General features: G+C 68.0%; 100 protein-coding genes and 1 pseudogene (1 of these 101 only partly in view). 59 read left to right on the forward strand and 42 right to left on the reverse strand.

What is annotated here, in order from left to right:
* Positions 1-374: 374 nt before the first annotated feature.
* Positions 375-1,388: a DNA-methyltransferase gene (locus tag EV668_RS22000; RefSeq protein ID WP_208111606.1), complete on the reverse strand. Its 1,014-nt coding sequence runs from the start codon at positions 1,386-1,388 to the stop codon at positions 375-377.
* A gap of 65 nt (positions 1,389-1,453) precedes the next feature.
* Here EV668_RS22000 and EV668_RS24950 point away from each other — a divergent pair, with 65 nt between their 5' ends.
* Complete coding sequence (locus EV668_RS24950; RefSeq protein WP_245513360.1) at positions 1,454-1,696, forward strand: helix-turn-helix domain-containing protein; 243 nt, start codon at positions 1,454-1,456, stop codon at positions 1,694-1,696.
* Positions 1,696-2,325 carry a PDDEXK family nuclease gene (locus EV668_RS22005; protein ID WP_166652590.1) on the forward strand — a complete coding sequence of 210 codons (630 nt, stop codon included), beginning with the start codon at positions 1,696-1,698 and terminating at the stop codon, positions 2,323-2,325. The genes EV668_RS24950 and EV668_RS22005 overlap by 1 nt, the downstream gene beginning before the upstream one ends.
* A gap of 330 nt (positions 2,326-2,655) precedes the next feature.
* Here EV668_RS22005 and EV668_RS22010 read toward each other — a convergent pair whose 3' ends face one another.
* Positions 2,656-3,951 (reverse strand): PQQ-dependent sugar dehydrogenase, encoded by a 1,296-nt coding sequence (locus tag EV668_RS22010; protein WP_133774245.1) that lies wholly within the window; start codon positions 3,949-3,951, stop codon positions 2,656-2,658.
* Between the two features lie 156 nt (positions 3,952-4,107).
* On the opposite strand from EV668_RS22010, the gene pqqA reads away from it, so the two are divergent.
* From pqqA to EV668_RS25465, 5 genes and pseudogenes are all read left to right on the forward strand, one after another.
* A complete protein-coding gene (gene pqqA, locus EV668_RS22015) occupies positions 4,108-4,197 on the forward strand; it encodes a pyrroloquinoline quinone precursor peptide PqqA (RefSeq protein WP_133774247.1) in 90 nt (29 codons plus the stop codon).
* A 17-nt stretch (positions 4,198-4,214) separates the two neighbouring features.
* Positions 4,215-5,135 carry a pyrroloquinoline quinone biosynthesis protein PqqB gene (gene pqqB / locus EV668_RS22020; protein ID WP_133774617.1) on the forward strand — a complete coding sequence of 307 codons (921 nt, stop codon included), beginning with the start codon at positions 4,215-4,217 and terminating at the stop codon, positions 5,133-5,135.
* Positions 5,132-6,135 (forward strand): annotated as a pseudogene (gene pqqC / locus EV668_RS22025) (pyrroloquinoline-quinone synthase PqqC). The gene pqqB and the pseudogene pqqC overlap by 4 nt, the downstream one beginning before the upstream one ends.
* Positions 6,132-6,557, forward strand: coding sequence for a radical SAM protein (locus EV668_RS25460; RefSeq protein WP_245513362.1), 426 nt, complete (start codon positions 6,132-6,134; stop codon positions 6,555-6,557). Before pqqC ends, EV668_RS25460 begins: the two are co-directional and overlap by 4 nt.
* 93 nt (positions 6,558-6,650) lie before the next feature.
* Positions 6,651-7,208, forward strand: a complete 558-nt coding sequence (locus EV668_RS25465; RefSeq protein WP_245513381.1) for an SPASM domain-containing protein — start codon at positions 6,651-6,653, stop codon at positions 7,206-7,208.
* A 223-nt stretch (positions 7,209-7,431) separates the two neighbouring features.
* Here EV668_RS25465 and EV668_RS22040 read toward each other — a convergent pair whose 3' ends face one another.
* The 8 genes from EV668_RS22040 to EV668_RS22080 all read right to left on the reverse strand — a co-directional run bounded on the left by EV668_RS22040 (position 7,432) and on the right by EV668_RS22080 (position 18,091).
* Positions 7,432-8,589 carry a helix-turn-helix domain-containing protein gene (locus tag EV668_RS22040; protein WP_133774253.1) on the reverse strand — a complete coding sequence of 386 codons (1,158 nt, stop codon included), beginning with the start codon at positions 8,587-8,589 and terminating at the stop codon, positions 7,432-7,434.
* Positions 8,590-8,685: 96 nt separating this feature from the next.
* Complete coding sequence (locus EV668_RS22045; RefSeq protein ID WP_133774255.1) at positions 8,686-9,792, reverse strand: FAD-dependent monooxygenase; 1,107 nt, start codon at positions 9,790-9,792, stop codon at positions 8,686-8,688.
* A 43-nt stretch (positions 9,793-9,835) separates the two neighbouring features.
* Positions 9,836-11,080, reverse strand: a complete 1,245-nt coding sequence (locus EV668_RS22050; protein ID WP_133774257.1) for a cytochrome P450 — start codon at positions 11,078-11,080, stop codon at positions 9,836-9,838.
* 292 nt (positions 11,081-11,372) lie between these two features.
* Positions 11,373-13,028, reverse strand: a complete 1,656-nt coding sequence (locus EV668_RS22055) for a GMC family oxidoreductase (protein WP_133774259.1) — start codon at positions 13,026-13,028, stop codon at positions 11,373-11,375.
* A gap of 301 nt (positions 13,029-13,329) precedes the next feature.
* Positions 13,330-13,848 carry a hypothetical protein gene (locus EV668_RS22060; protein ID WP_166652591.1) on the reverse strand — a complete coding sequence of 173 codons (519 nt, stop codon included), beginning with the start codon at positions 13,846-13,848 and terminating at the stop codon, positions 13,330-13,332.
* 168 nt (positions 13,849-14,016) lie between these two features.
* Positions 14,017-14,742, reverse strand: coding sequence for a response regulator (locus EV668_RS22065; RefSeq protein WP_133774263.1), 726 nt, complete (start codon positions 14,740-14,742; stop codon positions 14,017-14,019).
* A 331-nt stretch (positions 14,743-15,073) separates the two neighbouring features.
* Positions 15,074-15,859, reverse strand: coding sequence for an alpha/beta fold hydrolase (locus EV668_RS22070; protein WP_133774265.1), 786 nt, complete (start codon positions 15,857-15,859; stop codon positions 15,074-15,076).
* 1,206 nt (positions 15,860-17,065) lie between these two features.
* Entirely contained in the window at positions 17,066-18,091 is a 1,026-nt protein-coding gene (locus tag EV668_RS22080) for a helix-turn-helix transcriptional regulator (RefSeq protein WP_133774267.1), read from the reverse strand.
* A 561-nt stretch (positions 18,092-18,652) separates the two neighbouring features.
* Here EV668_RS22080 and EV668_RS22085 point away from each other — a divergent pair.
* The 3 genes from EV668_RS22085 (at position 18,653) to EV668_RS22095 (ending at position 22,028) form a co-directional block, all read left to right on the forward strand.
* On the forward strand, positions 18,653-20,986 hold the full coding sequence (locus EV668_RS22085; RefSeq protein WP_133774269.1) for an arylsulfatase: 2,334 nt from the start codon (positions 18,653-18,655) through the stop codon (positions 20,984-20,986).
* A 184-nt stretch (positions 20,987-21,170) separates the two neighbouring features.
* Positions 21,171-21,614, forward strand: coding sequence for a YidH family protein (locus EV668_RS22090; RefSeq protein ID WP_166652592.1), 444 nt, complete (start codon positions 21,171-21,173; stop codon positions 21,612-21,614).
* Between the two features lie 93 nt (positions 21,615-21,707).
* Entirely contained in the window at positions 21,708-22,028 is a 321-nt protein-coding gene (locus EV668_RS22095; protein ID WP_133774271.1) for a hypothetical protein, read from the forward strand.
* 176 nt (positions 22,029-22,204) lie between these two features.
* Here the strand turns inward: EV668_RS22095 and EV668_RS22100 are convergent, their stop codons facing one another.
* The 4 genes from EV668_RS22100 to EV668_RS22115 form a co-directional block, all read right to left on the reverse strand.
* Positions 22,205-23,185: an aldo/keto reductase gene (locus tag EV668_RS22100; protein ID WP_133774273.1), complete on the reverse strand. Its 981-nt coding sequence runs from the start codon at positions 23,183-23,185 to the stop codon at positions 22,205-22,207.
* Between the two features lie 34 nt (positions 23,186-23,219).
* The gene (locus EV668_RS22105) at positions 23,220-23,600 is read right to left on the reverse strand and encodes a DUF779 domain-containing protein (RefSeq protein WP_133774275.1); all 381 of its coding nucleotides are present in this window, start codon (positions 23,598-23,600) and stop codon (positions 23,220-23,222) included.
* A gap of 50 nt (positions 23,601-23,650) precedes the next feature.
* On the reverse strand, positions 23,651-25,171 hold the full coding sequence (gene adh, locus EV668_RS22110; RefSeq protein WP_133774277.1) for an aldehyde dehydrogenase: 1,521 nt from the start codon (positions 25,169-25,171) through the stop codon (positions 23,651-23,653).
* A 157-nt stretch (positions 25,172-25,328) separates the two neighbouring features.
* The gene (locus EV668_RS22115) at positions 25,329-25,739 is read right to left on the reverse strand and encodes an NUDIX hydrolase (protein ID WP_208111607.1); all 411 of its coding nucleotides are present in this window, start codon (positions 25,737-25,739) and stop codon (positions 25,329-25,331) included.
* A gap of 447 nt (positions 25,740-26,186) precedes the next feature.
* Here EV668_RS22115 and EV668_RS22120 point away from each other — a divergent pair, with 447 nt between their 5' ends.
* Positions 26,187-27,242 (forward strand): NAD(P)-dependent alcohol dehydrogenase, encoded by a 1,056-nt coding sequence (locus EV668_RS22120; RefSeq protein ID WP_133774279.1) that lies wholly within the window; start codon positions 26,187-26,189, stop codon positions 27,240-27,242.
* A gap of 55 nt (positions 27,243-27,297) precedes the next feature.
* Here EV668_RS22120 and EV668_RS22125 read toward each other — a convergent pair whose 3' ends face one another.
* Positions 27,298-27,975: a Crp/Fnr family transcriptional regulator gene (locus EV668_RS22125; protein ID WP_425359651.1), complete on the reverse strand. Its 678-nt coding sequence runs from the start codon at positions 27,973-27,975 to the stop codon at positions 27,298-27,300.
* A 140-nt stretch (positions 27,976-28,115) separates the two neighbouring features.
* Between EV668_RS22125 and EV668_RS22130 the strand changes: the two genes are divergently transcribed.
* From EV668_RS22130 to EV668_RS22150, 5 genes are all read left to right on the forward strand, one after another.
* Positions 28,116-29,540, forward strand: coding sequence for a DUF1254 domain-containing protein (locus tag EV668_RS22130; RefSeq protein ID WP_133774282.1), 1,425 nt, complete (start codon positions 28,116-28,118; stop codon positions 29,538-29,540).
* 20 nt (positions 29,541-29,560) lie between these two features.
* Complete coding sequence (locus EV668_RS22135; RefSeq protein ID WP_133774285.1) at positions 29,561-30,622, forward strand: DUF1254 domain-containing protein; 1,062 nt, start codon at positions 29,561-29,563, stop codon at positions 30,620-30,622.
* Positions 30,623-30,989: 367 nt separating this feature from the next.
* Positions 30,990-31,772, forward strand: a complete 783-nt coding sequence (locus tag EV668_RS22140; RefSeq protein ID WP_133774286.1) for a hypothetical protein — start codon at positions 30,990-30,992, stop codon at positions 31,770-31,772.
* A 396-nt stretch (positions 31,773-32,168) separates the two neighbouring features.
* Positions 32,169-33,185: an LLM class flavin-dependent oxidoreductase gene (locus tag EV668_RS22145; RefSeq protein ID WP_133774288.1), complete on the forward strand. Its 1,017-nt coding sequence runs from the start codon at positions 32,169-32,171 to the stop codon at positions 33,183-33,185.
* A gap of 208 nt (positions 33,186-33,393) precedes the next feature.
* Positions 33,394-34,035 (forward strand): PAS domain-containing protein, encoded by a 642-nt coding sequence (locus EV668_RS22150; protein ID WP_133774290.1) that lies wholly within the window; start codon positions 33,394-33,396, stop codon positions 34,033-34,035.
* On the opposite strand, the gene EV668_RS25680 is transcribed toward EV668_RS22150, so the two are convergent.
* The 6 genes from EV668_RS25680 to EV668_RS22180 all read right to left on the reverse strand — a co-directional run bounded on the left by EV668_RS25680 (position 34,026) and on the right by EV668_RS22180 (position 40,516).
* Positions 34,026-34,406, reverse strand: a complete 381-nt coding sequence (locus EV668_RS25680; protein WP_133774292.1) for a helix-turn-helix domain-containing protein — start codon at positions 34,404-34,406, stop codon at positions 34,026-34,028. The two genes, EV668_RS22150 and EV668_RS25680, sit on opposite strands and share 10 nt — an antisense overlap.
* 250 nt (positions 34,407-34,656) lie before the next feature.
* Positions 34,657-35,889 carry an NAD(P)/FAD-dependent oxidoreductase gene (locus EV668_RS22160; RefSeq protein WP_133774294.1) on the reverse strand — a complete coding sequence of 411 codons (1,233 nt, stop codon included), beginning with the start codon at positions 35,887-35,889 and terminating at the stop codon, positions 34,657-34,659.
* A gap of 17 nt (positions 35,890-35,906) precedes the next feature.
* Positions 35,907-36,884 (reverse strand): CobW family GTP-binding protein, encoded by a 978-nt coding sequence (locus EV668_RS22165; protein WP_133774296.1) that lies wholly within the window; start codon positions 36,882-36,884, stop codon positions 35,907-35,909.
* The gene (locus EV668_RS22170) at positions 36,881-38,368 is read right to left on the reverse strand and encodes an amidohydrolase family protein (RefSeq protein WP_133774298.1); all 1,488 of its coding nucleotides are present in this window, start codon (positions 38,366-38,368) and stop codon (positions 36,881-36,883) included. The genes EV668_RS22165 and EV668_RS22170 overlap by 4 nt, the downstream gene beginning before the upstream one ends.
* A gap of 187 nt (positions 38,369-38,555) precedes the next feature.
* Complete coding sequence (locus EV668_RS22175) at positions 38,556-39,740, reverse strand: ABC transporter substrate-binding protein (RefSeq protein WP_245513364.1); 1,185 nt, start codon at positions 39,738-39,740, stop codon at positions 38,556-38,558.
* Positions 39,741-39,832: 92 nt separating this feature from the next.
* Positions 39,833-40,516: a DJ-1/PfpI family protein gene (locus EV668_RS22180; RefSeq protein WP_133774302.1), complete on the reverse strand. Its 684-nt coding sequence runs from the start codon at positions 40,514-40,516 to the stop codon at positions 39,833-39,835.
* An 85-nt stretch (positions 40,517-40,601) separates the two neighbouring features.
* On the opposite strand from EV668_RS22180, the gene EV668_RS22185 reads away from it, so the two are divergent.
* A complete protein-coding gene (locus tag EV668_RS22185; RefSeq protein WP_133774304.1) occupies positions 40,602-41,579 on the forward strand; it encodes a GlxA family transcriptional regulator in 978 nt (325 codons plus the stop codon).
* A 67-nt stretch (positions 41,580-41,646) separates the two neighbouring features.
* Here the strand turns inward: EV668_RS22185 and EV668_RS22190 are convergent, their stop codons facing one another.
* Positions 41,647-42,438: a creatininase family protein gene (locus EV668_RS22190; RefSeq protein WP_245513365.1), complete on the reverse strand. Its 792-nt coding sequence runs from the start codon at positions 42,436-42,438 to the stop codon at positions 41,647-41,649.
* Positions 42,439-42,937: 499 nt separating this feature from the next.
* On the opposite strand from EV668_RS22190, the gene EV668_RS22195 reads away from it, so the two are divergent.
* From EV668_RS22195 to EV668_RS22215, 5 genes are all read left to right on the forward strand, one after another.
* On the forward strand, positions 42,938-45,370 hold the full coding sequence (locus EV668_RS22195) for a TonB-dependent receptor family protein (protein WP_133774306.1): 2,433 nt from the start codon (positions 42,938-42,940) through the stop codon (positions 45,368-45,370).
* Between the two features lie 79 nt (positions 45,371-45,449).
* Positions 45,450-46,418 carry an ABC transporter substrate-binding protein gene (locus tag EV668_RS22200; RefSeq protein WP_166652593.1) on the forward strand — a complete coding sequence of 323 codons (969 nt, stop codon included), beginning with the start codon at positions 45,450-45,452 and terminating at the stop codon, positions 46,416-46,418.
* On the forward strand, positions 46,415-47,233 hold the full coding sequence (locus tag EV668_RS22205; RefSeq protein ID WP_245513366.1) for an ABC transporter permease: 819 nt from the start codon (positions 46,415-46,417) through the stop codon (positions 47,231-47,233). Before EV668_RS22200 ends, EV668_RS22205 begins: the two co-directional genes overlap by 4 nt.
* On the forward strand, positions 47,230-47,973 hold the full coding sequence (locus EV668_RS22210) for an ABC transporter ATP-binding protein (RefSeq protein ID WP_133774310.1): 744 nt from the start codon (positions 47,230-47,232) through the stop codon (positions 47,971-47,973). Before EV668_RS22205 ends, EV668_RS22210 begins: the two co-directional genes overlap by 4 nt.
* Entirely contained in the window at positions 47,970-49,178 is a 1,209-nt protein-coding gene (locus EV668_RS22215) for an NnrS family protein (RefSeq protein ID WP_133774312.1), read from the forward strand. The genes EV668_RS22210 and EV668_RS22215 overlap by 4 nt, the downstream gene beginning before the upstream one ends.
* Before the next feature lie 25 nt (positions 49,179-49,203).
* On the opposite strand, the gene EV668_RS22220 is transcribed toward EV668_RS22215, so the two are convergent.
* Complete coding sequence (locus EV668_RS22220; RefSeq protein WP_166652594.1) at positions 49,204-50,040, reverse strand: TehB-like domain-containing protein; 837 nt, start codon at positions 50,038-50,040, stop codon at positions 49,204-49,206.
* Between the two features lie 219 nt (positions 50,041-50,259).
* On the opposite strand from EV668_RS22220, the gene EV668_RS22225 reads away from it, so the two are divergent.
* Both EV668_RS22225 and EV668_RS22230 read left to right on the forward strand, forming a co-directional pair.
* Positions 50,260-50,688 (forward strand): Rrf2 family transcriptional regulator, encoded by a 429-nt coding sequence (locus EV668_RS22225; RefSeq protein WP_133774316.1) that lies wholly within the window; start codon positions 50,260-50,262, stop codon positions 50,686-50,688.
* Positions 50,689-50,789: 101 nt separating this feature from the next.
* Positions 50,790-51,416: a hypothetical protein gene (locus tag EV668_RS22230; RefSeq protein ID WP_133774318.1), complete on the forward strand. Its 627-nt coding sequence runs from the start codon at positions 50,790-50,792 to the stop codon at positions 51,414-51,416.
* 25 nt (positions 51,417-51,441) lie between these two features.
* Here EV668_RS22230 and EV668_RS22235 read toward each other — a convergent pair whose 3' ends face one another.
* Positions 51,442-52,101 (reverse strand): TetR/AcrR family transcriptional regulator, encoded by a 660-nt coding sequence (locus EV668_RS22235; protein ID WP_133774627.1) that lies wholly within the window; start codon positions 52,099-52,101, stop codon positions 51,442-51,444.
* Between the two features lie 215 nt (positions 52,102-52,316).
* On the opposite strand from EV668_RS22235, the gene EV668_RS22240 reads away from it, so the two are divergent.
* The 8 genes from EV668_RS22240 to EV668_RS22275 are packed head-to-tail and all read left to right on the forward strand — an operon-like array spanning position 52,317 to position 60,694.
* Positions 52,317-53,180 carry an FAD binding domain-containing protein gene (locus tag EV668_RS22240; RefSeq protein WP_133774320.1) on the forward strand — a complete coding sequence of 288 codons (864 nt, stop codon included), beginning with the start codon at positions 52,317-52,319 and terminating at the stop codon, positions 53,178-53,180.
* Entirely contained in the window at positions 53,177-53,674 is a 498-nt protein-coding gene (locus EV668_RS22245) for a (2Fe-2S)-binding protein (RefSeq protein ID WP_133774322.1), read from the forward strand. The genes EV668_RS22240 and EV668_RS22245 overlap by 4 nt, the downstream gene beginning before the upstream one ends.
* Positions 53,671-56,046, forward strand: coding sequence for a xanthine dehydrogenase family protein molybdopterin-binding subunit (locus EV668_RS22250; RefSeq protein ID WP_133774323.1), 2,376 nt, complete (start codon positions 53,671-53,673; stop codon positions 56,044-56,046). The genes EV668_RS22245 and EV668_RS22250 overlap by 4 nt, the downstream gene beginning before the upstream one ends.
* 41 nt (positions 56,047-56,087) lie before the next feature.
* The gene (locus tag EV668_RS22255; protein WP_133774325.1) at positions 56,088-57,326 is read left to right on the forward strand and encodes an ABC transporter substrate-binding protein; all 1,239 of its coding nucleotides are present in this window, start codon (positions 56,088-56,090) and stop codon (positions 57,324-57,326) included.
* Between the two features lie 34 nt (positions 57,327-57,360).
* Positions 57,361-58,233 (forward strand): branched-chain amino acid ABC transporter permease, encoded by an 873-nt coding sequence (locus EV668_RS22260; protein WP_133774328.1) that lies wholly within the window; start codon positions 57,361-57,363, stop codon positions 58,231-58,233.
* A gap of 10 nt (positions 58,234-58,243) precedes the next feature.
* Positions 58,244-59,245: a branched-chain amino acid ABC transporter permease gene (locus tag EV668_RS22265; RefSeq protein WP_245513367.1), complete on the forward strand. Its 1,002-nt coding sequence runs from the start codon at positions 58,244-58,246 to the stop codon at positions 59,243-59,245.
* Entirely contained in the window at positions 59,242-59,997 is a 756-nt protein-coding gene (locus EV668_RS22270) for an ABC transporter ATP-binding protein (protein WP_133774332.1), read from the forward strand. Before EV668_RS22265 ends, EV668_RS22270 begins: the two co-directional genes overlap by 4 nt.
* Positions 59,990-60,694 (forward strand): ABC transporter ATP-binding protein, encoded by a 705-nt coding sequence (locus EV668_RS22275; protein WP_133774629.1) that lies wholly within the window; start codon positions 59,990-59,992, stop codon positions 60,692-60,694. Before EV668_RS22270 ends, EV668_RS22275 begins: the two co-directional genes overlap by 8 nt.
* Before the next feature lie 82 nt (positions 60,695-60,776).
* Here the strand turns inward: EV668_RS22275 and EV668_RS22280 are convergent, their stop codons facing one another.
* Entirely contained in the window at positions 60,777-61,631 is an 855-nt protein-coding gene (locus tag EV668_RS22280; protein ID WP_133774334.1) for a MurR/RpiR family transcriptional regulator, read from the reverse strand.
* A gap of 181 nt (positions 61,632-61,812) precedes the next feature.
* On the opposite strand from EV668_RS22280, the gene EV668_RS22285 reads away from it, so the two are divergent.
* Genes EV668_RS22285 through EV668_RS22305 form a run of 5 tightly spaced genes read left to right on the forward strand, consistent with a single transcriptional unit; the run spans position 61,813 to position 66,567 of the window.
* Positions 61,813-62,568, forward strand: a complete 756-nt coding sequence (locus tag EV668_RS22285) for an SDR family NAD(P)-dependent oxidoreductase (protein ID WP_133774336.1) — start codon at positions 61,813-61,815, stop codon at positions 62,566-62,568.
* A complete protein-coding gene (locus EV668_RS22290; RefSeq protein WP_133774338.1) occupies positions 62,556-63,455 on the forward strand; it encodes an ABC transporter permease in 900 nt (299 codons plus the stop codon). The genes EV668_RS22285 and EV668_RS22290 overlap by 13 nt, the downstream gene beginning before the upstream one ends.
* Positions 63,456-63,465: 10 nt before the next feature.
* Positions 63,466-64,290 (forward strand): ABC transporter permease, encoded by an 825-nt coding sequence (locus EV668_RS22295; protein WP_133774341.1) that lies wholly within the window; start codon positions 63,466-63,468, stop codon positions 64,288-64,290.
* A gap of 52 nt (positions 64,291-64,342) precedes the next feature.
* Positions 64,343-65,449, forward strand: a complete 1,107-nt coding sequence (locus tag EV668_RS22300; protein ID WP_133774343.1) for an ABC transporter substrate-binding protein — start codon at positions 64,343-64,345, stop codon at positions 65,447-65,449.
* Positions 65,450-65,457: 8 nt separating this feature from the next.
* A complete protein-coding gene (locus EV668_RS22305) occupies positions 65,458-66,567 on the forward strand; it encodes an ABC transporter ATP-binding protein (RefSeq protein ID WP_166652595.1) in 1,110 nt (369 codons plus the stop codon).
* Positions 66,568-66,605: 38 nt separating this feature from the next.
* Here EV668_RS22305 and gltS read toward each other — a convergent pair whose 3' ends face one another.
* The 4 genes from gltS to EV668_RS22325 form a co-directional block, all read right to left on the reverse strand.
* The gene (gltS, locus tag EV668_RS22310; protein ID WP_133774347.1) at positions 66,606-67,805 is read right to left on the reverse strand and encodes a sodium/glutamate symporter; all 1,200 of its coding nucleotides are present in this window, start codon (positions 67,803-67,805) and stop codon (positions 66,606-66,608) included.
* A 227-nt stretch (positions 67,806-68,032) separates the two neighbouring features.
* Complete coding sequence (locus tag EV668_RS22315; RefSeq protein ID WP_166652596.1) at positions 68,033-68,953, reverse strand: AEC family transporter; 921 nt, start codon at positions 68,951-68,953, stop codon at positions 68,033-68,035.
* A gap of 206 nt (positions 68,954-69,159) precedes the next feature.
* Positions 69,160-69,477 (reverse strand): AzlD family protein, encoded by a 318-nt coding sequence (locus EV668_RS22320; protein ID WP_245513368.1) that lies wholly within the window; start codon positions 69,475-69,477, stop codon positions 69,160-69,162.
* Complete coding sequence (locus tag EV668_RS22325; protein WP_166652597.1) at positions 69,464-70,174, reverse strand: AzlC family ABC transporter permease; 711 nt, start codon at positions 70,172-70,174, stop codon at positions 69,464-69,466. The genes EV668_RS22320 and EV668_RS22325 overlap by 14 nt, the downstream gene beginning before the upstream one ends.
* A 156-nt stretch (positions 70,175-70,330) precedes the next feature.
* Between EV668_RS22325 and EV668_RS24955 the strand changes: the two genes are divergently transcribed.
* Positions 70,331-70,759, forward strand: a complete 429-nt coding sequence (locus EV668_RS24955; protein ID WP_166652598.1) for a DUF2325 domain-containing protein — start codon at positions 70,331-70,333, stop codon at positions 70,757-70,759.
* Between the two features lie 57 nt (positions 70,760-70,816).
* Here EV668_RS24955 and prfB read toward each other — a convergent pair.
* The 3 genes from prfB to EV668_RS22345 all read right to left on the reverse strand — a co-directional run bounded on the left by prfB (position 70,817) and on the right by EV668_RS22345 (position 75,815).
* Positions 70,817-71,945 (reverse strand): peptide chain release factor 2 gene (gene prfB / locus EV668_RS22335; RefSeq protein ID WP_133774355.1). Its coding sequence is split into 2 segments (ribosomal slippage): positions 70,817-71,875 and positions 71,877-71,945, totalling 1,128 coding nucleotides; the frame shifts between segments, so codons are not numbered across the junction.
* 111 nt (positions 71,946-72,056) lie between these two features.
* Complete coding sequence (locus tag EV668_RS22340; RefSeq protein WP_133774358.1) at positions 72,057-74,492, reverse strand: penicillin-binding protein 1A; 2,436 nt, start codon at positions 74,490-74,492, stop codon at positions 72,057-72,059.
* Positions 74,493-74,612: 120 nt separating this feature from the next.
* A complete protein-coding gene (locus tag EV668_RS22345) occupies positions 74,613-75,815 on the reverse strand; it encodes an N-acetylmuramoyl-L-alanine amidase (protein WP_166652599.1) in 1,203 nt (400 codons plus the stop codon).
* Between the two features lie 634 nt (positions 75,816-76,449).
* Here EV668_RS22345 and EV668_RS22350 point away from each other — a divergent pair.
* Positions 76,450-79,401, forward strand: coding sequence for an Rne/Rng family ribonuclease (locus EV668_RS22350; RefSeq protein ID WP_133774362.1), 2,952 nt, complete (start codon positions 76,450-76,452; stop codon positions 79,399-79,401).
* Between the two features lie 125 nt (positions 79,402-79,526).
* On the opposite strand, the gene EV668_RS22355 is transcribed toward EV668_RS22350, so the two are convergent.
* Positions 79,527-80,720 carry a pyridoxal phosphate-dependent aminotransferase gene (locus EV668_RS22355; RefSeq protein WP_133774364.1) on the reverse strand — a complete coding sequence of 398 codons (1,194 nt, stop codon included), beginning with the start codon at positions 80,718-80,720 and terminating at the stop codon, positions 79,527-79,529.
* Between the two features lie 19 nt (positions 80,721-80,739).
* Entirely contained in the window at positions 80,740-82,764 is a 2,025-nt protein-coding gene (locus EV668_RS22360) for a M13 family metallopeptidase (RefSeq protein ID WP_133774366.1), read from the reverse strand.
* A gap of 235 nt (positions 82,765-82,999) precedes the next feature.
* On the opposite strand from EV668_RS22360, the gene EV668_RS22365 reads away from it, so the two are divergent.
* From EV668_RS22365 to EV668_RS22390, 6 genes are all read left to right on the forward strand, one after another.
* Positions 83,000-83,779: a DsbA family protein gene (locus EV668_RS22365; RefSeq protein ID WP_133774368.1), complete on the forward strand. Its 780-nt coding sequence runs from the start codon at positions 83,000-83,002 to the stop codon at positions 83,777-83,779.
* 11 nt (positions 83,780-83,790) lie between these two features.
* Entirely contained in the window at positions 83,791-84,288 is a 498-nt protein-coding gene (gene accB, locus EV668_RS22370; protein ID WP_133774633.1) for an acetyl-CoA carboxylase biotin carboxyl carrier protein, read from the forward strand.
* 13 nt (positions 84,289-84,301) lie between these two features.
* The gene (accC, locus tag EV668_RS22375; RefSeq protein ID WP_133774370.1) at positions 84,302-85,651 is read left to right on the forward strand and encodes an acetyl-CoA carboxylase biotin carboxylase subunit; all 1,350 of its coding nucleotides are present in this window, start codon (positions 84,302-84,304) and stop codon (positions 85,649-85,651) included.
* A 29-nt stretch (positions 85,652-85,680) separates the two neighbouring features.
* Positions 85,681-85,917, forward strand: coding sequence for a hypothetical protein (locus EV668_RS22380; RefSeq protein ID WP_133774635.1), 237 nt, complete (start codon positions 85,681-85,683; stop codon positions 85,915-85,917).
* A gap of 12 nt (positions 85,918-85,929) precedes the next feature.
* Positions 85,930-86,547, forward strand: coding sequence for a thiamine phosphate synthase (locus EV668_RS22385; protein WP_133774372.1), 618 nt, complete (start codon positions 85,930-85,932; stop codon positions 86,545-86,547).
* Between the two features lie 886 nt (positions 86,548-87,433).
* The gene (locus EV668_RS22390) at positions 87,434-87,721 is read left to right on the forward strand and encodes a septal ring lytic transglycosylase RlpA family protein (protein ID WP_133774637.1); all 288 of its coding nucleotides are present in this window, start codon (positions 87,434-87,436) and stop codon (positions 87,719-87,721) included.
* A gap of 26 nt (positions 87,722-87,747) precedes the next feature.
* Here the strand turns inward: EV668_RS22390 and EV668_RS22395 are convergent, their stop codons facing one another.
* Together EV668_RS22395 and pcaB are read right to left on the reverse strand one after the other, a co-directional pair.
* Positions 87,748-88,587 (reverse strand): hypothetical protein, encoded by an 840-nt coding sequence (locus EV668_RS22395; RefSeq protein WP_133774374.1) that lies wholly within the window; start codon positions 88,585-88,587, stop codon positions 87,748-87,750.
* Between the two features lie 147 nt (positions 88,588-88,734).
* Positions 88,735-90,111 (reverse strand): 3-carboxy-cis,cis-muconate cycloisomerase, encoded by a 1,377-nt coding sequence (gene pcaB, locus EV668_RS22400; protein ID WP_133774376.1) that lies wholly within the window; start codon positions 90,109-90,111, stop codon positions 88,735-88,737.
* Between the two features lie 103 nt (positions 90,112-90,214).
* On the opposite strand from pcaB, the gene EV668_RS22405 reads away from it, so the two are divergent.
* The 6 genes from EV668_RS22405 to EV668_RS22425 all read left to right on the forward strand — a co-directional run bounded on the left by EV668_RS22405 (position 90,215) and on the right by EV668_RS22425 (position 95,716).
* Entirely contained in the window at positions 90,215-90,955 is a 741-nt protein-coding gene (locus EV668_RS22405; protein ID WP_133774378.1) for a GntR family transcriptional regulator, read from the forward strand.
* Positions 90,956-91,028: 73 nt separating this feature from the next.
* Positions 91,029-92,006, forward strand: coding sequence for a tripartite tricarboxylate transporter substrate-binding protein (locus EV668_RS22410; RefSeq protein ID WP_133774380.1), 978 nt, complete (start codon positions 91,029-91,031; stop codon positions 92,004-92,006).
* Positions 92,007-92,011: 5 nt separating this feature from the next.
* The gene (locus EV668_RS22415) at positions 92,012-93,187 is read left to right on the forward strand and encodes an enolase C-terminal domain-like protein (RefSeq protein ID WP_133774382.1); all 1,176 of its coding nucleotides are present in this window, start codon (positions 92,012-92,014) and stop codon (positions 93,185-93,187) included.
* Between the two features lie 209 nt (positions 93,188-93,396).
* Positions 93,397-94,824 carry a class II fumarate hydratase gene (locus tag EV668_RS22420; protein WP_133774384.1) on the forward strand — a complete coding sequence of 476 codons (1,428 nt, stop codon included), beginning with the start codon at positions 93,397-93,399 and terminating at the stop codon, positions 94,822-94,824.
* Positions 94,825-94,932: 108 nt separating this feature from the next.
* Positions 94,933-95,106 (forward strand): hypothetical protein, encoded by a 174-nt coding sequence (locus EV668_RS24960; protein ID WP_166652600.1) that lies wholly within the window; start codon positions 94,933-94,935, stop codon positions 95,104-95,106.
* A gap of 16 nt (positions 95,107-95,122) precedes the next feature.
* Positions 95,123-95,716, forward strand: coding sequence for an SCO family protein (locus EV668_RS22425; protein ID WP_133774386.1), 594 nt, complete (start codon positions 95,123-95,125; stop codon positions 95,714-95,716).
* A gap of 6 nt (positions 95,717-95,722) precedes the next feature.
* Here EV668_RS22425 and EV668_RS22430 read toward each other — a convergent pair whose 3' ends face one another.
* Positions 95,723-97,552: a glycosyltransferase family 2 protein gene (locus EV668_RS22430; RefSeq protein ID WP_133774388.1), complete on the reverse strand. Its 1,830-nt coding sequence runs from the start codon at positions 97,550-97,552 to the stop codon at positions 95,723-95,725.
* A 207-nt stretch (positions 97,553-97,759) separates the two neighbouring features.
* Between EV668_RS22430 and EV668_RS22435 the strand changes: the two genes are divergently transcribed.
* Positions 97,760-99,451, forward strand: a complete 1,692-nt coding sequence (locus EV668_RS22435) for a lysine--tRNA ligase (RefSeq protein WP_133774390.1) — start codon at positions 97,760-97,762, stop codon at positions 99,449-99,451.
* Between the two features lie 98 nt (positions 99,452-99,549).
* Here the strand turns inward: EV668_RS22435 and mdoH are convergent, their stop codons facing one another.
* Positions 99,550-101,688, reverse strand: a complete 2,139-nt coding sequence (mdoH, locus tag EV668_RS22440; protein WP_133774392.1) for a glucans biosynthesis glucosyltransferase MdoH — start codon at positions 101,686-101,688, stop codon at positions 99,550-99,552.
* 17 nt (positions 101,689-101,705) lie between these two features.
* The gene (locus EV668_RS22445; RefSeq protein ID WP_245513369.1) at positions 101,706-103,280 is read right to left on the reverse strand and encodes an OpgD/OpgG family glucan biosynthesis protein; all 1,575 of its coding nucleotides are present in this window, start codon (positions 103,278-103,280) and stop codon (positions 101,706-101,708) included.
* Positions 103,281-103,373: 93 nt separating this feature from the next.
* Between EV668_RS22445 and glmU the strand changes: the two genes are divergently transcribed.
* Both glmU and glmS read left to right on the forward strand, forming a co-directional pair.
* Positions 103,374-104,735: a bifunctional UDP-N-acetylglucosamine diphosphorylase/glucosamine-1-phosphate N-acetyltransferase GlmU gene (glmU, locus tag EV668_RS22450; RefSeq protein WP_133774394.1), complete on the forward strand. Its 1,362-nt coding sequence runs from the start codon at positions 103,374-103,376 to the stop codon at positions 104,733-104,735.
* Between the two features lie 152 nt (positions 104,736-104,887).
* Positions 104,888-106,711: a glutamine--fructose-6-phosphate transaminase (isomerizing) gene (glmS, locus tag EV668_RS22455; RefSeq protein WP_133774397.1), complete on the forward strand. Its 1,824-nt coding sequence runs from the start codon at positions 104,888-104,890 to the stop codon at positions 106,709-106,711.
* A gap of 27 nt (positions 106,712-106,738) precedes the next feature.
* Here glmS and EV668_RS22460 read toward each other — a convergent pair whose 3' ends face one another.
* Complete coding sequence (locus EV668_RS22460) at positions 106,739-108,208, reverse strand: protein adenylyltransferase SelO (RefSeq protein WP_133774399.1); 1,470 nt, start codon at positions 108,206-108,208, stop codon at positions 106,739-106,741.
* A gap of 332 nt (positions 108,209-108,540) precedes the next feature.
* Here EV668_RS22460 and EV668_RS22465 point away from each other — a divergent pair, with 332 nt between their 5' ends.
* Complete coding sequence (locus EV668_RS22465; protein WP_133774401.1) at positions 108,541-109,062, forward strand: carboxymuconolactone decarboxylase family protein; 522 nt, start codon at positions 108,541-108,543, stop codon at positions 109,060-109,062.
* Between the two features lie 7 nt (positions 109,063-109,069).
* Here the strand turns inward: EV668_RS22465 and EV668_RS22470 are convergent, their stop codons facing one another.
* Entirely contained in the window at positions 109,070-110,020 is a 951-nt protein-coding gene (locus tag EV668_RS22470) for a rhamnan synthesis F family protein (RefSeq protein WP_133774404.1), read from the reverse strand.
* A gap of 175 nt (positions 110,021-110,195) precedes the next feature.
* Between EV668_RS22470 and upp the strand changes: the two genes are divergently transcribed.
* From upp to trpA, 4 genes are all read left to right on the forward strand, one after another.
* Complete coding sequence (gene upp, locus EV668_RS22475) at positions 110,196-110,825, forward strand: uracil phosphoribosyltransferase (RefSeq protein WP_133774406.1); 630 nt, start codon at positions 110,196-110,198, stop codon at positions 110,823-110,825.
* Positions 110,826-110,835: 10 nt separating this feature from the next.
* Positions 110,836-111,729, forward strand: a complete 894-nt coding sequence (locus EV668_RS22480; protein WP_166652601.1) for a 2-dehydro-3-deoxygalactonokinase — start codon at positions 110,836-110,838, stop codon at positions 111,727-111,729.
* An 88-nt stretch (positions 111,730-111,817) separates the two neighbouring features.
* Positions 111,818-112,339, forward strand: a complete 522-nt coding sequence (locus EV668_RS22485; protein ID WP_133774410.1) for a retropepsin-like aspartic protease family protein — start codon at positions 111,818-111,820, stop codon at positions 112,337-112,339.
* An 81-nt stretch (positions 112,340-112,420) separates the two neighbouring features.
* Positions 112,421-113,257, forward strand: coding sequence for a tryptophan synthase subunit alpha (gene trpA / locus EV668_RS22490; protein ID WP_133774412.1), 837 nt, complete (start codon positions 112,421-112,423; stop codon positions 113,255-113,257).
* A 9-nt stretch (positions 113,258-113,266) separates the two neighbouring features.
* Here trpA and EV668_RS22495 read toward each other — a convergent pair whose 3' ends face one another.
* On the reverse strand, positions 113,267-113,715 hold the end of the coding sequence (locus EV668_RS22495; RefSeq protein ID WP_245513370.1) for a DMT family transporter. It continues 457 nt past the right edge of the window; only the last 449 of its 906 coding nucleotides appear in the window; the start codon falls outside the window, past its right edge; its stop codon occupies positions 113,267-113,269.

The following is a 113,715-nucleotide window of genomic DNA, read 5'->3' on the forward strand; positions in this document are numbered from 1 at the left end:
TGCGCGGGTCCCTCCTATGGACTCCGGGGACGACCCACCCAGGCGGGGTCAATATTGGACGCCGATCGGGGGTCAATGTTCCGAGCCGTTTGACACCGCAATTCTGCGGCCTCTATCCCGCAAGAGCACGGGGTGGGGGACTCCCCCCGTCTGACCGCGGCCTTTCCTCAGCTCAACATTTTGGGACCCGCGGCATAGCGAGACTTGACGACTTCGCCCGGTCTGGTCGAACGTTTCCACGGGCCCGGTGCAGCAGTAACACCCTCTGGGCTAAATGCCGCCCGATAATCCGTGGGTCTGACAGGCATGTCGGCCATCGGTCGCCCTGAACGCGGCCAGACCGAGCATGCGTCGTGTCTGCGGCGCGGGAATGCCTACTCCGCAGCTTCGCCGAAGCCCAGCCTCTTTTGCTTTACGAGCTTCGAGAGATCGAGCTCGCGGCCCGCCTTCACTGCCCGATACCCAGCCTCAAGCTCGGCGGGCGTCGAGGTGAGGTCCATGAAGCGAAACACGCTTTCTGCGACATAATCTTGCCGCTCCTCGAACGACAACCACCGGCGACCCTCGGCCTCAGCGACTTGGCCCGTCGTGTTCGACCCCGCGAAGATGTCGAGAACGAGGTCGCCAGGCTCGGTAAGGAAGCGAATGAAGAACTCCGGGAGCTTGCTTGGGAACCGCGCCGGGTGGCTCTTCGCGCCTACGAGCTTGCAACCTGCGAGGTATCTCCCGTTAGACTCCGTGTTTGGGATCGTAATTAAATTGGGTGGGATCGCGCCGCCGTTGTCCTTGCCGAACGACGTTCCAATGTCGTGCCCCGAGGGGCGCACCTTCGGCGTGTAAAACTTCGTCGGGTCCTTGATCAGCGTCTTCATGCGATCGCTGTAGGGCGCTAGCACCTTTGACACATTCGCCTTCGGCCACTCGGTCTTCCCAAACCACCAGACGGTATTAACCGCGTCCTTAGCCCGGAGCTTACGCTTGTTTACCCATTCGATTGGGCTAGGCAGCTTCGACGGATTGAACCAATAGAAATCCTGCGCGAGGAAGTAACCTAACTCATCGCAGAACCGAATCGGGATGCGGAAATTGTAGAGGCTGCGGGACGGCACGCCCTTCTGGTAAGCCCCGCCCACGTCGACAACGAAGCTACCTGTTTCCTTCAATTTCGGCTTCACCAGCGTCGCGAACTCCGTCAACCAGTCAAGATACTCGAGTTGATCGAGGTTGCCGTAAGCCTTCTGGCGCTGAAGCGCGAAGGGCGGAGAGGTCATGACGAGGTCAATGCTCCCGTCCGGCAATTGCTTCAGTAGGTCGCGAGAATCCCCAGCATAGGCACGCCCAAGACGGGTCGTGTAGGCCGCGTTCCGGTCGAAGGTGGGTAACGTCACCAAGCTCTCCTGATCACACTCATCGTGTGTAGACCGTTCCGAGCCTGAACCACAACTCTTCCTTTGTGAGCGACTCGTCCAAGCCCATAGATGGTAGCCTATCCGCACGCCAAGCGGTCGCGTGCAATGTCCGGCGATTGCGCGTCGAACGCGGTCTGTCACAAGAGGAGCTCGCGTCCGGCTCCGGGCTCCACCGAAATTACGTTGGCGGCGTCGAACGTGGCGAGCGCAATGTCTCTGTGGACAACATCGGCCGCCTCGCCGCCGCACTTCGGGTCACTCCTGCGAGCCTGCTGGACGGCGCATAATGGCGACGAAGCGGCATGCCGAATGGGAGCGGCTTCAAAAGCTGCTACCCGCAGTTCTTGAGTATCAGAAGCTCGCGACGGAGCACGGTATCAACGACATATTTCAGGATAACGGCGGCAAAATCCTGCAGATGCTGTTCGCACTCAACCTGCAAGGCCTGCCAGGCCGCGAGGGTAACGATGCGGTCGACGCAGACGGGCTGGAGTACGAGCTGAAAAGCGTGAACATCGCTCTCACGCCGAACTTCAGCACTCATCATCACATCAACCCGACGATCCTCGCCAAATACAAGCAGGTTGGGTGGTATTTCGCGGTGTTCCAGGACATCGAGATGCGGCGCATCTACCATGTAGGCACAGACAAACTGGCAGCCATCTTCGATCAGTGGGAGAAGAAATGGCACGGTTCGGGCGGAAAAGACATTAACAATCCGAAGATTCCGCTGACCTTTGTCATGGAGAATGGGACCGAAGTCTACGAAGACGGCAAGCCATTTGATCCGTCCGAGGCCGCCAAGCTGCGGGCTGCACGGAAGCGAGAAGCCGCCCGGATCAAGGCCGAGGCTGATGAGCGCGCGGGAAAGCCCCCAGTCCCCAGAAAGACGCGCGGCCGCTTGCCGAAAAAGTAGCGATCAGTTCCAGGAGAGGCATCGGTTCCCACCCCAAGCCTTTGAGGGGCACCGACTCGCGGAGGTGCCGCGCACTCATAAGTGCAGTGCAACCGGTTTCCACCTGGGCGGAAGCGCTGTCATCAAAAAAGAAAATCAGTACACAAACAGGGCGCATAACCGTCACCGTAGACGCCTTAAGTAACTGTTTTTGCTGCATATATTTTTAATGTGATCGCCTCCCCTCAGCTCCACCAGGAAGTCTTTTGGAGCTCGCGGTTTTCCGCACTCCTAGGATATCGCTGTAGTTTCCGTAGGTTAGCCGACCCGCTTCCCGGATCATCCGTTGCTCTAGTTTGAGGCCGAAACCCGCCATATGGTGTCGCCCGCATCGTCTGTGACGAGCAAGGCACCGCCACCATCCTGGAATACGCCAACAGGCCTTCCAAACGCGGTTCCCTTCTGTAAGTCCGCCATGAATCCGGTGAGGAAGTCCTGCGGGTCGCCGGATGGCTTGCCGTCCTTGAAGGGAATGAACAGGACCTTGTAGCCGGAGAACGGCTGGCGGTTCCACGAGCCGCGCTGCGCCACGAAGGCCCCGCCGCGATAGGCCGCTGGGAGAGCATCGCCCGTGTAGAAGAGGAGGCCCAGGGAGGCCGTGTGGGGACCGACCGCGTAATCGGGCTGGATCGCCGTCTCGACGAGCGTCTTGCCTTGCCCCTTCAATCGGGGGTCTTCGTTCTTGCCCCAATAGCTGAAGGGCCAGCCGTAGAAGCCGCCCTCCTTCACGCTGGTGATGTAATCGGGTGCCAGATCATCGCCGATGTTGTCGCGTTCGTTGACGGCGGTCCAAAGTGTACCGGTCGTCGGCTCGAGCGACATACCCACGGGATTGCGGAGACCGCTCGCGAAGATGCGATGGTTCGAGCCGTCCAGCCCGATCTCGTGGATGGCCGCACGGCCCTTCTCCAGATCGAGGCCGTGCTCTCCGACGTTGCTGGCCGATCCGACCGAGACGTAGAGTTTGGTCCTGTCCCGCGACAGGAGGAGGTTGCGGGTCCAGTGGTTATTGTAGCCGCCAGCGGGCAGTTCGAGCAGTCTGCGACCCTTGTCCTCGATCTTCGTCTGCCCGAGCTTGTAGGAGTAGGTCAGAAGACCATCCGTATTGGCGACGAACAGCGTGCCGTCGACGAAGGCCAGACCGAAGGGCTGCGAGAGGTCGTCGAGCAGCACATGCCGCTCGTCCGCGACGCCGTCGCCGTTCGTGTCGCGCAGCAGCGTCACCCGGTCGGGACTGAAGACGGCCGCCGAACCCGACCGCATCTGCCCAGGCGTCTTCGTGTTGATGCCCTTCGGCCGCACGGTCGTCGTCGCCTCGGCGACGAGCACGTCGCCGTTCGGCAGGACGTGGATCGATCGCGGCGAATCCAGCCCGTCCGCGAAGCGTTGGACCTTCAGGCCATCTGGCGCCCTGGGAGAGGCGTCCTTCGGCCAGCCGATGACCTTCGAGAAGTTCTGGACACGGTGGTCCGTGTCCGGCTTCGGCAGAACCGGGTTCGCGCCGTAGCCCGGCGTCGCGGACGTCGGTTGCGCGAGCGCGGGCAAGCTGACGAGAAGAGCGGCGAGCGCCGTAGCGGTGCGGATCATGCGGTTCTCCGGAGGGCGCAGGCCAAACGTCCGCGGCCTTTCCGGAGTTCGTCGTCGCGATCCGTCCGCGACTGCGTGGCGCAGTTGGCAACGAAACGGGAGAGATCGACGTTGGCCGAACCGACGCGCTAGAGCCGCGTCGATGAGGAGAAGCCGATGAGCTGGCAGACGCCGACCGTGACCGAAATCTCCTGCGCCATGGAAGTGACGTCCTATGCTGGAGTCGAGGACGACGACCTGCACTAGGTCGTCGTCCGAACGTGATGGGATGCACCGGCGCTCGGGCGATCGTCCTCGGCTCGGGCGCCGGCGGCGGCTTGCCCCAATGGAATTGCGGCTGCCGTCATTGCGCTCTGGCGCGCGAGGGCGACGCGCGGGTCGTTCCTCGCAGCCAAGCGAGTCTCGCGCTGACGGGGAACGGTCGACACTGGCTGATCGTCAACGCGGCGCCTGACCTGCGGTCACAGATCATCGCCTGCACCTCCCTTTCGCCAGAGCGCGGAACACGCGCCTCGCCCATCACCGACGTGATCCTGACCGGAGGCGAGATCGATCAGATCGCCGGGCTTCTGACATTGCGGGAGGGTCATGCCTTCCGCATCAGCGCGACGAGCGAGGTGCTCATCATCCTCTCCGCCAACCCGATCTTCGATGCCCTCGACCCCAAGAACGTCGAGCGCCGTGTCGTGCGCCCACCCTGCCGGATCGAGCTCGCGGGTCTCGCGATCGAATGCATCGCTCTTCCGGGCAAGGCTCCGCTCTACCTTGAGCGGGATGGGGCCGCCGATCCCGGCGAGATGCTGGCTCTCCTGGCGCGGCCCCTGGCGGGCGGCCTCGGCATCGCCTGCGTTCCGGGCTGTGCGGCGATCACACCCGCGCTCCAGTCATTGCTCGCCCGAGCGGATATCGTGCTGATGGACGGAACCGTCTTCCACGACGACGAGCTCGCGCGCGCCGGGATGGGGACGAAGACTGGGCGGCGGATGGGCCATCTACCCATCGCGGGGGAAGGCGGCACGCTCTCCACCCTCACCGACCTCGCTCCGCGGCGCCGGATCTATACCCACGTCAACAACACGAACCCGGTGCTCCTGGCAGATTCGCCCGAGCGCGGCGTCCTGGACGCGGCGGGGATCGAGCTGGCCCATGACGGCATGGAGATCGCCTTGGAACCGGTCACGTGAGCGCGGTCCTGACGCCCGACGCGCTCGTCGAGAGCCTGCACGCGATCGGCGCCGAGCGCTATCACGACCGCCACCCCTACCATCACCGAATGAGGGAAGGCGGCTGCTCGAAGGCGGAGATCCAGGCCTGGGCGCTCAATCGCTACTACTACCAGTCACGGATTCCGGTGAAGGACGCGATCATCCTGTCGCGCATGGAGGATCCGGCGCTTCGGCGAGCCTGGCGCCAACGCATCCTCGACCATGACGGCGATGCGGAGGGCGAAGGCGGGATCGAACGATGGCTGAAGCTCGCCGAGGGCGTCGGTCTCGACCGAGCCGATGTGGTCGCGACGCGCGGGATCCTGCCCGGCACTCGCTTCGCGGTGGACGCCTATCTGTCGCTCGTTCGGGAGCGCAGTCTTCTCGAGGCCATCGCCTCGTCGCTGACTGAGCTCTTCTCGCCGCGCATCATTCAGGACAGGGTCTCGGGGATGCTGGCGAATTATCCGTTCGTGACCTCCGAGACGCTTGCCTACTTCACGGCCCGCCCCGAACAGGCCCGCCGGGACGTCGACGTTGCGCTGGCCTATGTGCGCCGCCATGCCGTCACCCCGGACAGCCAGGCCGACGTCCAGACGGCACTCCGCCTGAAATGCGATATCCTCTGGGCGATGCTGGACGCGCTCGACCACGCCTATGGCGAGCGGGGCCAGGTGCCGCCGGGGGCTTGGCGTCCGTGAACAGGCTGCCGACCGACGAGGACCGCCCGAGGCTCGTGCGCGGCGTGAAGCTGCGCCCCGACGCCGCGCGCGGCGGCCACGTCCTGCTCGCGCCGGAGCGCGTCGTCGCCCTCAATCCGAGTGCCGTCGCTGTAGTCGAGCGATGCGACGGCTCGCGCAGCCTCGCCGCTATCGTCGACGAACTCGCCGCCGCCTACGCCGCGGCGCGCACCCTGATCGAATCCGATGTCCACGCACTCGTCCGGGATCTTGCCGCGAAGCGATTGATCGAGTGGTGACGCCCGAGATCGCCCCTCCCCTCGGGCTCCTCGCGGAGCTGACACACCGCTGCCCGCTCGCCTGTGCCTATTGCTCCAACCCGCTGGAGTTGCTCGGGCGCGAGGCGGAGCTCGACACGGAAACCTGGGCGCGGGTGTTCCGCGAAGCGGCGGCGATGGGCGTCCTGCAGCTCCATCTGTCGGGAGGCGAGCCGGCCTCCCGCGCCGATCTCGTCGACCTCGTGCGCGCCGCAGCACAGGCGGGGCTTTACACGAACCTCATCACCTCGGGCCTCGGTCTCGGCCCCTCGCGGCTCGCGGCGCTGGTCGAGGCCGGGCTCGACCATCTTCAGCTGTCCATCCAGGACGTTGACGAGGCCGAAGCGGATGTGTCCGCCGGCCTCAGGGGGTCGCATCGCAAGAAGCGGCGGATCGCCGCCTAAGTCGCGGGGAGCGGCCTCGCCTTCACGCTGAACCTCGTCCTCCACCGCTCCAACATCGCCCGCGTCGGCACGGCGATCGACGAGGCGGTGACCATGGGAGCCCAGCGCATCGAGGTCGCCCACACTCAATATTACGGCTGGGCGCTGCGCAATCGCGCCGCTCTGCTGCCGAGCCGTGAGCAGGCGCGCGCGGCTCACGAGGCGATCGGGCAGGCCCGCGAGCGGCATTCGGAGCACATCGCGATCGACTACGTCGCGCCGGACTATCTCGGGCGCTATCCGAAGCCCTGCATGAATGGCTGGGGCCAGCGCTCGATGAACGTTGCACCGGACGGGACCGCCTTGCCCTGCCACGCGGCCGCGACCATCCCCGGCCTTGTCTTTTGGAACGTCCGGCAGCGCCCGCTCGCGGAGATATGGCAGGCGTCACCGGCTTTCGAGGCGTATCGCGGGACCGACTGGATGCGAAAGCCCTGCGTCTCCTGCCCTCGACGCGAAACGGATTTCGGCGGCTGCCGCTGCCAAGCGCTCGCCATCACGGGCGACGCCCGCAATACGGACCCCGTCTGTCATCTGTCGGAGCATCGGCATCTGATCGACGCGATGCTATCGGAGCCCGCCCAGCCGATCCTGCAGCGTGGACATCCGTAGACTAGGCCTACCGCGTACCGGACGTCGGCTCCGGTCGGCGAAGACGTCGGGACAGAAGAGCGGCGTAATCGCACCTCCGACCGGCCCCGTCAGGGACATCGTCGCCAATCCGCGGGGCGTCCGAACCGCCGCAATCAGGGTCGACATCGGTGTGAAGACGCCCATGATGATGAACGCAGCGCTGAGGCCCGCGACGCTCGCCGGGGTCGGAGCTGGGCGGCCTTCAACTGCGGCCAGGCAGCAATCGCTCGAGCGCCTTGAGACGGATCAGGTTGGACGTGGCTTCGGCGATCGTCGTCAGCGCATCCCGCTCATCTGCAGCAAGTTTGCGCGGCCTGATGTCGATGACGCAAATCGAACCCAATGCAAACCCCAGGGGGTTGCGAACTGGCGCACCCGCATAGAATCGAAAGCCGAACGGCTCTGCCAAAGCCGGATTCCGCTCGAACATGTTCGCCTTGGACAGATCCTCGAAGATCGTCAGCTCATTGGAGATGAGCGTTTCATTACAGAATGCCCAATCTCTGGGAGTCGAAGCAGCCTCGAAGCCGACATGGGATTTGAACCATTGCTCGGACTCAGTAAGGAGTGTGAACATGGCAATCGGCGAGCGCGTCGAATACGCGGCAAGGCGAACGAGGCGGTCAAAGCTCTCCTCGGCGGCCGAGCCGACCAGCCCCGAGTCTCCGACGGCTTTCAACCGAGCGGGTTCATTCCAGGGGACTCTGTAGCGAACTTGGTCGTTCGGTGCAGGCAGACGGGAGATAAGCTTTGCGACGATGGCCGCGCTAGTCGCAGCGATATCGGGCAACGATCCCAGCTGGATGTATCGGAGGTCACGGCTCACGGCCTCGCTGCCGCTGTCCGCCACTAGGCCGATGATCGTGGTCGCCCGGAAGCGCTCGTCTCTCGCCAGCTTCCTTACGAGCTGCTTCCCCACCGACTGATCCGCATTTTCGACCACGATCAATGCCGGTGGCGCAGGGTCCAACAGCGAGCCGATATCATCGAGGGTCTCGACGACCACGATCGTCAAGCCCGAGCCGCGCAAGCCCGCCTCCTGCCATCGCCGCGCACGGTTCTCATCCGTCACGATGACGGCGACCGGTCGAACGCCTGCAGGCTCTTCGACCCGAGGAGTTATGAGATCGAGCACCGCCTGTCGCGGAATGCGCCTATGTCCACCGGGGGTTTTCCAAGATGGAACACGTCCGCTCTCAACCCAGAGCTGAGCCGTCCGGACAGACACTCCCAGCAGCTCCGCAGCCTTCGCGGTGGTTAGAATATCGCTCACGTTCCAATCCAATGTTACGGATTGAAATATGGCATTACCACAAAAATTTGCAAGAAACAGAAGCCTTTGCGCCACGGCATCGGCCATCGTTCGGGTGGGCGGCCACTCGCTGGTCGTCCAGCGTCGAACCACTTGATCTTACGAGTGGCCTACGGAAATCACACCGTGCCATGGCATCTTCGCTCACACTGGCTCCGTGAGCACCGAATACGAACGTCGATAAATCCTCGTTCCCGCCATACGGAACAACGCGTTCCTCAGTATCCGAGGGAGACGACGAGCGCGGTCGCGAGAGGCATTCTGGCGATGGACCCAGTCGACGCGCGGCTTCCGGCGGGCCTCAAATCGGTTCAGTGCGACCTCGACACGCGGTTCGGCCGCAAGCACGTCGGCGAGAACGAGCGCATCCTCGATCGCCAGACCGGCTCCCTGTGCCATGCTGGGAGGGGCGGCATGAGCGGCGTCTCCGATCAGCACCACGCGGTTCCTATGCCAGCTCTCCAGCCGAAGCCGAACCAGCTCCGAGAAATGGACATCAGAGGACGCCGCCAAGTGCAGCACTTGCCTGAATGGCCCCGCGACGTGGTCGAAAAGCGGCGGCAACATCGTTGACGCGGAATAGCGGTCGACCTCCCATTCCGGCACGGACATGTCGGCATAAATATACAGTTCCGATGGCGAGATGGGCTTACAGAGTACGCTGCGGTCACTGCCTAGCATAACAGTCCAATCGGCAAGGCCGCATATGTTGCGTGTAATGAACCTCCAGCAAACATTACCGACATATTCTGGTGATGGGCCGCCCGGAAACGCGAGTTCTCGGACCGTGGAGTTGACGCCATCTGCACCGATAACGAGATCGTATTCCCCGATATCTCCGTCGTCGAAACGAACGACAACGTCATCACCGCGATCGTCGATCGAGGTGATCGATTTCAGACATACCTCGGCTCGGGACTCGTTCCTGAGAATCTGCCACAGCGTCGACCGTCTCGTCGATCTGCATGGCGCGACGGCACCCCAGACGTCTCGCGTGTCGATCGCGCTCAGCAGCCGACCGTTCTCATCGCAGATGCGCTGGCGGGTGATAGGATAGGACTGCTCGAGCAGTGGTTCGAGCAGCCCAAGCTGGCCTATTGCCCGAACGCTGTTCCCTGGAAGGAACAGCCCGGCGCCTCCCTCGCCGGCCTTCTCGTTATGCTCCACGATGGTTGGCTCGAAGCCGCGCAGGGAGAGCGCGCGACATGCGGCCAGCCCGGCGATGCCGGCCCCGACGATCAGGATGCGCATTGCGATGAACTCGTTCTTGCTAGCGGTGCATCGGTTGGAAGCGTCACGGCACCCAGGCGATGCGGCACTCGGAGCTGGCGCGCACAAAGACGTAGCCTTGGAAAACCGGCGGTCTGACGAGGCAGGCGTGAGGCAGCCGCTCGGTCAGCGCACTCAATGCCTCCTCGAGGGCGGCGCGGCCGAATGCATCGGCGATGCATTTGTGTGCACCTGCACCGAAGACCAAGTTCGAGAGGCCGCCGTCCTGACGGAAGATGTCGAAGTCGTCCGGGCGCTCGAACTTCCGCTCATCTCGCAGTGCTGACATCAACGACAGCACCACGAGCTCTCCCGCCGGCAGTACGTGCTCGCCGATGAGGATGTCGTCCGTCGAGATCCTGACCAGGCCGGCGATGCCCGGCTCAAACCGGAGGGCCTCCGAGACCGCCGGGGCGACCAGCTTCGGGTCGGCGCAGACAGAATTCCAGAGGCGGGGATGAGCCATCAGGTTGGCCGTCTGCGCCACGATGGCAATCCGTATCGATTCCGTGCCGCCGATGATGAGCTGGACGATCTGGATCAGGGCTTCGATGCGCGAATGCCCCTGCTGGTTCTGGGCGGCATCAAGGTAGGCCGGCACAAAGTCGTTGTCGCGCTCGTCGTGGTTGCGACCTGCCAACTCCTCAATGGTATGTCGGACGCGTCCGGCTGCAGCCTCCGCTGCGGCAACGATCTCAGGTGTCACGTCGGGGCGGAAAAAGGCATTCATCGCCTCGACGTCCCGAATGAATGCGGGGACCTCCAGATTCGGAATTCCGAGGAGGCTGGCCAATCCCATAGCCGGAAGCTTGGCAGCGTAATCTCGGACGAGTCTCAGCTCTCCTTCGGCATAGGTTGAATCAAGCAGAACCTGCGCACTGCGTCGAACGTGCGCCCGATAGCGCTGAGCAACGTTCTCGACGAGCGCCCGGGACAGGGCTGAACGGCGACGGCGATGGACATCTCCATTCGCCGTCAGCATGCCGTGCTCGAAAATGTCGAAAAGAGCTCCGTTGGTGATGCCGAGTTGCGCAGGGAGGGCGATTTCGGTCGCTCTCAATCGCGGGTCGCGGGCGAGCGAGGCCACATCGTCGTATCTCAGCACGATATAGCCACCGAGCGGCATGATCGCGAACGGATGAGCGTCGCGAAAGCGCCTGAATGTGCCGTGCGGATCGGACTCGAGATCCTCCAGAGGAACAACGGGAACGGGGGAAACCTTGTCGAGCATTGTCGTCGGTTCCTTGATCACTGGAGCGAGGCTGCCCATCCGCTTCTGGTAGGCGGGCTCCCGCGTTGATGAGAGATGACGCGGCCAGGCCCTTGGGATTGGCGCGGTTGGACACCGGGGTTGCTGTTGGCCGGAGGCATCGATGGGCGGCGGCTGAACGCCGGTCGATGGAGGCGCCGTTAGGCTTCGGCGCTGGAGATCTCGCCCAGGACGTCAGCGAGCAGGCATGTTGAATCGCAGTCGCTCGCGTCAGGCATTCGCGGAGACGGATCGATCAGTCTGGAGATTGGGAGATGCCGGCGACGCGTGCGGAGCGTGCCGGCATCGCCGGTCAGAAAGCCGGCTCCAGGTTCGCGTCGGCCGCGGCGCTCGCTGGCGCGGCGGTGGACAAGCCGTGCTGCTTCGCAATCATGTCTGCGGCCCGTTCACCGATGACCACGCAAGGCGCCATCGTGTTGCCGACCGTGATGCGCGGCATGATCGAGGAATCGGCGATGCGCAGAGAAGCGATCCCGTAGACTCTCAGTTGGCCGTCGACGACCGACATCCAGTCCTGCCCCATCTTGGCGGTGCCCGATTGATGCCAGTAGGAGACCGCTGACTTGCGGATGAAGTCGATCAGTCCTGCTCGATCCCGAAGTCCCGGCGCCGCCTCATGCGTCACCAAAGGATCGAAGGCGCTGCTGTTGCCGATGTCTCGACAAAGCTCGACCGTCGCGATTGCTGCCGCCATGTCCTCTTCGGCGCTCAGCGAGTTCGGTTCGATGAGCACGGGATCGTCCGCGTTGCGGCCGGACAGCCGCACACGGCCCCGGCTCTTCGGCTGCGCAAGCCCGGCGAACATCGTCCAGCCATGCTCCGGAGTTTCGATCTCCGCTTCCGCCGGCGAAGGCACCGCGAATTCGAGCTGACACTGGAGGATGTCCGGCGCGGGGAGCCTAGCATCGCTCTTCCAATACAGAGTCGCTTCGCAGCCGCCCGCGCTGACCGCCTCGCTCTTGCGGTGCGCCCACGTGCATCCGAACGCGATATGATCCTGATGGTTTCGCCCGACGCCCGGCAGGTGCTGGATCACGTCGATGCCATGCGCCTGCAGTTCGGCCTGAGGGCCGATGCCGGATTGCATCAGCACCTTGGGCGTCTGGATGGCTCCCAAGGAAAGGATGGTCTCGCATCGTGCACGAAACTGTCGGCGCTCGCCGTTCAGCAGAATCTCGACACCAACGGCCCTTCTTCCTTCGATCAAGATGCGCGTGACCAGGGCATGGGTCACAACCGTCAGGTTGGATCCCGCTTCCATACGATGAACATAGGAGCGGAACACCGACTGACGCTTGCCGTCACGCACCCGCAGGTCCGCAATGGCAGCGCCCCCAGCGCTCTCCATCATTTCACCATTCGGAGAATCGAAGACGGGAATGCCCAGGAGGCCAGCCGCGTCGACGAGCGTCCGGGCGATTGGCTGCGGTTGCTGTGACTGGGCGACGTAGACCGGGCCGCCCACGCCGCGGCGTAGAGCATCGGGAGTGCCGCGCCAGTCTTCGATCCGGCGATAGTATCCGAGGACCGACTCGTAGCCCCACGCCTCGTCGCCGGCTTCCTGCGCGAAGTGGTTCCAATCCTCCCTATGGCCCCGCGCCCAGACCATGACATTGATGCTGGAGCCTCCGCCCAGCCCTTTGCCCATGTTGAGCGACAGCTGACGTCCACCCAGGCCGCCGGCCGGCTGCCCGACGAACGCCCAGTCGCGCTCACTACCGAGATTGAGGGGCCACTGGCCCGGGTTCGACACAGTCTCGGACACGTCGTCCCCGCCAGCCTCGAGCAGGAGGACGCTCGCGTTGGAGTCCTCCGCAAGGCGGGCGGCTACGACGGAGCCGCTGGATCCAGCACCGCACACGATGAAGTCGTAGCTCCGGCATTCGTCGATCGGGCTGGTTCTGCGGTCACGAGCGACATGGTTGGGGGGATCCGATCTGTCCTTCATCGCGTGGCTCCTCTGAGGCGTGTGGATGTGTCTACTGACTTGAAATCACATTATGCCGATTCTGTCAAATTCTGCAGTTTGGTATGATTATGCGGTTTTCGCCACCAGTCGCCTCGCTTCTCCCTTCGTTGGGCGTCGCGTTCGAGCGTGAGACGTCTGGCAGAAGTCCGGACGTTTTTTTGCGGTCTATCGTCGTCTCGAACTAAACTTACATTTCCGAAATATGTGTCATTATGGCAGACTGACATCGTCCGTACTTTACAGCCATGACACACTTCGGCTGATGTAGTGCCACTTTATCTCAACGATCGCGAACACCACGGACGAATGTCTCGATCATCGCCCGATCGCAGATGCCGATGTCTCTTAACGTGGCCGTATCCAGCCTGCGGAGGTCCTGGACTGCTCTGCCGATCGCGATTTCACTCAGGACGCGGTGATATCGACGAGCTACCGCAGCCTTGAACCTGGACAGCCAAGTATGGCGACGCGGGTGAGCCGACATCCCGCTCGAGGGAAGGGGCTGTGGCAGTCCCAGTTCGGCGATGGAGCCGAATGCGAGCGCCTGGCCTGCAATGCCAAAATCTGACGCCAGCTTGTCGAACCAGGAGACGCGACGGCTCGGCGCCGAAACAGGTGCGCCGCTCGATGACGCGGTTGCCGAAGCGCACGAGACGAAGATCGGCCCGGCACCTCTCCCGCGATCCCCGGGAGCGTCGCCCGATGATCGCCGCAGCGCGACGACATTCTCGGTGGAAGAGAGCGTCGGCTGCTTTTGACAGCTCAAATCAGCTATCTCTTCGAACTTATGATATTTCATAGTGAGCTCCACTAGTTTTATGGAGCTCATATCGGTCGATAAAGTTACATGAATGCTTTGAATACAGACATTATCATTTCGAATGACATATTAGACCTAGGGCGAGCGATGCCAGCGTGGCGGAGATGCGCAGGTGGAACTGGCGCGCCCGCCCGCCCAGACGTTCGATCACGGCCGCCCTCTGCGCGCGTCAACAACCGTCACGTCCGTATCCAAGACGTATCCCGCGCCCCGCTCGGTCCGTATGATCTTCGGTCGGGACGGATCAGACTCCAGCTTTCGACGCAGCCGCAGAACGAGGACATCGATACTGCGATCGAAAACCTCGTCGTCGTGGCTGCGGGATTCCGTAAGCAGGTGCTCGCGGGACAGTATCCGCTGCGGAGCCTTCAGGAAAGCGGTCAGGAGCCTGAATTCCCCGGTGGTGAGCTTAGTGCTTCCGCCGCTCGCGTCGGCGAGCTTCCTCGCGTCGATATCGAGCTCCCAATCGGAGAACCGGTAGATCTTGCGCTCCCTGCGCTTTTTCAGCGCCGGTTTCTCTCTCAGGGAGACTCGAACCCTCGCCAGGAGCTCCCGAACACCGAAGGGCTTGGTGACGTAGTCCACCGCACCGAGTTCCAGCCCGATGACCTTATCGGCCTCATCGAGGCGGTCGCCGCTGATGATGATGATTGGGGCATCCGAGGTGCTCGCGAGACGGCGGACGATCTCGAGGCCGTCCTCCGGACCGAGATTCAGATCCACGATGACGAGGTCGACGATGTCGGTGGCGACGATTTGGGCGAGCGACCGACTGTCTCCGATCGCGCTTACGCGGAAAGCGTGCTGCGAAAGGTAGTCGGACAACAGGTCTCGAATGGTCGGGTCATCGTCTATCAACAAGACGTGCTTCACGAGATTGCTCCAGCGCTACGGAAGGTGTGGGGCAAGCGGCGCGCGACCGTGCGATGCGCGGTACCCGAGCTCGTTTCCTGTCTCCCGTACCGCGCTCGCGACCCGGCATCGCCGACGGCCTGTCCAGCAATTGAACGCACGCATCCTGAGAGGCACCCCTTGACGATGAGCGCGCTCAAATATCGATTATATCAAATTATGCAAATTTTTTTTTTAGACTCTCCCGGGTCGTCGATGGCGCCCTGTGGTCGGGAACGGCTTTCGCTAGGCGGGTGATGCGGGCGAAGAGTTCGTCCCGCCCGCATCGTGACCAACCGCCGACGCCTCGGGGTCAGCGCGCGGCCGACCGCGAGGTGCGAGCGGCTTCGTCGATCACGTCGGACACGACCTTGGGCTGGGTCATGAATACGGCGTGGCTGGCCGACACCGTCGTCACCTTGGCACCGATGCGCTTGGCCATCGCATGCAGCATGCGCTGGTCGAAAGCCTTGTCGTCGGTCGCGATGACTGCCCAGCTCGGGCGGCTGCGCCACGCGGCCTGCGTCAGCTTGGTTTCGAAGACCGACATGTTGATCGGGATCTGGGAATCCCGCATGAAAGCCGCATCGGCATCGGACGTGTCCGCGGCAAATCCAGCCTTGAACTTGCTCGGCAGGACATAACCGAAGCCGTCGGCATTCACATCGAGCACGAATTCAGGCGGTGTCTGATAGCCCGCATATTGCTGCCCCGTCGTCTCACCGACATCAGGGGAAAGTGCGGACACATAGACGAGACCTGCCACCTTCGCGTTGGTACCCGCTTCCGTGATCACCGTACCACCCCAGGAATGGCCGACGAGAATTGCCGGGCCGTCCTGGCGGTCCAGAGCGCGCTTGGTCGCAGCGACATCGTCGGCGAGCGACGTCAGCGGGTTCTGGACGATCGTGACCTTGTAGCCGCGTCGCGTGAGGTTGTCATAGACCCCGCGCCATCCGGAGCCGTCGGCAAAGGCGCCGTGCACCAGCACGACATTGCGAACCGTCTGGCCCTCCGGGATGCGGTCGGCCGCATGAGCAAGAGTGGCGGTCGACAGGCCAGCGGCGATCGCCGTTGCCATAACGTATTTCATGCTCATTTTGCTTCCTTCCTGCTTTATAAAACAATGAATAGTCTTTGAACTGGTTTTTATTCCGGATTTTATTGGCTAAACTGTCGGATGTGTACGTCCATCAATGACGAATTCGGTTCCTGCGATTGCTGCGGCCCGGCCTGAAGCGAGGAAAGGCGATCAGGTGGGCGACCTCCCTGGGCGCGGGGCGTCCGATCGGGATGCCGCCGCTTCGTGCAGCCGGAGATCAGAACGCGCTTGCGATCGAGGTTCAGAAAATCGCACACCAGTTGATCTCCGGTTCGACGATGTTCGCCTTCGAGGGCAAACGGAGAGGCCAGCGTCACGGGTCTGTTTCCGAACTTGTCGGTCAGGATTGCGCCCTAGCTCCTCATGCAGAGCACTGTCGCGCTTGACCGCCACGCCAGAAAAAAGCAGCGCAGCCATCGCCTCGACGTCGATCCGGAGGCCGATATAGAAGGACTGTTGAGATTATTAGTTCTCGACATCTTTTCGAACAGTCCGAGTACTTTGTCTGTACGCAACTTCATACTAGCAAGTCCGAGAAGAAATGTCCTTTCTAATATTGCAAGAAAATGGATACTATCACTCACATCGGGCTATTTGATTTATCAAATAGCCCGAAAATGTCCGGCAATCCGGAAGGATCTTTCATTGCGTTCTCGCGCATGCCGCTGCGCACGAGGCGAATTGATCAGGTAGGCGGAGGAGACCGAGCGGGCGACCCCTCGTCTGGGCGACCACGCCCGCAGCCATGGCATCCCGAGCTCGGCAAGGACCGCGCTGACGTTCCTGGTGCTTGAACTCAATGGAGCCCTTGGAGCGGTCCGTGAGCGCCTGCAGGCCGCGGTTGCGTTCGGCCTTTATACGGCCGCCCCGCGATCTCGTCGGCGAACATGGCGAAGACGTCGGCGACCAGCGCGGCAACCTCAACCGCGTTCCAATCGGTCCCCGCGAGGGCCGGAGAGCGATCCGAGCCGACCCCTGCGACGTGTCCCGCCTCAGGTACCAAATCGCGGGCATGGCGTCGGCGACCGCCTTGAAGAGCGGCGGCGGAACGGCATTGCCGACGACCTTGTACGTCATGCGAATGCCCGCCGTCTCCTTCGCGATAGGAGAGCGTTCGAGCGGGGCTGTCCTCGACGAACCGCCATTCGTCAGTCCCGACACGTTCGAGCCGCGGGATCGCGCATCCCTCGCGGGGACGGTATGTCAGTTTGTGCCAAATCCTGTCGGTTCAAAGCGGCGTCGCCGGGTGTGCGACGGCGTCACGCCGAAGAGCGCGCGATAGTAGGACGTGAAGCGGCTCGGCTCGGGGAACCCGTACTCGAAGGCGAGCTGGGCGATCTTGACCGACCGGGCATCGCTCCGGCGAAGGATGGCCTCGATGAGCGATAGCCGCCGCCTCCTCAGGTAGGCGACGGGACCGAGTCCCAGCGTGTTGGCGAATGCGCGGTGCAGGCTGCGCCTCGATATCTGCAGCGCCGTGCAGATCTCCGACAGATGGACCGGACGGTCTGCCGCCGCATCGACGTATTCCTCGACGTCGCGCACGATGCGGGCCGCCGAGCGCTGGGCCGGCGAGCGTTCGCCGGAGGCGCCGCTCGCAACGGCCGCTCCGAACGCCTCGATGATGGACCGGCGGGCGAAATCGATCGACTGCGCCGATGCCGTGTCGCCATACCGTCGCAGGCTCACGCTCAATCCGATCAGGCGCCGCCGCAATTCGACACCGAGCAAGGGTTCCGTGTGCCTCACCCTGGCGCTCAGCCAGGTGTCGGGATCGCCCAGAGCGCCGTCATGGGCGAAGAGCGGCACGACCTCCTGCGGATCGACCGATATCGCGGCATAGGACAATGCGCTCTTGTAGACGGCGTCCGCCTCGATGCCGGGAGGAAACGTCACAACGTCGCCCGGTTGGGCCGCCTCGCCCCAGAAGAGTGCCTCTCGCGAGGAGGACAGGACGACCCCAAGGACGGCCCGCTCCACGTCGAGCACGCCCCGCGCACGGACCTCGATCCCGAACCTGCAAAGACTGAGAGCAACCTGGTCGATCGCGACGTGGGCCAGCCGCCCGTGCTGCTCCCCCGATCGCAGCTGCGTCATCTCGATATCCGCCCCGAGCGTCGCCTCCCGGAGGTTCGCGGTGCTGACCACGTTGACCGAACGCTTCAGCACCTCCGCGCGCGGCGGGCCGTCCGCCGAGCCCTCGCCGATCTCGATGCCCCGGTCTCGCATAGCGTCCCCTCCGGCATGCTCAAACAGGTCTGCTCGCGCGTCACCAAAGCCGGACAAGCCCGAAGCCGCCGTCGTCGGATCCGGCCGCCCGTACGGCGCGGTCCGATCCCGCTCGCGGCCCTCCGCGGCCCATCGATTTGGCACAAACTGTACTAATGGGCCGCCTCGCCGATGCCTAGACTGGGCCTCAGGAGCGCGAGGCGACTGTCCAGCGAGGCATTCTCGGATGCCGCGCTGCCCGTGCCGATCGGGTCGATCAGGTCATGGTTGAGACATCGACGATACCGGATGCCGCGGACGCTTGGGCGAGCTGTTTGCCGCCCGCGTCTCGGGTCCGGCCGGCCGGCCGTCGCATCCCGGGGCCGCCGATGCGCATCGATATGGTTCAGGCCGGCGTCGACGCGACGGAGGCCGGTCCTTCAGCCGCCGCGCGCCGGGGCGCCGTCCGTTCCGGAAGGCTCGAGGCCCGACGTCCCGGCGCCACCCGGGCGACGACCATCGCTTTCACCCGAGACGTCCCGCGTGGGCTGTCCTCACTTACGTCCAAAGAGGAGTGAAGCAATGACGCAGAAGCCGTTCAAAGGCGTGATCAAGCTCGACATCCGCGAGTCCACGCCTGATTGGGAGCCTTTCATCCCGGCCCGGGCGCCGAAGGATGCGCCGAACGTCCTCGTCATCCTCTACGATGATACCGGCCTCGCGACGTGGTCGCCATTCGGCGGCGCGGTCGAGATGCCGACGCTGCAGAGGCTTGCCGATCGCGGCCTCATGTATTCGCAGTGGCACACGACGGCGCTCTGCTCGCCGACCCGCTCCACGTTTCTCACCGGCCGCAACCACCATCTCAACGGCTGCTCGGCGATCACCGAGGCGTCCGTCGGCTTCCCGGGGGGAAGCGGCCGCATTCCTGAGCAATGCGCGACCATCGGGCAGGTTCTGCAGGACAACGGCTACAGCACCTTCTGGCTCGGCAAGAACCACAATGTGCCGGAGCAGGACGTGGCGCCCGGCGGAAGCCGGAAGGAATGGCCGCTCGCCAAGGGCTTCGACCGATATTACGGCTTCCTCGGGGGCGAGACCAATCAATGGTATCCCGATCTCGTCGAGGACAATCGCTTCGTCGACCAGGAATACGGCCCAGAGGACGGCTACCACCTGTCGAAGGATCTCGCCGACAAGGCCATCGGCATGGTCAAGGACCAGAAGGCGAGCAATCCGTCCAAGCCGTGGTTCATGTGGCTTTGCCCTGGCGCCAACCACGCGCCGCACCATGCTCCGCAGGAATACATCGACAAGTACCGCGGCAAGTTCGATTCCGGCTACGAAAGCTATCGCGAGTGGGTTCTCGCGCGGATGGTCGAGAAGAAGCTGCTGCCGGCCGACACGAAGCTTACGCCGATCAACCCCATGCCCGAGGACGTGGCCAATCCCGCGGACGCCGTTCGTCCCTGGGATACGCTCAGCGCCGATGAGAAGCAGCTGTTCGCGCGCATGGCCGAAGTCTACGCGGCCTTCTCCGAATACACGGACGTGCAGATCGGACGGCTCCTCGATTATCTCGAGGAAACCGGGCAGCTCGACAACACTCTCGTCTTCTATTGTGCCGATAACGGCGCCTCGGGCGAGGGAACGCCGAACGGATCGGTCAACGAGAACAAGTTCTTCAACAACTATCCGGACGATCTCGCCGAGAACATGAGCATGCTCGACAAGCTCGGCGGGCTCGACACCTACGGGCATTATCCCACGGGCTGGGCGGTCGCCTTCTCGACGCCGTTCCAGATGTTCAAGCGCTACGCGCAATTCGCCGGCGGCACATGCGCGCCGCTCGTCGTCTCGTGGCCGAAGGGCATCAAGGCGCGGGGAGAGGTCCGGCACCAGTACCACCATTCCGTGGACATCGTGCCGACCATCCTCGAAGTCTGCGGCCTCGAGATGCCGAAGGTCTATCGGGGCGTCGAGCAGTATCCGCTCTCGGGCGTCTCGATGCGCTACACCTTCGACGCGTCTCCCGACGGCAAGACGGAGAAGAAGCGTCAGTACTATGCGATGATCGGCACCCGCGGCATCTGGGAGGACGGCTGGAAGGCCGCGGCCCTGCACTCGCCCTTCCAGAATACCGGTCACTACGAAAAGGACGCCTGGGAGCTGTATCACGTCGACGCAGACCGCTCCGAGTCGACGAACCTTGCCGATCAGCATCCCGAGCGGCTCGAGGCGCTCAAGAAGGCCTGGTTCGAGGAAGCCGACGCCAACATGGTCCTGCCGCTCGACGACCGGACCTGCGGCGAGATCCTCAACACGCCGCGACCGGCCGAGGAGGAGGCGCGCGAGCGCTACGTCTATTACCCCGGAACGGCACCCGTGCCGGAGGGCGTGGCCGTCAATTGCCGCGGCCGATCCTACAAGATCCTCGCGAATGTCGAGATCACCGACCCGGACTGCGCGGGCGTGATCTTCGCCCATGGCTCGCGCTTCGGCGGTCATGCGCTCTTCATCAAGGACCGCAAGCTCTGGTACGTCTACAATTTCCTCGGCATCAAGCCGGAGCAGACGTTCGTCTCGACGACCGAACTCAAGCCGGGAAAATACACGCTCGGCATGGAGTTCATTCGTGAGAAATCCGGAGAACTCGGCGAGGCCGTCGGCCAGACGACCCTCTATGTCAACGAGAACGTGGAGGCGCAGGGACCGATGCGCACCCAGCTCGGCAAGTTCACCCTCTCGGGCGACGGCCTCTGCGTGGGCCGCGACAGCGGGGATGCGGTGAGCGGGCAGTACAAGACGCCCGGAGCCTTCACCGGGGGGACGATCCAGGCCGTGGCCGTCACCACCGAGAAGGCGCAGTACCTCGATCTGGAGAAGCTGGCGGCGGCGTTCCTCGCCGTCGATTGAGACAGCACCGGCTCTCGGTCGGCGGGACACGATCCCGCCGACCACCTTGGCAAGAGCGTCCACCCGCCCTCGGGCACGCGCACGGTTCGAGGACAGCCTGCGGGTCGGCTCGGTTGTCTAGAGCGCAGGCGCCAGGGCGCCTCCATCGATCGGATCGATGGCGCGCAAATGCAGGAAATGCGTCATGAGCGACGAAACGGCTCGGTCCCACGGTGATCGCTTCTCCGTCCGCATGTCGGCGGATAGTCATTTCTCGTGGTTGCGGACGCGCTTCAGCGTCGAGCGCACGCTGATGTCCTGGGTGAGGACGGCTGTATCCCTGATCGGGTTCGGCTTCACGATCGTGCAGTTCTTCGACCGGCTCGGTGCGATGGAGGGCGTTCGGGAGGCGGCGAGGCCGCAGGCCCCGCGCTACCTCGGTCTGGCTTTGATCGCAGCGGGGATCATGTCGCTGGTGATCGCCGTCTGGCAGTATCACCGCGTCCTCGCATACCTCCGAAGCGGACAACTGGGTTCCCTCGGCGGCATCGACGACCACTCCATCCAGACGCCGCTCTATGCGATCTCCCTTGCGCTGATCCTGATCGGCATCTTCGCCTTCGCCTCCGTCCTGACCCGTTCCTTCTGAGCGTCAACGACATGGCAGGCACTCGACAGAGCGGCGGAAGCCAGACCTCTTGCGCCCGGGCGCGGTGTCGAGCGTCCCGCAGAAGGCTGGTGGATGCCGCGCCGCAGCGCGCGGCGCGAGGCTGACCGCGGTGCGGCCGGGGCCCCCGGCATCACCGCCGAGGTGAGGCGACCGGATCTCATGGACCGGGCTCTCGGCGGTCCGTGGAGCGTGACGCTCATCGGCGACATCGGCGGCTTCGACGCCGGCTCGCGCCTGACCTGGCAGGGCTTCGGCAGCGTCAATTACGACGTCAACGAAAACTGGGTCGTCCGGGCCGGCTACCGCGCGCTGCATGTCGACTATCGGAAGGGCAATTTCCTCTACGACACGACGATGCACGGCCCTATCCTGGCAACCACCTATCGGTTCTAGACGAGCGCCTCGACGTGAGGCGGCGCGTGCGATTCCGGAGCGCTGGCTGGCCATCAGCCTCCGACACGACGCGGCCTGCCGGAGCCTCATCGAAAAAGGGGCACTGCGCTGATTGCGAAGTGCCCCCGATCAGGGCCTGCCTGCCTTGCGGGAGCTAAGCCGACCTCCGCCCCGGCTTAGGCGAAACCTGCCACGGCATGCGGGACATACGGTGCCTCGAGTGCCGCGATCTCGTCCTGGGTCAGGCCGAGGCCGAGGGCGGCGACGGCATCTGTCAGATGCGCGGGTTTCGAGGCTCCGACGATGGGAGCCGTGACCACCGATTTCTGGGCCACCCAGGCCAGCGCCACCTGGGCGCGCGAGACGCCCCGGGCAGCCGCGATCGAACCGACTGCGTCGACCACCTTGCGGTCGGCCTCGGCCGTGGCGTCGTAGAGCCGATGACCCACATCGTCCGTCCGCTGGCGCTCGGTCTCATCGTTCCAGGCGCGCGAAAGCCGGCCGCGCGCGAGCGGGCTCCAGGGGATCACCGCGAGGCCCTCCTCCGCGCAGAAGGGCAGCATCTCGCGCTCCTCTTCGCGGTAGAGGAGGTTGACGTGGTTCTGCATGCTGACGAACGACGTCCATCCGTTCTTTCGCGACAGGTAGACGGCCTTCGTGAAGCGCCAGGCCGGCATCGAGGACGCGCCGATATAGCGGACCTTGCCCGCCTTCACGACGTCGTGCAGCGCCTCCAGCGTCTCCTCGATGGGCGTGCGGGTGTCGAACCGGTGGATCTGGTACAGGTCGACATAATCGGTCCCGAGCCGCCTCAGGCTGGCATCGAGCTCGTGCATGATCGCCTTGCGCGACAGACCCATCCCGTTCGGGCCGGGCCGCATCCGGTTGAAGACCTTGGTCGCCAGCACGATGTCCTCGCGCCGCGCGAAGTCCCGGATGGCGCGGCCGACGATCTCCTCGGACGTGCCGTCCGAATAGGTGTTGGCCGTGTCGAGGAAGTTGATGCCGAGTTCGAGCGCCTGGCGGATGAGCGGGCGGCTCGCCTCCTCGTCCATCGTCCAGGAATGCTTGCCGCGGTCGGCGATGCCGTAGGTCATGCAGCCGAGGCAGAGGCGCGAAACCTTCATCCCGGTCCGGCCGAAATTCACATAGTCCATGCAAGCTCCAGGATGCTCTTGCGGAGGCCGACCGTCAGAGGGTGGCTTCCGGCGTGGGAAGGGGGGCGAGCCCCGCGACTTCGTCGTCTGTGAAGACGCGGCTGCGCGTCAGGAACCTCACGCCATCCGGCGCCTCGAGGGAGAAACCGGAGCCGCGCCCCGGCACGACGTCGATGATCAGTTGCGTATGGGACCAGTATTCGAACTGGGCCGCGCCGATATAGAAGGGCGAGCCGGCCACCTCGCCGAGGAGGATGTCGCGCTCGCCGACGCGGAATTCGCCTCGCGGGTAGCACATCGGCGCGGAGCCGTCGCAGCAGCCGCCGGACTGGTGGAACATCAGCGGGCCGTGCTGCGCGCGCAGCGTCTCGACGACCCGCTCGGCCTCTGGCGTGATCTCGACCCGTCTCACCATGACCCCTTCTCCGTTGCGCGGAGGGGCGCCGCGGCGCCCCTCCGGCACTATCAAAAGAACCCGAGGGCCTTGGTCGAATAGCTGACCAGGACGTTCTTGGTCTGCTGGTAGTGGTCGAGCATCATCTTGTGCGTCTCGCGCCCGATGCCGGATTGCTTGTAGCCGCCGAAGGCCGCGTGGGCCGGATAGGCGTGGTAGCAGTTGGTCCAGACTCGCCCGGCCTGGATGGCCCGGCCGAAGCGATAGGCGCGGTTGCCGTTGCGCGTCCAGATTCCGGCGCCGAGCCCGTAGAGGGTCTCGTTGGCGATCCGGAGCGCATCCTCGTCGTCCTTGAACGTCGCAACCGAGACGACCGGTCCGAAGATCTCCTCCTGGAAGACGCGCATCCGGTTGTGACCGGCGAAGATGGTCGGCTCGACGTAGTAGCCGTCCTTGAGTTCGCCCTCGAGGATCGCCCGCTTGCCGCCCGTCAGCACCTCCGCGCCCTCCTGCCTGCCGATGTCGAGATAGGACAGGATCTTCTCGAGCTGGTCGTTCGAGGCCTGCGCACCGATCATCGTCGAAGGATCGAGCGGATGGCCCTGCTTGATTTTCTTCGTGCGGGCGACGGCCCGCTCCATGAAGCGGTCGTAGATGGATTCGTGCACGAGGGCCCGGCTCGGACAGGTGCAGACCTCGCCCTGGTTGAGCGCAAACATCGCGAAGCCTTCCAGCGCCTTGTCGAAGAACTCGTCGTCGGCCTCGGCGACGTCGGCGAAGAAGATGTTGGGCGACTTGCCGCCGAGCTCCAGCGTCACCGGGATGATGTTCTCGGAGGCGTATTGCATGATCAGGCGACCGGTCGTCGTCTCGCCCGTGAAGGCGATCTTGGCGATCCGCTTGTTCTGGGCGAGCGGCTTGCCCGCCTCGACGCCGAAGCCGTTGACCACGTTGATGACGCCGGCCGGCAGGATATCGGCGATCAGTTCCATCACCACGAGGATGCCGAGCGGGGTCTGCTCGGCCGGCTTCAGCACCACGCAATTGCCGGCCGCGAGGGCAGGCGCGAGCTTCCACGTCGCCATCAGGATCGGGAAGTTCCAGGGGATGATCTGCCCGACGACGCCGAGCGGCTCGTGGTAGTGATAGGCGACCGTGTCGGCGTCGATCTCGGAGATGCCGCCCTCCTGCGCCCGCACGACGCCCGAGAAGTAGCGCCAGTGGTCGACGACCAGCGGCATGTCGGCATGCGTCGTCTCGCGGATGGCTTTGCCGTTGTCGAGCGTCTCGACGAGGGCGAGGAGATCGAGGTTCGCCTCGAGCTTGTCGGCGATCCTGGCCAGGATCCGCGAGCGCTCCTGAACGGATGTCCTGCCCCAGGCGTCCTTGGCCTTGTGGGCCGCGTCGAGCGCCAGTTCGATGTCCTTGGCCGAGGACCGCGGCACCTCGCACAGGGTCTGTCCGGTGATCGGCGAGGGATTGTCGAAGTAGCGCCCGTCGGCGGGTGCGACCCACTGACCGCCGATGAAGTTGTCGTAGCGCTTGCGGATCAGGACGTTGGCAGAGATTTTCTCGATGGCCTGCTGATACATCGCGGTCTCCTCCCGGCACGGTCGGCGATGCATCGCTGCCCGCCCGTCGTTCGACTCCGCGCCTTCGACGGACGTTATATCTCAGGAGATACATCGTCCATCGGAATGAAAGCGGCGGGAGAAGGCTGCCCCGACCTGCCGGATCGCACGCTCGGGATCAGGGTCGGCAGCCGGTGAAACCGAGCCGCCGCGCGATCGGGAGCACACGGTCCCGCGTCAGCGGAGCCAGCGGGAGACCGGCCGCCTCGGCCGGATCGACCCAGACGGCGCCGTCGATCTCGGCGGCGGTGCGGATCGGACCCGAGACGCCGACCGCGAAGAGCTCGGCCTCGACATCGTGGCCCGGTTCGTTGGCTGCGACCGCCCGATGCCGCCCGAGATAGATGTGCCCCTCGGCTTCGACATCGATCAGGAGCTCCTCGAACAATTCCCGCGAGAGCGCCTCGCCGGCCGATTCGCCCGGTTCGATCTTGCCACCGGGTTGCATGAAGGCTTCCGTGCCGCGCTTCCGCACCAGGAGCATCCGGCGCTCGGGGTTCGTGATCAGGGCGGCGGCGATCCGGACCACAGGTCTCCGTTCGGTCCCCGTCACCGCGCCGCACCCTGAACGGCAACCGGTGATCCCGCGCGTTCGGGGAAGGTCCTGAACATGGCTGCGGCGACGCTTCCCTGCGGCAGGTCCGAGAGGGAGGCACCGGCCATCCCGGTCGGCGCGACCAGGGGGCCGGCGCCGTCGGTTCTGACCGCCTCCGCCCGGACCTCCGACGATCCTGTCGCCGGGAAGGCCGACACCGTCGCAAAAGCGGTCCGGACCAGTCTCGCCACCGACAGGTGCGCACACGCACGAAAACTCATGGACGTTCCCGAACTCGGGTTGAGCCGCTATAGTGCGCCCAATACAACCGACGCCGCGCGTCGCCCGTCAAGCTCGCGCCGGCAGCGGCTCCCATCCAAGCTCGCGCCGGCATGGGACCGCCTGCGGCCGGCCACAGCCAGATCGAGCGATGAGGGTCCGATGTTCCAGTGCATTGGTTACGCCGCCACGGATGCCGAGGCTCGGCTCGCCCCTTTCACCTTCGAGCGCCGGGATCCCGGTCCGAACGACGTCGAGATCGAGATCCTGTTCTGCGGCGTCTGCCACTCCGACCTGCACCAGGTCCGCAACGAATGGCAGAACACGCTCTATCCCTGCGTGCCCGGCCACGAGATCGTCGGGCGGGTGACCCGGGTCGGGTCCGCCGTGACGACCTTCAAGGCGGGCGACCTCGCGGGCGTCGGCTGCATGGTCGATTCCTGCCGCGAATGCGACAGCTGCCGCGAGGGCCTCGAGCAATATTGCGTGCCGGGCTTCACCCTCACCTACAACAGCCCGGACAAGGCGGGGGCGGGTCACACCTTCGGCGGCTATTCGAGCCACGTCGTGGTCGACCGGCACTTCGTGCTGCGCATCCCGGACAATCTCGACCTCGCGGCCGCGGCGCCGCTTCTGTGCGCCGGGATCACCACCTATTCGCCGCTCCGGCACTGGAAGGTCGGGCCGGGCCAGAAGGTCGGCATCGCCGGGCTCGGCGGCCTCGGCCATATGGGCGTCAAGCTTGCCCACGCGATGGGCGCGCGGGTCGTCGTGCTGACCACGTCGGCCAGCAAGGAGGCCGATGCCCGCCGTCTCGGCGCCGACGAGATCCTGGTGATGCGCAACCCTGAGGCCGTCGCGAAGCATGCCGAGAGCTTCGACTTCATCCTCGACACGATCGCGGCCGAGCACGACATCAACGTGTATCTGGGACTGCTGCGCCGGGACGCCACGCTGGTGCAGGTCGGCGCGCCCGAGAAGCCGCTCGCGCTCAACGTCTTCAGCCTCCTCTTGCGGCGCCGGAACTTCGCCGGCTCGATCATCGGCGGCATCGCCGAGACGCAGGAAATGCTCGATTTCTGCGGCGCCCACGGGATCACGGCGGATATCGAGATGATCCGCATGGACGAGATCGAGGCGGCCTATCAGCGTATGGCGAAGAGCGACGTGAAGTACCGCTTCGTCATCGACATGGCGACGCTGCAGCGGCCGACCTGATCCGGCTTGGCGAGGGCGGGGGCCGAAAGGCTCCTGCCGGCCTCCTCCCCGAACGTCACTCTTCCTCGGAAAAGGCGCGCAGAGCCCGCGGATCGATGACGGAGACGGCGCGATAGCCTGTCCCCTTGGCCAGCCAGCCGGAGGCGGCAAAGCGCTGCAGCGCCGCATTCACCTGCTTGCGGGACGCGTTCGCCATGATTCCCAGCTCGGTCTGCGAGAGCGGAATGGCCTGGGTGGGGACGCCAGCGAGACGATGCACCACGGCGGCGATGCGCTTGTCGGCATCGCGCTTCTGCAGATCGTGGATGACGCGGATAAGGACGTCCACACCCAGCACGGTGATCGTTCCGAAGGCCTTGGCGGCGCGCACATCATTCCCCGCCAGCCGCTCCATCTCCGCCAGCGGCAAATGCATCATCTGGACGGGTGAAAGGGCCCTGAGTTCGCCGCGTCGCGGCTGCCCCGTCATGAAGCTCCCCTCGCCGGTCCAGGCGCCCTGAAGGCCAAGATGGATCAGCTGCGGGACGGCATCGGGAGGCGCGGAATTGACGGTCAAAGCTCCGGAGACGAGCCCGTAGATGCCGCCGGGAGGATCGCCGAAACGGAACATCGCCTCGTTCGGTCCGAAACTCGCCAGGATGGAGCGGCGCAGCACCTCGTCGGCGAAGGTGGGCGGCACGAGCGCCAGCCAGCCGGTCGATCGCAGCATCGCGTCTGCCTCGGCGCGGTTCATCGTCAAGCCCATATCGCCCCCATTGTGTTCCGAAACGGACAAAACGCGCCGAGCGAAGCGCTAATCTGCTCGACAGGCAATGCGCAAGGGCGCCGTCGTTCGGGAAACGGACGACCGCGTCCCGAAACGGACGAGCGAGCATGGGCAGGACGACCACCTCTCCGCCGAGCCGGCGTCAGGCGCTTCTGGTCCTGGGCGGCATCGCGGCGGGGCTTTCCGCGACGTCTGCGGCAACCGCCCGGGCCGGTCTGTCGGGAGACCAGGCGCGGGAACTGGCGCGACAGGCCTATGTCTATGCCTATCCGCTGGTGAAGAACTATCTCAGCATCTACCAGTTTGCGATCGACGCAAAGGGTAGCCAGTACAAGGGTCCGCCCAACCAGGTGAACAATCTGGCGCGGGTCTTCACCCCCCAGGACACCGGGGTCATCACCCCGAATTCCGACACACCCTACTCCTTCCTGATCCTCGACCTGCGCCGCGAACCCCTCGTGGTGACGCTGCCCAAGATCGACGATGGGCGCTATTACTCGCTACAGATCGTCGATCTCTATACGAACAACGTCGACTATCTCGGCACCCGCAAGGACGGCAACGGCGGCGGCGATTTCCTGATCGCCGGGCCGGGATGGACCGGACCGGTGCCGGCGGGCATCCGGCGGATCGTGCGGCTGAGCACGGAGCTCGGCTATTCTCAGTTCCGCACGCAACTGTTCGAGCGGACGGACATCGACCGCGTGAAGGCGATCCAGGCCGGCTATCGCGCCGTGCCGCTGAGCGCCTTCACAGGGACGCAGGCGCCGCCGGAGCCGGCGGCCATCGACTACCCGGCGATCAGCGAGGCGAGCTTCGACGAGAGGTTCTGGCGTTATGCCAACCTGCTGCTCGGGTTCTGCCCGGTGCTCGAGGGCGAGCGAGCGCTGCGGGATGATTTCGCCCGGCTCGGGATCGGCGGCGGGCTCCCCTGGCCGCCGAAGGACGCCGTGCCGGAGACGGTGACAAAGATCGGGGAGGGAGCCCGGCAGGGCCACGAGGAGATCGCCTCCGCGCTCAGCAAGGTGACGAGTTCGGCCGGACTGTTCGGCTCGCCCGAAGAGATGGCCGGGAAATATCTCCAGCGCGCGGTCGGAGCCATGGGCGGCATTTATGGCAACACGATCGAGGAGACGCTCTATCCCTCCTACATGGTCGACGAGGCCGGTGCGCCGCTGGATACCGCGAAGACGAACTATACGCTGACCTTCGCGCCGGGCGCGCTGCCGCCGGTCGACGCCTTCTGGTCGGTGACGATGTACCACGCCGATACGCAGTTCCTCGTCGAGAACCCGCTGCGGCGCTATCTGATCAACTCCGCGATGCTGGCCGGACTGAAACGCGATCCGGGCGGCGGCATCACGCTCCATCTCCAGCACGCCTCGCCCGGACCGGAGCGCGAGGCCAACTGGCTGCCGGCGCCCGACGGGCCGATGAACGTGGTGATGCGCCTTTATCTGCCGCGAGCCGAAGCGCTGTCGGGGGCATGGAAGGCGCCGCCGGTCGTGGCGAGCGGCCCGGCGAAACGCTGAATTCCTGGAAGGGGACCGCAATGAGGATCACGATAGCCGCCGCGGCATTCGCTTGCGTCGTCGGGCTCGTCACCGGTGCGTCGGCGCAGCAGGCCGACCGCACGGCACCGTTCCGCACGGGCGAGTTGCGCCCGGTGACGCCCGATAATTTCGCCCGCGCCGAAACCGATCTCTACTTCGCCAACGTCGCGGCCAATGGCGGTTTTGGCCGCTTCGACCATACGCGCGAGCCGGCCCCCCTCGACAAGCAGACGGTGATCCGCCTCAACCGCGACACGCTGTATTCGGCCGCCGTGTTCGATCTCGATGCCGGGCCGGTGACGATCAGGCTGCCGGAGGCGGGCAAGCGCTTCGTCTCCATGCAGGTCATCGATCAGGACCAATATACCTACGGCGTCCATTACGACCCGGGAACCTACACCCTGACCCGCGAGAAGGTCGGCACGCGCTATGTCGTCGTGGCGGTGCGCATCCTCGTCGATCCCGCCAACGTCGAGGATATGCGCGAGGCGCATCGGCTCCAGGACGCAATCGGCACCACGCAGGACCGTGCAGGTGAGTTCAAGGTCCCGAACTGGGACCCGGCCAGCCAGAACAAGGTGCGCGGCGCGCTGCTCGTGCTCGCCTCCACTCTCCCGGATACCAACCGGATGTACGGCCGCAAGGACGAGGTCGATCCGGTTCGGTTCCTGATCGGCGCCGCACAGGGCTGGGGCGCCAATCCGCCGAAGGAAGCGCTCTATCTCAACATCGTGCCGGAGAAGAACGACGGGAAGACCGTCCATCTCCTGACGGTGAAGGACGTACCGGTCGACGGCTTCTGGTCGGTCACGGTCTATAACGAGAAGGGCTATTTCGAGCCGAACCCGCTCGGCGCCTATTCGCTGAACGACGTCACCGGCCGCAAGGAGGCCGACGGTTCGCTGAAGATCCAGTTCGGCGGCTGCGACGGCAGGATCGCCAACTGTCTGCCCATCATGGCCGGCTGGAACTACATGGTCCGCCTTTACCGCCCGCGGGCCGAAATCCTGGACGGGACGTGGCGCTTCCCAGACGCGAAGGCCGTGTCGCCGGTCCAGTGATCGGACGCCGACCGAACTCGACATCGACGGGGCCATGAAGTCGCTGATGCAGGCCATGAGATGATGTGCGGCAGCGGCAACGCCGGCGGGCGTCCGTCCGCCTTTCCGCCACCGATTTGTCCCAAGTCGGACAAAACAGGCCTGACGAACGGTTAAGCTGGCCTCGTGGGGCATCGCCCGGAGGGGTGAAGGCCGGCAGCTTGGCCTCGACCGGCCGGTTCGTCGGCCAACAGGTCAAGCCGGATTACGGGGGCCGCGGGCACGAGACGGGCCTCAATCTCTGAATGCAATCAAAGCGACGAGGTGCTGATGCCCGGCTGATCAGTCGCCAGCCGATCGCGAAACGAGGCGAGGACGGGGTGCGAAGATGAGACGCTGTTTGGGAGTGCTGAGCGGATTCGTGCTTGTCGCGGCAGCGAGTGCTGCGAACGCAGACGACACGGACGATCTGTCGAAAAAGCTGCAGAATCCGGTAGCGGACCTGATCAGCGTTCCGATCCAAGGCAATTTCGACTGGCAGGGAGGCGACGGGCGGGGTCGCGCTGCGACGATCAACGTGCAGCCCGTGGTGCCGGTCAAGCTGAACGAGGACTGGAACCTGATCGTCCGCACCATTATGCCCTTGTCGTACCGGCATCATTACGGACCCGACCGCGTCTTTGGCCTCGGCGATATCACGCAGAGCTTCTTCTTTTCGCCGCGCCACCCGAGCGGGCTGACATGGGGTGCAGGACCCGTCTTCCTCTGGCCGACAGCGACGGACGAGATCCTGGGCGGAGGCAAATGGGGCGCCGGTCTGACAGGCGTGGCGCTCGTCCAGTCCGGCGCATGGACGGTCGGAGCGCTCGCGAACCATATCTGGTCCTATGCCGGCCCCAGCGGGCGGGAGGATGTGAGCGCGACGTTCCTCCAGCCCTTCGTTTCATACAACTTCGGCAAGGGCTTCAGCGTGACGCTGAATAGCGAGGCGAGTTACGACTGGGTCCGAGAGCAATGGACGGTTCCGATTAATTTGGGAGCGGCGCAGGTGTTCAAGATCGGCGATCAGGCGATGAGCGCGAGCGTCGGGATCCGATACTATGCCGTGCGCCCGGACAGCGCGCCGCGCTGGGGCCTCCGCGCGGCGGTCACCTTCCTGTTTCCGACCTGAACGGCCTACCACCCCCGAAGACGAGTTTCTGAAAGGGGAACGGCAGCGCTCGCCGCGAGGAAGGCCAAGGCGGCAAGCGAGACAACTTCGAGACGATCCCCTGGCCATCGTCTCGGTGTCGTCCTTCGATGCGTTCGCGCAGGAGACCCACGGTCCCGGCGCTCGGCAGCAGCGTGATCGTCACCGGCGGATGCAGGTCCTGGGACGCCTCGAGCCACGCCCGAGACGCTGCCGATTTTGGCGACGTCGAAGACGTACCCAACGCGATCCAGGTTCGAGAACCTCGAACTATGATTGCTCCGGCAGCGGCATTGTCGAGGACAAGCTGGCACCATAACTGCCGTCGGCGCGGGTCAAGCAATCGGGCGCGCAAAAGGGCAGGTCGAAGAGGTCGCCATGAAGAAGATCGGGTTCCTGTCGTTCGGGCACTGGTCGCCCTCGCCGCGCTCGGGCACGCGCTCCGCCGGCGATGTGCTGTTGCAATCGATCGACCTCGCCGTCGCGGCCGAGCAGCTCGGCGTGGATGGCGCCTATTTCCGCGTGCATCATTTTGCGCGCCAGCTCGCCTCGCCCTTCCCCCTGCTGGCGGCCATCGGCGCCAGGACGAGCCGCATCGAGATCGGCACGGGCGTCATCGACATGCGCTACGAGAACCCGTTCTACATGGCCGAGGATGCCGGGGCGGCCGATCTCATCGCCGGCGGCCGGCTTCAGCTCGGCATCAGCCGCGGCTCGCCCGAGCAGGTGATCGAGGGCTGGCGGTATTTCGGCTACAGCCCGCAGGACGGCGAGAGCGACGCCGACATGGGGCGCCGCCACGCGAACACCTTCCTCGAGCTCCTGAAGGGGGATGGCTTCGCGAGGCCGCATCCGCAACCGATGTTCCCGAACCCGCCCGGCCTCCTTCGCATCGAGCCGCATTCGGAGGGGCTGCGCGAGCGCATCTGGTGGGGCTCGGCCTCGAACGCCACGGCGATCTGGGCGGCGAAGCAGGGCATGAACCTGCAGAGCTCGACGCTGAAGGCCGACGAGAGCGGCGAGCCGTTCCACGTCCAGCAGGCGAAGCAGATCCGCGCCTACAAGGAGGCGTGGACGGAGGCCGGCCATGTGCGGACGCCGCGCGTCTCCGTCTCGCGATCGATCTTCGCGCTCGTGAACGACGAGGATCGGGCCTATTTCGGCCGCGGCGAAGACGATGATCAGGTCGGCGTCATCGACAACATGCGTGCCGTCTTCGGTCGCTCCTACGCGGCCGAGCCCGACACGCTTGCACGGCAGCTCGAGAAGGACGAGGCGATCCGGGAAGCCGACACGGTGCTTCTCACCGTGCCGAACCAGCTCGGCGTCGCCTACAACGTCCACGTCCTGGAGAGCATCCTGACGCATGTCGCGCCCGCCCTCGGCTGGCGCTGACCTACTCTCCGGCAGGGATGCTGGGGCGAGGGTGCGGACGGCGCCATCGCCTCGGATGGTCGAACCGTCAGCGCCTCGGCGTCGCGGCAGCGATTGGCTGTGGGGCGCCGCGCGGGACCGTCCCATACGCAAGTATTCGATGGATTTGCCATCGAACACTTGCCAGGAGCGGCCGACTGCGTAGCATTGTCGCAACGGGGGGAGAAAGATGCCGACCGACGGGCTGACGCACGGCGTAGCGGATGATGCCTGGATTCGCACGGTTCTGACGGCGTCGAGCGTCGGCACTTGGGATTGGGACATCGCGGCGGACCGCACCCGCGTCTGTCCGCTCACCGCTCACCTCTTCGGCTTCCTGCCGGATCAGGTCGAAAGAGGTCCCGCGCTCGCTGATTTCCTGCGAGCGATCCATGCCGAGGACCGAACCCCCTTCAACGCGACGGTCGCGGAGGTGCGACGGCGTGGCGGCCTGTTCGTGGCCGAATACCGGACCACCCCTCGGTCGGGGCCTCTCCGATGGGTGCTGGCCCGAGGCTGGTTCGAGGGGGGCGACACCGGCGCCGTGACGCGCGCCCGCGGGATCGTGATCGATGTCACCGATAGCCGGCTCGACGGATATGGCGGGGGCCGCGCGCTGTTCTCGGCGATCGACGAGTCCGCCTCACCGTTGGAGAGGTTCGCGGATACGGCCCTGACGGCTTGGCAGGGCTTGCAAGGACTGTCGGACGAAGACGACGCGAGCATCCGCCCGGCCCTTGCGGCTCTCCTTGAGACGGTCGGCCGTCGTCTCGCGATCTCCGGTTCGGAGACCACCATGCTCCGCGGCCGGAGGCCGTCGCTTCATTCCTGAGAATCGGGCCTGCCTCGGCCGGGTTGCGACAAGGCATCGATCAAGGCGCGGACGGCGGTCCGGTCGCGCTCGTCGAGGTTTTCGTACTGCACGGCGATCGTGAGCGCGCTCTCGCTGAGAGGCTCGTCGACTCCGTTGCCGGCGTCGGTGAAGAAGGTCGAGACCGGCACGTTCAGGGTGTCAGCGATCCGCTGAAGGCGGCTCGACGAGATCCGGTTGGCGCCCCTCTCGTATTTCTGGACCTGCTGGAACGTCACCCCGATCGCCTCGCCCAGCTTCGCCTGCGACAGACCTCTCGCTTCCCGTAACGCGCGGATTGCGCGGGCAATCGTCAGGTCGAGGCTGGCGGGGGATTTGGGAGAGCTCGGCATACGTCATCGCGTTGGACGAAAGAGAGCGGACCATAGGCGCATGCGGGCGTCGTCACGAGTGCAAATGTCAGTCTCCCCCGGTCCATATCATCGCACGCCCGGGGCCGGGATCCGTCATCGGCCGGATCGGCAGCACCTGCCCGCAACGGGGCGCGATCGATCGCCTCCGCGTGCCGATCCGGCCGGGCGAACCTGACGATTCCGATGATGGCGGGAGCCGACGGACGCGCGAAGACGCGCGTCCCCCTCGTCAGTACCGGGCAGGATCGAACGGCTCGGCCGGAACGAAAGGCGTCTCACCCGACATCCGTTCCGCCAGCAGGCGACCGCTGGCCGGCCCCAATGTGAAGCCTTGATGGCCGTGCCCGAAATGAAACCAGAGTCCGCGGTGCCGCGGGGCCTCGCCGATCACCGGGAGCATGTCGGGCATGCAGGGACGCGTGCCGAACCACGGCTGGTTCTCGTATGGCGCTTCGAGATCGAGGAGTTCGCCGGCGGCGCGCTCGGCTCGCGCGAGCTGGGTCAAGCTCGCGCCCGCATCGGGCACCGAGAACTCGGCTCCCGTCGTGATGCGCAACCCCTTGGCCATCGGCGCCATCACATAGCCATTGGCCGCATCCAGCAGCGGCAGGGACACGGTGCGGCGTCCGCGCCAATGGCGATGGTAGCCGCGCTTGCGGACCATCGGGAAGCGATAGCCCAACGGGCGAAGGAAGTCCGGTGACCACGGGCCAAGCGCGACCACCGCGGCCTCGGCCTCGATCGGCCCGGCTTCGCCGTGTACGATCCAGCCCGAACCTGCCTGCGTGAGCGTCTCCGCGCCGTCCCGCCGCACGGTTCCCCCTCGTCGGCGGAACAGGTCGGCATAGGCTGTCGTCAGCGCTCCCGGATCCGAGATCGACCAGGACGCCTCCCAATGGATCGCGCCTGCGCCGCATGACGTCAGCGCCGGCTCGGCTGCGCCGAGTTCCCCGGGGCTCATGATCTTGGACCGGACGCCATAAAGTGTTCGGAGCCGCTCGGCATTGGCGGCGGCCTTGTCCATGGCGCGCGTGTCGCGATGGAGAACGCGAAAGCCACCCGGGCGCGCCAGGGCTTCCGCGCCGGCAGCGGCGATCAACCTCTGATGCTCCGGAAGGGCGTGACGGATGATGCTCGCATAGGCTTGCGACACAGCGGCGTGTCGGCGCGGCGCGGAATACCACCAATAGCGCAGCAGCGGTCCGACGTGATGATGCAGCGCGCCCCATTCGAAGTGGACATCGTTGGTTCGCCCGATGGCGATATCAAGCAGCGAGCGCCAATCGCGCGGCATCGGATAAGGCTCGACCGCCTCCGCCTGGATGATGCCGCTGTTGCCGTAGCTCGTCTCCCGGCCGGGCTGCCCTCGGTCGATCAGGATCACGGACCATCCGCGCTCCTGCAGGTGGAGTGCGGCGCCGAGGCCTGCCATGCCTGCACCCAGGACGATCGCGCTGCGCATGAGGGCCTCCGGCCTGTTCAGTGACGGTCGACGCGCCGGCTTGGCGCCGACCGGATGGGTTCGATGTCGACGCTGGCATCAAGCAGCCGGGCGGCGTCCTCCCAATCGAGGCGTCCCCGCTCCGCGATGAGCACGAGGCGCGCTCCGCCCCTGTCCATCGGTCCGGTCTGTGCCGGGACGATGGTCGCCCGCGATCCGACCAGCTGGAACAGCATCGGCCGGCCGGGCTCGTGCGTGAAGGTGACGACGCCCTTGGCGCGCAGGAGGAAGGGAGCGAGCCTCGCGACGGCGGACTGGAAGGCGGCGAGGACCACCGGCCTCTCCGAACTCCAGCTCTGCGTCTCGAAGCGCTCGTCCGCCGCCTGAGGCATGGAGCCCTTCGACGGGGCGCGCACGCGAGGCTCGTTCTCCGAGAAGAAGCGGCGGGTGGGCGACAGGTGGTCGCCGGCATCGACGATGAGGTGCTGGGCCTTGAAGCGGGCGAGGACGGCGCGGAGGGCGGCGAGCCCGGCTTCATCCACGAGGTCGGTCTTCGCGAGAACGCAGATATCCGCCGACGCGACCTGCGAGCGCCAGAGCGGATCGTCGAACAGCGCCGGCCTGTCGGCAAGATGCCGCGCGTCGATCACGGTCACGGCGGTCTCGAGGGGCGTCGCCGCATAGACGACCGGATCGAGAAGCGAGCGGACGATCTCGGCCGGATCCGACGCACCGCTCGTCTCGATCACGATGGCGTCGGGTGGCGGCTGCCGGCGGATGAGGGTGGCGAGCGTGCGCATGAGATCGCCCTGGAGACTGCAGCAGATGCAGCCGTTCCGGAGGCTCACCACGCCGTCGCTGGACTGGCGAAGAAGGTCCGCGTCGATGTCGATCGCACCGAAATCATTGACCACGGCCGCGATCCGGCGGCCGTCCGGCCGGCGGAGCATCTCGTTCACCAGCGTCGTCTTGCCCGCGCCGAGAAACCCCGCGACCAGCACGACCGGGATCGTCACGAAGCCACCGGGCGGCGAACAGGGCGGCCGGGCCGGGCCTCTCGGACGAGGCCGCCATCCACGATGACCGTCTCCCCGCCGACGAAGAGATGGCGCACGCCCTCGGAGGGGCGGTTCGGATGTCGGAAATCGGCCCGGTCCGTGAGCGTGTCCCAATCGAAGCATACGATATCGGCGTCACAGCCGACGCGGAGACGACCCTTCCGGGCCATGGCCGGCGTGCTCGCCTCCATCAGCTGGGCCGGGATGAGGCAGCATTTGCGCAGCCCCTCCATCAGCGACAGCGTCTCCCGCTCCCGCACCCATTCGCGCAGGAAGCGCGTGAATGTCCCGCTCGATCGGGGATGCGAGATCGCGTCGTCCGGCAGGGGCCAGGCGTCTCCAGAATAGGTGGCCCCATCGGCGAGAAGCCAGGGCACCGCGTCCGACGCGATCGCGCCGCCCGGGAACAGGACGGAGACGTCGAGCAGGTTCCGGTGCCGGTCGTTCGCGGCGACGTCGAGAAAATGCCAGAGCACGAGCGAGCCGGGGTCCTCGGCCTGGGCGGCGAGGACCTCGCTCCGGTCGCCGAAGCGGCGACCCGAGGCGAGGCTCTCGATGGTCTCGTAGCCCCCGCCCGTGCGCTCGGGGAAGGCCGGGTCGGAGAAGAAGACCGCGCCGACCACCGTCGAGCCCGTCCCATAGGGATAGGCCTCGACGGACACCTTCAGCCCTTGCGCCTGGGCCGTCCGCACGAGTTCGGCCGCGCGTTCGACGTCCTGGAGGCTGGTCGAGTTGAAATGGCAGATGTGCATGTGCGCGCCGGTCGAGCCCGCGAGACCGATCAGCCGCGTATAGGCGTCGATGGAACTCATCGGATCGACGTTCGACATGTAGGCGATATGGGTGAAGGTCGGCACGCCGAAGGATGCGGCGAGGCTGCAGAGATCCGAGATCTCCTTCACGCCGGCGCCCGGCGCATAGGCATTCGGAAAGCCGATCCCGAGGCCGCCCTGGTCGAGGCCGGCCTTCACGCGCGCGACGATGTCGGCGCTCTCCGCCGCGCTCGCGACTTCGTCCGACCAGCGCTTGTCCTGCATCGCGCGGCCCATGCCGGCGATGCTCGACTCGGTCTGCTGGGAGGTCATCGCGGCGATGCGCGCGAAGACCCAGCCGGTCGAGGCCCCGTAATTCAGCACGCGGCCCGCATGGGCCTGCTCGTCGTACCAGCGTGCCACGGGCCAGACGCCGAGTTCGAGCTCCAGCGCCGTCGTCACGCCGTCGAAGGCCTGCATCCTGTCGGCGGGCAGGCATTGCCCATGCGCGTGCAGATCGACGAAGCCCGGCGCGACGACGAGGCCCGACGCATCGACCTCGACGAGCCCAGCCTCCGTAACCGTGCCCAGGCCGGCGATCCGCCCGTCCTTCACCGCGACGTCGGCCAAGCCATCGTGCCCGCTCTCCGGATCGATGACGCGGCCTCCGCGCAGAACGAGATCAAACATGAGCGACGAGCCCCTTGAGCGGATGTCCGATTGCACGGGCGGGACGGAGGACGTGTCGCTCCGAACCGGACGAGATGAGGGCTCTTCCTTGCAAGCCCCGCAAGATGTCGTCCAGATCAGCCGCTGTCAGGCAATCGCTAACGGCGCTTCTGTCCTCGATGGAGAGGCGGCCCGCCCTCGGCCTCGATCACTTGCTCTTCGCCGCATCCGTCACCAGGGGGCAGTCGCTGGCTTCGAGTGACGTGAAGGCATCGCTCGAGGGAATGACCGCATCGACCTTGTAGTAATCCCATGGCGCCTTGGATTCCTGCTTCGTCTTAACCGTCACCAGGAGGAAGTCGTGCGCGAGCTTGCCGTCGGGGCGCAACCGCGCGCCTTTCGCGAACATGTCGTCCACCGGCACTTCGCGCATGCGCGATACGACGGCATCGGTGGCATCGGTCTTCGTGGCGGCGACTGCCTTGAGGTAGTGCATGGTGGCCGAATACATCCCGGCTTGGGATTCCGTCGGCATCGCGTTGAAGCGTGCGAAGAAGCGCTTGGCGAACGCGCGCGTATCGTCGTTCAGGCCCCAGTACCACGCGGTGGTCGCCGTGAGCCCCTGCATCACGTCCATGCCGGCGGCATGAACGTCGGCAACAGAGAGCAAGGTGGCGATCGGCCGCTGCCCGCCGCCCTGCATGCCGAATTCCTGCCACTGCTTCATGACGTTGACGAGCTGGGTGCCTGCATTGGCAAATGCGACCATCTTCGCCTTCGAGCCCTGAGCCTGCAGCAGGTAGGAGCTGAAATCGGCCTCGCTCATCGGGTGGAACGCCTCACCCACGGTTTTGCCGCCCCTCGCCGTCACCAGTCTCTTGGCGACCTGCACCATGTTCTTGCCGAACTCGAAATCCGCACCGAGGAAGTACCAGGTGTCCTCCGGCCCCTTCGTCAGCGTCTTCACGGGGCCGGACACGAGTGCGTAGGCGTCGTGCACCCAGGAGAAACCCGTCTTGGCGCATTGCTTGCCCGTCAGCTCGGTGGTGCCGATGATGCCGTAGAGGGCGACCTTGTTCCTCTCTCGGATCAGCGTCTGGACCCCGAGCGCGACAGACGAATTCGACACATCGAGAACGGCGTCGATATTGTCCACATCGAGCCAGCGCTTCACCGTGGCGACGCCGACATCCGGCTTGTTCTGATGGTCGGCGACGAGGATCTCCACCCGGATGTCGCCGAGCTGCGGCTTCATATCCTCGACCGCCATCCGGATGGCGAGGACCGATCCGGGGCCGGTCAGCGACGAGAAGGGCCCGGACTGGTCGTTGATGACGCCCAGTTTGACGACCCCGTCCGAAATCTGGCTATGCGCCGGCAGGGCGGCGAGCATCCCGCCAGCCGTGACGCAGGCGACGATCCAGGTGCGGATGGCGGGTATCATGGGACCTCCTTCGTTGGTGCAGGATTGACGGGCCGCAGCACTTACGGACGGCGGGCGGCCGCCTCCGCGATGGCGGCTTCGATCCGCGGGAGCGAGGATTCGAGCGCGGCGCGCGCCCGAGCCTCCCGCTCGGGGCCCGCCTTCTCCGGCGAGCCGCTGTCCAGCGGCGGCTGAGGGTCGTATTCGAGGCCCAGCTGGATCATGCGGGCCGCTTCCTCGCCGGCCAGTTCGCTGGCCAGCGTCAGAGCGAAATCGATCCCCGAGGTCACGCCTCCGCCGGAAAGCCGGTTGCGATCGCGCACGACCCTGGCGGCGACCGGCTCGGCGCCGAACTGAGTGAGGTACGGGCGCCACATCCAGTGGCAGGCCGACCTGTAGCCGGTGATGAGCCCCGCCGCTCCGAGCAGAAGCGAACCATTGCAGACCGACGTCACGTAGCGCGCGCCGGTGCCCTGCCGGCGCAGGAAGGCCATCGTGTCGGGATCGCTCAGCTGCTCCACCACCCCGAAGCCGCCCGGAGCGCACAGGACGTCGAGTTGCGGGCAATCCTCGAACGTGACGGTCGGATTGATGGTGAAACCGACATCCGTCTCGATGGGTTCGAGAGCCTTCCAGACGAGATGCACTTTCGCGCCGGGGACGCGGCTCAGAACTTGTGCCGGCCCCATGAGATCAAGCTGCGTGACCTTCGGAAAGATCAGAAAGCCAATATCGATCGTGGTCATGTCGGAACTCGATGTCATCGCAAGCCCGAATTCTTGACCTCATGCGGGGTGGCGTAAATGACAAACGTCGGCCAATATCCGCCAAATGAGCCTGCCCCTCACCGTCGCGCTCCTGATCTTTCCGCGCTGCCAGGTACTCGACGTCACCGGCCCCGCCATGGTGTTCGAAGCCGGCAACGATGAGGTGGGACGAGCCCATTACGACATCCGGATCCTCTCGGCGCAGGGCGGCGTCGTCCGAACGAGCAGTGCCGTCGCGCTCGTCACGGAACCGGTCTCGGAGCTTCCACCGACATCGATCGACACACTGCTGGTCGCGGGCGGCGACGAGAGCGGCCTCAAGGGACTGGTGGGGGACGAAACGGTCCGCCGATGGAGCGTCGAGGCGAGCCATACGGCGCGACGCTACGGCTCCGTCTGCAGCGGCGCGTATGCGCTGGCGCATTTCGGTCTTCTGGACGGCAAGCGCGTGGCCACGCATTGGTCGACCTGCGCCAGCCTCGCGGAAGCATGGCCGGACGTCGAGGTCGACAGGAACGCCCTGTTCGTCAACGACGGCTCGCTATGGACCTCGGCCGGCGTCACGACCGGCATCGACATGAGCCTCGAGATGGTTGCCGCGGACCTCGGCAACGCCGTCGCTCACGCCATCGCGAAACGCCTCGTGCTCTATGCGCGGCGCCCCGGCTACCAGTCGCAGTTCAGTCCGGTGCTCGATGCCCAGTCCCAGGCGGATGCGCGCTTCGCACCGCTCGTTCAGTGGATGCGCGAGAACCTCGCGCAGCAGCTCGATGTCCCGTGTCTCGCCGACAGAGCCAGGATGTCGGAGCGGACGTTCCTGCGCCGGTTCACTCAGAGCACGGGCGAGACACCAGCGCATTTCGTGGAAACGCTGCGGCTCGACCGAACCCGCACGCTGCTCGCCACAGGCATGCTGCTCAAGGACATCGCGGCCCAGACAGGCTATTCAAGCGCCGCGCAGCTGTCCAAGGCTTTCGAAAGGCGCTTCGGAATGACGCCGACGCTCTTCAGAGAGCTTCATTGCACAAGTCATTCCGGGTAGAAGAGCCTCTCGGATCGCCGGATCGAGGCACGTTCTCCGCGACGCATCGACCGGGCGATGCCGGCCGCTACGCTCCGACGCCCGCCCGATCGCCCTGTCTGAAGAACGACGTCAGCAGGTTTGCGATCTCGTCGAGGCAGGCTTGGCCGATGGACGGCGTGGCGCCACGGGCGTCGCCCAAAATCCCGTTCGGACTGACACTGGCGAAGCCGTCACGCCAGATGACGTCGAGATCCCGCTTCGCGATCGGTCCGAGCCGTCCTGCGGCGGCAAGAGGCATCCTGACCGCAGAGGGATCGATCTCGAGCATGATCGACGTCTCCGCAAGATCGGCGTGGCCGCCGACCCGTTCAGGATCGCCCCCCGCCCGCGCCACCGCGCGGCGCCAGCCGTCGAGCCAAGCATCCGGATCGTGGAAGGCGACCACTTGGGCTCGCCCGGCCACGGCCTCGTTCAACATCGGCAGCGCGGCTTCGAGATGCGGGAAGTTACCGATATGCCCGGAGAAGAAGAGGATCCTGTTGAATCCGTGCCGCGCCAAGCTGACGCAATAATCCCGGCAGATGGCAGCGAATGTCTCGGGCGCAAGCGAAACGGTGCCGGAGAAATCCAGGTGATGCGGCGAGCATCCGACCCGGATCGTCGGCGCGATCAGCGTCTGGCCGAGGGCCATCGCGACACGCCCGGCCAGCGCCTCCGCATGGCGTGCATCCATCGACAGTGCCATGTGCGGCCCGTGCTGCTCGACGGCCCCGCAGGGGACGATGATCCGTCGAGCACCGCCCGCGATCAGATCGGAGACTTCCAGGGTCGTCAGCTTCTCGAGACAGCGTTCTTCTGGCTTCATGACGATGCTCACGACGTCTTTCGGATCGAGACCGCTGAACTGAGCGCAGGCAAGACATGACCTGCTCGTCCGGACTGCATCCGGACCGGACGGCGTGGCGGCATCATACGAGCTGATCGTCCACGCCTTCGGCGAGAAACGCAAGCATTCCGGCAGCGGAAGCCGACGAGGCGATGCCCGAAACGCCGCGATCCGCGTGGCCCGGCGCCCTCGGGAGACGCTCGCTCCCTGCGAAGGAGCGCCGCAAGGGCGCCCCAGGCCGCTTCTGACAGGCGGCAATCTCACGAGCGAGGTGCCGAGGCCTCGCCGGCCGGGCGATCGGCGACGACGTCGAGTCCGCGGAAAACATGAATTTCCGGCATTGCTTTTAAGCGCCGGATTGATAACATGAATTTGAAACTCTTCTTTTTAGACATTCTATTCTTCAGCCCTGCTGTCAGCGCCGTTCCGTCGATCCAGCCGCCGCCACGCGGCGGCCGCGCTCCATCAGGATCTCGACGAGGTGGCTTCGATGTCTGTTTCCGATCGCTCAGAACCCGCACCGGGTCGGGTTTCACCGCGCTGGGCGACCCGGCCAATCCTGCAGGTGCTTCTGCAAGGCTTCCTCGTGGGCGTGTCCGGCACGGCGGTGCTCGCGCAGTCGGCGACACCGGGCGCCGGGGTCGAACTCGCGCCCATCGTCGTCGATCGACCTCAGGCGGCCGCGACCGCCAGACCCGTCGTCAGGCGGACGACCGCGACCCGCGCGGTCTCGGCAAGGCGTCGGAACATCCGCGATCACAGCGCCTCACGAGACGCTCGGCCCATCGCGCCGGCTCAGCCTGTCCCGTCTGCATCGGCCCCCCTTCCGGGCGCGGACCCTGTCCTGCTCGCCCGCCAGCGGCTCGAGGCGATGCCGGGCGGCACCGCCGTCGTTTCGCAGTCTCAGATCCAGGATGAGGGCAACCCGACGATCTCCAAGGCCTTGCGGAGCGTACCGGGCGTCATCGTGCAGGACTTCTTCGGCGGGAACGATCAGCCCCGCATCCAGATCCGCGGGTCCGGCCTCCAGCAGAACCCCGTCGAGCGCGGCATCATGGTTCTTCAGAACGGCCTGCCGATCAACCGGGCCGACGGATCCTACGTGGTCGGCCTCGCCAATCCGAACCAGACGGAGGCGCTCGAGGTCTATCGCGGCTATATCGCCAACCGCCTCGGCGCGACCGTCCTCGGCGGCGCGCTCAACTTCGTCTCGCCGACGGGCTCCTCGGCGCCCGGCGCCCGGTTCACGCTCAGCGGCGGCAGCTACGGCCAGCTCAATGCGGGCCTTCAGGCCGGCTTCCGGCAGGACAATATCGACGGGCTGATCCAGGTCGACCGGTCCCAGCGCGACGGCTACCGCGCCTATAACAGTTCCGAGCGCACGAGCGTCGCCGCGAATGTCGGCGTCGCCTGGGCCGACAACATCAAGACGCGCTTCTTCATCGGCTATACCGATCTCGGCTTCGACGTCGCCGGCCCCCTCACCCGCGACCTCCTCTCGGCCAATCCGCGGCAGGTCTTCACGGGACCGACGGTGACGCCCTCCGGCGCGATCAATCCGGGCCCGAACGTCGTGCGCGACCGGCCGCGGCGGGAGACGAGCCAGTTCCTGATCGGACAGCGGACCTCGGCGACCTTCGGGGCGCACCTCGTCGATTTCGCGCTCGGCTACACCTACACGGACGACATGTTCCGGTTCCCGATCTCCTCGGGCGTGAGGACGACGCGGGGCGGCGATTTCACGACTCTCCTCCGCTACGGCTACAAGCCCGACGAGACGAGCCTCCTGCCGCTGTTCGAAAGCTCGGCCCAGTACACGATCGGGTCGGCGCGGCGCGGGAACTATCTCAATCTCGGCGGGGTCCAGGGGAGCCAGTTCGGGTCCAACGATCTCGATGCCAGCACGCTGTCGCTCTATTCCGGCCTGAACATCCCGATCTGGCCGGCGGTGACGCTGTCGCCGTCCATCTCCTACGCCTATGCGACGCGGGACAACCGGGACACGTTCGGCCTCGCCACCCGGCCGACGGCCGCCTTCAGCCCGGCGAGACCCTACACCCTCTTGCCGAACGGCGCCGTCCCGACGCAGGACACGAGCTACGGGCGCACCTACCAGGGCTGGAGCCCGAGCCTCGCGCTGTCCTACCGCCCGGTCCCAGACCAGACGATCTTCGCGGCCGTCAGCGGCGGCTTCGAGCCGCCGACGCATGACGACCTCCTCGCGACCGTCAACGGCACGCCCAACAGCTCGGCCGGTCGCCCGAACCCCGCCGCGCCCTTCGCGCCGGCCGACGCCTTCCGGACCCCGAACCTCAAGGCGCAGACGGCGACGACGGTCGAGGGGGGCTGGCGCGGGCGCCAGGACAACCTCTCCTGGGACGTCGTCTCCTATTATTCCTGGATCGACAACGAGTTGCTGAGCCTGCGCGATGCCGCCGGCTCGTCCCTCGGCGCGATCAATGCCGGCCGCACGACCCATTTCGGAATCGAAGGCGGCATCGGCGCGAAGCTGACCGACTGGCTCTCGGCGCGCGCGACCTACACCTACCAGGATTTCCGCTTCCAGAACGATCCGATCCGCGGCAACAACCGCCTCGCCGGCGCGCCGCGCCACGTCGTCGGCGCCATGCTGCAGCTTCAGCCGACGGCCGAGTGGAAGATCGTCGGCGCCCTGCGCTGGCAGCCCGAGAAGACGCCCGTCGACAACATGAACACGGTCTATGCGAAGCCGTTCGCCGTGGTCGACCTGAAGACGGAATACCGCATCAACGAGCACTTCACGGTGTTCGGCGAGGTCGGGAACATCTTCAACGAGCGCTATGCCGCGTCGACGCTGATCGTCGACGTCGCGCGCCGCGACCAGGCGGTCTACCTGCCCGGGGACGGCCGCACCTTCTATGCGGGCGTCAGGGCCACCTATTGAGGCGCCCTCTCCCGTCCCTGTGCCGCACAGCATGCCGGGCGCCCGCATCGGGCGGACGCCTCTTTCGCCGGAGTCCATGATGTTGAACCGTCGATCCGTCGTGGCGGGGCTGTCCCTGTCCGCGATCGCGGCGCCGAGCCTCGTGCGCGGCGCCGAACCGCTGACGCTGTGGGGACCACCCGCCGCTCCCTCGCTCGTTCTCGCCGTCGCGGTGCAGAACGGCCTCCTTCGGGACATCGCTCCCTCCGCGAGCTTCAAGTCCTGGCGGAGCCCGGACGAGATGCGGGCGGGGCTCGCCTCCGGGACCATGGAGGCTGTCGTTGTGCCGACCTACGCCGCGTTGAACCTGCATAATCGCGGCCTCGGCATCCGCCTCGCGAACGTCCTCACCGACGGCCTGCTCTACCTCGTCGCGCCGGCCGGGACGGTCCGCGGGCCGGCCGATCTCAAGGGCAAGAAGGTCTCCGTCTCGCTCCGCAACGAGATGCCGGACTTCATCTTCCGGCGCGTGCTCGCCGCCGCGAAGGTCGCGCCAGCGGATCTCACGATCGACTATTCCGGCTCGCCGGCCGAGGTCGGGCAGCTCCTGGTCTCGGGTCAGCTCGATGCAGCGCTGATGTCGGAGCCTGCCTGCACGGCCGTGATCACGCGGGCCGGAATGGCCGGCAAGCCCCTCGAGCGGGCGATCGACACGCGCAAGGCCTGGGCCGCGATCACGGGCCGCGGGGCCATTCCGCAGGCAGGGCTCGCGGCGACCGACAAGCTGACGGCGCGCATCGGCGCCGACGGGCTCGCGGCGATCCAGTCCGCCCTGGCGAAGGCCCTCGACACGATCCGGCAGGACCCCGGCGCAGCCGCGCGGGCGGTCGCCGGCACGATCGACATGCCCGCTCCGGTTCTCGAGCGGTCGATCCCCCACAGCAGCCTCGTCGTGCGACCGGCCTCCGAGGCGAAGGACGACCTCGTGGCCTTGTTCAAGGTCCTCGCCGAGAGCGACCCCCGCATCATCGGCGGCAAGCTTCCGGAGGCGCGGTTCTACGCCTTGTGAGGATCCTCGGAGGCCTTGGAGACGTCGCCGCCTGGCTCGGCCGCTACCTCTGGTCGGGCTGGGCGGGGCTGGCCGGGCTCTGCTGCGTCCTGGCGGCGTGGCAGGTCGGTCACGAGGTATATGGCAGCTTCATCCTGCCCTCACCCCTCGAGACGCTTGCGGCGCTGGTGGCGCTGATGCAGGAGCCGGCCTTCCTCGCGGCCGCGCGCGAGACGGCGTGGCGCGCCTTCGCGGGGTTCGGGCTTGCCGTCGGCCTCGGGACGCTTGCCGGGGCGGTCGCGGGCTATTCCTTCGCCGCGATGCGGCTCATGCGGCCGGTCGTGACCTTCATCCTGGGCGTGCCGCCGATCGCCTGGATCGTGCTCGCGCTGATCTGGTTCGGGCCGACCGGCGGCTCCGCGGTCGTGACCGTGGCGGTCGCCTCGCTGCCGGTCTCCTTCGCCGGAGCGCTGGAAGGCGTCGCGACGCGCGACCGGGCGCTCGACGCGATGGCGCGCTCCTTCGGGGCCGGCTGGTGGCTGAGATTTCGCACGGTGACGCTCCCGCATCTCGTCTCCTACCTGTTCCCGGCCTGGACGACGACGGCGGGCTCGGCCTGGAAGGTGACGGTCATGGCCGAGCTGCTGGCCAATGCGGGGGGGATCGGCGGAGAACTCGCGATCGCCCGCTCGCTGTTCGACATCCCGCGCGTGATGGCGATCGTCGTCGCGGTCGTCCTGTTCGCGCTCGCGACGGAATACGGCCTGATCCAGCCGGTGCGCGACAGGCTGGAGGCCTGGCGCAAGGCGGGCCAGCCCTGGGGCGTCAGGCCATGAGGCTCGCGCTCGACCATATCGGCCACGGCTTCCTCGGCCGACCCGTCATCGAGGATCTGAGCCTCAGTCTCGCGGCCGGCGAGATCGCGGCCCTTGTCGGCCCCTCCGGCAGCGGCAAGACGACGATCCTCCAGATCGCGGCCGACCTGATCGAGCCGCTGAGCGGACGCGTGCGGCGGCACTATCGCCGGCACGCCGTGGTGTTCCAGGAGCCGCGCCTCCTGCCCTGGATGACCGCGTGCGACAACATCGCCTACGGCCTGCGCGCCAGCGGCACGCCGCTCCGCGCGCGGCGGGAGGCCGCCGAACGGCGCGCCCGCGACGTCGGCCTCGCGCCGGAGGACCTTGCGAAGTATCCGGCGGAGATGTCGGGCGGGATGCGCCAGCGCGCGGCCGTCGCGCGCGCCCTCGCCGTCGATCCCGACGTGATCTTCTTCGACGAACCCTTCACGGCGGTCGATGTCGGGCTGAAGCGCAGCTTGCAGGACCTCGTCGTCGCGGCGGCGCAGCGCGAGCACTTCGCCGCGCTCTTCGTCACGCACGACCTCGCCGAGGCCGCCCGGATCGCTCATCGCGTGATCGTCCTCTCGGCCGAGACGCTCGGCATCGGCACCGAGATCCCGATCGCCACGCCGATGGCCGAGCGAACGGACCGTGCCGTCTTCGAAACCGTCGAAGCCTGGTCGCGCGATCCGCGCCTCGCCGAGCTCTTCGACGGCGACCGGGACGGCCAGCCATGAGCGCGCGCTGCCACGACACCGGAACGCCGGCATCGGGTCCGCAGATCCTGTCGGAGGGCCTGCGGCTGTTCTTCCCGGCCGCAGCCGGGCTCGCCGTGCTGTCGCCCCTCGTCTGGGCGTCCCTGTTCGGGCTGGGCCTGCCCTTCGGCGGGGACGTTCCGCCGAGCCAGTGGCACGCGCATGAGATGCTGTTCGGCGTCTATGCGGCGGCGCTCGCCGGCTTCCTCACCTCCGCCGTCGCGGAATGGACCGATACGCCCGCGCGACGGGGGCGGCACCTCGTGCTCCTTTTCGCTCTGTGGCTTCCGGGACGCCTCGTTGGGCTCCTCGGCCTCGCGCCGTTCACGGTCGTGGCCGGCCTCACCGACCTCGCCTTCCTCGGTCTTCTCTTCTGGTACGTGGTCTCGGCCCTGATCGCCCGGGGCAGTTCGCGCCACAGCTCCTTCGCGCTCTGGATCGGCCTCCTGTGGCTCGCCGAACTCGGGATCAGGCTGGCCTGGCTCACCGGCAGGATCGATCTGTCGGGGCGCCTGCTCCATGCCGTCGTCGCGGTCTTCGTGATCTTCTTCTCGCTCGCCCTGGCGCGGATCAACGTGGTCGTGATCAACCTCGCCCTCGATCCGAGCGGCAAGACGAGCCGCTACCGCCCTCACCCGGGACGCCAGAACCTCACGGCAGGCCTCGTCGCGCTCTATGCCGTGGCAGCTTTCGCGGCGCCGGATTCGGCTGCTCCCGCCTATCTCGCGCTGGCGGCGGGCGCCGCCTTCTTCGACCGCCTGGCAGAATGGTTCATCGGCCGGGCGGTGCTGCGGAGCCACGTCCTCGCACTGGGCGGCGCGACGGCGCTGGCGGGGATCGGCTTCACGATGATCGGCCTTGCGGGGCTCGGAGCGCCGATCGCACCGAATACCGGATACCACGTCCTGTCGGTCGCCTGTCTCGGTCTCGCGGTGCTGGCGGTCTTCGTGATCGCGGGTCTGCGCCACACGGGGCAGGCACTCGATCTGCCCTGGCAGGCGCACGCCGCCTTCGCGCTGATGGCGCTCGCCGCCGCGGCCCGCGTGCTTCCGGAGATCGGGCTCGGGGCCGGCCTCGCCGGCACGCATTACCTGATCGCGGCCCTGCTGTGGTCGGCCGCGTTCGGGATCTGGCTCTGGGGCTTCCTGCCGGCTCTGGCCGGACGCAGCGACGACGCCTCGTCTTGACCGGGGCCGCGAGGCTCGCCCCCCGTCACGGCGCGGCGTGTTCGACGCGGCGCTCCGCAGGGGATGCAGCCCCCTCGCCCGCGCGGAGCGGGACGATGCGGGTCGTATCCTCCCCGCGATGGAAGGCGAGGCTGAGCCGGAAGCTCTGCGCGACCCTCTCGGCCCGATCGACGAACAGGGCCGCCGTCCGAGGATGACAGATCGCCTCGACGGTCTCGCGGAACAGGGCGAGCCAGCGGATGAAATGGGCGTCGCCGAGGCCGGGCAGCGCCATGTGCTTCGGAACGGGCCGGCCCTGGAAGCGCCCGGTTCCGAGCAGCAGGGAGGACCAGAAATCGTACATCGTGCGCAGGTGGATCGGCCAGCGCTCGGCCGGGATCGCCGCCGAGAAGACGGGTTCGAGGAGACGGTCGGCCCGGATCCGATCGTAGAAGGCGTCGACGACGCGTCTCACGACCTCTTCGTCGAGACCCGGAGGGGCCACCTTGCCCGGCACCTTGGCGATCAGAGGCTCCTTCGCACTCGCGGCGGTCGCAGCCTGGATCCATTCGTCCTCGCCCGACGCCTCCGAACCCGGCGCGGGGCTCTCGCCGAAATAGGCGACGTCGAACCGGACCGGCCCCGCGAGCTCGACCCGGCAGGGCTGGCGCGGACACATGATCCCGTCCCGCCCCGCCTCGATCACCTGATCCCGGCCGCTCTCGAGGAAGCGCAGCGTCAGGCGTCCTTCCGTGACCCGGATGCGCCCCCAGATGCCGGACTTCAGCTCGTAGGGGTCCAGCATGGCGGGCGGGATCGTCTCCGCGTCGAGAAGAGGGCTCGTGCGGAGCAGCCGCAAGGCGGGCATGGAGCTGGCTGACATGGAGCTGGCGGACGTCATCGGCCGATACCATCGAGGGGGCGGCCGGCCCCTGCCAGCCGCTGCAGGCTGGACTTAGGCCCGAATTGATGAATTATACAATCATGTTTTTTGTCGCGATCGACCAAGCCCATTCGCGCCCTGTGCGTGGACACGGCCCGGCCATTCGACGATGGTCTCGGCCTTGACACGGATCGGCTGCGGCCAGCGACCCGGACGCCCATGCGCCTGACAAGCTTCTCGGACTTCTCGCTCCGGCTTCTTCTGTATGCCGCCCAGCATCCCGATCGCCTGATCACGATCGAGGAAGCCGCGACCGCCTACGACATCTCGAGGACCCACCTGACGAAGGTCGCGAACCATCTCACGCGGACCGGCTTCATGAAGGCCGTGCGGGGTCGGTCCGGAGGCCTGCTTCTGGCCCGCCCCCCGGAGACGATCCGCCTCGGGGAGGTGTTGAGGACGACCGAACCGGATTTCGCGATCGTCGAGTGTTTCGGGGATCTGGAAGCCTGCAATCTCAGCGCCTCGTGCCGTCTGCGGGGCGTGATCTCGGACGCACTCGCCTCGTTCCTCGACACGATGGACCGCCATACGGTGAGCGACCTCGTGGCGTCCCCGGCCGAACCGGCCGCGCGGACGGCCGCCTGACGCGCCATGACGCCCGGGTCCTCCGCGCCGCGGCACGATACGGCACGACACGACACGAGCCCTCGGAGCCTCATTCGGCCGGGCCATTGCGAGACCGCCCCATGACCTTTCCCGCCTTCTTCGATCAGGCTCCGACGATCACCCTGCGCGACCCGCTCGCGGCGTTCCTCGGCTCGTCCGAGGACGGATTGATGACCTACGGCTACGGCGACGCCGTCCGCCTCGCGGGACATTCCTGTCCGGTCGTGGCGGGGGCCTATCTGCTGGCGCTGAATGGACTCGCCTGGCTCTACGAGGACGAGATGCCGGAGCGCGGCGGCGTCGAGGTCCATTTCCGGGCCGAGCAGGACGAGGGCAATATCGGGGTGTCGGCCTCCGTCGTGACGCTGGTGACGGGGGCGGCGGCGGAAGCCGGGTTCGGGGGCATCGGCCCCACGGCGCGCTTCGCTCGCCGGGGCCTCCTGACGTTCGGAGCGCCGATCGAGGGGTTCGTGGCCTTTCGCCGCCGCGACACGGGCAAGGGCGTCGTGCTCGACATCAACACCGAAAGCGTGCCCCACGCGCCCGGGATCGCGTCGCTGATGCAGCGTGCGGTCTCCGGTACGGCCGATCCGTCCGAATCCGCGACCTTCAGCCGGCTCTGGCAGGATCGCGTCCGTCGCATGCTGCTCGAGCATGCCGACGACCCGAAATTCATTCACGTCTACGATTGGGTCTCCCGACCGTAGACGCGTCGAAACGGGAGACGGAAGGTCAGCCTCCCCGGCGCCGCCGGAGCGGCGGAGCGGCGGCGCTCGCCGGCTGCACGATGTCGGTGGCGATCTCGCGCGCTCCGATGAAGAAGCCCCGCACGGCATCCTCGACGATCCCTTCGAGCGCGCGTGGAGTCCCCGTGCCGTACACGTAGCGCCGGATGGCGAGGTAGAAGATGCGGCCGTGCAGGCCCCAGAACATCTCGGTCTCCCGTTCCGTCAGGGGCCGCTCGGCGGTGTCCGGCAGGCCGAGTTCCTCGCGCAGCTCCAGGCAGGCCGGTTCGATCAGTTCGCGGCGCACGATGTCGAGATAGCGCCCCGTGATGTCGAAGCCCCGGAGCCCCGAGAAGACGAAGATCCTGACCCAGTCGTGGTCGAAGACTCGGCCGACATAGTCCCGGTAGAATTGCTGGAGCCGTTCTTCCAAGGGACGCGAGCGATCGACGATCAGCCCGGCCCAGGACGGGTGCCAGCGGCTCAGATAGACCTGCTGGTAGACCCGTTCGATCAGCGCTTCCTTGCTCGGGAAGTGCCGGTAGATCGCGGAATGGGTGATGCCCATCCGCTTGGCGAGTTCACGGGTCTGACCCTCGAAACCCTGCTCGGCGAAGAAGCGGATCGCCTCGTCCAGAATGGCCTGTTCCCGCTCCGGGGCCCGCATGTTGCGCCGCCTCGGGCGGGGTGTCTCCGTCTGGTCGCTCGTCTCGGACATGTCTCGCTCGCTATATCCGTAGCAATATAACGTATTGATCTCACGGCGCAAATTTGTGACCAGCCGGTCTTTTTAAGTTGACGCGTTCCAGATGTCGTGCATTCTTTTGAGACCGGATGGTCACAAAAATCCGGACGGGAAACGCAGCACGGAGTCCGGCGTCCTTGAAGGCCCAGGCGTTCAGCTATGTTCGGCCGGCGACGATCGCGCAGGCCCTCGACGCCTTTGCCGGGGCGGACGGGGCCGCGACCTATATCGCAGGCGGCCAGAGCCTCGTTCCCGCCATGGCGCTGCGCCTCCAGGCGCCGGAGCTGCTGATCGACATCGCGCATCTCGCGGAGCTGCGCGGCATCGCGCTCGACGAAGACGGCGGGCTGCGGCTCGGGGCCCTCACCCGCCATGCAGAGGCGCATGACGATCCGCTGATCGCGGCCCACGCGCCGCTCCTCGCCCTGGCGGCCCCCTTCGTCGCCCATCCCGCCATCCGCAACCGCGGCACGCTCGGCGGCAGCGTCGCGCTGGCCGATCCCGCCTCCGAATTCCCGGCGATGATGCTCGCGCTCGGCGCGACGATCGAGGTCGCAGGCCCCGAGGGGACGCGCCGCATCGCCGCCGAGGACTTCTTCCAGGATCTGTACCAGACGACGATGGAGCCCGGAGAACTCCTCGTCGCCTTCCATATCCCGGCGGCAAGGCCCGGCGATCGCTGCGTCTTCGACGAACTGGCCCGGCGGCGCGGCGACTACGCCCTCGTCGGCTGCGGCGTGAAACTGGCGATGCCGGCGGGCACGGTGGACGAAGCCCGCATCGCCTTCCTCGCGGTCGGGCCGATCCCGACACGGGCCCGCAACGCCGAGGACGCGCTGGCGGGCACGCGCCTCGACGCGGAGGGGATCCGCGCCGCCCAGGCGGCGCTCGGGGCCGATCTCGATCCGCAGGACGACGACCAGGTGCCGGGCGCGATGCGCCTCCACCTCGCCCGCGTCCTCCTCGGCCGGCTGCTCGGCCGGCTCGCGAGCGCGCCATGACCGCGCCTGTCGCCATCACCCTCACCGTGAACGGGGAGCGGCTGACCCGGCTCGCCGAGCCGCGCGAGACGCTGGCCGACTTCCTGCGCCGCGATCTCGGGCTGACCGGCACGCATCTCGGCTGCGAAATGGGCGTCTGCGGCGCCTGCCTCGTCATGCTGGACGGCACGCCCGTCCATTCCTGCCTGAGCTTCGCCGTCCAGGCGGACGGAAGCGCGGTCGAGACGATCGAAGGCCTGACCGAGAGTGCCGCCGTCACGGACCTGCAGCAAGCCTTCCATGAGCGCAACGCGCTGCAATGCGGCTTCTGCACGCCCGGGATGCTGGTGACGGCGCAGGGCCTGCTCGCGCGCAAGGCGTCCCCGAGCCGCGAGGAGATCCGGGACGCGCTCTCCGGCAATTACTGCCGCTGCACGGGCTACGAGGCGATCGTGGATGCGATCGAGACCGTCGCACGCCGGCGCGCCGCCTCCCGCGAGGAGTTGCCGGCATGAACGCTCCCCTCGGCGCGCTCGACCGTCCCAATTCCTATATCGGCCGCTCGGTCTCGCGCCCGAATGCGAAGCGCCTTCTCGCCGGGCGCGGGCGTTACGTCACCGATCTCGCCCTGCCGCGGATGCTGCACGCGGCCTTCCTGCGCAGCCCCTACGTCCATGCGCGCATCGTCTCGATCGACACGGAGGCGGCGCGCGCCATGCCGGGCGTCCGGCTCGTCGCGACGGGCGCCGATCTCGCGGCGCTCTGCACCCCGTGGACCGGGACGCTCGACCACTTCAAGGGCATGAAATCGGCGCCGCAGCATCCGCTGCCGCTGGACGAGGTGACGTGGTCGGGCCAGGCCGTGGTCGCTGTCGTCGCCGAGAGCCGCGCCGAGGCCGAGGATGCGCTCGGCGCGATCGAGATCGCCTTCGAGGACCTGCCGGCGGTGGCCGATCTCGACGCGGCGCTCCGCCCGGATGCCGACCGGGCGGCGAACGGTGCCGAGGACAATCTCTGCTTCCGCGCCCGGCTCGACACCGGAGACGTCGAGGATCGCTTCGCGGCGGCCGCCCATGTGGTCGAGGAGGAGTTCCGCTTCGGCCGCCACACCGCCGTCACGCTCGAGCCGCGCGCCATCCTCGCCGATTGGGACGCGAGCGAGGGCAAGCTCACCGTCCACCACGCCACCCAGACGCCCTATCAGTTCCAGGACCTCTATTCGCGCCATTACGGCATCCCCGAAGCGAATGTCCGCGTGATCGCGCCGGATATCGGCGGCTCCTTCGGCATGAAGCTCCATGTCTATCACGAGGACATGGCGGTGATCGGCCTCAGCATGCTGTGCGCCCGGCCGGTGAAGTTCGTGGCGGACCGCCTCGAATCCTTCGTCTCGGACATCCATGCCCGCGACCATCGCGTCCGCGCCCGCATGGCCGTCGACGCATCCGGCGAGATCCTCGCCATGGATGTCGACGACGCGACCGCGATCGGGGCGTTCTCGACCTATCCGCGCACCAGCGCCGTCGAGGGCAACCAGGTCATCCGGCTGATGGGCGCGCCCTACCGCTTCCGCAGCTACCGGGCGGAGCTCTCCGTCGTCTTCCAGAACAAGGTCCAGACGAGCCAGTACCGAGCGGTCGGCCATCCGATCGCCTGCGCCGTCACCGAACGCCTCGTCGACATGGCGGCGGAGCGGCTCGGCCTCGACCCGGCCGAGATCCGCGCCCGCAACCTCATTCCGGACGATGCCTATCCCTGCGACTCGCCGACGGGTTACAAGTTCGAGGCGCTCTCTCATCAGGAGAGCCTCGCGCGCCTCAAGGCGCTGATGGATTACGACGGGCTGCGGGCCGAGCAGGCGACGCTCCGCGCTCGCGGCGTCCATCGCGGCATCGGCATCGCGAGCTTCGTCGAGATCTCCAATCCGAGCCCCGCCTTCTACGGCATCGGCGGCGCCCGCATCTCGGCGCAGGACGGGGCCGTCGTCAGCGTCACGCCCTCGGGCGAGGTGCGCTGCGCGATCTCCGTCACCGAGCAGGGCCAGGGCACCGAGACCATCGTCGGCCAGATCGTCGCCGACCAGCTCGGCGTGCCGCGCGAGCGCGTGCGTGTGACGACGGGCGATACCGAGACGACGCCGCATGGCGGCGCCACCTGGGCCTGCCGCGGCGCGGGGATCGGCGGGGAGACGGCCCTCCAGGCCGCGCGGCGGCTGCGCAGCAACATCCTCTCGCTCGCCGGCACGATCCTGCAGGCGAAGCCGGCCGATCTCGACCTGCGCGACGGAATCGTCGTCGAAGCCTCGAGCGGCAGCGAGCGGATCGCGCTCTCCGAGCTCGCCCGCATCGCCTATTTCCGCTCCGACACGCTGCCGCCGGACACGAGCGCCCAGCTCACCGTCGCGCATCACTACGCGCCGCAAGGATACCCCTTCGCCTTCACCAACGGCATCCAGGGCTGCCATGTCGAGCTCGATGCCGAGACCGGCTTCGTGACGATCCTCAAGCATTGGGTCGTCGAGGATTGCGGCCGCATCATCAATCCGCTGCTGGTCGACGAGCAGATCCGCGGCGGGGTGGTGCAGGGGCTCGGCGCCGCCTTCTTCGAGGAATGCCGCTACGACGAGGACGGCCAGCTCACCAACGGCTCGCTCGCCGATTACCTCGTGCCGATGGCGTGCGAGATGCCGGACATCGTGGTCGGCCATATCGAGACCCCCACGGCGGACACCGTGCTCGGCGCCAAGGGCTGCGGCGAGGCCGGAACGGCCGCCTCGTCCGCGGCCGCCCTCAACGCCGTCAACGACGCCATGCGCCCCTTCGGCGCGAGCATCGCGCAACTCCCGATGACGCCGACGCGCATTCTCGCGGCGCTCGGACAATTCTGACCGGACGTTCCGACCCAAAAAAGCGACGACAGGAGGGAAACATGACCCAGGGCTTCTCACCGACATCGACCCGCCGCGGCACGCTCGCCGGCATCGCCGCAGGCGCCGCGACCCTCGCCATGCCGAGGATCGCGCGGGCCCAGAGCGAGATCATCCGCATCGGCTTCCCGACGCCGCTCACCGGCCCCTTCGCGGCTGAGGCGAAGGACCAGGTCAAGAGCGCCGAACTCGCGGTCAAGCAGATCAACGACAAGGGCGGCGTTGCCGGCCGCAAGGTCGAGCTTCTCGTCCGCGACGACAAGCTCAATGCCGGCGAGGCCGCGACCCGCACGCTCGAGCTCATCGAGAAGGACAAGGTCCACGCCATCGTCGGCGCCTTGTCGAGCGCCGTCCAGCTCGCCGTGAACGAGGTGACGCGCGCCCGCGGCGTGATCTACGTCTCGATCAGCCAGTCGGACACGATCAACGAAGTCAAGGATTTCAGCCGCTTCACCTTCCACGAGGCGCTGAACCCGCACATGACGACGGCGGCCGTCGCCAAGCACACCTTCAAGAAGGGCTCGAAGATCGCCTATCTCGTGGCCGACTATGCCTATGGCCACGAGATGCTGCGGGGCTTCAAGCGGGCGCAGGAAGCCCTCGGCGCGACCTCCGTCGGCGAGATCCTCCACCCCTTCGGCGCCGCCGACTACTCGACCTTCATGCCGCGCCTGCGCTCCATGCGCCCGGACATCCTGTGCATCTGCAATTTCGGGCGCGACCAGGCGAACGCGATCAAGCAGGCGGTCGATTTCGGCATGAACCGGCAAGCGCGCATCGTCGTGCCGGTGCTGCTGCACAACCAGCGCCTCGCCATCGGGCCCGAGGCCTTCGACGGCGTGGTCGGCGGCGCGAACTATTACTGGGGGCTCGAGGACACGATCCCGAGCGCCAAGGCCTTCAACGACGCCTTCAAGGCGGCCCATGACGGCGCCTACCCCACCGATTACGGCGCCTACGGCTATACCGGCGTCTATTCGCTCCTCCTCGCCATGCAGAAGGCGGGCGGCACCGAGACCGACAAGGTCATCGCCGCCCTGGAGGAGCTCAAATACGACGTCGCCAAGGGGCCACAGCATTATCGCAAATGCGATCACCAGTCGGTGCAGTCCGTCCTTGTCCTGGAATCGAAGAAGAAGGGCGAGATGAAGAATCCGGCCGACCTCTTCAAGGTGCTCGCGACCGAACCCGCCTCCGAGGACATCCTGCGCACCTGCAAGGAACTCGGCTTCCCGGCCTGACCGTGAGGACCGGACACGTCATGAGGGTCCCCTGATGGATGCCGAACTCATCGCGATGCAGCTCTTCTCGGGCATCGCGCTCGGGGCGATCCTGATCATGGTCGCGCTCGGCCTGTCGATCATCTTCGGCATGCTGGGCGTCGTGAACTTCGCCCACGGGGCGCTGTTCATGGTCGGCGCCTATGCGGGGCTCTGGGTCGCCTCGCGCACCGGCAGCTTCTGGTGGGGGCTGCTCGTCGCCCCCATCGCCATCGGCCTGTTCGGCATCCTGATCGAGCGCGTTCTGATCCGCCCGCTCTACGGCCGCTCGGTGGACGATCCCCTGCTCCTGACCTTCGGGCTCGGCTACGTGCTGGTCGAGGCGGTGCGCATCGTCTTCGGCAGCGACGGCATCCCCTTCCAGACGCCTCCCGAACTCTCGGGCGTCGCCGATCTCGGGATCGGCTTCTTCCCCGTCTACCGGCTCTTCGTCGTCGGCGTCGTCGCGATCGTCCTCGTCCTCCTCTGGCTCGGCCTCGAGAAGACGAAGTTCGGCCTCATCGTCCGCGCCGGCGCCAAGGACCCGCAGATCATGCGCGTGCTCGGCGTCGACATCGCGAAGGTCTGGCTTCTCGTCTTCGGGCTCGGCGTCGGCCTGACCGCCCTCGGCGGCGTGCTCGCCGCGCCGATGCGCAACGTCAATCCGGAGATGGGCGCGCTGGTCCTCGCCGAGGCCTTCGTCGTGACCGTGATCGGCGGAATGGGCTCGCTGCTCGGGGCGGTGGTCGCGGGACTCCTCGTCGGCGTCGCGATCAGCATGACGGCGCTGGTCGCGCCCGAAATGGCGACCATCGTCATGTTCGCGCTGATGGCGGCGGTGCTGCTGGTCCGGCCGCAGGGCCTGTTCGGCAAGAAGAGCCGGGCTTGAGAGGATGCCGATGACCGCCTCGACGTCCTCCCTTCCCGCTGCGGCCCGGGCGCCGCGAAGCCCGTGGCGGGCGCGGCTGACCGCCTGGCGCGTGCCGCTCTCGATCCTCGCCCTCTGCCTCCTGCCCTGGCTGCTTCCCTCCCAGGCGCTCGCCGTCAACGTCCTGATCTACGGTCTGCTCGCGGTCGGCTACAACCTGCTCTTCGGCTATACCGGGCTCCTGTCCTTCGGCCATGCCGCCTTCTTCGGAGCCGGTGCCTACGTCACCGGCATCGCGATCGGGCAGTTCGGCCTGCCCTGGTTCGCGGCGATGCTGCTCGGGGTCGCCTTCGGAGGGGCGCTCGCCTTCCTGGTCGGCCTCCTCTCGATCAGGACGCGCGGCATCTACTTCTCGATGGTGACGCTCGCCCTCTCGCAGCTCGTCTACTACACGGCGCTCCAGGCCTCGTCCTGGACGGGCGGCGAGAACGGCCTGCGCGGCTTCACCGTCTCGACGATCAACGTCTTCGGCTGGGCGATCGACATCCTCGACCCGGTCAAGAAATACTACGTTCTGATGGTCTTCGCCGCGGCGGCGCTGTGGTTCGTCTCGCGCGTGCTGAACTCGCCCTTCGGAGCGGTCATCGAGGCCGTCCGCGAGAACGAGACCCGCGCGCGCGCCTGCGGCTACGACGTCGAGCGCACCAAGCTCCTGTCCTTCACCCTGTCGGGCGTGATCGGCGCTCTGGCCGGCACGCTCTTCGCGCTTCATCTCGCCATCGTCCCGCTCGACATCCTGAGCATCCACACCTCGGGCATGGTCGTGATGATGACCCTGCTCGGCGGGGCGGGCAGCTTCTTCGGCCCCTTCGTCGGCGCGCTCGCCTTCCTCCTGATGGAGGACGTGGTCTCGCTCTGGACCTCGCATTGGCAGATCGTCGTCGGCACGGTCTTCATCCTCTTCGTGCTGTTCCTGCCGAAGGGCATCTGGGGCACGGCCCTCGCGGCTCTCGCCGGGAGGGGCGGCCGATGACGACGCCTCTCCTCGCGGTCGAGAATGTCGGCCGGCGCTTCGGCGGCTTCGTCGCGCTCGAAGGCGTGACGGCCGCCTTCGAGCCGAACAGGGTGACGGCCATCATCGGCCCGAACGGCGCGGGCAAGAGCACCTTCTTCAACGTGCTCTCCGGCGTCATGCCGCCGTCGACCGGCTCGATCCGCTTCAAGGGGCGGGACATCACGGGCACGCCCCAGCACCGCTTCGCGCATCTCGGGATCGCGCGCTCCTACCAGATCACGAACATCTTCCCCGAGCTCTCGGTGCACGAGAACGTCCGCGTCGCCGCGCAGGCGCTGCGCACGCGCTACGACATCTGGTGCAACCGGGCGGCGATGACAGAGCTCGACGACAAGGCCGATGCCGCGCTTGCGGCGGTGGGCCTCGCCGGCCGCCGCGACGCGACGGCGAAATTCCTCGCGCATGGCCAGCAGCGCGCGCTCGAGATCGCGGTCGCGCTCGTCGCCGATCCGGAACTGCTTCTCCTCGACGAGCCCACCGCCGGCATGGGACCCGAGGAGACCAAGGACATGGTCGGGCTGCTGGAGCGGCTCGCGAAGGACCGGACCATCCTCCTCGTCGAGCACAAGATGAAGATGATCCTCGGCCTCTCCGACCGCATCCTCGTCCTGCATCACGGCCGGCTCATCGCGGATGGGAGCCCGCAGCACATCCAGACGGATCCCGAAGTCCGCCGCGTCTATCTCGGACAGAACGATGGCTATGCTTGAGATCGAGGGCCTGAACGCCTGGTACGGCGCGAGCCATGTCCTCCACGGCATCTCGCTCGCGATCGCGCCGGGCGAGATCGTCGCGCTGGTCGGCCGCAACGGGGCCGGCAAGACGACCACCATCCGCTCCGCGATGGGACTGATGCCGAAGGCGACCGGCAGCGTGCGTTTCGCCGGGACCGAGCTTCTGGCGCTGCCCGCCCATGCCCGGTTCCGGATGGGCCTCGCCTATGTGCCGGAGGATCGCCGGATCGTGCCCGGCCTCAGCGTGCGCGAGAACCTGCAGCTCGGCCTCGTCGCGACCGACGGCTCGATCGACGAGCGCCGGGCCATCGACGAGATCGCGGAAAGCTTTCCGCGCCTCAAGGAGCGTCTCGACCAGGAGGGCGTCACCCTGTCCGGCGGCGAGCAGCAGATGCTCGCCATCGCGCGGGCCATGATCGCGAAACCGAAGATGATCCTTCTCGACGAGCCGTCCGAAGGCATCATGCCGGTCCTCGTCGAGGAGATGGGCACGCTGTTCCGCCGCCTGCGCGACACGGGCGTGACGCTGCTTCTCGTCGAGCAGAACGTCGAATGGGCGCTGCGGCTCGCCGACCACGCCGTCATCATCGACCAGGGCGAGGTCGTCCATCGCAGCACCGCCGCCGCCCTGCTCGCGGACAAGGCCATGCAGGACCGCTACTGCGCCGTCTGACCCCGGCCGACGACGCTCCCACCCCCCGGCGGCGACGCCGAGCCCGCGCCTTCGAAGCCCTCGCGGACGCGGCGCGTCCTCGTCAGTTCAGGAACGTATCGAAGCGCCGCCACAGGTCTTGGCCGCGATTCAGGGAATCCTGCATGCTCTCCCGGCTCAGGCGCGCAACCTCGCCCACGAGCGCTCCGGCCACGCTCATCAGGGCCGTGAAGGAATCGAACACCGACAGGCTTGCCGTCTGTGCGAGCAGCCGGTGCGTGGCGAAGGGCATGAGCGGCGAGAGCGGCGTATCGGTCAGCACGACGACGGCGGCGCCCATGTCGCGGAAATGGCCGGCGACCTTCCGGCTGTTCGGGCTGTAGCGGCGGATGCTGACGCAGATCAGGACATCGTCGGGGCGGGACCACAAGAGCCGATCCGCGAGCATGGCCTGCCCGGTCTCGAGCAGCACCACATCCCGCCGGCACAGGTTGAGATGCGAGAACAGGAAATAGGCGATCGCGTAGCTGTCCTTCTCGCCGATCACATAGACCCGGCCCCGGCTCTCCGAGACGGCGGCGACGGCCGCCGCGAAGCCGTCCGGATCGATCTGGCCGAAGGTCGCCCTCAGGTTGGTGGCTTCGGCCGCCGCATGTCGCGCCAGAAGGTCGGCCGCGGACCGTTCGGAGCTGTCGGGAAGGCCGATGCGGTCGACGGGGGAATGCAGCTTCGAGACCACCTCCCGGCGGATCTCCTCCTGCGCCTCCGCGAAGCTGTCGTAGCCGAGCTTCGCGAAGAACCGGACCACGGTGGGAGGGCTGATCCCGGTGGCGCGGGCGATGGCCGAGGCCGATTGCAGGATCGCCTGGGGATAGTTCTGCGTGAGGTATTGCGCGATGTCGTGCTCCCGCGCCGTGAAATGAGCCTGCTCGGCCTCCAGGCGCTCCATGAGGGTCATCGCACCTCCACTCGCTACGGGCCCGCGACGCGGTTCAGCTCGGATGTCGCGTTTTTGCGCACGATGCCGCCGATGAAATGATCTTTACACAAAATGGCGTCTAGGAAATATTGGTTTCAGAGAGATCGTGCCGCAGAGGTCCTCGCCGGGGCCTCCTCGCGCCCGGCGCCGTGGAGACACCATGCCCCTTCCTGACGATCCCGTCGCCATCGTCACCGGCGCGGCGCGCGGCATCGGCCGGGCCTGCGCCGAGGAACTGGCCCGGAAGGGTTTCCGCGTCGCCCTCGCCGATCTCGACAGCAGCGATCTCGATGCGGCGGCCGAGGCCGTCGGCGAGATCGGGCCGGGCGCGATCGTGCTTCGCGGGGATGTCAGCGACTACGAGGAGGTGCAGGCGCTCGCCGCCAGCGTCGTCGCGCGCTGGGGCCGGATCGACGTCCTGGTCAACAATGCCGGCATCTCGCAGCCCAAGTCGCTGCTGGAGATTTCCGAGGCCGAGTTCGACCGCACCATCGCGGTCAACCTCAAGGGCCATTTCAACTGGTGCAAGGCCGTCGCGCCCGGGATGGTGGCGCAGCAGGGCGGCCGCATCGTCAACATGTCGTCGATCAGCGCCGGCACGGGCGGCGCCCCCTCGGCCGTCAGCAAGTTCGCCTATGTGGCGGCGAAGGCCGGGGTGCAGGGCCTGACCCGAGGCCTCGCCAAGGAGCTGGCGCCGCACGTCACCGTGAACGCCATCTGCCCCGGCTCGATCGAGACGAGCCTCACCCGCGCGCTGATCAACGCGCGTCGCGAGGCGATCCAGGACACGATCCCGCTCGGACGCATCGGCACGCCGCTCGACATCGCGGTGGTGGTGGCTTTCCTCGCGACCGTCGAGCCGAACTTCATCACGGGCGAGATCATCGACGTGGACGGCGGCCAGTGGGTCAACTGACGCCCGCGCTGGCGGGGGGCGCAGCCGCCTCGCCGCCCCGCCGGATCGATACCGGCAAGGTCCTGTCGCTCGGCGCGCTTCTGGCGCCGGCGGTGCTGCTGCTCGCGGTCGGCCTGCTCTGGCCGTTCCTGATGATGCTGCGGATGTCGTTCCTGGATCGGTTTCCCGATCCGACGGGACTGACGCTCGAATTCTACACCGCGGTCCTGACCGACACCTATTTCCTGCGCATCATCGGGCGCACCTTCGCGCTCGGCCTCGTCGTCACCGCGATCACGGCGGTCGTCGCCTATCCGGTCGCCTGGTATCTCGCGAGGTCCCGCTCGCGCTGGAAGCACCTCGTCTTCCTCGGCGTCATCTCGCCGCTGATGGTCTCGATCATCGTGCGCACGATCGGCTGGACGATCATCCTCGGCAACGAGGGCTTCATCAACGCGATGCTCACCTCGCTCGGCATCATCGATACCCCCCTGCGGCTCATGCAGAGCTTCTGGAGCGTGGTCGCCGGCATGGTGCACATCCTGATCCCCTTCATGGTGCTGTCGATCGCCTCGGTGCTCGGCAAGATCGATCCGAGCTACGCGGAGGCCGCGACCGTCATGGGCGCCAACCCCGTGCGCACCTTCCTGAAGGTGACATTGCCGCTCTCGGTGCAGGGCATCGCCGCGGGCTCCGTGATCGTGTTCTGCCTCACCGTCGGCGCCTATGTGACGCCGGTCATGCTGGGGCGCGGGCAGGTGAACGTGCTCGCCGTGACCATCCACGAGCAGATGGTGGTGCTGGTCGACTGGCCGACGGGAGCCGTCGTCGCGATGGTTCTCACGGCGGGCACGATGGTCGTGCTGACCTTGTACGGCCTGTTCCTGCGCCGCCACGCGCAGCGATAGGAGGCGGCCCATGTCACAGCCGAATGCCGCCGCTCCGCCTGCCGCCCGCCTCCCGACGAGCGAGCGTGTGCTGAACGCCTACGTGATCGCGGTCCTCGTCTTCCTGGCGCTGCCGGTCTTCATCGTCGTGCCGCTCGCCTTCAGCGACGACGTCTCGCTGAGCTTCCCGCCGCGAGGCTTCTCGCTGCGCTGGTTCGCCAACATCCTGGAGCGGCCCGAATTCGGCCGCGCCTTCGCGCTCAGCGCCGCGATCGCGATCTTCGCGACGATCGTCGCGCTGACGGCCGGGACGCTCGCCGCCCTCGGCCTCGTGCGGCACCGCTTCCCCGGCCGGGATGCGACCGTCACCTTCTTCATGACGCCGCTGATCTTCCCCGCCATCGTCCTGGGCGCGGCGCTGGCGCTGATGCTGAGCCCGCTCGGCCTCCTGCGCAGCTTCTGGGGCCTCGCCCTGGCCCATGTGGTGCTGACCTTCCCCTACGTGCTGCGCACGGCGCTCGCGACCCTGTCGGAGATCGACCGGGCGCTGGCGGAGGCGGCCTATACGCTGGGCGCGAACCGCTGGAAGACCTTCCGGCACGTCACCCTGCCGCTGATGCGACCCGGGCTTCTGGCGGGGGCGACCTTCGCCCTGATCGTGTCGTTCGACGAGTTCACCATCTCGATGTTCCTCGTCGGACCGGGCATGATGACCCTGCCGCTCGAGATGTACAATTACGCCGAGTTCAGCCTCGATCCGACCATCGCCGCGATCTCGACCATTCTCCTCATCATCACCTCGGTGGCGATCATCGTCATCGAGAAGCTCGTCGGTCTCGGCAAGCAATTCTCCTGAGACCGGTCCGGGATATGCAAGCGCCGAGAACAACTCCGGAAGGACACAGACCATGAGCAGCGAAGATACCAAGGACGTCCTGCGGGCCTTCGACGGCCACGCCTCCCGGCGCTCCATCCTGAAGGGCGCCGCCGCTTTCGGCGCCGGCGGCACCGCCTTCCTCCAGCTCGCCGAGGCGCTCGCCCAGGCGAGCGCGGAGGACGTGGCCCGGCTCACCATCCTGTCCCAGCCCGGCATCGTCCCCGAAATCCTGAAGGACGTCACGGTTCCGATGTTCAACAAGAGCCATCCGAAGACGTCGGTCGTCTTCGAGGCGGCCTCGAACGCCGTCGCCTATCCCAAGATGCTCGCCCAGCGCTCGAACCCGGTCGTCAGCGGCGGCATGGTGAACGATCTGTTCGCCCAGCGCGGCATCAACGACAAGATGTGGGCCAAGTTCGATCCGGAACTCGTGCCGAACGCGGCCAACCTGCCCGCGGACCTCAAGACGCCCGGCGGCTTCGGCATTCCGTTCCACCTGACGCCCTGGGGCATCATGTACAACCCGGACAAGGTGGAGAAGCCGACCTCCTGGACCGACCTCTGGAACCCCAAATACAAGGGCCGCGTGTCCATGTGGGACGTCTATTACGACGCCTACATCATGGCCGGCGTCGTCACCGGCAAGGGTCCGGACGTGCAGGCCGGCATCAAGGCCTGGGAGCCTCACAAGGCCAATATCGGCGCCTGGGTGAATTCCCCGACCCTCGAAGAGGACCTCGTCAGCCGCGGCGAGATGTGGCTCGCGCCGCATTGGGGCTCCTGGACCGCGATGGCCAAGTCGCAGGGCAAGAACGTCGCCTTCACCATCCCGAAGGAGGGCGGCGTGCAGTGGGCCGGCCACATGCAGCTCTGCGCCGGCTTCTCGCCCGCCGTCTCGAAGCTCACCCAGATCTACATGAACACCTGGCTCTCCGACGAATGCCAGCTCGCCTGGATCGAGCGCGGCCTCTACTCGCCGGCCAGCACCAAGGTGCAGATCCCCGAGGCGCTGAAGTCCAACCCGGCCATCATCTCCGCCGAGGAGGCGCTGAAGACCCTGGTGCGGCCGGACTTCGTCAAGCTCGCGGCCGAGATGCCGAAGCTGAAGAGCCTCATCGACCGCACGCTCAAGTCCTGACGGAAGCGATGATCAAGGCGAACCCCTCGGACGCGGTCGGCGTCGACCTGCGCGACGTCCAGAAGTGGTATGGCTCCGTGCTCGCGGTGCGGGGGGTGTCGCTCGCCATCGCGCCCGGCGAGATGGTCTGTCTGCTCGGCCCCTCCGGCTGCGGCAAGACGACGACCCTGCGCATGATCGCCGGTCTCGAGAAACCCGATGCGGGCGACATCCGCATCGGGGACACGCTCGTGAACGCGGTCTCGCCGTGGAAGCGGAACATCGGCATGGTGTTCCAGAACTACGCCCTGTTCCCGCACATGACCGTGCATGAGAACGTCGCGTTCGGCCTCACCATGCGCAACCGGCCGGCCGGCGAGATCCGCGCGGCGGTCGAGGACGCCATGGCCCAGGTGCGCCTCGCCGGCTACGGCGACCGGCGCCCCTCCCAGCTCTCCGGCGGCCAGCGCCAGCGCGTCGCGCTGGCGCGCGCCATCGTGACCAAGCCCAACGTGCTGCTGCTCGACGAGCCGCTCGCCGCGCTCGACAAGAAGCTGCGCGAGCAGATGCAGGTCGAGATCAGGCAGCTTCAGCGGGCGGTCGGCATCACCACCGTCTTCGTCACGCACGACCAGGAGGAGGCCCTGACGCTGGCCGACCGGATCGTGGTGATGGAGGAGGGGCAGATCGTCCAGATCGGCTCGCCGGCGGATGTCTACGAGCGACCGAAGAGCCGCTTCGTCTCCGACTTCATCGGATTCACGAACGCCGTGGGCGGCAAGGTCGTGAGCGTGACCGGCACGACCGCGCGCATCGAGACCGCATCCGGTCACAGCCTCGACATTCCGGGAGCCGAGGGCGTCGCCGCCGGCGACGAGGTCGATCTGGTCGTGCGGCCGGAGAAGGTCGCCATCGATCCGCCCGAGGGGTCCGGCTGCGTGGTCGTCGAGGGCGACCTCGTCCACACCGTCTATTCCGGGGCCGTCACCTATTTCCACGTCGATATCGGGCGTGGCGCGATCCTCATCGCCATGGCGCCGAATGCGCACGGGGCGGCGAGCGCCCTGCCGACGAGCGGGGCGCGCCTGCGCCTCGGCCTGACCCCCGACACCGTGCTCGTCTTCCCCCGCCGGGGCTGACGGGCGAGGCGGCCGCGCCATCGGCCGGAACGCCTCGCTCAGCCGACGAAGGCCGAGACGATGATCGCGTTGACGATGTCGATGAAGAAGCCGCACACCAGCGGGACGATGATGAAGGCCCTCGGGGCAGGCCCGTGCTGCTGCGCGACCGCCGTCATGTTGGCGATCGCGGTCGCCGTCGAGCCGAGGGTGATCCCCCCGAAGCCGGCGCAGATGACGGCGGCCTCGTAGTCCCGCCCCATCAGTCGGAAGACGAGCCCGACCGTATAGGCGATCGTCAGGACGATCTGGATCGTCAGGACGACGGCGACGAAGACGAGGGCGCCGTGGAGCTGCCAAAGCTGCAGGCCCATCAGCGCCATGGTGAGGAAGATCCCGAGCGACAGGTCCATCACCAGCGAGAGGCCGTCCTCGACGCGCGGCCAGATCCGCCTGACGGTCGCGCCGACCGTGTAGGGCATGAGGTTGCGGATCAGGATGCCGGCGATCAGGCAGCTCACGAAGGTCGGGACGGTCAGGCCGCTGAGGGCGATCAGCCGGCTGATCCCGAACCCGGCGATGAGCGAGACATTGATGGCCAGCATGGCCCAGAGGACGCAGAAATAGTCGAGCGGGGCCTGGCCGGCGGCCGCCGCGGCTCCGATATCGAGCACCCCGGCCTTGGGCGGCGGCGCGATCGCGTGGCGCCGCATGAGGTAGGTGGCGATGGGACCTCCGATCACGCAGGCCGCGATCAGCCCGCCGGTATTGCCGGCGATGCCGAGTTCCATCGCGTTCGCGACACCCAGACGGTCGGTGAAGACCGGGGCCCAGGCCAGCGTCGTCCCGATGCCGCCGGTCAGGGAGATCGAGCCCAGCATCAGGCCGGCGAGGGGATCGAGACCGAAGAACGGCGCGATCGCGAGCCCGACGGTGTTCTGGAGCAGGATGAACACGACGGCGAGCAGCAGCAGCACGACGAGGGGCCGCCCGCCCGCGATCAGGGAACGTATGTCGGCCTTGAGCCCGATCCCGGCGAAGAAGGCCAGCAGGAGAAAATCACGGACGTTGAGATCGAACTCGATCGTCGTACCGAATACGACATAGGCTGCCGTGACGAGGGCGACACATAAGAACCCGCCGATGACCGCCTCGGGGATCGAGTACTTCTGCAAGAACCTGACATTGAGCGTCACGATCTTGCCGATCAGGAGGAGCGTCACGGCGATCGTGAAGGAGATGAAGGCGTCGATCGTCATACAGGTGAGGGGTCTGGAATCTCGGCGTGGCCGGTCGACGATGCGGTCCGGCTTGGTTGGAGCCCGTCTAGAGCCGCTCCGCCTCGGCGGAATCGCATGGGGAGCCGCGGGGCATGACGTCGACCTGCGTCGCGTCGATGGTGCTCATCGCATGATGATTCCGATCAGGCTGCTCTTCCGGGCCTGTCGGATCGCAGAAGCAGGCGCGCATGGCCAGCCCCGGCGCCTCACCCGAGCATCGCAACCAGCGCCCCGAGCGTGAGGACCGAGAGCACCGTCGTCACCAGCACCGTCCCGGCCGAGATCGCGATCAGTTCGTCGTTGCGATGCGCGAGAAGGAAGGCGTTGGCGCCGGTGGGCGTCGCGGCGGCGAGCGTCGCGACGGCGAGGGGGAGGCTCGGCAGGCCCGCCCAGGAGCCGAAGGCGAAGACCAGCGCCGGCAGGGCGAGGAGCTTCAGGGAGACGGCGATCACCGTCTCGATGCCGAGCGCTCCGCGATCGGGCGGAGGGAGCGAGGCGCCGAGGACCAGCAGGGCGAGAGGGATGCCCGCCGCGCCGAGAAGCTTCAGCGTCCCGACGAACGGCGCCGGAAGGGTCACGCCCGTCGCCCGCCACAGGAAGGCGGCCAGGATGGCGAGGATGACGGGGTTGCGTCCGGCCCCCTTGAGGATGCCGGCGGCGACGGCGGCCGGAGAGCGGCGGCCTCCCGCATCGGCCTCGATCAGGACGCCCGCGAGCGGCAGGAGGGTCCCGGAGTGGAGCGCGATGATCGTGAGGATCGGCGGCAGGGCGTCGGTCCCGAAGGCGGCGACCGAGACCGGGACGCCGACCATCAGCGTGTTGCCGTAGCAGGCGTTGAGCCCGAGCATCGTCGAGCGGGCGAGCGACAGGCCGAGCAGACGTCCGATCCCCAGACCGATTGCGAAGATCGTGAAGCAGGCGCCGAAATAGACCGTCGCCACGCCCAGGAGGTCGATCGGCGGCGCGCTGATCATCGATGAAAACAGCAGCGCCGGAAGAACGAGACGGAAAGCGACCTCCCGCAGCCCGCGCACCGCCGCCTCGTCGATGAACGAGACGCGCCGCGCCAGCCACCCGATCAGGATGACTGCGAAGATCGGAAACACGACCGTGACGGTCGCCGCCATGACCCTCTCTCCCCATCCCGACCGGCCCCAGGGGCGCCCGATCGGACCTCCAGCGCAGCCCCCCGGACGGAGGGCGGCGGCGATGCCTGCGGTGGGGTGGTCGCTCATCCCCTCGCCGCCGGCGTTCCGGGCGAAAGACCGCGCCTCACCGACGCCCGGGCCCTCCCGCCCGATCCTCCCCTCCAGGGGCGGACCGCTCGCCGTCCTTACCCGATTCCCAGCGCCCGCATCGCGGCCGCAAGAGCGACGCCGCAGGCCAAGGCTGCGATCTCGCTATGGGTGAGGCGGGTCACGACGACCGCCGCGAGGACGCCGGCGATCCCGGCCGGCCCGGCCTTGATGGCGATCGGCACGATCGTGGCCGCGACGATCGAGCCCGGCAGGGCGGCGAGGCCGCGCTCGACCATGGGGGTGAGCTTGACGCGGCTCATGATCACCACGCCGGCGACCCGGCAGAGATAGGTCGCGAGAGCCATCGCGACGATGGCGAAGGCGGGGCCGAAGGGACCCTCAAACGCGCTCACGCATCACCGCCCCCGCGACGGCACCCGCGATGGAGCCCGCCACGATGAAGACATAGCCCGGCACCAGCGTCTGGGTCAGGAAGGCGACGACCGCCGCGATCGCCCAGGGAACGCCCGAGCGGCGCGGCCCGCGCCAGAGAACGACCGCGAGCGAGGCCAGGAAACACGGCAGGACGAGATCGAGCCCGAAGCGTTTCGGATCGGCGACGAGGGTCCCGATCCAGTAGCCGGGCACGGTCGCCGCCGTCCAGGCGAGCCAGGACACGATGCCGGCCCCGATGAACACCCCGACGTCGCGTCCACCCTGAGCCCTGTGCTTCTCGGCTGCGAGCCAGCTCGCCTCGAACAGCAGGAACAGCGAGGCGGCCTGGACCGGGACCGAGATCCCCCGCAGCCACGGCTGGAGGGAGGCCCCCATCAGGATGAAGCGCGCATTCACCGTCGCGGTCACGGCGGCGATGGTCAGGAGAGACCCGAACGTCCAGTGATCCCGCCAGAGCTCGAGCGAGAGCAGCTGCGCGGTCCCGGCGGTGACGAAGAAGCTCGCCGCGACGCTCTCCCAGACTGTCAGCCCCTTCTGCACCGACCCCGCGCCGAAGGCGATCGCGAAGGCGGCGACGCCCGGCAGGGTGGGCAGGACGATGCGGGCGCCTTGGAGGCAGCCGGAGAACGTCAGGGCGGGTGGGGCGGAGGACAAGGTGCGGCTCGCTCTCCCGGATGTGACCGCACCGGCGCGTCTGGTCAACCGCCACCCTCGCCGACCTCGTCGCCGGCACGAGAGTCCCGCCTTGCCTCGATTTCGCGCGCCGCCTATCGCTGTATCCCAGTGGATATATCAATCGAGGACTGGCGAGTGACCACCGCACCGAAGACCAGTCCGGCGGGGGACGCTTCGGCTCGTCCCTCGCGGCCGCAACCGGGATTGCAGCCCCTCGGCCTGCCCCGGTCACAGAAGCCGGTCGGCAGCCTCGGCGGCCTGACGCTGCTCTATGTCGGAGGACGGCCGCACCTGATCGCCCAGGCGCGCCTCGCGATCCGCAATCGCGGGGCCGTTCTGCTGACGCATGACGGCGGCAGCGAAGACGCGGTGACGGTCCTGCCGGGCCTCGTCGCCCGCGCGGACGCAGTCCTATGCCCCGTCGCCCATGTCAGCCACGATGCCGCGGCGGTCGTCGAGCGCTGCTGCATCGAGTTCGGACGGGACTTCCTTCGGCTGCCGGCGGCCGATCTCGGCTCGCTGGTCGTCGCCCTCCGCTCCCTCGGATCCAAAGCGGCGCTCTGATCGCGGAAGCCGGTCCCGCATGGCGGGACCGCGGAAGACGACGAAGCCGCGCCGGCCTCAGTCGATGTCCTCGACCTCTTCGCCGCCGCCATAGACGCGCTGCGCGAGGGCGGCCTCCATGAACGGATCGAGATCGCCGTCGAGGACGTCCGACGGGGTCGTCGACGTGACGCCCGTCCGCAGATCCTTCACGAGCTGATAGGGCTGCAGGACATAGGAGCGGATCTGGTGGCCCCAGCCGATATCGGTCTTGGCGGCCTGCTCCGCATTCGCCTTCTCCTCGCGCTTCTTCAGCTCCGCCTCGTAGAGGCGGGCCCGCAGCATGTTCCAGGCCGTGGCCCGGTTCTTGTGCTGGGAGCGCTCCTGCTGGCAGGCGACGACGATGCCGGAGGGGATATGCGTGATGCGCACGGCCGAATCGGTGGTGTTGACGTGCTGCCCGCCCGCACCCGACGAGCGGAAGGTGTCGATCCGGCAATCGGATTCCTTGATGTCGATCTGGATCCGGTCGTCGACGACCGGATAGACCCAGACCGAGGCGAAGCTCGTGTGCCGGCGCGCGTTCGAATCGAAGGGCGAGATGCGCACGAGCCGGTGCACGCCCGACTCGGTCTTCGCCCAGCCATAGGCGTTGTGCCCCTTCATCAGGAAGGTCGCGCCCTTGATGCCGGCTTCCTCGCCGTCCTGCTGCTCGAGCAGTTCGACCTTGAAGCCGCGCTTCTCGCCCCAGCGCGCATACATGCGCGCCAGCATCTGGGCCCAATCCTGGCTCTCCGTGCCGCCGGCGCCGGAATGCACCTCGAGATAGGTGTCGTTGGAATCGGCCTCGCCCGCGAGCAGCGTCTCGACCTGCCGCCGCGCGGCTTCCGCGGCGGCGCGCCGGATCGTCTCCTCGCCCTCGGTGATGGAGGCCTGGTCGCCCTCGGCCTCGCCGAGTTCGATCAGGGTGACGCCGTCATCGAGGTCGGATTCGATCTTGCGGATCGCCGCCACCGCATCGTCGAGCGCGTTGCGCTCGCGCATGACGGACTGGGCGGCCTCCGGGTCGTTCCAGAGCTCGGGATCCTCGGACTTCGCGTTCAGTTCGCCGAGACGGCGATCGACGGTATCCCAGTCAAAGATGCCTCCTCAGCAGGCCCACGGACTGCTTGGCGGCTTCGAGGAGCGATTGGATTTCGGCGCGCATGATCTTCAGAGGAATGAGCGAGGCGCTCAGATAGGGGTGTTCGCCGGAGCTGTAAACGGCGCGGGAGCCGCCGGGACCCGCCCGGCCGCTCGGTTCCGGGGCCGAGCGCCCCTACCAGAGGCCGAAGCCTCCGCCGCCGCGATCCGCGTCGGGAGCCGCGCGGGCGGACGGGCCGGGTCCGCCATCGGAGGGAGGCGGCGCGACATAGGCGTCGGGCGGCGACGTTCCGGGCTTGAAGGCCTCGAGGATCGTGCCGCCGCCCTCGCCGCCGGCGCGGGCGCCGCTCGCGGCCGAGACGCGGATCAGCTTGATCCCCGGCGGCACCCGGAACGGCGTCGGCGGCTTGTCCTTGAGCGCCATCTTCATGAACTCGCCGAAGATCGGCGCCGCATAGGTGCCGGCCTGGGCATTGGCTCCCATCGAACGCGGCTTGTCGTAGCCGAGATAGAGGCCGACCGCGAGATCGGGCGAGAAGCCGACGAACCAGAGGTCCTTGGCGTCGTTCGTCGTCCCGGTCTTGCCGGCGATGGGCTTGTTGTCGACCATCGGCCGCAGGCGGGCGGCGGTGCCGCGCAGCACCACGCCTTCGAGGATCGAGGTCATCTGGTAGGCGGTCAGCGGGTCGAGCACCTGCTCGCGCTTGTCGATGAGCTTCGGCTCGTCCTGGTTCGCCCAGTTCTCCGCCGAGCAGCCGATGCATTCGCGGTCGTCGTGCCGATAGATCGTGGCGCCCGTGCGGTCCTGGATCCGGTCGATCAGGGTCGGCTTGATGCGCCGGCCGCCATTGGCCAGCATCGAATAGGCCGTGACCATCCGCATCACGGTGGTCTCGCCCGAACCGAGCGACATCGGCAGGATCGGCAGCAGGTCGTCGTAGATCCCGAAGCGGCGGGAATACTCGGCGATGAGCGGCATCCCCACATCCCGCGCGAGCCGCACGGTCATGAGGTTCTTCGATTTCTCGATGCCGTAGCGCAGCGTGTGCGGCCCCGTCGCCTTGCCGTCGAAGTTCTGCGGCGACCACGATTCGCCGCCCGATTCGATCGTGATCGGAACGTCGTCGACGATGGTCGAGGGCGTGTAGCCGTTGTCGAGCGCCGTCGCGTAGACGAAGGGCTTGTAGGAGGAGCCCGGCTGGCGCTGGGCCTGGGTCGCGCGGTTGAACTCGCTCTGGTCGTAGGAGAAGCCCCCGACCATCGCGTGCACGCGCCCGGTGAACGGATCCATCGCGACGAGCGCGCCGGAGATCTCGGGGAGCTGGCGCAGCCGGTAGGCGCCCGGCTTGCTCGCCAGCGGCTCGACATAGATCACGTCGCCGACCTGGAAGGCGCTCGTCGGCGAACGCCCGGTCCAGCGCAGGCCCTCCGGCGGGATCACGCCCATCTCTCGCTCACGCGAGACGCCCTGGCCGGCCAGACGCTTCGGCTGGATGCCGATCCGGGTCTGCCCTCCGGACGTGTCGAGAACCACGGCAAGACGCCAGGGCTGGATGTCGTTGAGAGCCGAGACCTCGGCGAGGGCAAGCCCCCATTCGCGGCCCGCGAGGTTGATGTTGCCCTGCGCCCCGCGCCAGCCATGGGCCTCGTCGAACTTGATCAGGCCGTCGACCAGCGCCTTGCGCGCCATGGCCTGGATCTTCGGATCGAGCGTCGCCCGCACCGACAGGCCGCCCTCGTAGAGCGCCTTCTCGCCGTAGCGGTCGCCGAGTTCGCGGCGAACCTCCTCGGCGAAGAAGCCCGAGGCGATCTGGTTCGGCGAATTGATGCGGAAATTGATGCCGAGCGGCTCGCTCCGCGCCTTCTCGCCCTCCTCCTTGGTGAGGTAGCCGTTGGCCACCATCAGCGCGAGGATCTCGTTCCGGCGCCCGAGCGCCTCGGCGGTCTTGCGGAAGGGATGGTAGTTGTTCGGCCCCTTCGGCAGCGCGGCGAGATAGGCGGCCTCGGCCGCGGTCAGCTCGTGGACCGACTTGTTGAAATATTCGAGGGACGCGGCGGCGATGCCGTGCACGTTGCGGCCCGGGATCAGCGTCCCGAGGAAGATCTCGTTCAGATAGAGCTCGAGGATCCGATCCTTCGAATAGGCGGATTCGATGCGCAGCGCGAGCAGCGCCTCGCGGGCCTTTCGCTCGAGCGTCTGCTCGTTCGAGAGCAGGAAGTTCTTGGCGACCTGCTGGGTGATGGTCGACGCGCCCTGCTTCGAGCCGGACCGCACGTTGCGCAGCGCGGCGCGGACGATGCCCTCGGGATCGATGCCGTTATGCTTGTAGAAATTCTTGTCCTCGGCCGAGAGGAAGGCGCCGATCACGAGCTTCGGGACGGCCTGGATCGGGATATAGAGCCGCCGCTCGCGCGCATATTCGGCGAGCAGGCTGCCATCGGCCGCGTGGACGCGCGTCATCACCGGCGGCTCGTAATTGGCGAGCGCCGCGTGATCGGGCAGGCCCTGGCTGAACTTCCACAGGAAGTAGCCGGCCACGGCTCCCACGATCAGGAACGCGATCGCCCCGATCGAGAACAGGAAGCCGAAGAACCTGAGGATAAACCGCATCCGCACACTTTCCAGCCTGGATGGCCGGCCTTCCGGCCCGGTCGGGCGACGTTCGGCCAGCCCCCGCGCATGCCGCCCGCCCGAACCGGCGGTGATCGGCGGAGCCCATCGACACGGTTTCTATGGTAAAACTGCGGCACGCTCGGCGAGCCGCGGCCCGAAAAACCGCTCGATGCCCTCCGCCATAGCGGCGGCGGATCGGGCGCGCCAGTCGTCCGAAAGCAACAGGGTCGCATCCTTGGCGTTCGACAAATAGCCGAGCTCGACGAGCACCGATGTCATGTCGGGCGCCCGCAACACGCGGAACCCCGCTTCGCGGTGCGGCTGGGGCGTGAACTGCATCACGGTCCCGAGAGCCGATTGCAGGACCCCCGCGAAGCGATGCGACAGGCCGCGCGTCTCGCGGATGGTCAGATCGTGCAGGATATCGGACACACCCGCGCGCACCGCAGGCGGGATCTGCCCGCCGACGGCATCGGCCGCGTTTTCGCGCTCGGCGACCTTGGCCGATTCGAGATCGGTCGCCCGCTCCGCGCCCGTATAGATCGTCGCGCCGCGCCCCTTCGGGTTCGACATCGAATCGCCGTGGATCGAAATGAACAGATCCGCCCCGGCATCGCGGGCGATCCGAACCCGCTCGTCCAGCGGGACGAAGACGTCGCCGTCGCGAATCATCAGCACCCGCACGCGGCGGCCTGCGACGAGACGATCCCGCAAGGCGCGCGCGAAGGCGAGGACGACGTCCTTCTCGTAATCCCCCGTGGTCGCGATCGCTCCCGGATCGACCCCGCCATGGCCGGCATCGATGGCCACCAGCGGCCCGGGCCCGGGCGGCGCGGCGATCGACCCGGTCGTGTCCGGATCGCGTCCGGGCGCCCGTGCCGTCTTGCGGAACGTCTCGCGATCGGCGCTCCTCAACTCGACGACAAGGTGCTTGACCTCCGGAACCGGCCCGTCGACCCATTCGAGGCGCGAGATCGTGGCGGGTGCCGCGAGGTCCACCACCAGCCGCGTCCGGCCGACCGCGAAGAGGCCGCAGCGGAAGCCCGCGACGAGCCCGACCCGGCGCCGGCCCGCCTCGTGCGGAAGCTGGCAATTCAGGCCGGGCGCCTCGACGACCGCGCGATCGGGCTTCTCGAGCAGGAAGCTGGTGGCCTCGACCGAGCGGGAGGCGACGAGGACGATCCTCGTCGCGCCCTCCTCCGCCGTGACCTCGGCCGAGACGGCCACCGACGAGCCGAAGGCGAACGCCTCCGCGGCGCCGAAGGCCGGAAGAAGCGCCAGCGCCAAGGCGGCGATGCGGATGGCGAGGGACGGCATCATCAAACGAGAGGGCTGCGACGAGAGGGCCGGACAAGCAGACCACGGACGCCCCGAACTTGCGGCCGCTTGGTTAACGGTCGCTTTCGACCCGCCCGCCAAGGGGGCTTCGCCGCCGCGCGAGGCGAGCCCTGCTTCCGCCGCAGCGCCGGCGTGCCGATGAGACATCTTGTCAAACGCCGCCATCCATCTGTAATGGAACGGCCAACCGGTGCGGATCGATGCCGGGAGATGGCACCCGCCCAATGGGGCGCGGGGCCGGACCGTTCTCTCCCAAATCCGCCGGCGGCGACATCTCGTCCGTAGCTCGACTGCGGCTCAACCGGCAGGTCGTGCCGACCTGCTCCCATGAAGGACTGCCGATGGGCGCATTGACGGACACAGCCTCCACGCTGACCGTCGCCGCGTCCGCCGCCCGTCCGGATTTCACCGACCTCCGTCATCCGATCATGCCTCGCGTGCGTGAAGGCCGGATGACGAGGCTTTCGTTGCCAGTCCCGCGTGCTGTCGCACGCTCCATCAACCTTCGTGCCCCCCGAGCCTTCCGGCTCGCGGCCGCCCGCCCGGTTCCACCGGGACACGGGGTCGGCCTCATGCCGCCTCGGCCGCGGCACGATCTCCACCTTGAGAGTCCCCTATGGCCAACAAGATGCTCATCGACGCCTCCCATCCGGAGGAGACCCGCGTCGTCGTAACCCGGGCGAACAAGGTCGAGGAGTTCGATTTCGAATCAGCCAACCGCCGCCAGCTTCGCGGCAACATCTATCTGGCGAAGGTCACGCGGGTGGAGCCGTCGCTCCAGGCCGCCTTCGTCGAATATGGCGGCAACCGGCACGGCTTCCTCGCCTTCAGCGAAATCCACCCCGATTATTATCAGATCCCCGTCGCCGACCGGCAGGCCCTGCTGGAAGCGGACGAGCAGGCCGAGCGCGAGGAAGAAGAGCGCGAGGAGCGCCGCGGCAGCGGCAACCGGCGTCGCCGGCGCGGGGCGCAGAGGCGCAACCGCCGCAACGGCGAGACGGTTTCCGCCCCGGTCGAGGGCGGCGAGACCGAAACCGGCGAGGCCTCCCTCGCCGTGACGGCCGATCCCGCGGAAGCCGGCCTCGATTCGGAGGCCTTTGCCGCCACCGGCGAGACCGAGGAGGCGACGCCCGCCGAGAGCGCGTCCGAACCGACGAGTGCCGAGGCTTCCGACGCCGCCGAGCACGCAGCCGCCGTCACCGACGCCCCGGCGGTCACGCCGGAGCCCGAGCAGCAGGAGCCGGCGGCCGACGAGGCCCCTGCTGCCGCGTCCGAGACGCTCGAACAGCCCCCGGTCGAGCCCGCCCTCGAGGTCTCCGCCGTGGAGCCCGTCGATGCCTCCGCCGAGACGGCCGAAGCGCCGGTCTCCGGCGAGGCCGCGCCGGACGCCGTCGAAACGGACGCCGAGCGCGAGGACGACAACGCTGCGCATGACGACAGCGACGAGGACGACGGCGAAGACGACGAGGACGAGGACGACGAGGAGAGCGACGAAGACGACGAGGACGACGACGAGGACGAGCATGTCGAGGCCGTCGGCGGTGCCGATGCGCTCGAGGAGGTTCCCCAGCGTCCCCGTCTCCATCGCCGCCAGTACAAGATCCAGGAGGTCATCAAGCGCCGCCAGATCCTGCTCGTCCAGGTCGTCAAGGAGGAGCGCGGCAACAAGGGCGCCGCGCTGACGACCTATCTCTCCATGGCGGGCCGCTACTCGGTCCTCATGCCGAACACGGGCAAGGGCGGCGGCATCTCGCGCAAGATCACCTCGGCCGAAGACAGGAAGCGCCTGAAGGAGATCGTCCAGGAGCTGGAGGTGCCCGAGGGAATGGGCATCATCCTGCGCACGGCCGGCGCCTCGCGCACCAAGCCCGAGATCAAGCGCGACTACGAATATCTGATGCGGCTGTGGGAGAGCGTGCGCGAGCTGACGCTCGAAAGCACCGCCCCCGCCCTCGTCTACGAGGAGGGCTCGCTCATCAAGCGCGCCATCCGCGACCTCTACAACAAGGAGATCGACGAGGTCGTCGTCGCGGGCGAGGAGGGCTACCGCGAGGCCAAGGACTTCATGTCCATGATCATGCCCTCGCAGGCGAGGGCCGTGCGCCCCTACCGCGAGCCGCAGGCGCTCTTCGCGCAATTCGGCGTCGAGGCGCAGCTCGATTCGATGTTCTCGAACCAGGTGACGCTGAAATCGGGCGGCTACCTCGTCATCAACCCGACCGAGGCGCTCGTCTCGATCGACATCAATTCCGGGCGCTCGACGCGCGAGCACAATATCGAGGACACCGCCCTCAAGACCAATCTCGAGGCGGCCGAGGAGATCGCGCGGCAGCTTCGCCTGCGCGACCTCGCCGGCCTGATCGTGATCGACTTCATCGACATGGAGGAGAAGCGGAACAACCGCTCCGTCGAGAAGAAGCTCAAGGACTGCCTCAAGAACGACCGCGCCCGCATCCAGGTCGGCCGCATCTCCCCGTTCGGCCTCCTCGAAATGTCGCGCCAGCGCATCCGGACGGGGGTGCTCGAATCCTCGTCCGTGCCCTGCCGCCACTGCGCCGGCACCGGCTTCGTCCGGGCCGTCCCCTCGGTCGCGCTGCAGATCCTGCGCTCGCTCGAGGAGACGCTGCTGCGCACGGCCACGCACAACATGGCCGTCCGCACCAGGACCGAGATCGCCTTCTACATCCTCAACCAGAAGCGCGCGCATCTGGCCGAGATCGAGAGCCGGTTCGGCGTCGCCATCGCCGTGTCGGCGGACGATACCCTGTCGGGCACGACGACCTTCGCCATCGAGCGGACCTCGCCCGTCACCGCGCCCGTGCGCGCGCCGGCAACCGGGATCCGGGTCGATTCCATCACGCCCGTCGACGAGCCGATCGAGATCGAGGCGACCGCCGAGTTCGAGATCGAGGAGGAGGAGGAGCTCGAGGTCCGCGCCGAGCGCGAGCCTCGCCGGGAGCGGGGGCCTCGCCGTGAGCGCGAGCCCCGTCGGGAGCGCGAGCCTCGTGGCGAGCGGGAGCCTGAGGACGAGGGACAATCCGGCGAGGAGCGTGAGGATCGCGCCGAGAAGCGTGCCGAGGATGACGGCGAGGACGCGAACCGTCGCCGTCGCCGGCGTCGCCGGCGCCGCGGCTCCGCCAATGGCGACCGCGATCCGTCCGTGCAGGCCGATTCCGAGACGGATTCCGGCGATGGCGAGGAGACCGATCGCGAGCTCGCCGAGGAGACCGGAGCGGAGCAGCAGGCGTCGACCGCCGAACCGGCCCCCGCCGAGGAGCGTCCCGCTCAGGACGATGCCGCAGTGCAGGTGACGGCAGAGGCCACAGAGACCGTCGTGGCCGAAGCCTCCGCGCCCGAAGCACCTGCGACCGAAGCCGCTTCGCCGGCGCCGGAAGCCGAGGCGCCCGTCTCCGAGGCCGCCGAGGCCCCCGCTCAGGTTTCGGAACCCGAGCCCGCGCCGGAGCCGGAACCCGAGCCGGTCGCCATCGTGCTGACGCCGCCCGATCCGAGCCGTCCCAAGCGCGGCGGCTGGTGGTCCAAGGCGAAATCCGCTCTCACGGGAGCGTAGTCGCCGGGGGCGGTCCGGATCCGGCCGCCTCGCTACCTCCGGCGCAAGCCGGGGCCGGCGAGGCGATGCCGATCTGCCGCAGACGCTCCCCCTGATCCCGGCTCGCGCCGGGATCGGCGCTCAAGTCAGCGCAGGAAGCCGCGCAGCCGCCGAACCGCCTCGCGGCACACCTCCTCGCCTCCCGCGAAGGAGAGGCGGAGGTGGTGGCTTCCTTCCAGCGGGTCGAAATCGAGGCCCGGCGTCGCGGCGACGCCCGCCTCGTCCAGCATCCGCCGGCAGAAGGCGATGGAATCGTTCGTGAACCGGGCGACGTCGGCATAGAGATAGAAGGCGCCGTCGGCGGGATGGATCTCGGTGATGCCGAGACCGGGAAGCTCGCTCAGAAGAAGGCTCCGGGCGCGGGCATAATCCGCCTTCACCGCCTCCAGTTCCTCGGTCGCGTCGAAGGCCGCCACGGCCGCCACCTGCGAGAGATAGGGCGGCGAGATGTAGAGGTTCTGCGCGAGCCGCTCGATCGGCCGCACCAGCCGCTCCGGCACGACGACCCAGCCGATGCGCCAGCCCGTCATGCAGTAGTATTTCGAGAACGAGTTGATAACGATCGCGTCGTCGTGGTGGCGGAGCGCCGTGTCGGCCGGCTCGCCATAGGTCAGGCCGTGATAGATCTCGTCGGAGACGAACCAGAGGCCGCGCTCCCGGCAGAGCCGGCCGAGGCTCGCGAGCCCGGCTCCGTCGATCATGGTCCCCGACGGGTTGGCCGGGCTCATGGCGAGGATCCCGGCGAGGGGCCCCGCACCGGCCGCTTCTGCGATAGCATCGGCGGTGAGACGCCAGCCGTCCTGCGCCCGCAGCGGGACGTCGAGCGCCGCGAGGTCGAGCGCGGCGAGGATGTTGCGATAGGCCGGATAGCCCGGCGCCGAGATCGCGACCGACGCACCCCTGTCGAACAGCGCGAGGAAGGCCAGCACGAACCCGGCCGACGAGCCGGTCGTCACGACGACGCGATCGGGCGCGATCGAAAGGCCGTAGGCGTCGCGGTAATGACCGGCGATGCGCTCCCGCAGGGGCGCGATGCCGAGGGCATCCGTGTAGCCGATCCGGCCGTGATCGAGGGCGGCCCGCGCCGCCTCGATCACCGGCCGCGGCGCCGGGGCCGAGGGCTGGCCGACCTCCATATGCACGATGCTTTCGCCGGCCCGTTCCTTCGCGCCGGCGGCCGCAAGCACATCCATCGCGAGGAAGGGCTGCACCTGCGCGATACGTCGCGCCAGGGCCGGCCGCGAGCCGTCATCGCCTGCCCGATCACTCACATCCGCCATCCTTCATCCGCCATCCGCCTCACCACAGGCGCACCCGCTTCTCGGGCGCGATGTACAGCGCATGGCCGGGGGTGACGCCGAAGGCCTCGTACCAGTCGTCGACGTTGCGGACGACCCCGTTGACGCGGGCGGCATGGGGCGGGTGCGGATCGGACACGACCTGGCTCCGCAGCCACTCGTCCGTCGCCTTGCCGCGCCATGATTGCGCGAAGCCGAGGAAGAACCGTTGCGTGCCGGTCAGGCCATCGATCACCGGCGCCTCGCGTCCGCCGAGCGACAGGCGGTACGCGTCGAGAGCGACGAGAAGGCCCCCGAGATCCGCGATGTTCTCGCCCATCGTCAGATCGCCGTTGACGAACAGGCCGGGCAGAACCTCGACGGCTCCGAACTGACGTCCGAGTTCGGCCGAGCGGCGCTCGAATTCGGCCGCATCGCGGGATGTCCACCAATCCGACAGCCGGCCGTGTCCGTCGAATTTGCGGCCGGTATTGTCGTATCCGTGGATCAGTTCGTGCGCGATCAGCATGCCGAGCGCACCGTAATTCACCGCGGGATCGGCCCGCCGATCGTAGAAGGGCGGCTGGATCTGGCCCGCGGGCAGCGTCACCGCATTGGCGCTCCACTCGTAGAAGGCGTTCACGGTCTGAGGCGTCGTATCCCAGTCCTCGCGATCGACCGGCCGGTCGAAACGGGCGACCTGACGGTCCCAGTCGTGCGCCATGGCCCGCTCGACATTGCCGACGAGATCGTCGCGCGCGATCCGCAGCGCGCCGTAATCGCGCCAGCGCGTGGGCCAGGCGAGCTGCGCCTCGAGACGCCGCAGCTTGTCCACGGCCTTCGTGCGCGTCGGCGTCTCCATCCAGTCGGTGCGCTCCAGACGCCGCGCGAGGGCCGTCCGGAGATGGCCGACCATCGTTTCGATCTCGCCCTTCAGGCCGGGCGGGACGTGACGTTCGACGTAGAGGCGACCGATCGCGTGCCCCATCGCCGCCTCGGTCGCGAGAACGCCGCGCCGCCAGCGCGGAGCGAGTTCCGACACGCCGTCGACGATGCCCCTGCGGAAGCGGAAATTCGCCTGGACGAAGCGGTCGGACAGGAAGGGGGCCGCCCGGTCGAGCACATGGAAGGCCTGCCAGGCCCGCAGCACGGCCGCATCCGTCCGCCCCCAGATGGAGGCCAGCTCGAGGACGGCCGCACGTTCGAGCAGCACGATGCGATCGAGCTTCGCAAAGCCGCTCCGCGCAAGCATGTCCTGGATCGGCAAGCCCGTCTCCCGTGCGACGGTCTCGGGATCGGTCGGGTTGAAGGTCTTCTCGGGATCGAGCCTGTCGGTCGCGTTCCAGCTCGCCTGGGCGAGCTCCGTCTCGAAGGCGAGGATGGCCGGCGCCATGCCGGCCGCGTTCTCCCACCCGGCGAAGCCGAGGAGTTCGGCGATATAGGCCGCATAGGCGGCCTTGGTGCTCGCGAACGCCGTCTCAAGATAGTAGTCGCGATCAGGCAATCCGAGCCCGCGCTGCCCGAGATGCACGGCATGGCGATCCGGATCGCGCGAATCGGGATAGATATCGAGCGCGAGCAGCGTCATGCCGTGCCGGCGATGGCCATCGCCCTGCAGCCGGATGAGGTCGTCGCGGGTGGCGGCTGACCGGATCGCGTGAAGGTGGTCGGCGACGGGCGCGAGGTCGAGACGCTCCGCGCGACCGGAATCCATGAAGGCCGCGTAGAAGTCGACAAGCTTGCGCGCATCGGGTCGCAAAGCAGGGGCGATGTCACCCGGATTGGCCTCGAGAAGGAGGCGGGTCCGCCCCTCGACGCGGTCCATCATCGCGCGGTCGACGCCGGCCGAGGGCTTGTCGGACGGGATCGTCGTCCGGTCGAGCCAGCGGCCGTTGACGAAGCGGAAGAAGTCGCCCCCCGGCGCGACGGCCCGGTCCATGCCGGCGAGATCGACGCCCCAGGTCCCGTAGGGCGGCTCGGGCTCGAGGGCAGACGCCCCGAAACAGGTGGCCGCGACGGCAAGCGACAGAAGGACGAGGGAGCGCATCAGCTTTTCCTCAGCAGGCCGGACGAAACGTCAAGACGTCGCCCTTCGGCGACCGACAGAATCTGCATCGCGCGGGCTCGGCTGGATTCCGCCATCGTTTCGCCCGGTCGAGGGACCACAAGAATGCAACCCTGCTGTCGGGCGCGCGATTGACCTCGCCGCGCCTCGGCGATACCTCGCTCACACCGTCGGGATCGCGCCGCGCGCGCCCGGGCGGACTTTCGAAAGCCCTCGCATGCTCCTGAAACGCCGGCTTCGGCCTGCCATCCTGCTGATCGCGGCAGCTATCGGCCTCTCGGCGCCCTCGCTGGCCCAGACGCCGTCGCTCTTCTCGGCCGAGCAGCGCCGGGCGATCGAGGGCATCGTGCGGGAGTATCTCGTCACCAATCCCGAGGTGCTTCAGGAGGCGATCGTCGAACTCGAGAAGCGGCAGAACGAGGCGCAGCGCAAGGCGCAGCAGGCCGCCCTCACCGAGGTCCGCGAAGCCGTCGTCTCCGCCAAGCACGGCGTCGTCGTGGGCAATGCCTCGGGCGACGTCACCCTGGTCGAATTCTTCGATTACAATTGCGGCTTCTGCAAACGCGCCCTCGGCGATCTGCGCGGCCTGATGAAGGCCGACGGCAAGCTGCGCGTCGTGCTCCGCGACCTGCCGGTGCTCGGCCCCGATTCGGTCGAGGCCTCGCGCGTCGCCATGGCCGCCAAGGCCCAGCTCAGCGGCGACCGCGCCTTCGAATACCATGCCCGGCTTCTCGAGACGCGGGGCCGGATCGGCGGCGAACAGGCCCTCAAGCTCGCCAAGGAGATGGGGCTCGACGTCGCCCGCATCCAGCGCGACGTCAACGGAGCCGAGGTCCAGCAGGCCGTCGCCACCAACACCATGCTTGCCGAGCGCCTCGGCCTGACCGGAACGCCGGCCTATGTCGTCGGCGAAGAGGTCATCTCGGGCGCTGTCGGCATCGAACCTCTGCGCCAGGCCATCGAGACGGCGCGCAAATGCGGGAACGCGAGCTGTTGAGTACGATCACGATGAGCCGCCCTTCGGCCGGAGCCGACCAGGAGGCCGACACCTCCGCCTCTCGCCCCTTCGATCCCGACCTCGTGCGCGAGTTGGCCGGTCTTCTGGCCGAGACCGACCTCACCGAGATCGAAGTCGAGAAGGGCGATCTGCGCATCCGTGTGGCGCGCACGATTTCGGTCGTCGCCGCGGCCCCTGCCCCCGCCCCGATCGCGGCGCCGGCCGCCCTGGTCCCGGCCGCCGTCGATGCGGCGGCCAGCGCATCCGCACGGCATCCGGACGCGCTGACCTCCCCGATGGTCGGCACCGCCTATCGCCGTCCCTCCCCCGGCTCGCGCCCCTTCATCGAGGTGGGTTCGCCCGTGAAGGTCGGCGACAAGCTGCTCCTCATCGAGGCCATGAAGACCTTCAACGACATCGTCGCGACCCGCGCTGGCATCGTGACGGCGATCTATGTCGAGGACGGCCAGCCGGTCGAATACGGCGAACCTCTCGTGGCGATCGAATAGTCGGATCCTGCGCGTGTTCGACAAGATCCTCATTGCCAATCGCGGCGAGATCGCGCTCCGCATCCTGCGGGCCTGCAAGGAACTCGGCATCGCGACGGTCGCCGTCCATTCCACGGCCGATTCCGACGCGATGCATGTCCGCCTCGCCGACGAGAGCGTCTGCATCGGCCCCCCGCCGGCCCGCGAGAGCTATCTCAACATCCCGGCCCTGATCGCCGCCTGCGAGATCACCGGCGCCGATGCGGTCCATCCCGGCTACGGCTTCCTCTCGGAGAATGCCCGCTTCGCCGAGATGCTGCGGGACCACAACATCACCTTCATCGGCCCCAAGGCCGAGCATATCCGCATCATGGGCGACAAGATCGAGGCGAAGAAGACCGCCCGTCGTCTTGGCATCCCCTGCGTCCCCGGCTCCGACGGCGGCATCTCGGACGATGCCGAGGCGGCGCGCGTCGCCGCAGAGATCGGCTACCCCGTCCTGATCAAGGCGGCGGCGGGCGGCGGCGGACGCGGCATGAAGGTCGCCCGGACCGCCGAGGCCCTGCCCGACGCGCTCGCGACCGCCAAGGCCGAGGCCCTCGCCGCTTTCGGCGACGATGCCGTCTATCTCGAGAAGTATCTCGAGAAGCCGCGCCATATCGAGATCCAGGTCCTCGGCGACGGCCATGGCGGCGCGATCCATCTGGGCGAGCGGGATTGCTCGCTGCAGCGCCGACACCAGAAGGTCTGGGAGGAAGGCCCCTCGCCCGCCCTCAACGAGACCGAGCGGGCGACGATCGGCGAGACGGTCGCCAAGGCGATGCAGGAGCTCCGCTATTCGGGCGCCGGCACCGTCGAGTTCCTCTACGAGGACGGGCGCTTCTACTTCATCGAGATGAACACTCGCGTGCAGGTCGAGCATCCCGTCACGGAGATGATCACCGGCATTGACATCGTCAACGAGCAGATCCGGATCGCCGGCGGCAGCCGCCTCTCGGTCACGCAGGACGAGGTCAAGCTCTCGGGCCATGCCATCGAGTGCCGCATCAACGCCGAGCATCCGACGACCTTCCGTCCGTCCCCCGGCGTCATCACCTATTTCCATCCGCCCGGAGGCCTCGGCGTCCGCGTCGATTCGGCCGCCTTCCAGGGCTACCGCATCCCGCCGAACTACGATTCGCTCGTCGGCAAGCTGATCGTCCATGGCCGCAACCGGAACGAGTGCCTGATGCGGCTGCGGCGGGCGCTCGACGAGTTCGTCGTGGACGGGGTCGAGACGACCCTGCCGCTGTACCGCACCCTCGTGCGGAACCGCGACATCCAGAACGGTCAGTACGACATCCACTGGCTGGAGAACTTCCTCGCCGCGGACGGAGCCGCGTGAAGCGCCTTGCCATCGCCGCCGCGGCGGCGATGCTGCTCCTCGTCCCGGCGCCGACCGAGGCGCAGGTCCGCTTCGGGCCGAATGTCTCTATCGGCGGCTACGACTTCTCGCACCGCCGCTATCGCAGCGTCCAGGTCCGGCGCGTGAAGAGGCTCCGCGGCCCGCCGGGCTGCCGCGTCTATCCGCGCGGATCCTACCGCCGCGGCGACGGCACGCTCGTCCGCGGCCCGATCGAGCGCTGCAACCTGCCGGCTCGCCGCCGCTAACGAGGCCTCGCCATGCGCCCCTATCCCGATCCGTTCTATCCCGTCGTCGACAGCGTGGACTGGGTCCGCCGTCTCGCGGCGCTCGGGGTCGGCACGGTGCAGATCCGGGCGAAGGACCTCGCTCCCGCCGCCGCGCTCGCCCTCGTGCGCGAGGCCCTGGCCGCGAGCGCCGGCACCTCGACCCGGCTCGTCGTCAACGATTACTGGGAGGCCGCCATCGAGGCGAAGGCGGAGCACCTTCATCTCGGCCAGGAAGACCTCGCGGAAGCCGATATCGGCGCCATCCGGCGGGCCGGCATGACCCTCGGAATCTCGACCCATGACGAGGCGGAGCTCGACACCGCCCTCGCCGTCGACCCCGACTACATCGCCCTCGGCCCGATCTATTTCACGACCCTGAAGGCCATGCGCTTCGATCCACAGGGGCTCGACCGGATCGGGGAATGGAAGAAGCGGATCGGCTCGGTGCCGCTCGTCGCGATCGGCGGCATCACGCTCGAGAAGGGCGCCGGGGTGTTCGAGGCCGGCGCCGACACGATCGCCGTCGTCAGCGACGTGACGCAGAATGCCGATCCCGAGGCCCGCGTGCGCGACTGGCTCGCGCTCGGCAAGCGGTATCGAAAGGGTTGACGCGGCCGGCGGACGGACGAAATCCGGCCAGCGATGCATTTCGGCAACATATCGACAATTCGCTGAAATGCTTTGGCCGGGACCCCGCATCGGCCAGAGGGTAGCGCCGCGTTACGCTTAATGCTCTCTTAAACCGTAGCTTAAACCTTGATTCGACTGTCGCTATAGGACGTCGTGATCCATCCACAAGCCGGCTGCTTTTGCTCCGCAGCCCTCTTGAACCGCGCTGTACGGCCCTGGACAATGAACCATGGCCAAGAAAGCCCTGCTCATCTGGTGCGCTGGAAGCGCGGTCGTGTGCGGCAGCGCCGCGCTGGCGACGACGTCCCTCTGGCGCGAACCCGTTCCCGCCGTGCAGACCGCCGCCGTCTCGCCGCCCGTCGTCGCCGCACTCGAAATCGAAGCCCCCGACCTGCCTCCGCAACTGATGGGCTTCGAGGCCGTCGAACCGGGCGCGGGAGCCTTCCCGCCGGTCGGCACGATCTCCTTCTTTGAGCCCGCGGCCGAGCGGGCTGGTCGCCTCTTCCGCCCCTCCCTCGGACCCGACAGCGTCGGCCCCCTCGCGGCGCTCGAACAGAATGCCGCTGTCGCGCCGGCTTCCGCCGAGGCCCCGACGGCCGGCGAGTCTCCCGCCATTCAGCCGCCGCCGCGCCCGGACTTCGCGGAAATCGTCGCCGAAGACGTTTCGAGCCGCGATCCTCGCCTCGCCGTGCGCCCCCCGCCGCGGCCGGGCTTCACCCTGGCGAGCATCGAGCCGGTCGCGAAGCCCATCACGGAGGTCGCGCCCGCCCAGCCGGCACCCGGCTTCTCCGAACAGCGCTCCTCGCCGTGGTCCCTCGGCTCGGCCTTCCGTGCGCCGGAGGCGGCTGCGAGGCCCGAACGCGTCATGCATGCAGGGGTCGCCTCCTGGTACGGTCCGCGCTTCCACGGCCGCAAGACCGCGAGCGGCGAGCGCTTCAACCAGAACGACATGACGGCCGCGCACCGCACCCTGCCCTTCGGCACGCGCGTGAAGGTGGTCGACGAGACGACGGGCCGTTCGGTCGTCGTGCGCATCAATGACCGCGGCCCGTTCGCGCATGGCCGTGTGATCGATCTGTCCAAGGCGGCGTCGGAGGCGCTCGGCATGGGCGGTCGCGGCGTCGCCCGGGTGACGCTCGTCGCCGCGAACTGAGGCGGAGCCGGCCGAACGGCCGGCCGTCAACGCCCCAGCAGGGTCCGCATGGCCATGCCCATGACCGTCATGCGCCCGATCATCAGACCGGTGAAATCGTCGATCGAGGCCAGGGCACGCGCCCGGGACGCCGCGTCGAGCTCGATCGGCCCCGGGGCGAGCATGGGCAGGAGTTCGCCAGCCGCGATCCCGCGCCCCTCCGCCACCAACGCCCGCTGCGCCGTCTGGAGCAGCCCCGCCCGGTCGTGCGGCAGCAGGGCGGCATAGGCGACCGCCATGAAGGCGGGCCAATGGGCGAGATGGCGATAGAGGCTCGCGATCGCCTCGTTCGCGCCAAGACGGCCGAGTTGATCAAAATCCCGGACGAGCCGCCCAAGGGACGGCGGCATGCCGTCCAAGGCCGGCAGGGGCGGAACCCCGACAGCCGCGATACGAACCGCAGCCGGGGTCGGCAGGCGGGGGGCGGACGCCCTGCCATTCTCTCCGCGCAGGAGGATGCCGGCCGTCGCGAGCGCGAGGAAGTTGGTCGAATTGGCGCGGTTGTAGTCGTCGATCAGCGCCCCGATCCGGGCGCGGGCGGCTGCGTCGACGCCGGCGCAATCCCACATCGCCTCGGACAGCGTCTCGATCCCCGGCACCCGCGCGGCTTGCCGGAGGTCCTCCGCCCGTCCGCCGAGTTCGTCGGACAGATAGAGCGGCCGCATCCGGGTCCAGACGGCGGGCAGCGCGCCGGGAATGGTCGCGAGATGGCGCCAGATCAGGTTGACGAAGGGAACGCCGAGCGTCGCCCGCAGGTCGGCGAAAAGCTCCGCCGTCTCGCCCGTCGCCTGGTCTTCCCCGACGGCCGCAATCGGATCGACGCTCATGTCTCCTCCCTTATCGTTGCCCCGCTTCTCCCCGTGACAGGTGGCGAAGTCCAGTCTCGCGTCGGAGGGAAGGCGATCCGACGCGGCGCGTGCGGCTCTCGCCCGGGCGGCACGCCACGTCGCCCGCCCCGGGCCGGTCGTGACGGGTCAGGCCGCCGACCCGTGCCTCCGGCTTGAGGCGACGACCCGGTCGACCATCTCGCCCGACTTCCCGAGATAGCTCTCCGGCGCGGTGATCCCCTCCAGCGCCTCGCGATCGAAATGCGCCGTCACGGCCGGGTCGCGCGCCAGCGCCTCGGCGAGCGTGCCGCCCTCCTCGTTGACGATGCGGCAGGCCGCGTAGACGACGTCATGCGCGCTCTGGCGGCCCATGGCGGGCGCGAGACGCATCATCACCGCCTCGGCGACGATGAGGCCGTTCGACATGCCGAGATTGCGGCGCATGCGGTCGGCATCGACGATCAGGCCCCCGAGCGCGAATTTCGCCTGGTGCAGCGCCCCCGCCGTCAGCACGAAGCTCTCGGGGATGGCGATCCACTCGGCATGCCAGGGGCCCGTCGCCCGCTCGAAATCCTGCACCATCGCATCGAGCATGAGGGCCGCGTGCTGGCGCACGGCCTTCGAGGCCGCGAGCATCAGTTCGGACGAGATCGGATTGCGCTTCTGCGGCATGGTCGAGGAGGCGCCGCGGCCTTGCACGAAGGGCTCGTAGACCTCCGCATATTCGGTCGAGGCCATGATCATCACGTCGAGCGCGATCTTGCCGAGCGAGCCTGTCACGAGGCCGAGGAGGTTGATCGCCTCCGCAAAACCGTCGCGCGCGACATGCCAGGTCGAGACCGGGACGCCGAGGCCGAGTTCCCCGCACAAGGCTTCCTGCACCTCGAGGCCCTTCTCGCCGAGAGAGGCGAGCGTGCCCGCGGCACCGGCGAAGGAGCCGACGAGGACACGCGGCCGGAGCTGCGCCAGCCGCTCGGCATGCCGGTCGAACATCGCGAGCCAGATCGCGACCTTGTAGCCGAAGGTGACGGGCAGGGCGTGCTGGAGATGCGTGCGGCCCGCCATCGGTGTGTCGCGATGCGTCGTCGCGAGATCCGCGAGGATCGTGCGCAGCGCGTCGATGTCCCGCTCGACGAGGTCGAGCGCGGCCCGCATCTGGAGCACGACGGCCGTGTCCATGATGTCCTGCGTCGTCGCCCCCCAATGGACGTAGCGTCCCGCCTCGCCGCATTGCTTCACGAGTTGGTGGACGAGCGGCAGGATGGGGTAGCCGACGATGTCGGTCTCCTGCCGCAGGAGGTCGAAATCGAGCGCGTCGAGGCTCGCGCGCCGCGCGATCTCCTCGGCCGCGTCCGCCGGGATCACCCCGCAGCGCGCCTCGGCCTTGGCCAACGCGACCTCGACCTCGATATAGCGCTGAACGAGGGCGCGGTCGTTGAAGACCTCGCGCATGGCCGGGGTCCCGAACGCATCCCGGAACAGGACGGAATCGAGGACGGTGGTGGCACTGAAACCGGGCCGCATCGCGGTCCTCCCTGGCAGACGCCCGCCGCCTCTGTTGCCAGACGCGGCGGAAGCGCAAATATGTACCAACCTTTAATGCGGCAGCGATGATCCGGACGCAAGCATGACCTCACCCCTGCACGCCCGGCTCGCCCGCGATCTCATCGACGGGATCGGAGCGGGGCGTTTTCCGGTCGGCTCCCATCTGCCGACGGAACTCGAACTGTCGGCGCAATACGGAGCCTCCCGCAACACCGTCCGCGCGGCGCTCCAGGAGCTGCAGGATCTCGGCATGATCTCGCGCAAGCGGCGCGCCGGCACCCGGGTCGAGGCGGCGGCGCCGGCGGTGGGCTTCCGGCATGCGATCGTGTCCGTCGAGAACCTGATCGCGTTCGGGGCGGAGCATTCGCGGACGGTGATCGGGGCCGACACCATCGTCGCGGGGCGCGCCCTCGCCCGCGAGATCGGATGCTCGGCAGGCAGCCGCTGGCTGCGGATCACGAGCCTGCGCCACGCCCCCGACCGGGATGCGCCGATCGGCCTGACGCAATCCTATCTCGATCCGCGCCATGCCGAACTCGAAGACGAGATCGCATCGTCCCCCTCGGCCCTGATCAGCACCCTCGTCGAGACCCGGCATGGCCGCCGCATCGCGGAGATCCGCCAGGAGATCGACGCCTCCATCGTCCCGGCGGAGATCGCGACGAGCCTGCATTGCGATGCCGGCGCGCCCGCGCTCCGCATCCTGCGCCGCTATCTCGATCCGGCCGGCGTCGCCTTCCTCATCACGACGACGCTGCATCCGGCGGGGCAGTTCACGCTGTTCATGCGGCTGCTGCGCGAAACGGATCCCGAGCGACGTTGACTCCCCGCGGGCCGACGCTCAATATGTTGGTACATATTGCGCGGAAATCCGCCATTCACGAGGGAGGACATCAATGGTCCGCAAACTGGTCATCATGGCGGCCGCGATCGGCGTCGCACTCGCCGGAACGGCCGCGGCGCAGGATTTCCCGACGCGCCCCATCACGCTGGTGATGCCCTATTCGGCAGGCGGCCCCGGCGACACGCTGACGAGGCTCGTCGCGCAGGGCATGTCGACCGCACTCGGCCAGCAGGTCATCGTCGAGAACACGGCCGGCGCCGGCGGCACGATCGGCTCGCAGAAGGTCGCTCAGTCGCCCCCCGACGGCTACACCCTGCTGATGATCCACGTCAGCGCCGCGACCAATCCGGCGCTCTACCCCAAGCTCAAATACGACCAGCTCAAGGACTTCCAGCCGATCGGCATCGTGGTCGACCTGCCGTCGGTCTTCGTCGCCAAGAAGGATTTCGCACCGAAAACCTTCGCCGACCTGATCGATTACGTGAAGGCCAACAAAGACAAGGTGACCTATGCGCATGCCGGCATCGGCTCGGCCTCGCATCTCTGCGGCCTGCTCTTCCAGAAGGCGACAGGCACGAAGGTGACGAGCGTCGCCTATCGCGGCACCGGGCCGGCGATGAACGACCTCATGGCCGGTCAGGTCGACATGATGTGCGACCAGACCGTCAACGTCATCGGCAATGTCGAGGCCGGCTCGATCAAGGGCTATGCCGTCACGAGCGACAAGCCCGTCCCGACCCTGCCCAAGCTGCCGGTCGCCGCCGAGAATGGCCTCCCGGGCTTCAAGCTCACCATCTGGTACGGCATCTGGGCGCCGAAGGGCCTGCCGCAGCCCGTGCTCGACAAGCTGACCAAGGCTGTGCACGCGGCCCTGGCGGACAAGACGATCCGCGAGCGCATGGCGCAGCTCGGCGCCGAAGCGGCCTCGCCCGAGCGTGCGACGCCCGAGGCGCTGCAGGCGCATCTCCAGGCCGAGACGGACAAGTGGGGGCCGATCATCCGGGAAGCCGGCGTCACCGCGGGGCAGTAGACGCCGTGCGCATCGTCGCCATCCGCGAGGCCTCCATCCGGCTTCAGGGAGACGTCGCCAACGCCGTCGTCTCCTTCGCCGAGCATGACGTCTCGCTCGTCGCGCTCGTCACGGACGTCATCCGGAACGGACGCCCCGTCACCGGCTTCGCCTTCGATTCCATCGGCCGCTTCGCGCAGGGGGGCATCCTGCGCGACCGCATCCTTCCACGCCTACGCGCCGCGAAAGACGTCGACCTTCTCGATGAGAGCGGCGGTGCCTTCGACGCGGCGAAAGTGCTCGCGGCGGGCATGCGCAACGAGAAGCCGGGCGGCCACGGCGACCGGGCGGCGGCCATGGGGGCGATCGAACTTGCGGTCTGGGACCTCAACGCCAAGCTCGCCGACGAGCCGGCCTGCGAGACCATCGCGCGCACCTTCGGCCGGCCCTCGCCCGATCGCCGGACGAGCGCCTACGCGGCCGGCGGATATTACTACCCCGAGGACGGCCCCGGCCGGCTGCGCGACGAGTTCGCGGCCTATCGCGACCAGGGCTTTACCGCCTTCAAGATGAAGATCGGCGGCGCCCCTCTCGCCGACGACCTCGCCCGGATCGAGGCGGCCCTGTCCGTCGCGGGCGCAGGCGCCAACCTCGCCGTCGACGCCAACGGCCGGTTCGACCTCGAGACCGCGCTCGCCTGCGGGGACGCCATCGCGCCCTACGGGCTGCGCTGGTACGAGGAGATCGGCGATCCGCTCGATTACGACCTCAACCGGCGCATCGCCGAGGCCTATCCCGGCGCGATCGCGACCGGCGAGAACCTGTTCTCGGCCATCGACGTCAAGAACCTGCTTCTCTTCGGCGGAATGCGCTCCGGCCGCGACCTCTTCCAGATGGATCCGGGCCTCGCCTACGGCCTCACCGAATACGGCCGCATGCTCGCCGCGATGGAGGCGCACGGCTTCGAGCGCCGACAGGCTGTCCCGCATGGAGGCCACCTCATCAATCTTCACGCGGTGATCGGGCTCGGGCTCGGCGGCTGCGAATGCTATCCGGGCGTGTTCCAGCCCTTCGGCGGCTACCCGCCCGCCTGCATGCTGGGCGACGGGATGGTTCGGGCGACCGACGCGCCGGGCTTCGGGCTGGAGGAGAAGGACAACCTGCGACCGGAGCTGGCGAGGCTCGCGCCGGAGGCTTTCTGATCGGTCGGGTCGGACGGAACTTCACCGCCCCCTGAAGGCAGTTCCTGAAACTTGCCCGAGATATTCACGCTCCTCATCCTGAGGTGCTGGGCAAAGCCCAGCCTCGAAGGACGAACAACCGTCATCCGTGCTTCGAAGGCGACCTGCGCTCGCCACCTCAGCATGACGCCGCCATTGGATTGACGTTCGATTCCCGAGGGCCCTTCCCGATGACATCCTTTCGCCAGGAGCACGACGCCTTCGGCCCGGTCGACATCCCGGCCGACCGCTATTGGGGGGCGCAGACCGCGCGGGCGGCGGCGATCTTCACCGTGGGCGACGAGCGCTTTCCCACGGTCCTGATCCAGGCCTTCGGTCTTCAGAAGCGCGCCGCGGCGCGGGCGAACCGGCGGCTCGGCGTGCTCGACCCTGCCCTGGCCGACGCGATCGAGGATGCGGCCGAAGAGGTCCGGACCGGCCTCTTCGACGACCATTTCCCGCTCACCGTCTGGCAGACCGGCTCCGGCACCCAGACCAACATGAACGCGAACGAGGTCATCGCGAACCGGGCCAACGAGCGGCTCGGCCAGCCCCTCGGCACGCGCGCGCCGGTCCATCCGAACGACCACGTCAATCGCTCGCAATCCTCGAACGACAGCTTCCCGACCGTCATGCATCTCGTCACCGCGCTCGAGCTGCGCGACCGGATGCGGCCGGCGCTGCTGCGCCTCGGCGATGCGCTCCACGCCAAGGCCGAAGCCTTCGCGGGGGTGGTGAAGATCGGCCGGACGCATCTCATGGACGCCGTGCCGATGAGCGTCGGACAGAGCTTCGACGCCTATGCGCGCCAGATCGAGGCCGGCCTCGCCCGGCTCGACGGCGCCATGCCCCGGCTCTGCGCCCTCCCCCAGGGCGGCACCGCCGTCGGGACGGGCCTCAACGCGCCGAAGGGCTTCGCGGCGGCCTTCTGCGAGGAGGCGGCCGCGATCGCCGGCCTCGCCCTGACGCCCAACCCGAGCAAGTTCGAAGGCATGGGTGCCCATGACGCGCTCGTCGAGGTCTCGGGCCATCTCAACACGCTCGCGGTCTCGCTCGTGCGCATTGCGAACGACATCCGCCTCCTCGGCTCCGGCCCGCGCGCGGGGCTCGGCGAACTGATCATCCCCGACGACGGGCTGACCTCGTCGATCATGCCCGGCAAGCGCAACCCGACCATCGCCGAGGTCGTGGTCCAGACCGCCTTCCAGGCGATGGGCAACCACGCGACCGTCACGGCCGCCGGCGCGGCCGGCACCTTCGAGCTCAACGTCGCCAAGCCCGTCCTCATCCACAACCTGCTGCGGGCCATCCGGCTGCTCTCGGACGCCGCGCGCCTGTTCGCCGACCGCATGATCGAGGGGCTCGAGGTCGACCGGGATCGGCTCGCGGCGAATGTCGAGGGCTCCCTCCTCCTCGCGACCGCGCTCAATCCGGCCATCGGCTACGACAGGGCCGCCGCCGTGACCCGCAAGGCGATGGCGGAGGGCACGACCCCGCGCGAGGCCGCGATCGCCCTCGGCTATCTCACGGGCGAGGACTATGACGGCCTCGTGCGCCCGGCCGAGATGGTCTCGAACGAGGAAGGAGCCGACTGGCAGCCGCCGCCGCTGAGGGGCTGACGCTGCCGCGGCACTTCGTCCCGAGCGGCACCCCGGCGGCCGGCGCGCTGGAGCCGCTCTGGAGACGGCGGCCGCGAGGCGCTATCTAAAGGAGGAAGGGAGCTCGCCATGGAGAGCATCGACGCCTCAGCCGCGACGACCGACGCCGCCTCCGGCCGGACGGGGCTGCGCATCGCGCTCGCCGCGGCGTTCTGCCTGATAGGCGCGGGGGCGCTCCTGTGGTGGCGGGAAGGCGATGCCGTCTTCGCCGGTCTTCTGACCGCTCTGTCCCTCTGCTTCTGACCCTCGTTTCCTCATCATGACCGATCGCACGCGCCGCCTCGCGGCTCCCATCGCAGCGTTTCTCTTCGGCCTCGTGGCCCTCGGCGTCGCGGCCTACATGACCCTTGCGCCCGAACCGCGGCGGCAGGCCGCCGCCAATATCGGCGGCCCCTTCACGCTCGTGAACGGCGACGGGAAGACCGTGACCGAGAAGGAATTCCGCGGCGCCCCGCATCTCGTCTTCTTCGGCTTCACCCATTGCCCCGACGTCTGCCCGACCAAGCTCCAGGAGCTGTCGGAGGTGCTGGAGAAGCTTCCGCGCCAGGGCGAGAAGGTCCGCGCGCTCTTCATCACGGTCGATCCGCAGCGCGACACGCCGGAGGTGATGAAGAGCTATGTGTCGAGCTTCGACAACCGCATCGTCGGCCTGACGGGCGACCAGGCCGAGATCGACAAGGTCGTGAAATCCTACCGGGCCTTCGCCAAGAAGGTCCCGATCAAGGACGACGACTACACGATGGAGCATACCGGGCTCGTCTACCTGATGGACAAGCGGGGCGACTTCATCGGCTCGCTGCGGCTCGACCGGCCGGCCGAGGAATCCGCCAAGGAGATCGTCCGCTACCTCTGACGGCGCTCACGATCCGCCGGGACGGGCGAGCCGGCGCGAGGTCCGCGCCAGCCCGTGGTCCGTCTTGTTCCAGCGGTCGGGATCGATCAGGAGCTCGACGATGCCACGCCAGGCCGCGAGGCTGACGAGCACGTAGTAGAGCGGCATGGCGAGGGCGAAGGGCCACAGACGCCACCAGCCGCGGCGGTGCAGGCCGACGAAAGCCGGCACCGTCATCGCGAGAAGTCCCGCCGCGGCGAGCGTCAGCGACAGCGCCTCGCTCAGGACCTCCGCCGGGGTCTCCCCGCCGAAGAACGTGCCGGTGAGAAGCTGCCCGATCACGACCGCGGTGAAGAGCGGATAGACCGCGCACGAGACCACCGTCCCCGCGATCAGCAGCGCCGTTCCGGCGAACGGGACGGTCCCGAGCCGGCGCAGATGACCGAGCGGATCGCGGCTATGGGTGATCGCGACCTGCACGAAGCCCTTCATCCAGCGGGCCCGCTGGGCGAGCCAGATCCGAAGGGTGGGCGGCGCCTCCTCGTGCGTCGCCGACGGCAGGTCCAGAACGCGGAACCCCGCGAGCGCGAGGCGTACGCCGAGATCGGCATCCTCGGTGACGTTCCAGGGATCCCAGCCGCCGAGGGCGCGTAGAGGTGCGACGCGCAGATGGTTGGACGTGCCGCCGAGCGGCATCGGCAGATCGAACCGGGCAAGGGCCGGGTTCAGCACGTCGAACAGGGCGCCGTATTCGAGCGTGAAGAAGCGCTGGAGGAGGCCATCGTCGGTGTTGTCGATGACGAGCCGCGCCTGGAGACAGGCGACGTCGGTCCCGACGCGGTCGAAGGTCAGCGCCGCCTCGCGCAATTGCGCGGGATCGGGCTCGTCTTCGGCATCGTACACGACGAGATAATCGCCCCGCGCGAGCGCGAGGCCGACATTGAGCGCGCGCGGCTTGGTCCGGGGATGCCCGGCCGGCACGATGATCGTCTCGACGAAGCCGGGCCAGGCGAGTTCCGCGATCGCCTCCCGCGTCTCGGCATCGCCCTCCTCGATCAGGAGCTTCACGTCGAGCTTCGGGGGCGGATAGTCGAGCGCGAGCAGGGCCGCGCGCAGCTTCGGCAGGACGCGGCGCTCACGATGGAGCGGCACGAGCACCGTGTAGACGGGCAGGTCACGGGCCTCGGCACGCGGCAATCCGAGCGGCAGCCGCACGGGAGACGGCTCGAGGATCGCGGCGAGCTTGATCCCGGCGAGGAGCAGGAAGGGCGATCCCATCATGATCATCAGGGCCAGCCAGGCCGGGCGGCCGGCGAGCCAGCCCGCCGCCGCGACCATGGCGAAGAGGGCCAGCAGCGCCATCGTCTGCCCGGAGGTCAGACCGTCGTGGAAGCTGTGGCCGGGATTGAGCCGCGGCAGCGCCTCGGCGGCCTCGCGGGCGATGACGGGAGCCCGCGCCCGGAAGACGGCGTCCCGCAGGGCTGCCGGGGTCGTCACGAACAACCCGGATACGAGCCGCCCACGCCGGTCGAGAAGCCCCTCGAGCGCCGCATCCTCCGGCGCGAGGGCATAGCCGCCCTCCGCCAAGGGTGCGATGCCGTGGCGGATCGCCCCCGGATAATGGGCCTGGGAATGCGCGGCGAAGCCCGGTTCGAGGAAGGGGAGCCCGAGTTCCACCGCCAGCGCCCGATAGAACGCCTCATCCGAGACGAGCCCCGTCGCCAGCGCGGCCCGCGCCGCCGTCACTTCGCACCGCGCGCCGAGCAAGGTGGCTTCGCGCAGCACGTCGACCGGAACGCCGTGCCGCGCCAGAAAGGCGACGTCGCGCGCGATCGGCAGGGCCGGCAGGCCGCTCACGATGCGCTCCGGCCGGGCGCAAGCGGGCAGGAAGAACGTGGCGAACTCACGACGCCCGGCGCACCGCCCCTCCGATGATGGGGAAGCTTGGCAGGAAGCAGGACCCGCGTGAAGTTCGACGAATGGCGAGGGCCGGTTGATCCCCCTCCGCTCGGCCCCTATTCAGCCCTGCTGGCGCCTCCGCCGCGAACCCGGATCCCGATCCCGATGTCTCCCCTCGATCCCGCTCTCATCGATGCCGCCGGCTCGGCCGCCGCCTGGCCCTTCGAGGAAGCGCGCAAGCTCGTCGCGCGCCTGGAGCGGACCGGGAAGAAAGAGGTGCTGTTCGAGACCGGCTACGGTCCCTCGGGCCTGCCGCATATCGGCACCTTCGGCGAGGTCGCGCGCACCTCGATGGTGCGCCACGCCTTCCGCCTCCTGACGCAGGACACGGTGCCGACCCGGCTCGTCGCCTTCTCGGACGACATGGACGGGCTGCGGAAGGTTCCGGACAACGTGCCGAACAAGGAGCTTCTGGCGGCGAGCCTCAACAAGCCCCTGACCGGCGTGCCCGACCCCTTCGGCACGCATGACAGCTTCGGCGCCCACAACAACGCGCGGCTGCGCGCCTTCCTCGATTCCTTCGGCTTCGACTACGAGTTCATGTCGGCGACCGAATGCTACCGGTCCGGCCGTTTCGACGCGACGCTCCGCCTCGTGCTCGAGCGCTACGACGAGGTCATGGCGATCATGCTGCCCTCGCTCCGCGAGGAACGCTCGGCCACCTATTCCCCGTTCCTGCCGATCCATCCCGAGACGGGCCATGTCATGCAGGTGCCGATCGACGAGGTGCGCCGCGAGGAGGGAACGCTCGTCTGGCGCGACCCCGCGAGCGGCAAGCGCTTCGAGACGCCGGTGACGGGCGGCCATGCCAAGCTGCAATGGAAGCCCGACTGGGCCATGCGCTGGGTCGCGCTCGGCGTCGATTACGAGATGGCCGGCAAGGACCTGATCGACTCGGTCAAGCTCTCCTCGAAGATCGCTCGAGCCCTCGGCGCGGAGCCGCCGGACGGGTTCAACTACGAGCTCTTCCTCGACGAGCAGGGGCAGAAGATCTCGAAGTCCAAGGGCAACGGCCTGACCATCGAGGAATGGCTGCGCTACGGCACGCCCGAGAGCCTCGCCCTCTTCATGTACGCGAAGCCGCGCGAGGCGAAGCGGCTCTATTTCGAGGTCATCCCGCGCCACGTCGACGAGTATCTCGCCTTCCTCGGCCGCTATGACGGCCAGGACTGGAAGCAGCGGCTCGGCAACCCGGCCTGGCACATCCATGCCGGATCGCCGCCCGCTCCCGAGACGGTCGCGACGAGCGGCGAGCGGGCCGCGACGATCTCCTTCTCGATGCTGATGAACCTCGTCGCGGTGGCGAATTCCGAGGACCCGGCGGTGCTGTGGGCCTTCATCCGCCGCTACGCCCCGGACGCCAGCCCCGAGACGCATCCGGTGCTCGACCGGCTCGTCGGCCATGCCGTCGCCTATTACCGGGACCGCGTGCGGGCGAAGAAGGCCTTCCGCGCACCGACGGATGCCGAGCGGGCGGCGCTCGCCGAACTTTCCGCCTCGCTCGCGGGCGAGGCCGGCTCGACCGATGCCGACGCCCTCCAGGCGATCGTCTACGAGGTCGGGCGGACGCACTTCCCCGACACGTCCGGCAAATCGAAGAGCCCCGACGGGCGGCCGGGCGTCTCGCAGGCCTGGTTCGGCTCGATCTACAACGTCCTGCTCGGGGAGGCCCGGGGGCCGCGCTTCGGCTCGTTCATCGCCCTCTACGGCGTCGCCGAGACACGCGCGCTGATCGAGAAGGCGCTTGCGGGCGAGCTGATCCGCGAACACGAGGCTTTCCTCGCCCAAGCGGCCTGAGGCTCTCCGTCAGCGCGGGGAGCGCAGCGACGAAGCGACCCGGGAGCCGCTGCGCGGACGTCTGGGTCGCGTCGCTCCGCTCGCCATGACGGGAGCGGTCAGGCCGCCGCGGCAACCTCTGCCGGCAGCCGCATCGCGAGGCTGAGAAGGGCGCGGTCGTTGAGGACGACCATGCGCTCCTTCGGCTTCAGCCAGGCCACTGCTTCCTCGATCGTGACGGCGTCGATGATCTTCGCCTCCGCCATGACGCGGTCCGGATCGAACTCCCCGCGGTGGCGGTGGGAGCGGTGCGGCAGCATGGCTTCGTGGCATGCGCGCAGTTCCGGATCGCCGTGCAGCACGAGCAGCGCATCCTGATCGTCGAAGCCCCGTTCGGCATTCCGGGTCTGGAGGACGTTGGCCTCCGTCACGATCGGCGGCGGCGAGGATTCCTCGGGCGTGACCAGCAGGCCGAGCCGCTTCAGCGCGAGCCCGGCCGCGAGCGATCCGGACAGCCAGGAGAGAGGGATCGCGAGGACGAGGCCGAGAATCGTCGGCGACATCCACAGGAACAGCGAGGTCGCGATCATGAAGGCGGAGACGCCCGCCACGACCCCGAGCGCCGTATGCCAGCGGTGGCGGCGGACGATATCGCCGAGCGGGATCGAGCCGTCGTCGCGCCTCTGCGGGTTCCAGCCGGTGTCGCGGCCGATCAGGATCTGGAACACCGAGCCCGATTGCACCAGCATCTGGATCGGGGCCAGCAGCGCCGAGAGCAGGATCTCGATGAGGAACGAGAAGACGAGCCGGATCGCCCCGCCGCTGGCGCGCCGCGTCTTGCCGTCGAAGATCATCAGCAGAAGGCCGAACAGCTTCGGCGCGAGCAGGATCCCCATGGTCAGCGCGAACAGCCAGAGCGCGCGCTCCGGATCGAATCGCGGCCAGGCGGGGAAGAGGTCGAAATCGCCGCTGAAATATTCCGGCCGGATATAGGTCGTCTGCAGGACGAGGGCGATACCGACCACGAGCTGCATCAGCCAGAAGGGCGAGGCCAGATAGGCCATGATGCCTGTCGCGAAATGCTGGCGCGTCGCGAGTTTCAGGCCCCTCGCGCCGATGATGCGCGAATGCTGCAGATTGCCCTGGCACCAGCGCCGGTCGCGCACCGCGAGGTCGATCAGCGACGGCGGGCTCTCCTCGTAGGAGCCGGCGAGATGCGGCAGCATGTAGACCGACCAGCCGCCGCGCCGGATCAGCGCCGCCTCGACGAAATCGTGGCTGAGGACATGGCCGCCGAAGGGCGGCTTGCCCTTGAGGTCCGGCAATCCGCAATGGTCGGCGAAGGCGCGCGTGCGGATGATGGCGTTGTGGCCCCAGTAATTGCCGCTCCGGCCGGACCAGGCGTCGAGCCCGGTCGCGATGACCGGCCCCGCCATGCGGCCGGCGAATTGCTGGAGCCGCGCTAGCAGCGTGTTCCGGTTCACGAGCATCGGCAGGGTCTGGATGATCCCCGCCTTCGGATCGGCCTCCATGGCGCGCATCAGGCCGAGGATGCACTCGCCCGTCATCAGGCTGTCGGCATCGAGCACCAGCATCTGCTCGTAGGCGCCGCCCCAGCGCGTGACGAAATCGGCGATGTTGCCGGCCTTGCGGTGGTGGTTCTTCTCGCGGTGGCGGTAATAGAGCCGCGCGTGAGGACCGATCCGCTCGCGCAGGGCGTGGAAGGCCCGCTCTTCGGCGAGCCAGGCATCGGGATTGGTCGAGTCCGAGAGGATAAAATAGTCGAAGGCCTCGCCGTGCCCGGTCGCCTCGACGGAGTCGCGGATCGCCTCGACCGCTGCGAAGGTGCGGGCGGTCAGCTCGTTATAGACCGGCATGACGATGGCGGTCCGCGTGGCGAGGGGGCCATCCTCCCTCGGCACGGCACGGCGCGGGACGATGGACCGCGCGAAGCCGAGGACGCCGCTCGTGAAGGCGAGCGCGATCCAGGAGAAGTTCACGACGAAGAGCGCGAGCAGGACGTACTGCAGGGGCGTCGTGCGGCTGACCGACACGACGAAATACATCTCGCGCGCGCCGTAGATCGTCAGCGCCAATGCGCCGCCGAAGACGAAGAGCCGGGCGAGCCAGGGCGAGCCGGACGCAGCCCGCGCCCGTGCCGCCGCCCTGTCTGCCGCCGTCCAGGTCGACAGCGACTGGGTCGGCATCGCGAGCCGGTTCTCGGGCGGCAGGGGCGGCTGCGCCTCATCGGCGTGCATCCGCCGCGGTGCCTCGCTCAGGGTGTCCAACGATAGAGCCATGTCTCGCTGACGGGCTGTGTCCCGGATTGCAGGAGAAGTCGCATCTCGCAGGCCGTGTCGGTACCGAAATCGAGCTCGAACGTCACCCGCACCGCTTTCCGCTCCGGATAGGTCCAGACGCGGACATTATGGATCGCGCCGGGCTGGCTCGACAGGACGGGCTTGAGGTCCGGCGGGACCTCGGCGAGGCCATCGCCCTGGAACTCCACCGCGAAGCGCCGGCGCCGCGCCGCGGCGCGTCCCGACCGCGTCGCCACGACCTGGGCGAGATTCGGCCGGGCCGGCGGCGTCCAGGTCCAGAACTGGCGATAGGCGAAGCTCGCCTCCTGACCTGCCGGCAGGGGGGCCTTGGGCCGCCAATAGGCGAGGATGTTCTTGTTGATCTCGGAATCGGACGGGATCTCGATGAGCTGGACCGCTCCCGGCCCCCACTCGCCGATCGGCTCGATCCAGAGGCTCGGCCGGCGCTCGTAGCGCAGGACGTCGTCCTGGAAGGCGGCAAAGTCGCGGTCGCGCTGGAGCAGGCCGAAGCCGCGCGGGTTGTCGTCGAGGAAGGCCGAGATCTGCAGGGTGTCCGGATTGTTGAGGGGCCGCCAGACCCACTCGCCCTGGCCGTTGAGAATGCTGAGACCGGCCGCCTCGTAGGCGCCTGGCCTGATGTCGTCCATCGTGCCGCGGACGTTCGGACCGAACAGGAAGCTCGCGCCCGACCCTCCGAGCCCGACATGGTCCAGATTGACGCGCGGGAACAGGGTCGTCTCGACGTCGACGAGCGTCGTATCGCCCGGCCGCATGGTCATGCGCACGGCACCCGTCACGGATTCGGAATCGATCAGCCCGTTGACCACGAGCGCGTTGGTGCCCGCGGCCGGCCGCTCCAGCCAGAAGGCCCGGAAGGCCGGGAATTCTTCGCCCTTCGGCTCCCCGGGCTTCAGTGTCAGGGCCCGCGCGATGATGCCGAAGGGCTGGCCGCGCCCGGCCGCACGGAAGAACGTCGCGCCCTGGACGAGCGCGAATTCCCACGGCGTCTCCGAGGAGGTCGAGAGGAGCCGGAATCCGGAGAAGCCGGGATCGGCCGTGTCGGACTTCACGGGCAGCTCGCCGAAATCGAAGCGGCTCTTGTCGAAGGCGACGCGCCGCACCTGGCCGTCCTCGACGGTGAACAGCCCGACCCGCGTCGTGAAGACGAAGCCGCGCGGCAGAGGCTCGGCGACGAAGCCCCGGTTCTCGCCCTCCCAGATCCGCCCGCCCGGAAGGCTGCGGATCGCGACGTAGCGCTCGTAATTGAGATTGGCGAAGGGCTCGGGCAGATCGGTCGGCGGCGCGGCGAAGGGGCGCTTGGAGATCGTCCGCGCGAGATCGGTCAGCGCCGCCCACGAGAAGCTCTGGCCCTCGCCGAGCGACGTGCGGATCAGCTCGCCGAGCGTGTTGGCCTGGGCATGCGCCGGGCCGGGCAGCCCGAACGCGACCGCGCCGGCCCCGAGGGCCGCGGCGAAATCCCGCCGGCGCAGGCCTGCGCCGCGTACTTTTCCGACGAAACCGTCCGTCAACGGACACTCCAAACGTGCATCGGGGTTTGCCGAACGAAACAGTCCTGCGATAGGTGCCGGCGGAACCCGACCACGGCCCGTCGAGGCGAATCCATGACTGACTTGTCCTTGAAGAAGCCCGCTTCCGGGGGGCGAACGTGCTTAGCAATCATCCTCGCGGCTGGCGAGGGCACCCGGATGCGCTCGGCGCTGCCGAAGGTGCTGCACCGGATCGCCGGCCGCTCGATGCTGGCGCATGTGCTCGGAGCCGTCGAGGGCGCCGGAGCGTCCCGGGTCGAGGTCGTGATCGGCCCCGGCCGCACGGATGTCGCCAAGGAGGCCGCGACCTTCAGCCCGAGCGCGACGACGGTCGAACAGACCGAGCGCCTCGGCACGGCCCATGCCGTGCTCCAGGCCCGCCCGGCGCTCGAGGTCGGCGCGGAGGACGTGGTGGTCGCCTATGCCGACACGCCCCTCGTGACCGCTGAGACCTTCGCGCGGCTTCGGGCCCCGCTGGCGGCCGGCGCGGCCGTGGCCGTCCTCGGCTTCGAAGCGGCCGAGCCGACAGGCTATGGGCGTCTCCTCGTCGAGGGCGAGCGCCTTCTCGCCATCCGCGAGGAGCGTGACGCGAGCGAGGCGGAGCGCGCCGTCCGTCTCTGCAATGCCGGCCTCATGGCGATCCGTGGCGACCTCGCCCTCGCGATCCTCGAAGCCATCGGCAATGCCAATGCGAAGGGCGAGTACTACCTGACCGATGCCGTCGAGATCGCCGTCGCGCGCGGGGAGCGGGCCGTCGTGGTCACGGCGCCCGAGGACGAGGTCGCCGGCGTCAACGACCGGACCCAGCTCGCGGAAGCCGAACGCATCATCCAGACCCGCCTCCGCGCCGCCGCGATGGCGGGCGGCGCGACGCTCGTCGATCCGCAGAGCGTGCATCTGTGCGCCGACACGAGGATCGGCCGCGACGTCGTGATCGAGCCCCACGTCGTCTTCGGCCCGCAGGTCGAGATCGCAGACGGCGTCACGATCAGGGCCTTCTCGCATCTCGAAGGCGCGAAGGTCGCGAGCGGATCCGTCGTCGGGCCCTTCGCGCGGCTGCGGCCCGGCGCGGTGCTGGGCGAGGGTGCCCATGTCGGCAACTTCGTCGAGGTCAAGAACGCGACCTTCGGCGCGGGCGTGAAGGCCAACCACCTCGCCTATATCGGCGATGCCTCGGTCGGCGCGGGCACGAATATCGGAGCCGGCACCATCACCTGCAACTACGACGGCGTGAACAAGCACCGGACGGTGATCGGCGAGGACGTCTTCGTCGGCACCAATTCCTCGCTCGTCGCCCCGCTCACCATCGGCGACCGGGCCTATATCGGCTCGGGCTCCGTCGTCACCGACGACGTGCCCTCCGAAGCGCTCGCGCTCGGGCGTGGCCGGCAAGTCGTCAAGGACGGCTGGGCCAAGGGCAAGACGAAGAGCCGATGAGATCGGCTCGCCGCTGTTCCTGCGCCAAATCGAAGCAGAAGAGAATGGCAAGCTTCTGGCATGTAACGATTGGACATTGACCGTGATTGGTCTTTCCCCGCCCGCTGGGGTTAAGGAAGCGCGGCATCAATTCGACGGTACGGAGACCCTCAATGTGCGGCATCGTCGGCATCCTCGGTAAGCAGCCGGTCGCGCTGCAGGTGGTGGATGCGCTGAAGCGGCTCGAATATCGCGGCTACGATTCGGCCGGCATCGCGACGCTGGAGGACGGGCATCTCGTACGGCGGCGGGCCGAGGGCAAGCTGCGCAACCTCGAGCTCAAGCTGTCCCAGGCACCGCTGACCGGCGCCATCGGCATCGGCCATACCCGCTGGGCCACCCACGGCCGCCCGAACGAGACCAACGCCCACCCGCATGCGACGGCGAAGCTCGCCGTCGTCCATAACGGCATCATCGAGAACTTCCGCGAGTTGAAGGAAGAGCTCGAATCGAAAGGCGTCGTCTTCGAAACGCAGACCGATACCGAGGTCGTGGCCCAGCTCGTCACCGACGAGATCGCCCAGGGCAAGACGCCGCTCGAGGCCGTGGCCGCGACGCTGCCGCGCCTGCGCGGCGCCTTCGCGCTCGCCTTCCTGTTCGAGGGCGAGACCGACCAGCTCGTCGGCGCCCGGCAGGGCGCCCCGCTCGCGATCGGCTGGGGCGAGGGCGAGATGTATCTCGGCTCCGACGCTCTCGCGCTCGCGCCCTTCACCGACCGCGTCTCCTATCTGGAAGACGGCGACTGGGCCGTGCTGAGCCGCTCGGGCGCCGTCATCCGCGACAAGGACGGACATCCCGTCGACCGCCCCGTCCAGACGATCCCGCCCGGCTCCTTCGTCGCCTCCAAGGGCAATTATCGCCACTTCATGGCGAAGGAGATCCACGAGCAGCCGGAGGTCGTCGGCCGCACCATCGCCCATTACGTCGACTTCGCCTCGGGCACGGTCGTGCTGCCGGAGCTGCCCTTCTCGTTCAAGGACCTCAAGCGGCTGTCGATCACCGCCTGCGGCACGGCCTATTACGCCGGGCTCGTCGCGAAATACTGGTTCGAGACCCTGGCGCGCCTGCCGGTCGAGATCGACGTCGCCTCCGAGTTCCGCTACCGCGAAGCCCCGCTCGATCCGGGCGAACTCGCCATCGTCATCTCGCAATCGGGCGAGACGGCCGACACGCTCGCCTCGCTGCGCTATGCGAAGGCTCAGGGCCAGCACATCCTGTCGGTCGTCAACGTGCCGACTTCGACCATCGCCCGCGACAGCGCCATCGTCGCGCCGACCCTGGCCGGGCCGGAGATCGGCGTCGCCTCGACCAAGGCCTTCACCTGCCAGCTCGCCGTGCTGCTCTCCCTCGCCATCGGCGCGGCGCGGGCGCGCGGCCATCTCGACGAGGCGGGCGAGAAGCGCCTCGTCGATGCCCTGGTCGGGGTACCCGGCCTGATGACCGAGGCTCTGCACGGAGAGGCGGCGGTCGAGGGCCTCGCGCGCGAGGTCGCCAAGGCGAAGGACGTGCTCTATCTCGGCCGCGGCACCTCCTTCCCGCTGGCGCTCGAAGGCGCGCTGAAGCTGAAGGAAATCTCCTACATCCATGCCGAGGGCTATGCCGCCGGCGAGCTGAAGCACGGCCCGATCGCGCTCATCGACGAGGACCTCCCCGTGATCGTGATCGCGCCCTGCGACGCGGTCTTCGAGAAGACGGTCTCGAACATGCAGGAGGTCGCGGCGCGCGGCGGGCGCATCCTCCTGATCACCGATCGCCAGGGCGTCGCGCAATCGGCCATGGACACGCTCGGCACGCTGGTCATGCCCGATTGCGACCCGGTCGTCGCGCCGCTCGTCTATGCCGTGCCGGTGCAGCTTCTGGCCTACCACACGGCCGTCTTCATGGGGAAAGACGTCGACCAGCCGCGCAACCTCGCGAAGTCCGTCACGGTGGAATAAGGCGGCCCGCCGCGGGACCGGACGCGATCAGGTCCCGCAGAAGGTCGCCTGGATCCGCTCCTCGGGCCGCGGCGGCTCGGCGAGATGGAGCAGCGAGGGCTCCTCCTCGAAGGGCTGCGCGAGCGCGCGGGCGAGATCGTCGGCGAGCGACAGGTCGCCGCCCTGGGCGGCGGCGAGGGCGGCCTCGACGCGATGGTTGCGCGGGATCACCCAGGGATTGACCGCCCGCATCGCCGCGCGCCGGCCACCGCCATCCCCCTCCTCCCGCGCGAGACGCTCGCGCCAGCGCGCCGCCCAGCCCTCCCAGTCGGGGCCGAGCGAGGCACGCATCGGATCGTCGTGATCGGGGCCAGCGGCCGCATCGCAGAGCCGGCGGAAGGTCAGCGTGAAATCGGCCCCAGCCTTCGCCATGAGCGCGAGGAACCCGTTCGCGAGGTCGGCATCGCCGTCCTCTTCCCGTGCCAGCCCGAGCTTGGCGCAGAGCCCGGCCCTGTACGCCGCATCGAAGCGATCGGCGAAGGTGCCGAGCGCCGCCTCGGCCTCGGCGATCGCCGCAGCCTCGTCGTCGGCGAGGAGGGGCAGCAGCGTCTCGGCGAGCCGCGTCAGGTTCCAGAGCGCGATCTGCGGCTGGTTGCCATAGGCGTAGCGGCCCTGCCGGTCGATCGAGGAGAACACCGTCGCGGGGTCGTAGGCGTCCATGAAGGCGCAGGGCCCGTAATCGATCGTCTCGCCCGAGATCGAGCTGTTGTCCGTATTCATCACGCCGTGGATGAAGCCGACGAGCAGCCAGCGCGCGACGAGCGCGGCCTGCCGCGCGATCACGCCTTCCAGCAGGGCGCGGTAGCGGTTCTCCGCTTCGCCAGCCGCGGGATCGTGGCGGGCGATGACGTGGTCGGCGAGGAGCCGCAACCCCTCGACGTCGCGCCGCACCGCGAAGAACTGGAAGGTGCCGACGCGGATATGGCTCGCCGCGACTCGGGTCAGCACGGCGCCCGGCAGCCGGCCTTCGCGATAGATGCTCTCCCCGGTCGCGACGGCGGCGAGGGCGCGCGTGGTCGGGATGCCGAGCGCATGCATCGCCTCGCTGACGAGATATTCGCGCAGCACAGGCCCCAGCGCCGCCCGCCCGTCGCCCATGCGGGAGAACGGCGTCGGCCCCGCGCCCTTGAGCTGGATGTCGCGGCGGCGTCCTTCGCGGTCGATCACCTCGCCGAGGAGGATGGCGCGCCCGTCGCCGAGCTGCGGCACGAAGCCCCCGAACTGGTGGCCGGCATAGGCCATGGCGATGGACGCCGCGCCCTCGGGGAGACGCTGGCCCGAGAGGATCGCAACGCCCTCCGGGCTCGCGAGGGCCTGCGGGTCGAGGCCGAGTTCGCGCGCCAGCGGCTCGTTCAGCCGGACGAGCCGGGGCGCCGCGACGGGCGTCGGCTCGACCTCCGCGAAGAACCGGCCAGGCAGGCGCGCATAGGAATTGTCGAAGGCGAAATGGGCCGTCATGTCGGAATGATATGGCGGCACCCGCCGGCCGGACAACCGCATGGCAGCCCCGATGCCGGGGCGGGGTGCGGCAATTCATCCCAAGAGGACCGCTCGCGTGGCCGTGATGGCCGACCCGGCAGAGCCCGGACGATGCGCCGGGGCCGTCGGGAGCGGGTTCGTCCTCCCGATCGCGGCGGACGCGATCGCATTCTTCCGGCCGTGCGCGCCCCCTCCCCTCCCAAGGCGGAAACCGAGACGGTGCCGGACGGCCCCCGGCGTCCGAGACACGCTTGACGTCGGCCCCCTGAGGCGTCCTGAAGCGGATCACCTCAACCAATCGGAACCCGCCTATGGCCCGCGTCCGCGACATCGATCCCTCAGAGCTTCAGCCCGATCTCGCGGCGATCCACCAGCGCTACCTCGACACCTACGGACCGTTCGCGAGCCAGGCGGCGGTGCTGGCGCATGTTCCCGCCGCCCTTCGCCACCTGCCGCCGCTGCTGATGGAGCTGCGCGAGGCGAAGACGCTGTCCAAGCGCTACCTCGAGATCGCGATCGTCGTCGTCTCGAAGCTGAACGAGTGCCATTACTGCGTCGCGATGCATAAGCCCTTCCTCACCGTGGAAGGACTGTCGCCCCAGGGCATCGACGGCATCCTCGCCTATCGCGACCATCCGGAACTCGACGAGGTCGACCGGCTGGTCGCGGAATATTCGGAGGTCGCCTGGACGACGCCGAACCGGGTCTCGGACGCGCTCTTCGCGCGCCTGCGCGAGCATTTCAGCGAAGCCCAGATCGTCGAACTCACCCTGCGCATCACGCTCTGCGGCTTCTTCAACCGCTTCAGCGAGGCGCTCCGCATCGACGATTGAGGCGGGCTCAGCCGCAGGCCCGGTCCGCCAGGCCGGCCTGCATCGCCAGCGCGACGAGCGCCGCATCGCGCGGCGGCGTCGCGGCGACGAGGGTCTTCCCACCCAGCGATCGCGTCTCGAACCCTGCCGCCGCCGCCGCGATGGGAAACACGCGCTCGACGGCATGGTGGAGGGCGCCGTCGAGTTGGCCGCCCTCTTCTTCGAAATCCGAGGTCTCGAGCCGGAGCGCGCGCAGCGGCGCGAGCGCGGAGGGCCTGACCCAGAACATGGAGCCTTCGAAGAAGCCCAGGGCCGGCCGACCCTCCATCCGGGCGGCCAGGGCTTCGACGCGGTCGCGGTTCGCCATCCAGTAAGGCGGCGCGCTGCGGAAGCACCAGCTCAAGCCGACGAGACCGACCTTCGGATCGGCGAATTGCGCGAGGATCGAGGCCGTCGCCTTCCGCGAGCCGGCGAGGGCGGCGTAGAGCAGGCGGCGCCGCAGATCCCCGTCCCGCAGATGCGGGCTTCTCTTCGTATGGATCTTGAGGACGGCGTCGAGGCCGTCGAGCCGCCCGGACTGGAGCAGATGGAGGAACGGGGCGATGTCCCGGCCCCGGTTGGGCACCTCGACGACATCCACCAGCGGATCGCCCGCCGCGCGTTCGGCGAGGAGGGCGGCCTGGCGCGCCGGCGCGGTGACGATGAGCCGTGCGCCGGCCGGCAACGTGGCATGGGCGGCGCGGATCGCCGGCCAGAGTTCCGGATAATAGACATGCGCGACCGTCGCGACCCGGAGCGAGCCGGGGACGACGGCAGAGGTCAGCCGCGCGGAGCGGAGCGCCTGGAAGACGGGTGAGACATAGGCGATTCCGGCCCCGATCCCCGCCACGCGCATCGCGGCGAGATACGGCCGTCGCAGGATCCGTTTCCAGATCGGCTTGCTGCCGCGGGCATGCCGACGAGGCGTGGGTGAAATCATTACTTCTGCTCATAAGTCGGAACGAGCATTCAGGCGAGGATCATCTAGGCCCTCGGCGAAGATGTCGTCGCGCCGCGTTGCAGCCCTTGCGCCAACGTCCCGCTCCAGCTCTCATGGCGTGGCGGCCGCGATCCGGCGGAGCAGACCGCGCAGCGTCGTCCGGAGGGAGCCGTCCATGCAGGGTGTCACCGTCGTCGAGCACCCGCTCGTGCAGCACAAGCTCACCCTGATGCGGCAGAAGGATCGCTCGACGAAGGGGTTCCGGCAGCTGCTCAACGAGATCGGCATGCTGCTCCTCTACGAGGTCACGCGGGACCTGCCGCTCGAGGCCGTCGAGATCGAGACGCCCGTCACGCGGATGATGGCGCCCCAGCTCGTCGGCAAGAAGCTCGTCCTCGCCCCGATCCTGCGCGCGGGCGTCGGCTTCCTCGACGGAATGCTCGATCTCGTCCCCTCCGCCCGCGTCGCCCATGTCGGGCTCTACCGGGACCCCGAGACGCTCTCGGCCGTCGAGTACTATTTCAAGGCCCCGTCCGACCTCGAGGACCGGCTCGTCCTCGTGCTGGATCCGATGCTGGCGACCGCGAATTCCGCCGTCGCCGCCGTCGATCGGCTGAAGGAGCGCGGCGCGCGCGACCTGCGGATCGTCTGCCTTCTCGCCGCTCCGGAGGGGATCGCGCATTTCACCAGCGTGCACCCGGAGGTGCCGATCTGGACGGCCTCGATCGACGAGCGTCTGAACGAACACGGCTACATCGTCCCGGGCCTCGGCGATGCGGGCGACCGCATGTACGGCACGCGATAGGCCCGCCGCCGTGCCATCCGCTCCCCGTTTCGTCGCCGTCGATTGGGGAACGAGCCGCCTGCGCGCCGCCCTCGTCGAGGACGGCCGCGTGGTCGGGCGGTCGGACTCGGACGAGGGCATCGGCCGCCTGAGGGTCGGGGAGCACGAGGCCGCCTTCGCGCGCGTCTGCGGTGCCTGGCTCGCGGCCGAGCCTTCCCTGCCGGTGGCGTTGGTCGGGATGGTCGGAAGCCGCGAGGGCTGGTTTCCCGCGCCCTATGCGAGCTGCCCCGCGGGGGCCGCCGAGATCGCGGCCGGCGCGCTCGCCGTCGATCTGCCGCACGGAGCGACGGGTTTCGTCGTGCCCGGCCTGCGATTCGACGAGGACGGCCGCGTCGACGTGATGCGCGGGGAGGAAACGCATCTGCTCGGCAGCGCGGTCGTCGACGGGCTCGTCTGCCTGCCCGGCACGCATTGCAAATGGGCGCTGATGACCGGCGGGCGCATCGCGCGATTCGCCAGCTTCATGACCGGCGAGATGCATGCCCTCCTGCGCGAGCATTCCATGATCGGGCGCCCGGCGACGGAGCCGGGCGATCCTGCCGGCTTCGCGCGCGGGCTCGCGATCGGCATGGCGGCCGCGCCGGGCGGCCTGCTGAACCTGCTCTTCGAAGCGCGCGCCGCGACGGTCGCGGGCGCGATGTCGCCGGCCTGTCTCGGCCCCTACCTCTCGGGCCTCCTCACCGGGCAGGAGATCACGGGCGCCTTCCGCCTGTTCGGACGCCCCACGACCGTGACGGTGGTCGCCGACGAGCCGCGCGCGGCCCTCTACCGCGACGCGCTCGGCAGCGAGGGGATCGGCGTCACGGTGCTCGGCCAGGAGCCGACGTTGCTCGCCGGGATCGCAGCGATCCTTGCCGCGAGATAACGCGCACCGGATCACGAAATCGGCGCCCGCCGTCTTCACCATCCGGCGACTCTCCGCATGTACCGTCGCGCTGCGAGGAGATCTGCCGGTGACGAGAGTGCTCACCTGGGCCGCCGGAACGGCCTGCGCCGCCGCTCTGGCCGCGTCGCTGGCCGGCGAGCGGCTGGCCGGCCTCGTCGCGACGCGCGAGGGGCCGGAGAAATCCGTTGCCGCGCCGGCCCGACAGCCGTTTCAGGAGCCGCGCAGCGTCAGCGTCCTCGGCGACGGGCGAGGCCATTTCGCCGTCGAGGCCAGCGTCGACGGCCAGGTCGTGCCGATGCTGGTCGATACGGGCGCGAGCCTCGTCGTCCTGCGCGAGGAGGATGCGCGCAATCTCGGGATCAGGCCCTCCCGCGCCGAGTTCACGGGCCGTGCCCAGACGGCGAACGGGACGGTCGAGACCGCGCCCGTCCGGATCCGCTCGCTCAAGGTCGGGGGCATCGAGATCCGCGACGTCGAGGCCGCCATCGTGCCCGAGGGCAGGCTCGGCATGAACCTCCTCGGCATGTCCTATCTGCGACGCCTGAAGGGGTTCGAGATCGCCGGCAACCGGCTCCTGCTCCGGGGCTGAAACCCGCCTCATCGTCCCCGCGGACGATCGGATGATCGTCGAGGATTTGAGCGCGCGCGAAAACAGTGTAGCTCGCCCTCCATGACCACCCGTCTCACCGCCCGCTTCGACGCCTGCCGGAAGGAGGCCCGCGCCGCCCTCGTGACCTACGTCATGGCGGGCGATCCGGATCCCGAGACCGCGCTGCGCGTCGTCTGCGGCCTCGCGGAGGTCGGAGCGGACGTGATCGAGCTCGGCATGCCCTTCACCGACCCGATGGCGGACGGACCGGCGATCCAGGCCTCGGCCCTCAGGGCGCTGAAGGCCGGACAGACGACGGCGAAGACGCTCGATCTCGTCCGCCGCTTCCGCGAGCGCGATCCGGCGACGCCCGTGATCCTGATGGGCTATTTCAACCCGATCTACGTCTACGGCGTCGAGCGCTTCCTCGCCGATGCCAAGGCGGCCGGCGCCGATGGTTTCATCGTCGTGGACCTGCCGCCCGAGATGGACCAGGAATTCTGCCTGCCGGCCTTGGCGGCGGGCTTCGCCTTCATCCGCCTCGCGACCCCGACCACGGACGATGCGCGCCTCCCGGCCGTGCTGACCAACACCGCGGGCTTTGTCTATTACGTCTCGATCACGGGCGTGACCGGCACGGCGACGCCCGATTTCGGCCGCGTCGCGTCGGCGGTCGCGCGGATCAAGCGGCACACGGAGCTTCCGGTCGTCGTCGGCTTCGGCGTCAAGACCCGCGAGCATGCCGCCGCGGTGGCGGCGGGCGCGGACGGCGTCGTCGTCGGCTCGGCCCTCGTCGATACGCTGCGCGCGTCTCTCGGCCCGGACGGGCAGGCCGGACCGGACACGGTCGAGCGCGTCGTGGCCCTGGGGCGTGAACTCGCCGCCGGCGTGCGGTCGGTCGACAAGACGGGGGCCTGACGCCTCGCCTCAGGCCGGCTGCTTCGCCCTCACCGTCCGCTCGCGCGAGAGAAGATAGAGGCCGGAGCCGATGACGATCGCCGCGCCGATGGCCGTGTAGCGATCGGGCAGATCGCCGAAGACGAAATAGCCGAGCGCGGTCATCCAGACGATCTGGGTGTAGATGAAGGGCGACAGCACCGAGGCCGGTGCGCGGCTATGGGCGACCGTCAGGAGCCCGTGCCCGACCGCACCGAGGACGCCGGTCGCGAGGAGAGCCGCCCAGACCGCGGGACCCGGCGGCTGCGCCCAGAAGAAAGGCAGGATCGGCGTCAGCAGGACGACGCCCGCGAGACCCGAATAGGTCATGGTCGTCACCGGCGGATCGTGGGCGGCGAGCATGCGGGTGATGAGTGCGTAAAGCGCGTAGAAGACCGTGTTCACGACCGTCAGGAAGGCCGCCGGGTGCAGCGAGCCGC

This window comes from Enterovirga rhinocerotis (assembly GCF_004363955.1).
Classification (GTDB): Bacteria; Pseudomonadota; Alphaproteobacteria; order Rhizobiales; family Beijerinckiaceae; genus Enterovirga; species Enterovirga rhinocerotis.

What these genes read in the sequence shown, in the direction of transcription:
- EV668_RS22005 (WP_166652590.1), top strand. Translation starts at nt 1,696, where the DNA reads ATGGCGACGAAGCGGCATGCCGAATGGGAGCGGCTTCAAAAGCTGCTA.
- EV668_RS22010 (WP_133774245.1), bottom strand. Translation starts at nt 3,951, where the DNA reads ATGATCCGCACCGCTACGGCGCTCGCCGCTCTTCTCGTCAGCTTGCCC.
- pqqA (WP_133774247.1), top strand. Translation starts at nt 4,108, where the DNA reads ATGAGCTGGCAGACGCCGACCGTGACCGAAATCTCCTGCGCCATGGAA.
- pqqB (WP_133774617.1), top strand. Translation starts at nt 4,215, where the DNA reads ATGGGATGCACCGGCGCTCGGGCGATCGTCCTCGGCTCGGGCGCCGGC.
- EV668_RS25465 (WP_245513381.1), top strand. Translation starts at nt 6,651, where the DNA reads ATGGGAGCCCAGCGCATCGAGGTCGCCCACACTCAATATTACGGCTGG.
- EV668_RS22040 (WP_133774253.1), bottom strand. Translation starts at nt 8,589, where the DNA reads ATGGCCGATGCCGTGGCGCAAAGGCTTCTGTTTCTTGCAAATTTTTGT.
- EV668_RS22045 (WP_133774255.1), bottom strand. Translation starts at nt 9,792, where the DNA reads ATGCGCATCCTGATCGTCGGGGCCGGCATCGCCGGGCTGGCCGCATGT.
- EV668_RS22050 (WP_133774257.1), bottom strand. Translation starts at nt 11,080, where the DNA reads ATGGGCAGCCTCGCTCCAGTGATCAAGGAACCGACGACAATGCTCGAC.
- EV668_RS22055 (WP_133774259.1), bottom strand. Translation starts at nt 13,028, where the DNA reads ATGAAGGACAGATCGGATCCCCCCAACCATGTCGCTCGTGACCGCAGA.
- EV668_RS22060 (WP_166652591.1), bottom strand. Translation starts at nt 13,848, where the DNA reads ATGAAATATCATAAGTTCGAAGAGATAGCTGATTTGAGCTGTCAAAAG.
- EV668_RS22070 (WP_133774265.1), bottom strand. Translation starts at nt 15,859, where the DNA reads ATGAGCATGAAATACGTTATGGCAACGGCGATCGCCGCTGGCCTGTCG.
- EV668_RS22080 (WP_133774267.1), bottom strand. Translation starts at nt 18,091, where the DNA reads ATGCGAGACCGGGGCATCGAGATCGGCGAGGGCTCGGCGGACGGCCCG.
- EV668_RS22085 (WP_133774269.1), top strand. Translation starts at nt 18,653, where the DNA reads ATGACGCAGAAGCCGTTCAAAGGCGTGATCAAGCTCGACATCCGCGAG.
- EV668_RS22090 (WP_166652592.1), top strand. Translation starts at nt 21,171, where the DNA reads ATGAGCGACGAAACGGCTCGGTCCCACGGTGATCGCTTCTCCGTCCGC.
- EV668_RS22095 (WP_133774271.1), top strand. Translation starts at nt 21,708, where the DNA reads ATGCCGCGCCGCAGCGCGCGGCGCGAGGCTGACCGCGGTGCGGCCGGG.
- EV668_RS22100 (WP_133774273.1), bottom strand. Translation starts at nt 23,185, where the DNA reads ATGGACTATGTGAATTTCGGCCGGACCGGGATGAAGGTTTCGCGCCTC.
- EV668_RS22105 (WP_133774275.1), bottom strand. Translation starts at nt 23,600, where the DNA reads ATGGTGAGACGGGTCGAGATCACGCCAGAGGCCGAGCGGGTCGTCGAG.
- adh (WP_133774277.1), bottom strand. Translation starts at nt 25,171, where the DNA reads ATGTATCAGCAGGCCATCGAGAAAATCTCTGCCAACGTCCTGATCCGC.
- EV668_RS22120 (WP_133774279.1), top strand. Translation starts at nt 26,187, where the DNA reads ATGTTCCAGTGCATTGGTTACGCCGCCACGGATGCCGAGGCTCGGCTC.
- EV668_RS22125 (WP_425359651.1), bottom strand. Translation starts at nt 27,975, where the DNA reads ATGAACCGCGCCGAGGCAGACGCGATGCTGCGATCGACCGGCTGGCTG.
- EV668_RS22130 (WP_133774282.1), top strand. Translation starts at nt 28,116, where the DNA reads ATGGGCAGGACGACCACCTCTCCGCCGAGCCGGCGTCAGGCGCTTCTG.
- EV668_RS22135 (WP_133774285.1), top strand. Translation starts at nt 29,561, where the DNA reads ATGAGGATCACGATAGCCGCCGCGGCATTCGCTTGCGTCGTCGGGCTC.
- EV668_RS22140 (WP_133774286.1), top strand. Translation starts at nt 30,990, where the DNA reads ATGAGACGCTGTTTGGGAGTGCTGAGCGGATTCGTGCTTGTCGCGGCA.
- EV668_RS22145 (WP_133774288.1), top strand. Translation starts at nt 32,169, where the DNA reads ATGAAGAAGATCGGGTTCCTGTCGTTCGGGCACTGGTCGCCCTCGCCG.
- EV668_RS22150 (WP_133774290.1), top strand. Translation starts at nt 33,394, where the DNA reads ATGCCGACCGACGGGCTGACGCACGGCGTAGCGGATGATGCCTGGATT.
- EV668_RS25680 (WP_133774292.1), bottom strand. Translation starts at nt 34,406, where the DNA reads ATGCCGAGCTCTCCCAAATCCCCCGCCAGCCTCGACCTGACGATTGCC.
- EV668_RS22160 (WP_133774294.1), bottom strand. Translation starts at nt 35,889, where the DNA reads ATGCGCAGCGCGATCGTCCTGGGTGCAGGCATGGCAGGCCTCGGCGCC.
- EV668_RS22170 (WP_133774298.1), bottom strand. Translation starts at nt 38,368, where the DNA reads ATGTTTGATCTCGTTCTGCGCGGAGGCCGCGTCATCGATCCGGAGAGC.
- EV668_RS22175 (WP_245513364.1), bottom strand. Translation starts at nt 39,740, where the DNA reads ATGCTCGCCGCCCTGCCGGCGCATAGCCAGATTTCGGACGGGGTCGTC.
- EV668_RS22180 (WP_133774302.1), bottom strand. Translation starts at nt 40,516, where the DNA reads ATGACCACGATCGATATTGGCTTTCTGATCTTTCCGAAGGTCACGCAG.
- EV668_RS22185 (WP_133774304.1), top strand. Translation starts at nt 40,602, where the DNA reads ATGAGCCTGCCCCTCACCGTCGCGCTCCTGATCTTTCCGCGCTGCCAG.
- EV668_RS22195 (WP_133774306.1), top strand. Translation starts at nt 42,938, where the DNA reads ATGTCTGTTTCCGATCGCTCAGAACCCGCACCGGGTCGGGTTTCACCG.
- EV668_RS22200 (WP_166652593.1), top strand. Translation starts at nt 45,450, where the DNA reads ATGTTGAACCGTCGATCCGTCGTGGCGGGGCTGTCCCTGTCCGCGATC.
- EV668_RS22210 (WP_133774310.1), top strand. Translation starts at nt 47,230, where the DNA reads ATGAGGCTCGCGCTCGACCATATCGGCCACGGCTTCCTCGGCCGACCC.
- EV668_RS22215 (WP_133774312.1), top strand. Translation starts at nt 47,970, where the DNA reads ATGAGCGCGCGCTGCCACGACACCGGAACGCCGGCATCGGGTCCGCAG.
- EV668_RS22220 (WP_166652594.1), bottom strand. Translation starts at nt 50,040, where the DNA reads ATGTCAGCCAGCTCCATGCCCGCCTTGCGGCTGCTCCGCACGAGCCCT.
- EV668_RS22225 (WP_133774316.1), top strand. Translation starts at nt 50,260, where the DNA reads ATGCGCCTGACAAGCTTCTCGGACTTCTCGCTCCGGCTTCTTCTGTAT.
- EV668_RS22230 (WP_133774318.1), top strand. Translation starts at nt 50,790, where the DNA reads ATGACCTTTCCCGCCTTCTTCGATCAGGCTCCGACGATCACCCTGCGC.
- EV668_RS22235 (WP_133774627.1), bottom strand. Translation starts at nt 52,101, where the DNA reads ATGCGGGCCCCGGAGCGGGAACAGGCCATTCTGGACGAGGCGATCCGC.
- EV668_RS22245 (WP_133774322.1), top strand. Translation starts at nt 53,177, where the DNA reads ATGACCGCGCCTGTCGCCATCACCCTCACCGTGAACGGGGAGCGGCTG.
- EV668_RS22250 (WP_133774323.1), top strand. Translation starts at nt 53,671, where the DNA reads ATGAACGCTCCCCTCGGCGCGCTCGACCGTCCCAATTCCTATATCGGC.
- EV668_RS22255 (WP_133774325.1), top strand. Translation starts at nt 56,088, where the DNA reads ATGACCCAGGGCTTCTCACCGACATCGACCCGCCGCGGCACGCTCGCC.
- EV668_RS22260 (WP_133774328.1), top strand. Translation starts at nt 57,361, where the DNA reads ATGGATGCCGAACTCATCGCGATGCAGCTCTTCTCGGGCATCGCGCTC.
- EV668_RS22265 (WP_245513367.1), top strand. Translation starts at nt 58,244, where the DNA reads ATGACCGCCTCGACGTCCTCCCTTCCCGCTGCGGCCCGGGCGCCGCGA.
- EV668_RS22270 (WP_133774332.1), top strand. Translation starts at nt 59,242, where the DNA reads ATGACGACGCCTCTCCTCGCGGTCGAGAATGTCGGCCGGCGCTTCGGC.
- EV668_RS22275 (WP_133774629.1), top strand. Translation starts at nt 59,990, where the DNA reads ATGCTTGAGATCGAGGGCCTGAACGCCTGGTACGGCGCGAGCCATGTC.
- EV668_RS22280 (WP_133774334.1), bottom strand. Translation starts at nt 61,631, where the DNA reads ATGACCCTCATGGAGCGCCTGGAGGCCGAGCAGGCTCATTTCACGGCG.
- EV668_RS22285 (WP_133774336.1), top strand. Translation starts at nt 61,813, where the DNA reads ATGCCCCTTCCTGACGATCCCGTCGCCATCGTCACCGGCGCGGCGCGC.
- EV668_RS22295 (WP_133774341.1), top strand. Translation starts at nt 63,466, where the DNA reads ATGTCACAGCCGAATGCCGCCGCTCCGCCTGCCGCCCGCCTCCCGACG.
- EV668_RS22300 (WP_133774343.1), top strand. Translation starts at nt 64,343, where the DNA reads ATGAGCAGCGAAGATACCAAGGACGTCCTGCGGGCCTTCGACGGCCAC.
- EV668_RS22305 (WP_166652595.1), top strand. Translation starts at nt 65,458, where the DNA reads ATGATCAAGGCGAACCCCTCGGACGCGGTCGGCGTCGACCTGCGCGAC.
- gltS (WP_133774347.1), bottom strand. Translation starts at nt 67,805, where the DNA reads ATGACGATCGACGCCTTCATCTCCTTCACGATCGCCGTGACGCTCCTC.
- EV668_RS22315 (WP_166652596.1), bottom strand. Translation starts at nt 68,953, where the DNA reads ATGGCGGCGACCGTCACGGTCGTGTTTCCGATCTTCGCAGTCATCCTG.
- EV668_RS22340 (WP_133774358.1), bottom strand. Translation starts at nt 74,492, where the DNA reads ATGCGGTTTATCCTCAGGTTCTTCGGCTTCCTGTTCTCGATCGGGGCG.
- EV668_RS22345 (WP_166652599.1), bottom strand. Translation starts at nt 75,815, where the DNA reads ATGATGCCGTCCCTCGCCATCCGCATCGCCGCCTTGGCGCTGGCGCTT.
- EV668_RS22350 (WP_133774362.1), top strand. Translation starts at nt 76,450, where the DNA reads ATGGCCAACAAGATGCTCATCGACGCCTCCCATCCGGAGGAGACCCGC.
- EV668_RS22355 (WP_133774364.1), bottom strand. Translation starts at nt 80,720, where the DNA reads ATGGCGGATGTGAGTGATCGGGCAGGCGATGACGGCTCGCGGCCGGCC.
- EV668_RS22360 (WP_133774366.1), bottom strand. Translation starts at nt 82,764, where the DNA reads ATGCGCTCCCTCGTCCTTCTGTCGCTTGCCGTCGCGGCCACCTGTTTC.
- EV668_RS22365 (WP_133774368.1), top strand. Translation starts at nt 83,000, where the DNA reads ATGCTCCTGAAACGCCGGCTTCGGCCTGCCATCCTGCTGATCGCGGCA.
- accB (WP_133774633.1), top strand. Translation starts at nt 83,791, where the DNA reads ATGAGCCGCCCTTCGGCCGGAGCCGACCAGGAGGCCGACACCTCCGCC.
- EV668_RS22380 (WP_133774635.1), top strand. Translation starts at nt 85,681, where the DNA reads ATGCTGCTCCTCGTCCCGGCGCCGACCGAGGCGCAGGTCCGCTTCGGG.
- EV668_RS22385 (WP_133774372.1), top strand. Translation starts at nt 85,930, where the DNA reads ATGCGCCCCTATCCCGATCCGTTCTATCCCGTCGTCGACAGCGTGGAC.
- EV668_RS22390 (WP_133774637.1), top strand. Translation starts at nt 87,434, where the DNA reads ATGCATGCAGGGGTCGCCTCCTGGTACGGTCCGCGCTTCCACGGCCGC.
- EV668_RS22395 (WP_133774374.1), bottom strand. Translation starts at nt 88,587, where the DNA reads ATGAGCGTCGATCCGATTGCGGCCGTCGGGGAAGACCAGGCGACGGGC.
- pcaB (WP_133774376.1), bottom strand. Translation starts at nt 90,111, where the DNA reads ATGCGGCCCGGTTTCAGTGCCACCACCGTCCTCGATTCCGTCCTGTTC.
- EV668_RS22405 (WP_133774378.1), top strand. Translation starts at nt 90,215, where the DNA reads ATGACCTCACCCCTGCACGCCCGGCTCGCCCGCGATCTCATCGACGGG.
- EV668_RS22410 (WP_133774380.1), top strand. Translation starts at nt 91,029, where the DNA reads ATGGTCCGCAAACTGGTCATCATGGCGGCCGCGATCGGCGTCGCACTC.
- EV668_RS22420 (WP_133774384.1), top strand. Translation starts at nt 93,397, where the DNA reads ATGACATCCTTTCGCCAGGAGCACGACGCCTTCGGCCCGGTCGACATC.
- EV668_RS24960 (WP_166652600.1), top strand. Translation starts at nt 94,933, where the DNA reads ATGGAGAGCATCGACGCCTCAGCCGCGACGACCGACGCCGCCTCCGGC.
- EV668_RS22425 (WP_133774386.1), top strand. Translation starts at nt 95,123, where the DNA reads ATGACCGATCGCACGCGCCGCCTCGCGGCTCCCATCGCAGCGTTTCTC.
- EV668_RS22435 (WP_133774390.1), top strand. Translation starts at nt 97,760, where the DNA reads ATGTCTCCCCTCGATCCCGCTCTCATCGATGCCGCCGGCTCGGCCGCC.
- mdoH (WP_133774392.1), bottom strand. Translation starts at nt 101,688, where the DNA reads ATGCACGCCGATGAGGCGCAGCCGCCCCTGCCGCCCGAGAACCGGCTC.
- glmU (WP_133774394.1), top strand. Translation starts at nt 103,374, where the DNA reads ATGACTGACTTGTCCTTGAAGAAGCCCGCTTCCGGGGGGCGAACGTGC.
- glmS (WP_133774397.1), top strand. Translation starts at nt 104,888, where the DNA reads ATGTGCGGCATCGTCGGCATCCTCGGTAAGCAGCCGGTCGCGCTGCAG.
- EV668_RS22460 (WP_133774399.1), bottom strand. Translation starts at nt 108,208, where the DNA reads ATGACGGCCCATTTCGCCTTCGACAATTCCTATGCGCGCCTGCCTGGC.
- EV668_RS22465 (WP_133774401.1), top strand. Translation starts at nt 108,541, where the DNA reads ATGGCCCGCGTCCGCGACATCGATCCCTCAGAGCTTCAGCCCGATCTC.
- EV668_RS22470 (WP_133774404.1), bottom strand. Translation starts at nt 110,020, where the DNA reads ATGATTTCACCCACGCCTCGTCGGCATGCCCGCGGCAGCAAGCCGATC.
- upp (WP_133774406.1), top strand. Translation starts at nt 110,196, where the DNA reads ATGCAGGGTGTCACCGTCGTCGAGCACCCGCTCGTGCAGCACAAGCTC.
- trpA (WP_133774412.1), top strand. Translation starts at nt 112,421, where the DNA reads ATGACCACCCGTCTCACCGCCCGCTTCGACGCCTGCCGGAAGGAGGCC.